Annotated in this window: 104 protein-coding genes, 2 tRNA genes and 1 pseudogene (1 of these 107 cut by a window edge); 59 read left to right on the plus strand and 48 right to left on the minus strand. The window is 62.0% G+C overall.

The window, feature by feature from the left end; translation table 11 throughout:
- The 3 genes from ACFQ95_RS00005 to ACFQ95_RS00015 form a co-directional block, all read left to right on the plus strand.
- The coding region (locus tag ACFQ95_RS00005) for a branched-chain amino acid ABC transporter permease (RefSeq protein WP_422828734.1) at positions 1-762 on the plus strand (762 nt) is incomplete at its 5' end.
- 10 nt (positions 763-772) lie between these two features.
- Positions 773-1,558, plus strand: coding sequence for an ABC transporter ATP-binding protein (locus tag ACFQ95_RS00010; RefSeq protein ID WP_422828735.1), 786 nt, complete (start codon positions 773-775; stop codon positions 1,556-1,558).
- Positions 1,559-1,560: 2 nt separating this feature from the next.
- Complete coding sequence (locus tag ACFQ95_RS00015) at positions 1,561-2,304, plus strand: ABC transporter ATP-binding protein (RefSeq protein ID WP_422828736.1); 744 nt, start codon at positions 1,561-1,563, stop codon at positions 2,302-2,304.
- Between the two features lie 117 nt (positions 2,305-2,421).
- On the opposite strand, the gene ACFQ95_RS00020 is transcribed toward ACFQ95_RS00015, so the two are convergent.
- Both ACFQ95_RS00020 and ACFQ95_RS00025 read right to left on the minus strand, forming a co-directional pair.
- A complete protein-coding gene (locus ACFQ95_RS00020; protein WP_422828737.1) occupies positions 2,422-2,733 on the minus strand; it encodes a DUF4148 domain-containing protein in 312 nt (103 codons plus the stop codon).
- A 258-nt stretch (positions 2,734-2,991) separates the two neighbouring features.
- Positions 2,992-3,882 (minus strand): AraC family transcriptional regulator, encoded by an 891-nt coding sequence (locus ACFQ95_RS00025; RefSeq protein ID WP_422828738.1) that lies wholly within the window; start codon positions 3,880-3,882, stop codon positions 2,992-2,994.
- A 46-nt stretch (positions 3,883-3,928) separates the two neighbouring features.
- Between ACFQ95_RS00025 and ACFQ95_RS00030 the strand changes: the two genes are divergently transcribed.
- The 4 genes from ACFQ95_RS00030 (at position 3,929) to ACFQ95_RS00045 (ending at position 9,123) form a co-directional block, all read left to right on the plus strand.
- Positions 3,929-5,230, plus strand: a complete 1,302-nt coding sequence (locus ACFQ95_RS00030) for an MFS transporter (protein WP_422828739.1) — start codon at positions 3,929-3,931, stop codon at positions 5,228-5,230.
- Between the two features lie 285 nt (positions 5,231-5,515).
- Positions 5,516-7,684, plus strand: coding sequence for a TonB C-terminal domain-containing protein (locus ACFQ95_RS00035; protein WP_422829213.1), 2,169 nt, complete (start codon positions 5,516-5,518; stop codon positions 7,682-7,684).
- A gap of 174 nt (positions 7,685-7,858) precedes the next feature.
- The gene (locus ACFQ95_RS00040) at positions 7,859-8,449 is read left to right on the plus strand and encodes a Csu type fimbrial protein (protein WP_422828740.1); all 591 of its coding nucleotides are present in this window, start codon (positions 7,859-7,861) and stop codon (positions 8,447-8,449) included.
- 65 nt (positions 8,450-8,514) lie between these two features.
- Complete coding sequence (locus tag ACFQ95_RS00045) at positions 8,515-9,123, plus strand: Csu type fimbrial protein (protein WP_422828741.1); 609 nt, start codon at positions 8,515-8,517, stop codon at positions 9,121-9,123.
- Positions 9,124-9,139: 16 nt separating this feature from the next.
- Here ACFQ95_RS00045 and ACFQ95_RS00050 read toward each other — a convergent pair whose 3' ends face one another.
- Positions 9,140-9,919, minus strand: a complete 780-nt coding sequence (locus ACFQ95_RS00050; protein ID WP_422828742.1) for an HPP family protein — start codon at positions 9,917-9,919, stop codon at positions 9,140-9,142.
- A 75-nt stretch (positions 9,920-9,994) separates the two neighbouring features.
- Complete coding sequence (locus tag ACFQ95_RS00055) at positions 9,995-10,837, minus strand: hypothetical protein (protein WP_422828743.1); 843 nt, start codon at positions 10,835-10,837, stop codon at positions 9,995-9,997.
- A 60-nt stretch (positions 10,838-10,897) separates the two neighbouring features.
- On the opposite strand from ACFQ95_RS00055, the gene ACFQ95_RS00060 reads away from it, so the two are divergent.
- Both ACFQ95_RS00060 and ACFQ95_RS00065 read left to right on the plus strand, forming a co-directional pair.
- Positions 10,898-13,423: a UvrD-helicase domain-containing protein gene (locus tag ACFQ95_RS00060; RefSeq protein WP_422828744.1), complete on the plus strand. Its 2,526-nt coding sequence runs from the start codon at positions 10,898-10,900 to the stop codon at positions 13,421-13,423.
- 219 nt (positions 13,424-13,642) lie between these two features.
- A complete protein-coding gene (locus tag ACFQ95_RS00065; protein ID WP_422828745.1) occupies positions 13,643-13,858 on the plus strand; it encodes a hypothetical protein in 216 nt (71 codons plus the stop codon).
- Here the strand turns inward: ACFQ95_RS00065 and ACFQ95_RS00070 are convergent, their stop codons facing one another.
- From ACFQ95_RS00070 to aspT (ACFQ95_RS00085), 4 genes are all read right to left on the minus strand, one after another.
- Positions 13,859-14,467: a histidine phosphatase family protein gene (locus tag ACFQ95_RS00070; RefSeq protein ID WP_422828746.1), complete on the minus strand. Its 609-nt coding sequence runs from the start codon at positions 14,465-14,467 to the stop codon at positions 13,859-13,861.
- Between the two features lie 78 nt (positions 14,468-14,545).
- On the minus strand, positions 14,546-16,312 hold the full coding sequence (locus tag ACFQ95_RS00075) for a bifunctional aspartate transaminase/aspartate 4-decarboxylase (RefSeq protein WP_422828747.1): 1,767 nt from the start codon (positions 16,310-16,312) through the stop codon (positions 14,546-14,548).
- Positions 16,313-16,361: 49 nt separating this feature from the next.
- Positions 16,362-18,047, minus strand: coding sequence for an aspartate-alanine antiporter (aspT, locus tag ACFQ95_RS00080; RefSeq protein ID WP_422828748.1), 1,686 nt, complete (start codon positions 18,045-18,047; stop codon positions 16,362-16,364).
- Positions 18,048-18,102: 55 nt separating this feature from the next.
- Positions 18,103-19,791 carry an aspartate-alanine antiporter gene (gene aspT, locus ACFQ95_RS00085; protein WP_422828749.1) on the minus strand — a complete coding sequence of 563 codons (1,689 nt, stop codon included), beginning with the start codon at positions 19,789-19,791 and terminating at the stop codon, positions 18,103-18,105.
- 418 nt (positions 19,792-20,209) lie between these two features.
- On the opposite strand from aspT (ACFQ95_RS00085), the gene ACFQ95_RS00090 reads away from it, so the two are divergent.
- Positions 20,210-22,474, plus strand: a complete 2,265-nt coding sequence (locus ACFQ95_RS00090; protein ID WP_422828750.1) for a PhoX family protein — start codon at positions 20,210-20,212, stop codon at positions 22,472-22,474.
- 89 nt (positions 22,475-22,563) lie between these two features.
- Here ACFQ95_RS00090 and ACFQ95_RS00095 read toward each other — a convergent pair whose 3' ends face one another.
- From ACFQ95_RS00095 to ACFQ95_RS00135, 9 genes are all read right to left on the minus strand, one after another.
- The gene (locus ACFQ95_RS00095; protein ID WP_422828751.1) at positions 22,564-23,262 is read right to left on the minus strand and encodes an SDR family oxidoreductase; all 699 of its coding nucleotides are present in this window, start codon (positions 23,260-23,262) and stop codon (positions 22,564-22,566) included.
- 122 nt (positions 23,263-23,384) lie between these two features.
- Positions 23,385-23,996: a TetR/AcrR family transcriptional regulator gene (locus tag ACFQ95_RS00100; RefSeq protein WP_422828752.1), complete on the minus strand. Its 612-nt coding sequence runs from the start codon at positions 23,994-23,996 to the stop codon at positions 23,385-23,387.
- Positions 23,997-24,057: 61 nt separating this feature from the next.
- Complete coding sequence (locus ACFQ95_RS00105) at positions 24,058-24,741, minus strand: DUF2325 domain-containing protein (protein WP_422828753.1); 684 nt, start codon at positions 24,739-24,741, stop codon at positions 24,058-24,060.
- A 185-nt stretch (positions 24,742-24,926) separates the two neighbouring features.
- Complete coding sequence (locus ACFQ95_RS00110) at positions 24,927-25,418, minus strand: dihydrofolate reductase (RefSeq protein WP_422828754.1); 492 nt, start codon at positions 25,416-25,418, stop codon at positions 24,927-24,929.
- Positions 25,419-25,596: 178 nt separating this feature from the next.
- Positions 25,597-27,075 carry a TolC family protein gene (locus tag ACFQ95_RS00115; protein WP_422828755.1) on the minus strand — a complete coding sequence of 493 codons (1,479 nt, stop codon included), beginning with the start codon at positions 27,073-27,075 and terminating at the stop codon, positions 25,597-25,599.
- A 6-nt stretch (positions 27,076-27,081) separates the two neighbouring features.
- Complete coding sequence (locus tag ACFQ95_RS00120; RefSeq protein ID WP_422828756.1) at positions 27,082-28,041, minus strand: efflux RND transporter periplasmic adaptor subunit; 960 nt, start codon at positions 28,039-28,041, stop codon at positions 27,082-27,084.
- Between the two features lie 7 nt (positions 28,042-28,048).
- Entirely contained in the window at positions 28,049-28,255 is a 207-nt protein-coding gene (locus tag ACFQ95_RS00125; protein ID WP_422828757.1) for a DUF1656 domain-containing protein, read from the minus strand.
- Positions 28,255-30,357: an FUSC family protein gene (locus ACFQ95_RS00130; RefSeq protein WP_422828758.1), complete on the minus strand. Its 2,103-nt coding sequence runs from the start codon at positions 30,355-30,357 to the stop codon at positions 28,255-28,257. Before ACFQ95_RS00130 ends, ACFQ95_RS00125 begins: the two co-directional genes overlap by 1 nt.
- Positions 30,354-30,878 (minus strand): MarR family winged helix-turn-helix transcriptional regulator, encoded by a 525-nt coding sequence (locus tag ACFQ95_RS00135; RefSeq protein ID WP_422828759.1) that lies wholly within the window; start codon positions 30,876-30,878, stop codon positions 30,354-30,356. Before ACFQ95_RS00135 ends, ACFQ95_RS00130 begins: the two co-directional genes overlap by 4 nt.
- A gap of 117 nt (positions 30,879-30,995) precedes the next feature.
- Between ACFQ95_RS00135 and ACFQ95_RS00140 the strand changes: the two genes are divergently transcribed.
- Positions 30,996-31,364: a VOC family protein gene (locus ACFQ95_RS00140; RefSeq protein ID WP_422828760.1), complete on the plus strand. Its 369-nt coding sequence runs from the start codon at positions 30,996-30,998 to the stop codon at positions 31,362-31,364.
- Positions 31,365-31,417: 53 nt separating this feature from the next.
- On the opposite strand, the gene ACFQ95_RS00145 is transcribed toward ACFQ95_RS00140, so the two are convergent.
- The 3 genes from ACFQ95_RS00145 to ACFQ95_RS00155 form a co-directional block, all read right to left on the minus strand.
- On the minus strand, positions 31,418-32,395 hold the full coding sequence (locus ACFQ95_RS00145) for a thymidylate synthase (RefSeq protein ID WP_422828761.1): 978 nt from the start codon (positions 32,393-32,395) through the stop codon (positions 31,418-31,420).
- Positions 32,396-32,446: 51 nt separating this feature from the next.
- Positions 32,447-32,899, minus strand: coding sequence for a GNAT family N-acetyltransferase (locus ACFQ95_RS00150; protein ID WP_422828762.1), 453 nt, complete (start codon positions 32,897-32,899; stop codon positions 32,447-32,449).
- Between the two features lie 181 nt (positions 32,900-33,080).
- Positions 33,081-33,842 (minus strand): DODA-type extradiol aromatic ring-opening family dioxygenase, encoded by a 762-nt coding sequence (locus ACFQ95_RS00155; protein WP_422829214.1) that lies wholly within the window; start codon positions 33,840-33,842, stop codon positions 33,081-33,083.
- A 444-nt stretch (positions 33,843-34,286) separates the two neighbouring features.
- Here ACFQ95_RS00155 and ACFQ95_RS00160 point away from each other — a divergent pair, with 444 nt between their 5' ends.
- Positions 34,287-35,807: a sigma-54 interaction domain-containing protein gene (locus tag ACFQ95_RS00160; protein ID WP_422828763.1), complete on the plus strand. Its 1,521-nt coding sequence runs from the start codon at positions 34,287-34,289 to the stop codon at positions 35,805-35,807.
- A 64-nt stretch (positions 35,808-35,871) separates the two neighbouring features.
- Here the strand turns inward: ACFQ95_RS00160 and ACFQ95_RS00165 are convergent, their stop codons facing one another.
- A complete protein-coding gene (locus ACFQ95_RS00165) occupies positions 35,872-36,459 on the minus strand; it encodes a BPSL1445 family SYLF domain-containing lipoprotein (protein ID WP_422828764.1) in 588 nt (195 codons plus the stop codon).
- A gap of 346 nt (positions 36,460-36,805) precedes the next feature.
- Here ACFQ95_RS00165 and ACFQ95_RS00170 point away from each other — a divergent pair, with 346 nt between their 5' ends.
- From ACFQ95_RS00170 to ACFQ95_RS00200, 7 genes are all read left to right on the plus strand, one after another.
- Positions 36,806-38,035, plus strand: coding sequence for a substrate-binding domain-containing protein (locus ACFQ95_RS00170; RefSeq protein ID WP_422828765.1), 1,230 nt, complete (start codon positions 36,806-36,808; stop codon positions 38,033-38,035).
- A 157-nt stretch (positions 38,036-38,192) separates the two neighbouring features.
- Positions 38,193-38,963, plus strand: a complete 771-nt coding sequence (locus ACFQ95_RS00175) for an ABC transporter ATP-binding protein (RefSeq protein WP_422828766.1) — start codon at positions 38,193-38,195, stop codon at positions 38,961-38,963.
- Positions 38,960-39,688, plus strand: coding sequence for an ABC transporter ATP-binding protein (locus tag ACFQ95_RS00180; protein ID WP_422828767.1), 729 nt, complete (start codon positions 38,960-38,962; stop codon positions 39,686-39,688). The genes ACFQ95_RS00175 and ACFQ95_RS00180 overlap by 4 nt, the downstream gene beginning before the upstream one ends.
- A complete protein-coding gene (locus ACFQ95_RS00185; protein WP_422828768.1) occupies positions 39,685-40,719 on the plus strand; it encodes a branched-chain amino acid ABC transporter permease in 1,035 nt (344 codons plus the stop codon). Before ACFQ95_RS00180 ends, ACFQ95_RS00185 begins: the two co-directional genes overlap by 4 nt.
- Positions 40,720-40,723: 4 nt before the next feature.
- Complete coding sequence (locus ACFQ95_RS00190) at positions 40,724-41,788, plus strand: branched-chain amino acid ABC transporter permease (protein WP_422828769.1); 1,065 nt, start codon at positions 40,724-40,726, stop codon at positions 41,786-41,788.
- A gap of 64 nt (positions 41,789-41,852) precedes the next feature.
- Positions 41,853-43,991, plus strand: coding sequence for a D-(-)-3-hydroxybutyrate oligomer hydrolase (locus tag ACFQ95_RS00195; protein WP_422828770.1), 2,139 nt, complete (start codon positions 41,853-41,855; stop codon positions 43,989-43,991).
- Between the two features lie 26 nt (positions 43,992-44,017).
- On the plus strand, positions 44,018-44,905 hold the full coding sequence (locus ACFQ95_RS00200) for an alpha/beta fold hydrolase (RefSeq protein WP_422828771.1): 888 nt from the start codon (positions 44,018-44,020) through the stop codon (positions 44,903-44,905).
- A gap of 562 nt (positions 44,906-45,467) precedes the next feature.
- Here ACFQ95_RS00200 and ACFQ95_RS00205 read toward each other — a convergent pair.
- Both ACFQ95_RS00205 and ACFQ95_RS00210 read right to left on the minus strand, forming a co-directional pair.
- On the minus strand, positions 45,468-46,892 hold the full coding sequence (locus tag ACFQ95_RS00205; protein WP_422828772.1) for an FAD-binding oxidoreductase: 1,425 nt from the start codon (positions 46,890-46,892) through the stop codon (positions 45,468-45,470).
- Positions 46,893-46,914: 22 nt separating this feature from the next.
- Positions 46,915-47,325: a DUF2069 domain-containing protein gene (locus tag ACFQ95_RS00210; protein WP_422828773.1), complete on the minus strand. Its 411-nt coding sequence runs from the start codon at positions 47,323-47,325 to the stop codon at positions 46,915-46,917.
- A gap of 21 nt (positions 47,326-47,346) precedes the next feature.
- Between ACFQ95_RS00210 and ACFQ95_RS00215 the strand changes: the two genes are divergently transcribed.
- Positions 47,347-48,603, plus strand: coding sequence for a YihY family inner membrane protein (locus ACFQ95_RS00215; RefSeq protein ID WP_422828774.1), 1,257 nt, complete (start codon positions 47,347-47,349; stop codon positions 48,601-48,603).
- Positions 48,604-48,614: 11 nt separating this feature from the next.
- On the opposite strand, the gene ACFQ95_RS00220 is transcribed toward ACFQ95_RS00215, so the two are convergent.
- Genes ACFQ95_RS00220 through ACFQ95_RS00230 form a run of 3 tightly spaced genes read right to left on the minus strand, consistent with a single transcriptional unit; the run spans position 48,615 to position 51,457 of the window.
- Positions 48,615-49,292, minus strand: a complete 678-nt coding sequence (locus ACFQ95_RS00220; protein WP_422828775.1) for a phosphatase PAP2 family protein — start codon at positions 49,290-49,292, stop codon at positions 48,615-48,617.
- A 33-nt stretch (positions 49,293-49,325) separates the two neighbouring features.
- Positions 49,326-50,153 (minus strand): alpha/beta fold hydrolase, encoded by an 828-nt coding sequence (locus tag ACFQ95_RS00225; RefSeq protein WP_422828776.1) that lies wholly within the window; start codon positions 50,151-50,153, stop codon positions 49,326-49,328.
- Positions 50,150-51,457 carry an O-acetylhomoserine aminocarboxypropyltransferase gene (locus ACFQ95_RS00230; protein WP_422828777.1) on the minus strand — a complete coding sequence of 436 codons (1,308 nt, stop codon included), beginning with the start codon at positions 51,455-51,457 and terminating at the stop codon, positions 50,150-50,152. The genes ACFQ95_RS00225 and ACFQ95_RS00230 overlap by 4 nt, the downstream gene beginning before the upstream one ends.
- Positions 51,458-51,652: 195 nt before the next feature.
- Here ACFQ95_RS00230 and ACFQ95_RS00235 point away from each other — a divergent pair, with 195 nt between their 5' ends.
- Entirely contained in the window at positions 51,653-52,108 is a 456-nt protein-coding gene (locus ACFQ95_RS00235; protein ID WP_422828778.1) for a CBS domain-containing protein, read from the plus strand.
- An 80-nt stretch (positions 52,109-52,188) separates the two neighbouring features.
- Here ACFQ95_RS00235 and ACFQ95_RS00240 read toward each other — a convergent pair whose 3' ends face one another.
- Together ACFQ95_RS00240 and ACFQ95_RS00245 are read right to left on the minus strand one after the other, a co-directional pair.
- On the minus strand, positions 52,189-53,169 hold the full coding sequence (locus ACFQ95_RS00240) for a Bug family tripartite tricarboxylate transporter substrate binding protein (protein ID WP_422828779.1): 981 nt from the start codon (positions 53,167-53,169) through the stop codon (positions 52,189-52,191).
- Between the two features lie 10 nt (positions 53,170-53,179).
- Positions 53,180-54,307 carry an adenosine deaminase family protein gene (locus ACFQ95_RS00245; protein WP_422829215.1) on the minus strand — a complete coding sequence of 376 codons (1,128 nt, stop codon included), beginning with the start codon at positions 54,305-54,307 and terminating at the stop codon, positions 53,180-53,182.
- 145 nt (positions 54,308-54,452) lie between these two features.
- Here ACFQ95_RS00245 and ACFQ95_RS00250 point away from each other — a divergent pair, with 145 nt between their 5' ends.
- Positions 54,453-55,424: a LysR family transcriptional regulator gene (locus tag ACFQ95_RS00250; RefSeq protein ID WP_422828780.1), complete on the plus strand. Its 972-nt coding sequence runs from the start codon at positions 54,453-54,455 to the stop codon at positions 55,422-55,424.
- On the opposite strand, the gene ACFQ95_RS00255 is transcribed toward ACFQ95_RS00250, so the two are convergent.
- Complete coding sequence (locus ACFQ95_RS00255) at positions 55,421-56,641, minus strand: polyhydroxyalkanoate depolymerase (protein WP_422829216.1); 1,221 nt, start codon at positions 56,639-56,641, stop codon at positions 55,421-55,423. The two genes, ACFQ95_RS00250 and ACFQ95_RS00255, sit on opposite strands and share 4 nt — an antisense overlap.
- 179 nt (positions 56,642-56,820) lie before the next feature.
- Between ACFQ95_RS00255 and ACFQ95_RS00260 the strand changes: the two genes are divergently transcribed.
- A complete protein-coding gene (locus tag ACFQ95_RS00260) occupies positions 56,821-57,477 on the plus strand; it encodes a glutathione S-transferase (RefSeq protein WP_422828781.1) in 657 nt (218 codons plus the stop codon).
- A gap of 143 nt (positions 57,478-57,620) precedes the next feature.
- Here the strand turns inward: ACFQ95_RS00260 and ACFQ95_RS00265 are convergent, their stop codons facing one another.
- Positions 57,621-58,043, minus strand: a complete 423-nt coding sequence (locus ACFQ95_RS00265; RefSeq protein ID WP_422828782.1) for a cupin domain-containing protein — start codon at positions 58,041-58,043, stop codon at positions 57,621-57,623.
- Between the two features lie 109 nt (positions 58,044-58,152).
- On the opposite strand from ACFQ95_RS00265, the gene aroC reads away from it, so the two are divergent.
- On the plus strand, positions 58,153-59,247 hold the full coding sequence (gene aroC / locus ACFQ95_RS00270) for a chorismate synthase (RefSeq protein WP_422828783.1): 1,095 nt from the start codon (positions 58,153-58,155) through the stop codon (positions 59,245-59,247).
- 161 nt (positions 59,248-59,408) lie between these two features.
- Here aroC and ACFQ95_RS00275 read toward each other — a convergent pair whose 3' ends face one another.
- Positions 59,409-59,768, minus strand: a complete 360-nt coding sequence (locus ACFQ95_RS00275; protein WP_422828784.1) for a hypothetical protein — start codon at positions 59,766-59,768, stop codon at positions 59,409-59,411.
- 137 nt (positions 59,769-59,905) lie between these two features.
- Entirely contained in the window at positions 59,906-60,241 is a 336-nt protein-coding gene (locus ACFQ95_RS00280; protein WP_422828785.1) for a hypothetical protein, read from the minus strand.
- A 105-nt stretch (positions 60,242-60,346) separates the two neighbouring features.
- Between ACFQ95_RS00280 and ACFQ95_RS00285 the strand changes: the two genes are divergently transcribed.
- Positions 60,347-60,652 carry a hypothetical protein gene (locus ACFQ95_RS00285; RefSeq protein ID WP_422828786.1) on the plus strand — a complete coding sequence of 102 codons (306 nt, stop codon included), beginning with the start codon at positions 60,347-60,349 and terminating at the stop codon, positions 60,650-60,652.
- Between the two features lie 49 nt (positions 60,653-60,701).
- Here ACFQ95_RS00285 and ACFQ95_RS00290 read toward each other — a convergent pair whose 3' ends face one another.
- Both ACFQ95_RS00290 and ACFQ95_RS00295 read right to left on the minus strand, forming a co-directional pair.
- On the minus strand, positions 60,702-61,892 hold the full coding sequence (locus ACFQ95_RS00290; RefSeq protein ID WP_422828787.1) for a GGDEF domain-containing protein: 1,191 nt from the start codon (positions 61,890-61,892) through the stop codon (positions 60,702-60,704).
- 218 nt (positions 61,893-62,110) lie between these two features.
- Positions 62,111-63,061, minus strand: a complete 951-nt coding sequence (locus tag ACFQ95_RS00295; RefSeq protein WP_422828788.1) for a LysR family transcriptional regulator — start codon at positions 63,059-63,061, stop codon at positions 62,111-62,113.
- A 92-nt stretch (positions 63,062-63,153) separates the two neighbouring features.
- Between ACFQ95_RS00295 and ACFQ95_RS00300 the strand changes: the two genes are divergently transcribed.
- From ACFQ95_RS00300 to ACFQ95_RS00325, 6 genes are all read left to right on the plus strand, one after another.
- Complete coding sequence (locus tag ACFQ95_RS00300) at positions 63,154-64,116, plus strand: hydroxymethylglutaryl-CoA lyase (RefSeq protein WP_422828789.1); 963 nt, start codon at positions 63,154-63,156, stop codon at positions 64,114-64,116.
- The gene (locus ACFQ95_RS00305) at positions 64,113-65,273 is read left to right on the plus strand and encodes a CaiB/BaiF CoA transferase family protein (protein WP_422828790.1); all 1,161 of its coding nucleotides are present in this window, start codon (positions 64,113-64,115) and stop codon (positions 65,271-65,273) included. Before ACFQ95_RS00300 ends, ACFQ95_RS00305 begins: the two co-directional genes overlap by 4 nt.
- Before the next feature lie 39 nt (positions 65,274-65,312).
- On the plus strand, positions 65,313-66,308 hold the full coding sequence (locus tag ACFQ95_RS00310; protein ID WP_422828791.1) for a tripartite tricarboxylate transporter substrate binding protein: 996 nt from the start codon (positions 65,313-65,315) through the stop codon (positions 66,306-66,308).
- Between the two features lie 198 nt (positions 66,309-66,506).
- Positions 66,507-66,857, plus strand: a complete 351-nt coding sequence (locus ACFQ95_RS00315) for a hypothetical protein (RefSeq protein WP_422828792.1) — start codon at positions 66,507-66,509, stop codon at positions 66,855-66,857.
- 59 nt (positions 66,858-66,916) lie between these two features.
- Positions 66,917-67,744 carry a TorF family putative porin gene (locus ACFQ95_RS00320; RefSeq protein WP_422828793.1) on the plus strand — a complete coding sequence of 276 codons (828 nt, stop codon included), beginning with the start codon at positions 66,917-66,919 and terminating at the stop codon, positions 67,742-67,744.
- A gap of 191 nt (positions 67,745-67,935) precedes the next feature.
- The gene (locus tag ACFQ95_RS00325; RefSeq protein ID WP_422828794.1) at positions 67,936-69,027 is read left to right on the plus strand and encodes an MBL fold metallo-hydrolase; all 1,092 of its coding nucleotides are present in this window, start codon (positions 67,936-67,938) and stop codon (positions 69,025-69,027) included.
- A 21-nt stretch (positions 69,028-69,048) separates the two neighbouring features.
- Here ACFQ95_RS00325 and ACFQ95_RS00330 read toward each other — a convergent pair whose 3' ends face one another.
- The 9 genes from ACFQ95_RS00330 to ACFQ95_RS00370 all read right to left on the minus strand — a co-directional run bounded on the left by ACFQ95_RS00330 (position 69,049) and on the right by ACFQ95_RS00370 (position 79,293).
- Positions 69,049-70,509 carry an efflux transporter outer membrane subunit gene (locus ACFQ95_RS00330; RefSeq protein WP_422828795.1) on the minus strand — a complete coding sequence of 487 codons (1,461 nt, stop codon included), beginning with the start codon at positions 70,507-70,509 and terminating at the stop codon, positions 69,049-69,051.
- Positions 70,506-71,726, minus strand: a complete 1,221-nt coding sequence (locus ACFQ95_RS00335) for an HlyD family secretion protein (RefSeq protein WP_422828796.1) — start codon at positions 71,724-71,726, stop codon at positions 70,506-70,508. Before ACFQ95_RS00335 ends, ACFQ95_RS00330 begins: the two co-directional genes overlap by 4 nt.
- Positions 71,726-72,313, minus strand: coding sequence for a DUF3302 domain-containing protein (locus tag ACFQ95_RS00340; protein WP_422828797.1), 588 nt, complete (start codon positions 72,311-72,313; stop codon positions 71,726-71,728). Before ACFQ95_RS00340 ends, ACFQ95_RS00335 begins: the two co-directional genes overlap by 1 nt.
- Before the next feature lie 304 nt (positions 72,314-72,617).
- Positions 72,618-74,273: an ABC transporter substrate-binding protein gene (locus tag ACFQ95_RS00345; protein ID WP_422828798.1), complete on the minus strand. Its 1,656-nt coding sequence runs from the start codon at positions 74,271-74,273 to the stop codon at positions 72,618-72,620.
- Positions 74,274-74,438: 165 nt separating this feature from the next.
- Complete coding sequence (locus ACFQ95_RS00350; RefSeq protein ID WP_422828799.1) at positions 74,439-75,491, minus strand: peptide ABC transporter ATP-binding protein; 1,053 nt, start codon at positions 75,489-75,491, stop codon at positions 74,439-74,441.
- A complete protein-coding gene (locus tag ACFQ95_RS00355; RefSeq protein WP_422828800.1) occupies positions 75,488-76,522 on the minus strand; it encodes an ABC transporter ATP-binding protein in 1,035 nt (344 codons plus the stop codon). Before ACFQ95_RS00355 ends, ACFQ95_RS00350 begins: the two co-directional genes overlap by 4 nt.
- 19 nt (positions 76,523-76,541) lie before the next feature.
- Positions 76,542-77,459, minus strand: coding sequence for an ABC transporter permease subunit (locus ACFQ95_RS00360; RefSeq protein WP_422828801.1), 918 nt, complete (start codon positions 77,457-77,459; stop codon positions 76,542-76,544).
- A gap of 8 nt (positions 77,460-77,467) precedes the next feature.
- On the minus strand, positions 77,468-78,478 hold the full coding sequence (locus ACFQ95_RS00365) for an ABC transporter permease subunit (protein WP_422828802.1): 1,011 nt from the start codon (positions 78,476-78,478) through the stop codon (positions 77,468-77,470).
- A gap of 359 nt (positions 78,479-78,837) precedes the next feature.
- Positions 78,838-79,293: an SWIB/MDM2 domain-containing protein gene (locus tag ACFQ95_RS00370; RefSeq protein ID WP_422829217.1), complete on the minus strand. Its 456-nt coding sequence runs from the start codon at positions 79,291-79,293 to the stop codon at positions 78,838-78,840.
- Between the two features lie 318 nt (positions 79,294-79,611).
- On the opposite strand from ACFQ95_RS00370, the pseudogene rraA reads away from it, so the two are divergent.
- Positions 79,612-80,108: pseudogene (gene rraA / locus ACFQ95_RS00375) on the plus strand (ribonuclease E activity regulator RraA).
- Between the two features lie 26 nt (positions 80,109-80,134).
- Here the strand turns inward: rraA and ACFQ95_RS00380 are convergent.
- Positions 80,135-81,094, minus strand: coding sequence for a DMT family transporter (locus ACFQ95_RS00380; RefSeq protein WP_422828803.1), 960 nt, complete (start codon positions 81,092-81,094; stop codon positions 80,135-80,137).
- A 44-nt stretch (positions 81,095-81,138) separates the two neighbouring features.
- Here ACFQ95_RS00380 and ACFQ95_RS00385 point away from each other — a divergent pair, with 44 nt between their 5' ends.
- The 6 genes from ACFQ95_RS00385 to aceA all read left to right on the plus strand — a co-directional run bounded on the left by ACFQ95_RS00385 (position 81,139) and on the right by aceA (position 87,502).
- Positions 81,139-81,543: a gamma-glutamylcyclotransferase family protein gene (locus tag ACFQ95_RS00385; protein WP_422828804.1), complete on the plus strand. Its 405-nt coding sequence runs from the start codon at positions 81,139-81,141 to the stop codon at positions 81,541-81,543.
- Positions 81,544-81,670: 127 nt separating this feature from the next.
- Entirely contained in the window at positions 81,671-82,828 is a 1,158-nt protein-coding gene (locus ACFQ95_RS00390; RefSeq protein WP_422828805.1) for an extracellular solute-binding protein, read from the plus strand.
- A 127-nt stretch (positions 82,829-82,955) separates the two neighbouring features.
- Complete coding sequence (locus ACFQ95_RS00395) at positions 82,956-84,062, plus strand: ABC transporter ATP-binding protein (protein ID WP_422829218.1); 1,107 nt, start codon at positions 82,956-82,958, stop codon at positions 84,060-84,062.
- Between the two features lie 7 nt (positions 84,063-84,069).
- Positions 84,070-85,002 (plus strand): ABC transporter permease, encoded by a 933-nt coding sequence (locus ACFQ95_RS00400; RefSeq protein ID WP_422828806.1) that lies wholly within the window; start codon positions 84,070-84,072, stop codon positions 85,000-85,002.
- Between the two features lies 1 nt (position 85,003).
- Positions 85,004-85,831: an ABC transporter permease subunit gene (locus tag ACFQ95_RS00405; protein WP_422828807.1), complete on the plus strand. Its 828-nt coding sequence runs from the start codon at positions 85,004-85,006 to the stop codon at positions 85,829-85,831.
- Positions 85,832-86,182: 351 nt separating this feature from the next.
- Complete coding sequence (aceA, locus tag ACFQ95_RS00410) at positions 86,183-87,502, plus strand: isocitrate lyase (RefSeq protein WP_422828808.1); 1,320 nt, start codon at positions 86,183-86,185, stop codon at positions 87,500-87,502.
- 78 nt (positions 87,503-87,580) lie between these two features.
- Here aceA and ACFQ95_RS00415 read toward each other — a convergent pair whose 3' ends face one another.
- Positions 87,581-88,105: a septal ring lytic transglycosylase RlpA family protein gene (locus ACFQ95_RS00415; RefSeq protein ID WP_422828809.1), complete on the minus strand. Its 525-nt coding sequence runs from the start codon at positions 88,103-88,105 to the stop codon at positions 87,581-87,583.
- A gap of 329 nt (positions 88,106-88,434) precedes the next feature.
- On the opposite strand from ACFQ95_RS00415, the gene thrS reads away from it, so the two are divergent.
- From thrS to ACFQ95_RS00500, 17 genes are all read left to right on the plus strand, one after another.
- Positions 88,435-90,342 carry a threonine--tRNA ligase gene (gene thrS / locus ACFQ95_RS00420; RefSeq protein ID WP_422828810.1) on the plus strand — a complete coding sequence of 636 codons (1,908 nt, stop codon included), beginning with the start codon at positions 88,435-88,437 and terminating at the stop codon, positions 90,340-90,342.
- Between the two features lie 82 nt (positions 90,343-90,424).
- The gene (gene infC, locus ACFQ95_RS00425) at positions 90,425-91,036 is read left to right on the plus strand and encodes a translation initiation factor IF-3 (protein ID WP_422829219.1); all 612 of its coding nucleotides are present in this window, start codon (positions 90,425-90,427) and stop codon (positions 91,034-91,036) included.
- A gap of 193 nt (positions 91,037-91,229) precedes the next feature.
- Entirely contained in the window at positions 91,230-91,433 is a 204-nt protein-coding gene (rpmI, locus tag ACFQ95_RS00430) for a 50S ribosomal protein L35 (RefSeq protein WP_422828811.1), read from the plus strand.
- A 25-nt stretch (positions 91,434-91,458) separates the two neighbouring features.
- On the plus strand, positions 91,459-91,818 hold the full coding sequence (gene rplT / locus ACFQ95_RS00435; RefSeq protein ID WP_422828812.1) for a 50S ribosomal protein L20: 360 nt from the start codon (positions 91,459-91,461) through the stop codon (positions 91,816-91,818).
- Between the two features lie 168 nt (positions 91,819-91,986).
- Entirely contained in the window at positions 91,987-93,039 is a 1,053-nt protein-coding gene (gene pheS, locus ACFQ95_RS00440) for a phenylalanine--tRNA ligase subunit alpha (protein WP_422828813.1), read from the plus strand.
- 107 nt (positions 93,040-93,146) lie between these two features.
- Positions 93,147-95,585, plus strand: a complete 2,439-nt coding sequence (pheT, locus tag ACFQ95_RS00445) for a phenylalanine--tRNA ligase subunit beta (protein WP_422828814.1) — start codon at positions 93,147-93,149, stop codon at positions 95,583-95,585.
- A 62-nt stretch (positions 95,586-95,647) separates the two neighbouring features.
- Positions 95,648-95,965, plus strand: a complete 318-nt coding sequence (locus ACFQ95_RS00450) for an integration host factor subunit alpha (protein ID WP_422828815.1) — start codon at positions 95,648-95,650, stop codon at positions 95,963-95,965.
- A 67-nt stretch (positions 95,966-96,032) separates the two neighbouring features.
- Positions 96,033-96,500, plus strand: a complete 468-nt coding sequence (locus tag ACFQ95_RS00455) for a MerR family transcriptional regulator (RefSeq protein WP_422828816.1) — start codon at positions 96,033-96,035, stop codon at positions 96,498-96,500.
- A 27-nt stretch (positions 96,501-96,527) separates the two neighbouring features.
- Positions 96,528-96,604: transfer RNA gene (locus ACFQ95_RS00460), tRNA-Pro, on the plus strand.
- Positions 96,605-96,872: 268 nt separating this feature from the next.
- Positions 96,873-97,883: an LLM class flavin-dependent oxidoreductase gene (locus ACFQ95_RS00465; RefSeq protein ID WP_422828817.1), complete on the plus strand. Its 1,011-nt coding sequence runs from the start codon at positions 96,873-96,875 to the stop codon at positions 97,881-97,883.
- A 52-nt stretch (positions 97,884-97,935) separates the two neighbouring features.
- Entirely contained in the window at positions 97,936-99,279 is a 1,344-nt protein-coding gene (locus ACFQ95_RS00470) for an LLM class flavin-dependent oxidoreductase (protein WP_422828818.1), read from the plus strand.
- The gene (locus ACFQ95_RS00475) at positions 99,279-100,490 is read left to right on the plus strand and encodes a M20 aminoacylase family protein (protein ID WP_422828819.1); all 1,212 of its coding nucleotides are present in this window, start codon (positions 99,279-99,281) and stop codon (positions 100,488-100,490) included. Before ACFQ95_RS00470 ends, ACFQ95_RS00475 begins: the two co-directional genes overlap by 1 nt.
- Before the next feature lie 14 nt (positions 100,491-100,504).
- Complete coding sequence (locus tag ACFQ95_RS00480; RefSeq protein ID WP_422828820.1) at positions 100,505-101,068, plus strand: GNAT family N-acetyltransferase; 564 nt, start codon at positions 100,505-100,507, stop codon at positions 101,066-101,068.
- A 10-nt stretch (positions 101,069-101,078) separates the two neighbouring features.
- Positions 101,079-102,920, plus strand: a complete 1,842-nt coding sequence (locus ACFQ95_RS00485; RefSeq protein ID WP_422828821.1) for an amino acid ABC transporter permease/ATP-binding protein — start codon at positions 101,079-101,081, stop codon at positions 102,918-102,920.
- Between the two features lie 123 nt (positions 102,921-103,043).
- The gene (locus tag ACFQ95_RS00490) at positions 103,044-103,979 is read left to right on the plus strand and encodes an ABC transporter substrate-binding protein (protein WP_422828822.1); all 936 of its coding nucleotides are present in this window, start codon (positions 103,044-103,046) and stop codon (positions 103,977-103,979) included.
- A gap of 17 nt (positions 103,980-103,996) precedes the next feature.
- On the plus strand, positions 103,997-104,941 hold the full coding sequence (locus ACFQ95_RS00495; RefSeq protein WP_422828823.1) for an ABC transporter substrate-binding protein: 945 nt from the start codon (positions 103,997-103,999) through the stop codon (positions 104,939-104,941).
- A 2-nt stretch (positions 104,942-104,943) separates the two neighbouring features.
- Positions 104,944-106,032: an LLM class flavin-dependent oxidoreductase gene (locus tag ACFQ95_RS00500; RefSeq protein WP_422828824.1), complete on the plus strand. Its 1,089-nt coding sequence runs from the start codon at positions 104,944-104,946 to the stop codon at positions 106,030-106,032.
- Positions 106,033-106,055: 23 nt separating this feature from the next.
- Here the strand turns inward: ACFQ95_RS00500 and fusA are convergent, their stop codons facing one another.
- Together fusA and ACFQ95_RS00510 are read right to left on the minus strand one after the other, a co-directional pair.
- On the minus strand, positions 106,056-108,167 hold the full coding sequence (gene fusA / locus ACFQ95_RS00505; protein ID WP_422828825.1) for an elongation factor G: 2,112 nt from the start codon (positions 108,165-108,167) through the stop codon (positions 106,056-106,058).
- A 154-nt stretch (positions 108,168-108,321) separates the two neighbouring features.
- Entirely contained in the window at positions 108,322-108,888 is a 567-nt protein-coding gene (locus ACFQ95_RS00510) for a C40 family peptidase (RefSeq protein ID WP_422828826.1), read from the minus strand.
- 224 nt (positions 108,889-109,112) lie between these two features.
- Between ACFQ95_RS00510 and ACFQ95_RS00515 the strand changes: the two genes are divergently transcribed.
- The 3 genes from ACFQ95_RS00515 to ACFQ95_RS00525 all read left to right on the plus strand — a co-directional run bounded on the left by ACFQ95_RS00515 (position 109,113) and on the right by ACFQ95_RS00525 (position 112,276).
- Complete coding sequence (locus tag ACFQ95_RS00515; RefSeq protein ID WP_422828827.1) at positions 109,113-110,267, plus strand: PQQ-dependent sugar dehydrogenase; 1,155 nt, start codon at positions 109,113-109,115, stop codon at positions 110,265-110,267.
- A 367-nt stretch (positions 110,268-110,634) separates the two neighbouring features.
- Positions 110,635-111,237, plus strand: a complete 603-nt coding sequence (locus ACFQ95_RS00520) for an isochorismatase family protein (protein WP_422828828.1) — start codon at positions 110,635-110,637, stop codon at positions 111,235-111,237.
- A 130-nt stretch (positions 111,238-111,367) separates the two neighbouring features.
- A complete protein-coding gene (locus tag ACFQ95_RS00525; protein WP_422828829.1) occupies positions 111,368-112,276 on the plus strand; it encodes an MBL fold metallo-hydrolase in 909 nt (302 codons plus the stop codon).
- A gap of 279 nt (positions 112,277-112,555) precedes the next feature.
- Here ACFQ95_RS00525 and ACFQ95_RS00530 read toward each other — a convergent pair.
- Positions 112,556-112,631 (minus strand) — tRNA-Lys (locus ACFQ95_RS00530).
- A gap of 226 nt (positions 112,632-112,857) precedes the next feature.
- Here ACFQ95_RS00530 and ACFQ95_RS00535 point away from each other — a divergent pair.
- Positions 112,858-113,785, plus strand: the 5' portion of a protein-coding gene (locus ACFQ95_RS00535; protein ID WP_422828830.1) for a PfkB family carbohydrate kinase. 65 nt of this gene lie beyond the right edge of the window; 928 of the gene's 993 nt are visible here — the first part of the coding sequence; its start codon is at positions 112,858-112,860; its stop codon lies beyond the right edge, outside the window.

The raw sequence follows: 113,785 nt of genomic DNA on the forward strand, positions 1-113,785 counted from the left end.
GGGGCCGGGCTGGCGGGTTTGTTTGGCATTCTGCTGGGCGCGCCCACACTCAAGCTGCGCGGCGACTACCTCGCCATCGTGACGCTGGGTTTTGGTGAAATCATCCGTGTGTTCCTGAACAACCTGGACCACCCGTTCAACATCACCAACGGCCCCAAGGGCATCAACCAGATCGACTCCATCAAGTTTTTTGGCATCGACCTGGGCAAGCCGCTGAGCCTGGGCAGCTTCGAGCTGCCTTCGGTGACGCTGTACTACTACCTGTTCCTGGTGTTGGTGGTGGTCAGCGTGGCGATCTGCCATCGCCTGGAGCTGTCGCGTATCGGTCGCGCCTGGATGGCCATCCGTGAAGACGAAATCGCCGCCAAGGCCATGGGCATCAACACCCGCAACATGAAGCTGCTGGCGTTCGGCATGGGTGCCACGTTTGGTGGTGTGGCCGGCACGATGTTTGCGGCCTTCCAGGGCTTTGTGTCGCCCGAATCCTTCAGCCTGATGGAGTCGGTGATGATTGTCGCCATGGTGGTGCTCGGCGGTATTGGCCACTTGCCTGGTGTGATTCTGGGCGCCGTGTTGTTGTCGGCCCTGCCCGAAGTGCTGCGCTACGTGGCAGGCCCGCTGCAGGCCATGACCGGCGGCCGTCTGGACGCCGCCATCCTGCGCCAGTTGCTGATTGCACTGGCCATGATCATTGTGATGCTGGTGCGTCCGCGCGGCCTGTGGCCAGCGCCGGAACACGGCAAATCGCTGTCGCGCAAGTAAGGAGCACAACATGAGCGAAAACAAGCAAAAAGATGTTGTTCTCAATGTGAGCGGCATTTCCAAGCGTTTTGGCGGCCTGCAGGCGCTGAGCGACGTGGGCCTGCGCATCGAACGCGGCCAGGTGTATGGTTTGATCGGCCCCAACGGCGCTGGCAAGACCACCTTCTTCAACGTGATCACCGGTCTGTACACGCCCGACAGCGGCAGCTTCGAGCTGGCTGGCAAGCCCTACAAACCCACGGCCGTGCACGAGGTGGCCAAGGCTGGCATTGCGCGCACCTTCCAGAACATTCGCCTGTTTGCCGACATGACGGCCCTGGAGAACGTGATGGTCGGCCGCCACATCCGCACACATTCGGGCCTGCTTGGCGCCATCTTCCGCAGCCCCGGCTTCAAGGCCGAGGAAGCGGCGATTGCCAAGCGCTCCCAAGAACTGCTGGACTACGTGGGCATTGGCAAATTTGCCGACTACAAAGCCCGCACGCTGAGCTACGGCGACCAACGCCGCCTGGAAATCGCGCGTGCGCTGGCCACCGACCCGCAACTGATCGCGCTGGACGAACCCGCCGCCGGCATGAACGCCACCGAGAAGGTGATGCTGCGCGAACTCATAGACCGCATCCGCAAGGACAACCGCACCATTCTGCTGATTGAGCATGATGTGAAGCTGGTGATGGGCTTGTGTGACCGCGTCACCGTGCTCGACTATGGCAAGCAGATCGCCGAAGGCAACCCGGCCGACGTGCAGAAAAATGAAAAGGTGATCGAGGCCTATCTCGGCACCGGAGGACACTAGAAATGACAGTGAACAACAGTAATAGCGGCTCCAGCCCCGTGCTGCTGCAGGTTAAAGGCCTGCAGGTGGCCTACGGTGGCATCCAGGCCGTGAAGGGTGTGGACTTTGAAGTGCGCGAAGGTGAACTGGTCTCGCTGATCGGCTCCAACGGCGCTGGCAAAACCACCACCATGAAGGCCATCACCGGCTCGCTGCCGTACGTTGGTGGCGACATCGAGTACCTGGGCAAGAGCATCCGTGGCCAGGGCGCTTGGGATTTGGTCAAGCAAGGCCTGGCCATGGTGCCGGAAGGCCGTGGCGTGTTTGCGCGCATGACCATCACTGAAAACCTGCAGATGGGCGCCTACGTGCGCAACGACAAGGCCGAGATCAACAAAGACATAGAGAAGATGTTCACCATCTTCCCGCGCCTGCGTGAACGCAAGGACCAGCTGGCCGGCACCATGTCCGGTGGTGAACAGCAGATGCTGGCCATGGGCCGTGCGCTGATGAGCCGCCCCAAGGTGCTGCTGCTCGACGAGCCGTCCATGGGCCTGTCGCCCATCATGGTCGACAAGATCTTCGAAGTGGTGAAAGACGTCTACGCCCAAGGCGTGACCGTGCTGCTGGTGGAACAAAACGCCAGCCGTGCACTGGGCATTGCCAACCGCGGCTACGTGATGGAGTCGGGCATCATCACCATGAGCGGCGACGCCAAGCAGATGCTGAACGATCCCAAGGTGCGCGCGGCTTACCTCGGCGAATAACGCCCCTTAAAGCGCAATGCAAAACCCCGTGGCCTCTATGCAGGCCACGGGGTTTTTTTGTGGGTGGTCGCTGTTTACCGCACTCGACAGCATCCACCGGTTTTCTGGCCGACAGGCTTATTCCTTGGGCGTCTTCAGGCTGCCGCCATTGGCGCTTCTGGCGGCGGCGGTTTCGTTCTTCACTTCGGGGCGGGTCTTCTTTTCGCCGGCATTGGCCATGGCGCCACTGGGGTTGGCATTGGCGTTCTGGCTCAGTTCGCCTTGTTTCTTGGCCTGGGCGGTATCGGCCTTCACATCGGCCCGCGCCTTGGGTGTGGTGACCTCAGGTGTGGCCTTGGGCAAAGCGGCGTCACGTTGTGCGAAAGCGCTGGTGGCACAGGTGGCCGCAATGGCCACGGCAGCGATTGAAAGTGATTTGGATAACTTCATGATGGTTCCTTTAGCAGTCGAAGAAGCGGCAACAGAAACATTGATGCCATCTTCCAGCGCCGCCGGGGCTGGAGAATGACGCTAAAACTCGGCGGATCTTGCGATCCGGCTGTTGAGATTTTTTAGCTCGACAGGTTCAGCACGTTTGGTGAAACGCACACTGCATTTTTGTTTTTGCGGGCGCTGATGCGCTGTAGGCGATGGCCGCCTCACGCCGTGGGTGGCAGATGCCGTGTGAGCGTCGTCGATCGGGGCGCGTTAGGCTTCAGGCCGTCCGGCGAACTGGCTTGGTGGCTGGCCCATGGCGGCTTTGAACATGGCTGAAAAAGCGCTGTCGCTGGCGTAACCACTGGCGGCCGCCACCTGGCTTACCGGCAGGCCGCGTGCCAACATGGGCAGGGCATGGGCCAGCACGGCTTGCTGGCGCCACTGCTGGTAGCTGGTGCCCAGTTCATCGCGGAACAGGCGCGCCATGGTGCGTTCGCTGGCGCCTACGTCGGCGGCCCAGTCGGCCAGGTTGGTGCGTGCGGCCGGGGCGCGCAACACCGCTTCACACAGGCCGCGCAGGCGTTTGTCGCCACCCATGACGGGCGGCAGGGGCACACCCAGGGACTGGATGTCCGCGTGGGCGATCTCGTCGCAGACCAGGGTGGTCAATGCAGCGTAGCGTGCATCGTGTGTGTGGTCTGCCGGCTTGGCGGGGGTGTCGAGTGAGTGGATCAACTCACGCAGCAGCGGCGACACCATGATCACGCGGCAACTGTGCCACTCGGCCGGGATCACGCTGGCGTCTATGTACAAGGTGCGCAACTCTGCGCGTTCCAGCATGTAGATGTTGTGCAGCGCGCCGGGCGCGATCCACACCGCACGCGAGGGCGGCACGATGTAGGTGACCTCGCCGGACGGCGGCTTGGCGGCGGATGCCGGGTTTTCTGCGTTGCCGCCGCACATCACCTGCAGCACGCCGGTGGCGCAGTAGGCTAGTTGCGCCCAGGCATGGCGGTGCGGCTCGAAATGTGTGTCCGCCGGCATGGTGCGTGCACGCACCCGCACCGGGCGCTCGGGCGTGGGCATGAAGGGGTCGGTGTCACCCACCGGTGTGAAGCTGTGGGCGCGCTGGTTTGAAAAGGCGGCGTGGCGGTTTTGCATGGCGATGGAGGTTTGTTTTGGCTGAAATTCGCTAAAACATGTCTTTTTGCCGTATTTCAGAAAATCGCAACAATACTACGATGCCGCCATGACCGCAAAGACCCTTTCCCCTCAGGCCACATTGGCCAACCCCGTGAGCTTGAAACAAGACGCCAGCGTGATCGGTTTGGTGGGCGCTGCCCACCTGGTCAGTCACTTCAGCCAATTGCTGCTGGCACCGCTTTTCCCTTGGCTCAAAGAAGCCTTCAACGCCAGCTATGCAGAACTTGGTTTTCTGATGTCGGTGTTTTTTGTGGTGTCTTGCGCGGTGCAGATGGCTTCGGGATTTGTCGTCGATCGCTTTGGCCCACGCCCGGTGTTACTGGGCGGGCTGGCGTTGTTGGGCCTGTCGGCGCTGGGTTTTGCGGCCAGCAGCAGTTATTGGATGCTGGTGGCGGTGTCCATCGTCGCCGGCATTGGCAATGGCGTGTTCCACCCTGTGGACTACACCTTGCTGAACCGCAAAGTCAGTGGCCCGCGCCTGGGCCATGCCTACAGCGTGCACGGCATCACCGGCAATCTGGGGTGGGCGCTGGCGCCGGCCATGCTGGTGCCGCTGGCCATGGCGTTTTCCTGGCGTGTGGCCCTGGTGGCGGCTGCAGGTGTGGCGTTTTCGGTGCTGGCGCTTTTATGGATCAAGCGCGACAAGCTGGCCCTGCCGCCCGCAGCCGCGCCACAAAAAGGCGGCCCGGCGGCCATGGAGGGCGGGAATTTTGGTTTTCTGCGCATTCCGGCGGTCTGGGTTTGTTTCGCCTTTTTCTTCTTCTACGCCATGGCCTTGAGTGTGGTGCAGGCCTTTGCACCAGAGGCCGCACGCCATTTGCACGATGTGCCAGTCTCCTTGGTGGCCGCGTGTTTGACCATCTACATGCTGGGCAGCGCCGGTGGCATGGTGCTGGGCGGCTTTTTGGCGGCCGACCCGCAGCGTTGTGAACGCATTGTGGGCACCGGCCAGGGTGTGGCGGCGGCCTTGGCCCTGGTGCTGGGATTTGCCACGCTGCCGGGTGTGGCGGTGCCGGTGTTGTTTGGCCTGATGGGTTTTGCCGCCGGTGTGGCCGGTCCTTCGCGCGACCTGATCGTCAAACGCTCCACGCCCGCCAACGCTTCGGGGCGGGTTTATGGCGTGGTGTATTCAGGGCTGGACATTGGGCAAGCCGTCTCGCCGCTGGTGTTTGGCAGCTTGATGGACCATGGCCAGTACCATGGTGTTTTCATCGGCCTGGCGCTGGTGCAGGCGGTGCTGATCGTGACCGCGTTCAACGTGCGTAAGGCACGCAAAACGGTGGAGCCTTCGGCTCTGGCAGCGTAGGCGCTGCGGTTCTTTCCGGCAATATGTGGACTGCGTGGCCGGCATGTGGCTGGTGGCGGTGGCAGGCCGACAAAGTCGCGTTGATTTGCGGCTGGTAAGCCCCAACAGCGGCTACATTCGTCGCTGCATCACATATTCCTGGCGCTTCTGACGGGCGGCCGGGCCAGCCTAGCCGTGTCCACAGAAGCCCTATCAGTTCCAACTAACAGTCAGTGGCCCGGTCCCCACACGCGTTATGGGCGTGAGAGGCTGCCGCTGGGCTTATGGATCTCTGTGTTGTTCCATGTGCTGCTGCTGAGCCTGATGTTTGGCGGGCAAGAGGGTGGCCTGCCGGGTTTCGGTTTTCCCTGGCAGGAGCGGCGCGGCGAGGTGCCCGCTGTACCCGGCTTGCGTGTGGTGCTGGACGCGGCCGCAAGCGCACCCACGGCCGGCGCTGAGTCGGCTGCAGATTCTGCCCCTGCGCGGGATACGGCCGCGGGCGCAGCCGTAACGCCGACCGCGCCATTGCAGGTGGCACGGGCCGTGCCGCCGCCGGCTGCAGCCGTTGCCGCAGCACAGCCGCCTGTTGCGAACACGCCGCTTGCCCAGGCCGAGCCAGAGGCTCTTGCCGCAAAACCCACAGATGACGGGGCTCTGACCGTGCCAGCCACATCGGCGGTATTGGCGGCAACACTCGAAGCCGAGCAGCGAGAAGCTGAGCGCCAGGAGGCCAAACGTCAGGAAGCGGCGCGCCTGGAGGCGGAGCGCCGTTTGGCTGCGGCGGAAGAGGCGGCACGGCAGCAGGCCATGGTTTTGGCCGACGCCGCAAAAACAGCTGAAGCCGCACGGGTTGCGGCAGCGCGGATCGAGGCTGAGCGTCAGGAAAACATGCGGCAAGCCGCGGCGCAACAACAGGCGGCAGAACTGCAGGCGGCGCAACTGCGGGCGGCGCAGCAAGAAGCCGCAGAACAAGAACTCGCACGACGAGTGGCGGAGAGACAAGAGCTGGCACGTCAAGAGGCCGTGCAGCAACAGACCGCACGCCAGGAGGCCGTGCAACAAGAGATCGCACGCCAGGAGGCTGTGCGTTTGGCTGCGGAAAAGGTCGAGTTGGCGCGTGTGGAAGTTGAACGTCAGGACGCGGCGCGTCAGGCCATGGCGCGGCAGCAAGCCGAGCAGGCCACACGTGCGGAAGCCGTGCGTTTGGAGGCTGTGCGGGTAGCGGCCGTACATGCAGAAGCTGCGCGTGCGGAAGCTGTGCGTGCCGAGGCTGCGCGTGTTGAAGCCGAACGTCAGGAAACGGCTCGCCAGGACGGCGTGCGCCAGCAAGCGGCCTTGGTCGAGGCCGCGCGGCGCGAGGCCGCGCGCGAAGAAGCAGCGCGGCTAGAAGCCGCACGTTTGGAAGCCGAACGCCAAGCCGCAGCAAGGCAGCTGGCCGCGCAGCAAGAGGCGGCGCAACAGGAAGCCGTACGCCAGGAAGCTGCAAAGGCTGAAGCCGTGCGGGCCGAAGCTGTAAGGGCCGAGGCGGCAAGGGCAGAAGCTGCACGGCTGGAGAGCCAGCGTCTGGATGCCGTCAAGGCCGAGGCTGTGCGGGCCGAAGCAAGCCGGGCCGAAGCTGCGCGACTGGAGGCCGAGCGCCAAGAAGCTGCACGGCAGGCCGCTGCGCGACAACAGGCCGCGCAGCAGGAAGCGGCGCGTCAGGAGCTTGCCAAGGCCGAGGCCGCACGGGCTGAAACCGCCCGGCTGGAGAGGGAGCGTCAAGAGGCTGCGCAGCAGGCCGCTGCCCGGCAACAGGCCGCGCAACAAGCAGCACAACAGGCAGCACAACAGGCAGCGCAGCAAGAAGCCGCTCGCCAGCAAGCCGCAGCAGCCGAAGCCGCCAGAGCGCAAGAAGCGGCACAGCAAGAAGCCGCGCGTCAGGAGGCTGCACGCCAAGAGGCGGCGCGTCAGGAGGCTGGACGTGCCGACGCCGCCAAGCAAGATGCGGCGAAATTGGCTGCCGAGCAAAGGGAAGAGCGGCGTCGTGCCATGGGGCGGCAACTCAACGAGGAAGCCGATCGACGTGCAGCGGCAGCGGCTGCGCGTCCATCACCGCCATCCACGCTGCCCTCGTCGTGGAGCAGCGCGCGGCGCGGCCGCATTTTTGGCCGCAGTGATGCCAACCAGGAACTGGTGTTGTACGCCGAGGCCTGGAGCCGCAAGATCGAACTCAACATGACCATAGAGTCGGTGCGCGACGCCGCCAAGTCGCCATACACCGATCCGGTGGTGATGGTGGCGGTGCGCAGCGACGGCTCGGTCGAGTCGATCAGTTTTGTGCGCTCCAGCGGTGTGCCAGCGCTGGACGAAGCGATCCGCGGCGTGGTGCAGAGCCAGGCCAACTATCCGGCGTTTTCGCCGGTGTTGGCGCGCGAGTTTGACGTCATCGAGATCCGCCGCACCTGGCATTTTGACGTCGCGATACGTCTTTATTGATAGCGCACTGCGCCCGCCGCGTATGCCGTGACGCGGCATGGGCTTGCGTTTTTGGCCTTGAGTCGACTCCGGCGGGCGGCCCACAGATGCCGTCAGAGTTCACGTTTGCGTCACGATGTTTTGGGTGCCCAAAACCACAATTCATTCCATCGCAACACACACCGAAAGATGGACATGAAGATCAGCACCAAGATTTCCGCCGCCGCCACCTCTGCAGCAATGGCGCTTGTTCTGGGCATGACCTCTTTCGGCGCCCAGGCCGCTGGCAACATGGCCGGCCAGCTGAACGCGCAAATGGTGCTGCAAGCCGGTTGCTACATCAGCGGTGCATCGAATGCCGGCAGCAGCGGTGTGAACCTGGGTACGCTGGACTTCGGCTCCCAGCCCAGCACCTTCACCGGTGTGTTGACGGCCAACGCCACCGGCGGTGTGGGCGGTGCCGGTGCCACACAAATCGTGTGTTCGCCGGATGTGACCGCGTTGACCGTATCGGTCAGCGGCGGCAACAACGCCGGCCAGGGCGGCAGCGTAGGCACGGGCTCACGCGCCATGAAGCTGGGCAGCAGCTACCTGCCGTACGAGGTGTACAGCGACGCCGCCTTGACCACCGCCTATCCCGCCAACGCCACGGCTTTGGGCGTGACGCTGCCCGGCACCGGTGCGGCCGTGACCCTGCCGGTTTATGGCCGCATCAACAAGACCAGCACCAACGGCATGACCTCCGGCACCTATGTGGACACCCTGCAGGTGACGCTGGCCTGGTAAGCCCTTCTCGCCCTATATTCTGAGTATTGAGCCGCAGCCAGCTAAACGATTGAAGGCGTGTGCAAATGAAGACCAGCTACAAATTTTCCATGACGGCCACGGCGACCGCCACGGTGACCAGTACCGCGATTGTTTTGGGCCTCAGCCTGGCCAGCTTGCGTGTGGATGCCGCCGGCAACATGGCGGGCCAACTGAACACACAAATGGTGCTGCAGCCAGGCTGCTACATCAGTGGTGCGGCGAATGCAGGTAACACCGGGGTGAATCTGGGCACACTCGACTTTGGCGCCCATCCCAGTACCTTTGCCGGGGTGTTGACCACGGGCGCCACGGGTGGTGTGGGCGCTGCGGGGGCAACGCAGTTGGTCTGTTCGCCAGACATCACATCGCTGACGGTGTCCGTCAGCGGCGGCAACAACGCGGGGCAAGGCAGCAGCGTGGGCACGGGTTCGCGGGCTATGAAACAAGGTAGCAGCTACTTGCCTTACGAGGTCTACAGCGATGCGGCATTGACCAACGCCTATCCGGCCAACGCCACGGGCCTGGGTGTGTCCCTACCCGGCACGGGCGCGCCCGTGACCTTGCCGGTGCATGGCCGCATCAACAAAACCAGCAGCAACGGCATGCCCTCTGGCACTTATGTGGATGTGTTGCAGGTGACGCTGAGCTGGTAAGCCGGTTGTTCTGGCTTCAACCCCACACATCCAGCGGCGGGTCGCCCGCCACGGCGCGCAGTATGTCGGAGCGCGAGACAAAACCAATCACATAACCCCGGTCGTCAACCACCGGCAAGCCAGGCAGTGCGGTGTCCAGCAACGCCCGGGCGACGCGGCGAATATCGGTGTCTCCCGAGACGCTGGGCACAGGCGTCCACATCAGGCTTGAGACCGGCTGGGCCATCAACACATCCCAATCGGCGGGTGTAGAAACCTCCGCGTCTTCTGCTGGCGCAGCGGGCGTAGGTGCTGCGGCGTCAGCATCGGTCTCGGCACTAGCAATCGCGGCCGACACCCGGTGCGGCCGGAACAAATCTGCGCGCAGCAGCAAACCACACAAATGCTCATCCTTGTCGACCACGGGCACTTGGCCGAGGTGTTTGCGCGCTAGCAGCTTGGACGCATCTTCCAGCGACATGTCCATCGACACGGTGACCGCTGGCTGGGTCATTAACTGGTCCACCCGGTCGAGCGGCTGGCGCGGCGTGTCGGGTTGGCTGGTTTTCATGTAGGCCGAGACGGCGTTGCGCGCGGTGTCCAGCATGGGTGGCGGCGCGGGAGGCTGGGCCAGCGCATCTTGTGCTGCCGGTGGTGTGCCTTGCGGTAGCAAAAAGCGGTCGGGGTCGCGCGGCAAGTCCTGGTCATTTGGCTCAATGCGCCGCAGGCGCGCCAGCGCGGTCACCTGTTCGATGTAGCGCAGTTGCTCTGCTGAACCGGTGTAAACCCGGCCGGTAACGCCATAGACCGAAAACATGTTCTTTCCTTCCTGGGCGGCTTACCGCACTGTCATTTCAAAGCAGCTACTTTTTAACGCCTTCTAGGGCCTGACTCATTTGCAGCGTGATGCCGCCGCCGCCAACACCCGGCCCTCGGCATCTTGCACCCAGCCGACCACGCCCAAGCGATCCGGGTTGGCGCCAGTGGGCACGTTCAGCGGGCGCGACTCGATCAAGCGCAGCACTGCTGATTTGGCTACCACGCCATTAGCGTCTTTGGCTTTTTCGGCGTTTTCGGGCGCCCAGTCCAGCACTAGCGCATTGCGTGCCAGGCGGCGCTCTATGGGCGAGCCCTCGGCGCCGGCGGGCACGCTTTCGGTCAGCACCAGCCAGGCGGTCCATGGAGCGGCGCGATGTTCTGCGGTGGTTTCTACAGGCTTTTTCGGCAGCGCAGGCAGGGGCTTGAGTTCAATACTCGCGCCGATGTAGCCGCCCAGGGCCAGGCCATGCGCCACGCGGAGCTTGGCGGGGGGTGTTTTTGCCGGGTTTGATGCGCCGGGGGCAGCCCAGCTTTTGGGTGTTTGCACCGGGCGCTGCAGTAGCAAGGCCTCATCGCTGGGTGGCCTGTTTTGCCCCAGGGTTTGCAAGCGGGTGTCGGCATCACGCAGCGCGGCAGCCGAAAGCGGTGCCTCATCACCCTGGGGGCTGGGGGTGATCCAGTCCAGCGCCAGTGCCCGTGCGGGCAGCTTTGCCGTGACGGCGGGTGAGGGCGCGCCCCAGCATTTCTCGCAATCGGCGCTGATGAAGCGCTCCACCAGCACGGCGGGTGTGGGCTGGCCGTCGCTGGCACACACGGGCGAACGTACGTCCTGGGCCTGGGCAAGACCAAACGACGCGCCGAGCAAAGCCAGGGCGAGGGACGGGATGGGAAACTGGTGGGGCTTGGACGTGCGCATAAGAAAGGATATCAACTGCGTGTGCGTCGGGCACTGCATGGGGGTTTCTACAATCGGTGCATGTTCTCAGCAAATCCCTCCCCACGCATCCCTGCTTCCCCCGAAAACTCTCCGCTGCTGAAGGGCTTGAACGAGGAGCAACTGGCCGCCGTCACCCTGCCGGCCGAGCACGCGCTGATTCTGGCCGGTGCCGGTTCGGGCAAAACCCGCGTGCTCACCACCCGTATCGCCTGGCTGCTGCAGACCGGCCAGGTGTCGCCCGGCGGTATTCTGGCCGTGACCTTCACCAACAAGGCGGCCAAGGAAATGATGACCCGGCTGGGCGCCATGCTGCCGGTGAACGTGCGTGGCATGTGGATTGGCACCTTCCACGGCCTGTGCAACCGCTTTCTGCGCGCGCATTACAAGCTGGCCAACCTGCCGCAGTCGTTTCAGATTCTGGACACGCAGGACCAGCTCAGCGCCATCAAGCGGCTGATGAAGCAGTTCAACATCGACGACGAGCGTTTTCCGGCGAAACAAACCCAGTGGTTCATCAGCGGCTGCAAGGAAGAGGGCCTGCGCCCGGCCATGGTCGAGGCGCGCGACGCCGAGGCGCGCAAAAAGGTCGAGATCTACCAGTTGTACGAAGAGCAATGCCAGCGTGAGGGCGTGGTCGACTTCGGTGAACTGATGCTGCGTTCCTACGAGCTGCTGCGCGACAACGACCCGGTGCGTGAACACTACCAGCGGCGCTTTCGCCACATCCTGATCGACGAGTTCCAGGACACCAACACGCTGCAATATGCGTGGATCAAGATGCTCGCCGGTTATGGCCCCGAGGACATGGCCTCGGGCGCGGCCGAGCGCCACCAGCCCGGCAGCGTGCTGGCCGTGGGTGACGACGACCAGAGCATCTACGCCTTCCGTGGTGCACGCGTGGGCAACATGACCGACTTTGTGCGCGAGTTCAAGGTCACGCGGCAAATCAAGCTGGAGCAAAATTACCGCAGCGGCAGCAACATCCTGGATTCGGCCAATGCACTCATCAGCCGCAACAGCGCGCGCCTGGGCAAAAACCTGCGCACCGACCAAGGCCCGGGTGAGCCGGTGCGTGTGGTGGAGAGCAGCCGCGATTTTGACGAAGCCCAATGGCTGGTCGACGAGGTCAAGCAACTGGTGCGCGACGACCACCCGCGCAAGGAAATTGCGGTGCTGTACCGCAGCAACGCGCAAAGCCGGGTGATTGAAACCGCGCTGTTCAACGCTGCCGTGCCCTACCGCGTGTACGGTGGCCTGCGCTTTTTTGAACGCGCCGAAATCAAACACGCACTGGCCTATCTGCGCCTGTTGGAGAACCCGCGCGACGACACCAGTTTTTTGCGCGTGATCAACTTCCCGCCACGCGGCATTGGTGCGCGCAGCCTGGAGCAATTACAGGACGCCGCACGTGAAGCCGGTTGTGCGCTGCACGACGCGGTGAGCACCCTGAGTGGCAAGGCCGGCGCCAACATGAGCGCCTTTGTGGCCAAGCTCGACGTGCTGCGCGAGCAGACCGATGGCGCCACGCTGCGCGAAATCATTGAGCTGGTGCTGGAGCACAGCGGCCTGGTGGAGCACTACAAGGCCGACCGCGAAGGCGCCGACCGGCTGGAGAACTTGGCCGAACTGGTGAACGCCGCCGAGAGTTTTGTGTCGCTGGAAGGTTTTGGCCGCGACGCCGTGGCCCTGCCGGTGGACGAACACGGTGGCGCGGCCGCCGCCATGCTGAGCCAATCGCCCGCCAGCCAGGGCCTGGACCCGAACCTGGCGCCGGCCGATCTGGCCCCCGGCTACATCGACCAGGACAGCGGCGAAACCCTGTCGCCGCTGGCGGCATTCCTGACGCACGCCGCCTTGGAGTCCGGCGACAACCAGGCGCAAGCTGGGCAGGATGCGGTGCAGCTGATGACCGTGCACGCGGCCAAGGGCCTGGAGTTCGACTGTGTGTTCATCACCGGCATGGAAGAGGGCTTGTTCCCGCACGAAAACTCGCTGTCCGACCGCACCAGCTTGGAAGAAGAACGCCGCCTGATGTATGTGGCCATCACGCGTGCGCGTAAACGCCTGTACCTGAGCTTTTCACAAAGCCGCATGCTGCACGGCCAAACGCGCTACCACGTGCGCAGCCGTTTCTTTGACGAGCTGCCCGAGGGCGCGTTGAAGTGGATCTTGCCCAAGCAGGCCGGCTTTGGCTCGGGTATGGGTTCGGGCATGGGCGGTGGCAAGAGTGGCGGCTATGCTGGCAGTTCCGGCTCGGCTTGGGGCGGCGGCTACAACTCAAATTCAGGAGCATCTTCCGCAGGCTACAAGAGCGGTGGAGGCGGTTTTCCTGCTAGACCTCTCAAAGATGCCCCCGACTTCGGCGGTGGCCCCGTGCCGCCACAAAAAGCCGCACCCGCGCACGGCTTGCGTGTGGGCATGAAGGTGTTCCACAACAAGTTTGGTGAAGGCAAGGTCACCACACTGGAAGGTGCTGGCGACGACGCACGTGCACAGATCAACTTCCCACGGCATGGGGTGAAATGGCTGGCGCTGAGCGTGGCTAAGCTGACGCCGGTCGATTAAGCCTGTCTCCGTCTATTGGCGCCCACTGAGCCGGCACTTTGTGTGGGCCTCAGTTGGCAGCCATAAAAGTTGTGCTCCTTGTACTGACCATGCTGCTGACCGGGCTTCGCGGAACTACTTAGGTACAAGCGCTAGCACGCGAGCCACTCGGAAAGTCCACAGTTCGCACACAATTTGGTACAAAAAAACGACCCTCCGAGTAGCGAGCGAGACGGTTTTATGCAAAGTAATAAATTTGTAAAGTGGCGTTTGGCAGTCATCGCTATCGCCTGTGTGGTTGCTTATTACCTGCCCAGGGGCGACGAGGACGGTGATCTCGCCAAAGACAACAGCAGCATTTCTGTGAAGTGCGCTGCCGACGGCCAAGCCAAGAATACGAAGAATGTCTCTCGCGCTTCCGCGCCGAACCGAGAGGATGATTGTTCGCAAGTCTGATCAAGCTGACGCCGCTGGATGGAGCACGTCGATCGGTGCCCACCAAGCCGACACTTGCGGCGGCGCCAGTTGGAATCGATAGAAGTTGCCACCGCCATTCGGCGGCTGGTCCCAGCGCCGGCTGATCACTTCGCCCGCCAGCTGGCAGTACAGCAGCGTGCCCACGGCGCCATGCGACACGATGGCAATGGTGCCGCTTGTGTCATCTGCCAGGCTTATCGATTCAACCGCACGGCAGATGCGCGCCTGGGCTGCGGCGGCGGTTTCCCAGCCGCGTACCGAGGTATCGGGCTGGGCGAAAAACTGATCGGCGACTTTTTCGAATTCATCGGGCGGCAGAAAGCCCGTGGCGGAGCGGTCGTTCTCGCCCAGCGCGTGCAGCGTGGTGTAGCCGAGTCTGAGATGCTTGGCCAGAATCTCGGCGCCGTCCATGGCCTTTTGTTCGGTGCTGCAGTACACGGCTGAAATCTCCGGCACCCAGGGCTGGGCCAGAGAGGCGTGCATACGTGCCCGGCCAAGTTCGGACAGCGGCCATTGCGGCACGGGCACGCTGGGGCTGAGCACCACGTTGGGGTGGCTGATGAAGATGAGTTGGCGCACGTGTGTCATCGTCTTCTGCACCCGGGCCCTGCTGCTGGTGAGGCAACCGGGCCCGGGTCATATAGCAAGGCTTACTTCAGGCAAGGCTTACTTCACGGCTTTCTTCGCCGCCTTTTTGCTGGCGCTTGGGGGCGCGGTTTTGACGGCTTTCTTCGCGGGCTTGGCTTGTGCCACCGGATTGCCCTCGGCCGCGCGCGCATCTTTCCAGGCATTCACGTAACGCGGCGCCAGTTCGGCCAGGTGGGCGCCGATCTGGCGGTAGGCGGCGTCCGGCAGATTCGCCAGCGAGACACGCACCGACCAGCGTGGGCCGCCGAAGCCGCCGCCGTCCATCAGCACGACGGAGAAACGTTCGGCCAGGCGGAACAACAGGTCCACAGACTCAAAGTTTTCCTTCAGGTAGGCCGCGAAATCCGGGCCGTAGTGGGCTTCGGCCCAGACCATCAGGTCCAGCTCTACGTAGTAGCCGGCCTGGTGCGGAATCACCGGCTGCGGGACGCCCAGGCCTTTCCACAAGTCTTTCAGGCGGCGCTGCACTATGGTCTGGGTGAGCTTCTTGTAGCGGTTCTTTTTGTCGGCGAGTGCAAACAACGAAAACAGCGCCATCTGGCACTGCTGCGGCAGCGACAAGCCAGCCGTGTGGTTCAGCGCCACAGAGCGGCTGTCGGCCACCATGCGGTCGATGAACTTGATCTTCTCGGGTGTGAGCGAGATGCTGCTGTAGCGGCGATTCAAGGCTTTTTGCTTGGGCAGTGGCAGCTCGGTGAGCATGCGGTCGAAGATGTTTTTCTCATGTACCGCAATCACGCCCAGACGCCAGCCGGTGCAACCGAAATACTTGGAGTAGGAATACACACCTATGGTGTTTTGCGGCACCTCGGCCATCAGCGAGCGGAAGTTGTCGACAAAGGTGCCGTACACGTCGTCGGTGATGACGATCAGGTTGGGGTTGTCGTTCTTCACAATGCTGGCGATGCGCTTGAGGGAACGTGGCGACATGGTGACCGATGGCGGGTTGCTCGGATTCACCAGGAAGAAGGCCTTGATGCTTGGGTCGCGCAGTTTGTCGATCTCGGCATCGGGGTACTGCCACACGTGGCCGATATTGCCTTCCTGCAGGCTGTTCGAGGCATCGATGCGCACCACCTTGAAGGCATAACGATCGAGTTCCGGGATCTCGATATAGGGCGTGAAGGTCGGCACGGCGAGTGCGATGGTGTCACCCTTCTTGAGCAGGCCGTTGGTCTCCAGCGAATCGAAGATGTAGCACATGGCGGCGGTGCCGCCTTCGACCGCAAAAATGTCGAACTTGCCGCGTGGCGGCTTGTTGTCGCACATCTCCTGGTCGAGGTAGGCCTGCACCACCTTTTCGGTGTGCACCAGCATGCGGTCGGGTACGGGATAGTTGTCGCCTATGACGGCATCGACCAACTCATGCACAAAGGCATCGGCTTCGAACTTCAGTTCGCGTATGCCATAGTTCACCATCTGTCCCAATGCGGCGGCGCCGGGCGCCTTGGCGTGGGCTTTCAGGTAGGCCGTGAGGCGTTTGGCTATGCCTGCTTTGCCGGGCATGCCGCCCAGGTCGGGGGCGGTCCAGATGCGTTCCGATTCGGTGATGGCGAACTGGCCCAGCAGGAAAAACGCGTTGCGCGGCGTGGTGGCAATCCAGTTGGGGTTGCCACGCCCGGCGTTGAGCAGCGCGTAATTGCCCTGGCGGGCGTTTTCATTGGACAGCGTGATCAGCGAGTCTTTCAACTCAAACGGGCTCAGCGACAGCAACTCGCGTTGTGTGGCGCGGCTGGATTTGAGTGGACGCAGGCGCTGCGCGCTGGCGGCTTTGGAAATTGCCATGGTTTCTCCTCGAATGGTTCTAGGGATGAAAGTGATTGAAAGGGGCGAATCAGGAAAGGCCGATGATCAGCGGGCCCAGCAGCGTCAACAGCACATTGGCCATGGCGTAGGTCACCGCAAACGGCACCGTAGGTACCGAGCTGCCGGACTTGCCGAGAATCTCGCCAAACGCCGGGTTGGCGCTGCGCGAGCCGGAGAGTGCACCAGCGAGCACCGCGGCGTTGTCGTAACGCAGCACAAAGCGGCCAAACAACATGGTCAACAGCAGTGGCACGACGGTGACGATGACACCCGCCACAAAAATCATGACGCCGCTGGTCTTGATGGTCTCCACCGCCTGCAGTCCGGTGTTCAAGCCCACGATGGCGACGAACGAGGCCAGGCCAAAGTCGCGCAGCAGGGCGCTGGCTTCGCTGGGCATGGCGCCAACCATTTGGTGTTTGGAGCGCGCCCAGCCGAACAGCAGACCCGAGAGCAGCGCGCCGCCACCCGAACCCAGGGTGAGTGGAATGCCGCCCACGTGGGCCACCAGCATGCCGACCAGCAAGCCGACCAACACGCCCAGGCCCATGTAGACGAAGTCGGTCTTGCCATCGTCGGCCAAGGGGTAGCCTGCGGCCTTGACGGCGCGCAGTGTGTCGCGGTCCGAGCCGTAGAAGGTAATCACGTCGCCGTGTTCGATCACGGTGCTGGGCAGCACCGGCAGCGGTTGGTCGGCGCGGGTGATGCGCTGGATGTAGAGGCCGTGTCTGAGATCGCGGTCCACGGCCTCGCGCACCTCGGCAATGGTCTTGTGGTTCATGCCTTTGCGCGTGAACACGGCTTTGCGCGAATGCATCACAAAGCTCAGGCTGCCGGACTCGGGCAGCTCGGTGCCTATGCGGCTGGCCAGGTCGACCACGCTGTCGCGGCGGCCCACGACCAGGATTTCGTCGCCGTTTTGCAGCACGTAGTCCGGTGTGGGGTCGACCACCTCGGTGCCGCGGCGCAGGCGCTCAATGGTGAAGTTGTCGGCGCCCGTGCCTTCCACCTGGCGCACGGTCTGGCCGCCCAGGTGTTCCATGCGGAAGATGCGTCCTACCAGCGGCGGCAAGGCAGCGCTCTGACCGGGGCCCAGCTTGGGTGCGCCGCCAGACAGTTTGGCTTCGACTTCAAGCGAGGCTGTGCGCAGGTCCTTGCCCATGAACTTTTCCAGAATGTTCACACATACCACGATGGCGCCGAAGGAGCCAAAGATGTAGGTCACGGCGTAGCCCACGGCGACGTTGCCCTGCAAGCGTTTGGTTTCTTCGGGCGACAGGCCAAGCTGCGCGATGGCGTCGCCCGCCGTGCCTATGATGGCCGACTGCGTCATGCCACCGGCGGCCAGGCCCGCGGCCAGACCTTTGTCCAGGCCGAACAGCCGCGCCACGATCAGCACGGTGACCAAGCCGGCTAGCGCCATGAACACCGCCATGGCGATTTCGCGCAGGGCTGTGCGGTTCAGCGAGTTGAAGAATTGCGGGCCGCTTTCATAACCCACGGCATAGATGAACAGCGCAAACATGATGGACTTCACGCCGTTGTCGATCTGCACGCCGACCTGGCTGATGATCACTGCGGCGATCAGCGATCCGGCCACGCCGCCGAACTGAAACTTGCCGAACTTGATCTTGCCGAAGGCATAACCTACGGCCAGCGACAAGAACAGCGCTGCCTCCGGGGATTTTTGAAAAATATGGTGCAACCACTCCATGAAGACTCCTTAAAAATATGGATTGCGGCCACGTGCCAACACCTGGCCGCCAGTTTCAGCCAGCGGTCGTAGACGCCAGCGCGACGAAAATCGGCCCCGCCAGTGGCAGCAGGACGTTGGAGATGGCGTAGGTGACGGTGTAGCCAATCATCGGTGTGCTGTTGCCCGCATCGTTCACCAGCGCACTGATGGCCGGTGTGCTGACGTGCTGGCCGGCAATCGCGCCCAGCAGAATCGGCGTCTCGATCTTCAGAAAATGCCCGATCAGCAGCGACACACACGCTGGAATCAATGACACAGCAATGCCCATCAAGGGTAGCTTCCAGCCGTATTGGGCGATGAGCTTGAAGGCATCCGGCCCGGCGGCCAGACCCACAGACACAATGAAGGTCGCCAAGCCAAAGTCCTTGATGATCTCGGCCGCCGACGATGGCAACGCGCCCAGCACCGGCCATTGCGCGCGGCCCCAGCCGAACAACAGGCCCGCGACCAGACAGCCGCCGCCCGTGCCCAAGGTGAGGTTGGCGCCGCCCACATTCAGGCTTAACGCGCCTATCGCCATGCCGGCCAGAATGCCCACGCTCAGCATCACAAAGTCGGTTTTGTGCTCGGGCGCCGTGCGCAAGCCAATCACGTCGGCGGCGCGCTGCACGGCGCGCTCGGCGCCGTAAAGCGTGAGCACGTCGCCGCGCTGCAGTGTGGTGCTGGGCAGGGCCGGCAGCTCTTTGCCAGCACGTGTGATGCGCGTGACCCAGACGCTGCGGCGCAGCTGCGGATCGGCGCGTTCGCCCAATTGGCGCAAGCTCAGGCCGTGTATGCGTTTCAGTGTCAGTATGACTTGCTGCTCGACCATGGGCACGCCCAGCGGATCGCTGGCGATTTCCTCGCCCACGTCGGCAACCGCGTGGATCACCGCCGCGCGCGGGCCGACCAGCAGCAACTCGTCGCCGGCTTGCACACGGGTGTTGGCGTCGGGTGTCAACAAGGCACCGGCGCGGCGTATGCGCTCTATGCTGACCGCATGTGCGTGTTTGCTTTCAAAGCTGCCGACCGTGGCGCCGGCAAGTGCTCCGGGGCGCGACAAGCGGCCCACCACCAGCGGCGCGGCACGGCTGGTGCCGGGTTCATGTTGGGCCTCGCCACTCATGTTTTCCCACAACTTGTCGGCTTCTTCGCGCAAGTTGATCTTCAGCAGCCAGGGCACGACCTGCGTGGTGAAGAGCACGATGGACACCAGCCCGAAGAGATAGGTCACGCTGTAGGTGGTGGCCACGTTGGACTGCAGGCGTTCGATGTCGGCGGGTGAAAGTGCGAGCTTGGAGATGGCCTCGCCAGCCGTGCCCACGACGGCCGATTCGGTGGCCGCACCGGCCATCAAACCAGCGGCTGTGCCGGTGTCCAGCCCAAACCACCACACACCAAAGAGTGCCAGCAGCGTCACCACGATGGCTTCCACGAACGACAGCAGTCCCACCCGCCAGCCGCGTGCGATGTTGGCGAAAAACTGTGGGCCGCCGGTGAAACCGAGCGCAAAGATGAACAGGCCGAAGGCGATGTTTTTCAGATCGTTGGGCAGACGCACGCCCGATTGGCCGAGCAGCAAGGCGATCAGCAACGAGCCGCAGATGCCGCCGAGTTTGAATTGCCCGAAACGAATGGCGCCCACCGCAAAGCCTGCGGACAGGCAAATGAACAGCGCGATCTCGGGGTGGGCACGCAGTAACGCGGCAAAACTATCGAGCATTGGCCGTTCCAGCTGCGCCCACCCGGCCGCACGGCAAACGCTGCGCGAGATGCGTCCAAAAAGTGGAACGTATAGCTTTCATTCACCATCCCTCCATGAGAACTTTGGAGAAGAACCGATGGCTGTGCTGGCACAACAGCAGCCTCTTGAATGCTGGCTTTACGCGCTGGGCAAAAAGGATCCCGTGGCGTTGGCTAGCCGGAACACGGTGGTTCCATTGAATACATTTCTTTGTGCATGATTGACGATCTAACGCAGGGGGTCAAGCGAAGCGGTGTGCACACGACGCAACAAGTAGGCTTGCACGCTTGGCAAACTGTCAGAAGTGATAGGTGCTGGATTTCTTGGAACTGTCACAGAGCTTTCATTTGGCTTTCGTACGCTCACGGCTTTTGCAACAACGCCTGAAAGCGACACGATGAATAAGCGAGTGGACATTCCCAGCAACGGTTTTGCGCACGACGAAATCGACCAGAACAATTCCGGCAATGAGACGTTTCAACACGTCTTGCAAGCGCGGCTGAGCCGCCGTGGCCTGTTGCGCGGCGGTGTGGGCACGGCCGCCACGGCCGTGATGGGCAGCTTGGGTTTGAGCGCTTGCGGCGGCGGCAATAACGACAACGACGCGGCGTTCGTCGAAAAGCCCAGCTACTTCAGCAAGCTGGGTTTTGCGGCCGTGCCCAAGAGTCTGGCCGACCTGGTGGCCGTGCCAGCGGGTTACACCGCCAGCGTGATCTACGCCTTGGGCGATCCGTTGAATGCCAGCACCCCGGCCTACAAGAACGATGGCAGCGAAGCTGATTTTGACAACCGCGCGGGTGACCACCACGACGGCATGGAGTACTTTGGCCTGAACGTCTCGGGTACCGAGCGCCAAGACAATAGCTCCAACCGTGGCCTGCTGGTGATGAACCACGAAGCCATCACCGACCAGTTCCTGCATGTGGCCGGCACCACTTCGGGCACACGTCCCGCGTCCGAGTCGTACAAGGAAATCACCGCGCACGGCATCTCCATTGTCGAAGTGGCCAGGAGCAACGCCGGCGTATTCACCACCAACAACAGCTCGGCTTTCAACCGCCGCATCACCCCCTTGACGCCGGTGACGTTGTCGGGTCCGGTCAAAGGCAATGCCCTGGTCAAGACGCTGTACTCCAAAGACGGCACGGCAGCACGCGGCACCATCAACAACTGCGGCACCGGTGTCACGCCCTGGGGCACCTACCTTAGCGGTGAAGAAAATTGGGCCGGCTACTTCGGTCGTGTCATTAGCGACAACACCGCGCGTGGTGGCGCTACCGCACGCAGCGTGGTGTCACTCAACCGTTATGGCCGCGCTGTCAGCGCCACCGCAGGCGCTGCCAGCCGCCACGGCTGGGAAACCTCGGGCACGGACGACATCTACAAGCGCTGGAACATCAGCCAGACCGGCTCCTCGACGGACGGCACGGATGACTATCGCAATGAGCTGAACACCTTCGGCTACATCGTGGAAGTCGACCCTTACGACAAGACTGCTGCCGTGCGCAAGCGCACTGCCTTGGGCCGCTTTGCCCACGAAAGCGCTTCGTTCGCCACACCCGTCGAAGGCAAGCCCTTGGTGGTCTACATGGGTGACGATTCGCAAGGCGAATACATGTACAAGTTCGTCTCGGCCACCAACTGGAGCGCTGCCGACGCGGCCGCCAGCAACCGTATTGCCGTGGGCGACAAGTATCTCGACAGCGGCAAGCTGTATGTGGCCAAGTTCGCGGCCGATGGCAGCGGTAGCTGGATTGAACTGAACATCAGCAACAGCGCCATTGCCGCGTATGCCAGCTACAAGTTTGCCGACCAGGCCGACGTGTTGGTCAACGCCCGCCTGGCGGCCGACGCCGTGGGCGCGACCAAGATGGACCGCCCCGAGTGGTGTGCCGTGCACCCGCAGACCGGCGAGGTGTACTACACGCTGACCAACAACAGCAACCGCAAGATCGATGCGACCTCTGCCCAGTTTGTGGTCGACGCGCCCAATCCACGCGCCTACCAGGACGCAAAGATCGGTGGCAGCCTGGGCTCTGCGGGCAACATCAACGGCCACATCATCCGCACCAAGGACACCGGTGCGAATCCGGCCGCGACGAGCTTCAACTGGGACGTTTATCTGTTCGGTGCCGAAGCCGGTGCGGATGCCAGCAAGATCAACCTGTCGGCCTTGACCAACGACCAGGACTTCTCCAGCCCTGACGGCATCTGGTTCAGCAAAAAGACCGGCCTGTGTTTCATCCAGACCGATGACGGCGCCTACACCGACGTCACCAACTGCATGATGCTGATAGGCGTGGCCGGCAAGGTGGGCGACGGTGCCAAAGCCACCTTGTCCTACACCAAGGCCGACGGTTCGGCTTTGTCCGTGGACACCTATGTGGGCGCCAAGCCTGCGGCCGACCAACTGCGCCGCTTCCTGGTGGGCCCCAAGGACTGCGAAATCACCGGCTGCACCGAAACGCCTGATGGCCGCGCGCTGTTTGTGAACATCCAGCACCCCGGTGAAACCATTACCAAGGCCAACATCGGCGACAGCAGCAAGTTCCTGAGCCACTGGCCCGGCAGCATTGGTTTCGGTGCCGGCGGCGCTTTGGCCCGCCCACGTTCGGCCACGGTGGTGATCACCAAGAACGACGGTGGCCTGATCGGTAGCTAAGCCTAGCGGCTGGTTTGATAAAAAGGGGCGGCACCGTGTGGTGCCGCCCCTTTTTTTGCCCTTGTTCGGCAATGCCGCTTTATGCCGCCTTAGACCGCCAGGTAGGCGGGTGTGGCACTCGACAGGCTGGCCTTGACGCCGCGTGTCAGCTCGTCGCCCAGCACTTCTTCGGCACCGGCTTCGAGTGCATCAAAGGCCTGGATCACCACTTCTTCGGGTGTCAGTTTGGGCGCGTCTACACCCGTGGTCAGGTCGGTATCAACAAAGCCCATGTGCAGGCCCGTGACCAGCGTCTTTTGTTCGCGCAGTTCGTGGCGCAGGCCGTTGGTCACGGCCCAGGCGGCCGACTTGCTGGCGCCATAGACGCCGAGCAGCGGGCGGTTGATCCAGCTGGCGATGGAGAGCACGTTCAACATCGCGCCACCGCCGTTCCTGGCCAACACGGGCGCAAAGGCCTGGGCCACCTGAATGGGGCCTATCACATTGGTTTCCATGTGGCGGCGCACTGAGGCTGCGCTGCCTTCGGGCAGAAAGCCGCCAAAGTCGGCGATGCCGGCGTTGTTGATGACGATGGTGACATCGCTGGCCACCTCAGCCGCTGCGGCCAGTTGCTCGGGTGAGGTCACGTCGAGTTGGAGGGCTTGCACACCGGCGAGGCTGACGCTGGCCGGCTTGCGCGCACCAGCATAGACCTTGCGCGCGCCGCGCTTGAGCGCTTCTTGCGCAAACGCCAGGCCCAGGCCGCGGTTCGCGCCAGTGATCAGGATGACGGCATTTTCGATTTTCATGATGGCTCTTTCGTTGAGGTGAGGCAGGTTAAGCGGAATGTTTGCTGATTTCAATATATATGATGATCATCATATTTAAAGGGAAAAATAAGCGCTGCCCATGTCTGCGGCAGCGCCGGTTTTCAGTCGCTGGCCGTGGCTTGTGGCCGGCCAAAGGTGTTTAGCAGCATATTGCGGCTGGCTTCCAGCACGGCACGGCCCTGGGCGTTGGCACCCAGCGCACGGGCCAACTGCACGGCCCCCACCAGGGTGCTGGCCACGGCCGGTGCACTGTCTGGCGCGGCACCCGCGGGCAAGACTTGCTGCACCAGTTCCACCAGGCTTTGCACACGTTGGGTCGACGCGGTGCGCACGTTTTCTGCCTGGCGCGGAATTTCCGATGCGAGCGCGGCAATCGGGCAGCCACACTCGGTTGCGTTCAGATGTTGTTCGGAAAGATAGGACTCGACCAGCGCCCGGAACGGGTCCACCCCTTTGGCGCGGCGCAGCGCCGTGCCCTGGGCGATGTTGGTGGCACTGGCACGGCCGGCGTATTCCACGGCTTCGGCCAGCAAGGCATCACGTGAGGGGAAGTGTGCGTAGAAGCCGCCGTGTGTCAGGCCAGCTTGCTTCATGATGTCCGCCACACCCACACCGTGGTAACCCGAGCGGCGAATGGCACGCGCGGCCACTTCAAGAATGCGCTCGTGGGTTTGTTCCTTGCGGCTCATGGGGATGTCGGCGGAGGTGTTCATCAGCGTCTCACTTTCATCTTTTTTATGATGGTCGTAATATTAATCCGCTGTATGTGTTTTGTCAAACATCGGCCAGAAGCGTCGCCTCGTGGCCGCGCACCACGTGTACGACTTGTGGCTGGTCGACCATCACGCAGGTTTTGCCGGTGCGTTTGCAGTGGTCTTGCACGCGCCAGTAGGCACCATGGCTCAGGCAGCCGGTTTGGCAGATCACCAGATCGGCGGCTATCAGGCTGGCTTCGAGCACGGCTAGGTTTTCGGTGTCGGCCGTGGCGTAAGAGAGCACCTGGCCGCCCGCCGATTCGACCACTTGGCGTGCCGCCACAGCGTGTTGTGTGTCGCCCAGGCAGAGCACCGACTTGTTTTGCAGCTCGCGCGGTGTCAGCGCCTGCGCTGCCTGGGGGGTTGTCGTTCTGGCGCCATGCCACTGCCAGTGCAGGCGTTCGCGCATCAGGCTTTGCACACGTTGCTTCAGCAGCTCCACGCGCTGGGCCAATACCACGCGTTTAGGCAGGCCGGGCAGCTTGGCGTGTAACGCGGCCTGGTCTTCACGCGCCAGGGCGAGTGCCGTGTCGCGCTGGATCACGGCGGCGCGCAGCCGCATTTGCTCGGCTTGCAGTTTGGCCACATCGGCGCGCAAGGCTGCCACGGTCTGGCTGCAGCGCTCTTGCACCCGCGCGTACTGGCGGCTCAGGGCGATGTACTCGCCGAGCAGCTCATCAAAGTTTTCCGGAGAGGCCGTCATGCTTGCGTCCATCAGAGTGGAGATGGACGCATCTTAGATGAGAATGGTTCTTATTTTGTTGAATTGCCGCAAGCTGACCTGTGACCGTGCCGGCAGCAAAACAAAAAATTGAAAGAAACTGGCCTGTGACGCTGACTGGTTCAGCGCAAGACGCTCTCAAAAGGAGAGTAAAAGCGGCCGCCGATTTACGTTTGTTTGCGTTTGTAGGTGACGAATTTAAAAGCCAAACCCGTGCTCGAGACGTGGGCTTCGCTTGCCACGGCCTGCCAGGCCTCGCCCAGCGTGGGCGCAAAGGCGTCACCCTCGAATTCGGCCTCGATCTCGGTCACCACCACCGACTGTGCCAGCGGCAGCGCCTGGGCGTAGATCTCGGCGCCGCCAATCACCCAGGCATCTGCGTCGGCCGGGCACAGGGCACAAGCCGCTGCAATGGACGAGGCCGCCTGGGCCCCGGGTGACACCCAATCGGCCTGGCGCGTGACCACGATGTTGGCGCGGCCCGGCAGTGGGCGGAACCTGGGCGGCAGCGAATCCCAGGTTTTGCGCCCCATGATCACCGGGCAACCCAGCGTGGTGCGTTTGAAGTGCGCCAGGTCTTCGGGCAAGTGCCAGGGCAGCTGGTTTTGCCGGCCAATGACGCCATTGGCAGCGCGGGCGTAGATCAGGTGGAGTTGCATGCGGGGGATTTTATGGGGTGCTTTGCATCACTCAACGCGGGGCAGGCCGCGCGGATCGGGATGAGATGCAAGGCGCGGCTTGCAGCCAATAGCCTTTGCTATTGGCAAAAAGCGCAACGCCGCAGATCGCCCGATTCCGTGCGGCAGGCACCGCGAAGAGTTGTGCAGAGCGCCCCAGTTAGGTCGGTTCCCAGCCACCGCCGAGGGCCAGGAACAGTTGCACCTGGTCGTCGGCAAGCTGCGCTTCGCTGGTCGCCAAGGCGGCTTCGCTGCTGGCCAGGGAGCGCTCGGCATCCAATGATTCCAGGTAACCCACCTTGCCGCCAGCGTACAGGCGGCGCGCTTGTTCGGCGACGATCCTGGCTTCGTCACGCGAGGCTTGCAGCGCGGCTTTGCGGTCGAGTTCGTGGGCGTAGCTGGAGAGTGCGGTTTCTGTTTCGCGCAGCGCGGCCAGCACCGTGCCGTCGAACTTGGCGAGGGCCATGCGTGTGCTGGCCTCGTTTTGCGCAATGCGTGCATCGACCACACCGGTGTTGGGAATGGTCCAGGAGATCAACGGGCCCAGGCTCCAGGCCAGGGTGTCGCGCTGGGCAAAACCGCTGGCCAGCCCGGCCGACGAGGCCGACAGGCCCAGCGTGACCTTGGGGTAACGGTCGGCCATGGCCACACCTATGCGCGCGGTGGCGGCCGCGGCTTCACGTTCGGCCTGGCGAAGGTCCGGGCGGCGGCGCAGCAGCGCGGCGCCATCACCTACCGGAATGGCGCCGGCCACCTGCGGCGGTGTGGTGCAGTTGACGGCTTCGCTGCTGAAGGCCTGTGGTGGACTGCCGGTCAACGTGGCCAGGCGAATCAAGGCGCTTTGGCGCTGCGCCTGCAGCGGCGGCACGGCGGCCTGCAACTGCTGCAACTGGCTGCGTGCACGTGGCAGGTCCAGGGTGCCGGTGCGCCCAGCCTGTTGCAGGCGCTCGGTGACTTCCACCGCACGTTGCTGCAATTGCACCGACTGGTGCGCACTTTGCAGCCTGTGGCCGGCCGAGCAGATTTCGGCGTAGGCACGGGCCGTGCTGGCGGCCACGCTGACACGCGCCAAATCCAGCGCCGCGGCGCTGGCGAGTGTGCTGTTGTGTGCGGCTTCACTGGCGCGTTGCAACTGGCCGAACAGGTCGATCTGGTAGGACACCGAACCCGCCACGCTGTAGTGGAAAGCATCTGGCGGCTCGTAGCCGGGTTTCAGCACGGACAAGCCCGAGGCATGGCCAAACGACGGACCACCGTTGACGTTGATGGCCGGCTTTTGCGCACCGGCGACTTCGCTTTCCATGGCCTGCACACGCTCCAGGTTGGCGGCCGCTTGGCGCAGGTCGGTGTTGTGGGCCAGGGCCTGGCTCACCAGGCTGTCGAGTGTGGCGTCGTTGTACAGGCGCCACCAGTGGGTCGGCAGCGGTGCCGGGGTGTAGGGACGGGCGGCGGCGGCATCGGCCGAGGAGGGGGCGCTGGCGGCGCCGGCGAACGGCAGGCTGGCGGCGGGTTGGGCGGCCACGGCGTCAGCAGGCATTTGGTAGCTCGGGCCTATGGGGCTGCCGGCGCACGCGGCCAGCAAGGCAGCCAGGGCGACGGCCGACAGTGGCCGTGCCATATTGGATATCAGGGCTTGCATGATGGCTTAAACCTTCTGGCCTCGGTTGGCTTCCATCGCCAGTGGCGCCTGCACCGGCACGGTGTTGGCCGCACGGTCGTGCTCCAGCACTTGGACGGTGACCGTTTGGCCGGCCACCAGACGTGTGCCTTCGGGCAGCGGGTCGAGCTTCACGCGGATTGGCACACGCTGCGCCAGGCGCACCCAGTTGAACGTGGGGTTGACGTTGGGCAGCAGGTTGGCGCTGGTGGAGCGGTCGCGGTCGGCAATGCCGGCGGCAAAGCTTTCCACGGTGCCTTGCAGAACGACGTTGTTGCCCATGGTGCTCACGCGCACGCGGTCGCCGAGGTGGATGCGTGCGAGCTTGGTTTCTTCAAAGTAGCCTTCCACGTAGAGCGAGTTCTCGTCGACCAGTGCCAGGGCCGCGTGGCCCGCGCTGGCGTAGCTGCCTTCGCGCAATTCGAGGTTGGTGATCTGCCCGGCGGTGGGCGCGCGCACCTGGGCACGCGCCAGGTTGAGTTGCGCACTGTCCAGTGCCACGCTGGCCTGGGCCACGGCGGCGCGGGCCTGCTCTACCCGTGACTGGGTTTGCTCACGCGCTTCCTGCGATATCAGCGAGCCCAGGTCCGTGTTGCGGCTGGCTTCACGCTGCGCCTGCGCCAGCACCGTGCGTTGTGCGGCCAGGCCGGCCTGGGCTTGGCGCACGGCCAGGCTGTAGCGTGCGCGGTCCACCTCGAACAACAGGGTACCGGCGGCCACTTGCTGGTTGTCGTGCACCGGTACGGCGGTCACCAGGCCGGTGACGTCGGGGGCGATCTGCACGATGTTGGCGCGCACGCGGCCGTCACGTGTCCAGGGGGCCAACTCGTAGTGGTCCCACAGGCGCAGGCCGGCCCACACGGCGGCCACGGCGACGCCGGAGGTGATGAGCACGGGCACCACTTTTTGCAGGCGTTGCTTCAAAACGGTAGAGGTAGCGGATTTCATTTCAAACTCACTTCAAAAAAACGGTGGCTTGCGACAGGCCATACAGCACCAGCAGGTACAGCGCCATGTCGAACAAAGACGGGTGCCAGACCCAGCGGTAAAAGCCGGTGGCGGCCAACAGGCGGCGCAGCAGCCACATGGCGGGTAACGCACCGGCGGCGAGCAGCATGATCCAGGGCAGGTACATGCCAAAAAAATTCGTTTCACCAATCATCAGTTGGCTCCTTGGATGGTCGCCGTGGCCTTGCCTTGCAGCGCGGCGGCTTCGGGAAAAAGATTGCGGCGCATGCCCACCAGCGCACTGATGGCGGCGCGTTGCGCGGTTGAAATATTGGCCGGTGCCGCGAGCGCGCGGGTCAGCGAGGCGTCGATGCGCGCCAGCAAGGCGGGCGGGTTGTCCACGGTTTGGCTGGCGCTGCGGCGGCGGAAAAGTTGCGCCAGCTCTTGCATCAACGCGTGGCCGGCATCCGGGCCGAAGAAGCTGCGTGTGTGCTGCAGTGCCACGATGTCGGCGCCCACGCGCAGGTCTTGCAGCGCATCGGCCGAAACACCGCTGACCACACCACCGGCGGCGGCAATACGCGGGGCCAGCAGGGCGGTGCGGTCCAGCATGCGCGCGGCATAGGTTTCGGCCTGTGGTGGCAGGCCCGGTGCGGCGGCCATTTCGGCCAGCTCGCGCCAGGTGGCGCGCTGGATGCGGCGTGCGCTCCAGTCCACACCCACAGAGCGCATCAGACTGGTGATGCGTGAGGCCACCACAATGCCCAGTACCTGGCCTATCATCGAATTGGTGAAAGTCACCAGGTCGGCGGTGGCGGTGTCGTGCATGGCCAGCGCGGTGGCCACGCCAAACAGGATGGGCATGGCTTTGCCGGCGGTGCTGGGGCGCGCCACGTAACAACCGAGCAGCAGAAAGGTCGGGGCGCAGACCGCCACCAGCATGCCGAAGTCGTGTACCAGCGGCAGCAGCACCAGCACGTAGACGGCACTCAGCGGAATCGACCACAGCGTGTATTTCAAGAAGCCGTGGATGGCGGGCACGGGGTCGTCCATCGACGCAAAAAAGCTGCAGAACACCGCTGCCATCATCACGGCGGCAGAGCCCATGGGCCAGCCGGTCAAGATCCAGAAAGCGCTGCACACACACACCGACAACACGGCCGCCAGGGCCGACAGCACGGCCATGCCGCGGTCGCGGTGCATGGCTTCTTTGCCCAGTGTTTCCATGCGGCTGGACGGTTGCAGCCGGCCGCTCAGGCCGGCGTCGACCTCGCTGCGCAGGGCCAGGCTGCTTTGCCAGCCGGAGACCAACTCTTCCAGCCGTTCGGCCAAGGCCAGGCGCAGTGCACGCGACCAGGGGGACAAGGCCAGACCTTGGGCAGCACCGGCGCGTCGAATCGCCTCGCGCAGGGCGGCCACGTCTTGAGCGGCCTGCGGGCCGGTGGCGTCAAGCGTCTGCAGCCACTGGGCGACCTGGCCAAGCACGGCCGCCACATCGGGTGCCAATGCGCCTTCGGCCTGTTGCAAGGCGGCCAAGCGGTCTTCCACCGCCGAGAGTGCGGGGGTGAGCGCGGCAATGCGGTCCTGCACGCCACGCACCGCGCCTACGGTCCAGCGGAAGTGGGTGGTGTCGAACGGAATGTGCGTGGACAGCAGGCGCAGCTGTGTGATGTCGGCGGCGACGCGGCGCCGGTCGGCGCTGAGGGTGCCGGCGTTGGCGCTGGCCGTGGTGGGTTGCACCAGATCGAGCAGCCATTTGCGTGCGTCGCCCAGGCTGCGGTCAAGCAGGCCGAGCACCGATGGGCCCACACTGACGGGCAGCACCAGGCTGTGCACGACGGTCGCCGCCAGAATGCCCAGGCCTATCTCTTCCACGCGCGCAATGCCGGTGTCGAACATTTGCAGCGGGTTGTCCACCGCCGGAAAGCCCACGAGTGCGGCGGTGTAGCCCGCCAGCATGAACACATAGGAACGTGGCGTGCGGTCCTGCAGCGAGAAGTAGAGACACACGCCCAGCCACAGCGCGAGGGCCAGCGTGAGCAGTTCGGGCGCATTCGACATGGCTGGCACCAGCATCACGGCGGCGACACAGCCGAGCAGGGTGCCCATGAAACGAAACAGGGCTTTGGAGCGCACCGCTCCGGCCAGGGGGCTGGCCACCACATAGGTGGTCATCAGCGCCCAGAACGGCCGCGGCTGGCCCATGCGGCTGGCCGCATACATGGCCAGCATCGCAGCGGCAAAGGCCTTGATGGAGAAGATGGCTTCGGCGCGGCTGAAGCGCGGCAGCGCGAAGTGCATGGCCGCCAGCTTCATGCTGCGCCATCCTTGCGGCTGCCCACGGCATCCATGGGCGCCAAGCTGCTGGGCGCACAACCCAGGCGCTCACGCAGTTGCGTGAACACACGCAAACAGGTCTCCAGATCTTCGTCGGCAATGCCCTGGTAGAGCAGCGTGCGCATGTCGGTCAGGGCCGATTCAATCTGCGCGGCAGCCTGGGCGCCAGAAGCGGTGAGGTGCAGGGTTTTGGCGCGTCGGTCGGCCGGGTCTTCGCGGCGGTCTATGAAGCCCATTTGCTGCAGTTGGTCAACCGAGCGCGCCAACGACGGCCCCTCTATGTTCAGCAGGTCGGCCAGCACACCCTGGCGCAGACCGTCGCCCTGGCGGCCAATCATCACCAGCGGCCAAGCCAGTGCTTGCGACAGCCCCATATGCGCCACCGCCTGGTTGGCAATGGCGCGGTAGCTGCGCTCCAGCACGGGCAGGGACACACCCAGTGTCATCATCACCGACTCCCGGCGTGTACGTTGTGCGCCCGTTTGGCGTTTAGTGACCATTTCATGCCTTTGATATTAGATAGCAAGCTTGCTAATATTGTAGATGAGCTTTGAAATTTTTGCTGGTGGCGCTTGCTTCAGGGGTAAAAGGGCGCTGTTGCTTGAGAGGAGATGCCTATGCACAGGAGCAAATTGGCCGGTTTCATCATCGACTGCGAAACCGGCGATGTGGCTGGCGCTGCGGCGTTTTGGAGTGCCGCCTTGGGGATGCGGGCCAACCCGCCCGAGGGCGCTTACGCCGCGCTGAACGACGGCCAGCACGGTTTGAACATCGAGGTGCAAGCTGTGGACCACCCGAGCCGCGTGCACCTGGACATTGAAACCGACGATGTGGCGGCGGAAGTGTTGCGGCTGGAGGCGCTGGGCGCGACGCGCGTGAAGCCCGTCAAAACCTGGTGGGTGATGCAGGCCCCCACGGGCCACCGGTTTTGTGTGGTGCGGGTGCAGAGCGCCAACTTTGCGGCCTTGGCCACCGCGTGGCCTTGAGGCGCGTGAAGTGTGTGAAGCGCGTGGAGCGTTCTAAATAGGTCGCCCGGCGCTCAAACCGCCATCGGCGCCGTCAGCGGTGCATGGTGTTGGTAGCCTTCCAGCGCGAAGTCACTGGGCTCCACTTTCTCCAGCCATTCTGGGGCGTAGACACCGGTTTCGGCGTAGCTTGGAATACGCGAGTTCAGCACCAGTTGTGGCGCGGCAAAGGGCTCGCGCTTCAACTGCTCCTGCAACATGTCGACGTGGTTTTCGTAAATGTGGGCGTCACCAATGAAGTAGGTGAACCAGCGCGGCTTGTAGCCCGTGAGGCGCGCCACCAGGTGTAACAGCGCGCCACCTTCGGTCAGGTTGAAGGGTGTGCCCAGGCCCACGTCGTTGCTGCGGATATACAGGCACAAGGAGATTTCGCCCTTGGCCTTGTTGACCAGGAACTGGTACAGCAAATGGCATGGCGGCAAGGCCATTTCTTCCAGTTGCGCCCAGTTCCAGCCGTGGAAGATGATGCGTCGGCTGCCAGGGTCCTGGATGATGGTGTCCAGACATTGGCGCAATTGGTCTATGGCCTTGTACAGCAGCACTTGGGCGCCAGCACCGTTCGGGTCTTCAAAGGATGAGATCAACTGGTAGCCGCGTGCCAGAGCGTCCTGGATCTGCGCCGTGGCATCCGCCTGCAGCACTTTGTAGGCCGGCCAGTCGCGCCACTGCACGCCGTAGACCGGGCCCAGATCGTCGGCGCCCAGGCGGTAGGGGTTGGCCAGCCATTGCTGGTTCTCGTTGGCGTTCTGGTCCCATACCTTGCAGCCCAGCGCACGGAACTCGGCAGCATTACGTGAGGCCCGCAGAAAGCCCACCATTTCACCCACGGCCGACTTGAAGGCCAGTTTTTTGGTGGTGACGGCGGGGAAACCTTGTTGCAGATCAAAACGCATCATCGCGCCGGGCAAGCTGAGTGTGCGCACGCCGGTGCGGTTTTCTTGCCAACTGCCGTTGTCGAAGATGTTCTGGACGAGGTCGAGGTACTGTTTCATGAGGGCGCTTTCTGCTGGAGCGGTATCGTAAGGCAGGCGGGATAACTTGGCTCAGGCTATGTTTTTGGCCATGAAGACACTCAGCGGATCATCCGGGTAGTCGCCGAACGGGCCGCGCCGTACAAAACCCGAGCGTTCATACAAACCTATGGCTTCGGGTTGGCGTATGCCGGTTTCCAGCATCACCTGGCTGCAGCCTCTGGCCAGGGCCTGGGCTTGCAGAAATTCCAGAATGCCTTGTGCCAGGCCCTGGCCGCGGTGTGCAGGCTGGACAAACATGCGTTTGAGTTCACCAAAGTCTTCACCCAGGACGATGGCGCCACAGGCCACAGCCTGACCGGCATCGTCGCGCGCCACGGCAAACAGCACGTTGGGCTGCACCAGCGCTGCGATCGGAATGCCGTAGTGGCACTCTGGCGGGTAGAGTGGTTTTTGGTGTGCATCAAGGGCTTCGACGAGGCGCACCACGTCGGCTTGGTCGGCGGGTTCAAGTTGGATGGGCATTGCACGGAAGAAACTGGCCACCTGCGCCAAGCACCGGTCCCAAGAATATTTTGAAAACCATAGCTGCTCGCGCAAGCGGGATGAGCGGAAACGTCGGATTTTTGCCGGGACCAGATGAGGCCCTGCGCATTGATTTTCGCAGCTTGGCGCAAAGCCCTGTCAGCCGGGCCGGTCGGCCGATTCAGTCGTGGGCGGCAGCACCGAAGCGGTAACTCGATACCACCAGGCCGCCCATGAATGCCTGCTCGTGGTAGACGCGTGTACCCGCTTCGGTCTCCGCGGCACCCACGGCAACCATCAGCGGGATCAAATGCTCCTCGCGTGGATGTGCCACACGTGCGGCCGGCGCAGCGGCCCAGTCGCAGAGTTTGCGCGCGCGCTCTGCTGCCGTGCCGCTCACCACCGTGTCGTCCAGCCAGTCGTCAAACATTTTCGACACACCATGCGCCTGCGGGCCGAAGTTGCGCAGGTTGTGGTAGCTCAGGCCGCTGCCAATGATGAGCACATCTTCGTCGCGTAGTGGTGCCAGCGCACGGCCCAGCGCGATGTGCTCGGCGGGATCCAGGCCGCGGCGCAGTGAAAGCTGAACCATGGGCACGTCTGCATGGGGGTAGATGGCCGCCATCGGTGAGAAGGCGCCGTGGTCGAAGCCGCGCTCGGCATCGGCGGCCGCAGGCAGGCCGGCGGCTTCTATCAGCTGCTGGACCCGCAGCGCCACTTGCGGTGCTCCCGGGGCGCTGTAGTGCACCTGGTAGGTGTGCGGCGGAAAGCCGCCATAGTCATAAAGCATGGGCGGCTGGGGATGGGTCTGCACCGTGAAGGCCGGGGCTTCCCAATGGGCCGACACCATCAGAATGGCGCGGGGCTTGCGGCCGATTTGACGCGGCATGTCCGCCAGCGCGGCCTCCAGCTGGTCATAGCGGTTTCCCATTTCTTCTTTCATCCAGGGCCAGGGGCCGCCGCCATGCGAGATGAAGTAGGTCGGAAGCCGTGCGTTAGAAGAGGGGCTCAAGGTGGCTTCTCCGGTATAGCGAATATGAGGGGCGGTGTTTTTGGAGGATGCCCTGCGGCAGCAGACGGCAGGGGCAACACGCATAGTCTACGAGTGCGCGGCACAAAACGGGTGTCGGCCCAACGATGTAGCCGGCGGGGTGTGCCTGACGATTACCCAGGGAAAACACCAAGTCCCGCAGTCTGTTCGCCAAGTATCAGGATCATGTGCAAAAATGATAGCTTATTACGTATGCTGAATATGCGCTGGAATCATTTTTTTCATGTGTTTCCAAAGCCCCAGCCAAGGGATTGTGGTGTGTAGGCAAAAACCGCTTGTAGCGTCTCCAGCCTCTAAACTCAGCTGCGTTGATTCCTGTTCCAACAAAAGGTTTTGATGCCCCTGACCCCATCTGCCTCCGTTTTGCCGCTAGACCCCGAAGGCATACTGGCCTATGCCGCGCGGTCGATGTTCCATCTGTTTTCCAGCATCAGCCAAGGCATGTTCCTGGTGGACCGCAGTGGGCGCATCGTGTGGGTGAACGAGGGCTACAAACGCTTTCTGCCCGCCTTGGGTGTGGCGTCGGCCGACGAGTTTGTCGGCCGCATGGTCGAGGATGTGATTCCGAACACACAAATGCGCGAGGTGCTGGAAACCGGCCAGCCCATCCTGGTCGACCTTTTGACCAACCGTGCTGGCACCTTTGTGGTCAGCCGTATTCCGCTGCATGCCGAACAGGCGGCCACGGCCAATGGGGGATTGGGCGAGGTGATTGGTGCGATTGGCATCGTTTTGTTCGACCACCCGGAAACCACACTCAAGCCACTGATCAGCAAGTTCGCCATGTTGCAGCGCGATCTGGATGACGCGCGTCGCGAACTTGCCGCGCAGCGTGCCCATGCGCTGCTGCAAACCTCGCCGGACGGCCAGCGCCGCGCGAAGTACAGCTTTGCCAGCTTTATCGGCAGCAGCCCGGCCGCGGTCGACGTGAAGCGGCATGCGCGGCGCGCCGCACGTTTGTCCAGCCCGGTGTTGCTGCTGGGCGAGACCGGCACCGGCAAGGAGTTGCTGGCGCACGCCATCCATGCGGCCTCGGCGCGCGCGGCTGGGCCTTTTGTGAGCATCAACATCGCTGCCGTTCCCGACACTTTGCTGGAGGCCGAGTTCTTTGGCGTGGCGCCAGGCGCCTACACCGGCGCCGACCGGCGTGGGCGCGACGGCAAGTTCAAGCTGGCCGACGGCGGCACTTTGTTTCTCGATGAAATCGGCGATATGCCGCTGAGCCTGCAGGCCAAATTGCTGCGCGCACTGCAAGAAGGCGAGATCGAGCCGCTGGGTTCCAACAAACTGGTGGGCTTTGATGCGCGTGTGATAGCGGCCACTTCGCGCGACCTGTCTGCGCTGGTACGCGAAGGGCGCTTTCGCGAAGACCTTTATTACCGCCTGAACGTGTTGCCGCTGCGTGTGCCGCCGCTGCGCGAGCGCCGCAGCGACATTGCCGCGCTGGTCGAAGCGCTGGGTGAAGACGTGGCGCAACGCAGCGGCGAAACCCCGCCCGAGTTGATGCCCGATGCGCTGGCCCTGCTCGGAGCGCAGCACTGGCGTGGCAACATCCGCGAGCTGCGCAACGTGCTGGAGCAGTTGTCCATGCGCAGCGATTCCGCGCGTATCGACGCCAACGAGGTCAAGCGGGTGCTGGGGGAAACCGGCCTGGAGAAAATCGACGCCCTCAAGAGCGCCGAACCGGCTGCCGCAGATGGCGAGACCGTCAAATTGCTCCGACCGCTATCGCAGCAGATCGCCGAATTGGAGCAGCGGGCGATTGCGGCGGCCATGGCCTCGACCAGCGGCAACAAGCTGGCGGCCGCGCGCCTGCTCGGCATTTCACGTGCAACGCTCTACGACCGCATGGGCTGAGGCGCAAACAAAAAAAAGGCTACGGATGCCCGTAGCCCCTTGGCGAATACTGACTGGTACGTGTTCAGTTGATCTCGAGTTTGGTGATCTTCGAGCCGGACACTGACACACCCGCTTCAAGGCCGCCGTTGGTCATCACAAAGCTCACCACGGGTTGGCGCATGGATTGTGTGTCCACCGAACCATTGGCGCCCACGGTGGCGACCGCTACCGTGGCATCAACGCCTGCGGTCCAGCCCTTGCTGTTGCGGAAGCTGGCCAGGGCTTCCTGGGTGTTGAACAGATAGATCACGGCCTTGGATTGTGCGCCGGCCTGGAAGCCGATGGAGCCGCTAGACGTGCTGTAGTAGCTGTCGGTCTTGCCGTCTATGAGCATGGAGCCCTTGCCGTAGTCAGCACCGACCACAAAGCTGGCGCCCACCACCGAAGGGAAGACCAGCACACCAGCGGCCTTGCTGGCCATTTCGCGCGAGCCGGTCACCGAGGCGTAGAACTTGGAAAGTGTGGCTTGGACGTTGGCATCAATCGCCGAGCGCGACGACATGCTATTGGCCTTGTCGGTGCTGCCGGTGGTTGTGCAGCCGGTGAATGCGATGCTCAGAACGGCCACCGCGGCTATGGAGGTCAAAGTGCGGAACTTGGATGTTTGCATACGGATTTTCCTTGAGTGTTTGAATCACCAGGGGACACGCTGGGCCGGATGCCGCTTCTCGCAATCACGATGTTGGCTCAGGCTACGTATGAATTTGTAGGTAAGACGTATCGTTATGCAGCAGTTGCAAGCAAACGCTAGCCCATTCTGTGACAGGGCTGATGCAGCTGACCTAGTTGTAAACCCTGTTTGCACAACAGACTTGTGTATGAAATTTAGTCAAATAATTTGTCTTAAATTTAGACAAATTATGGGCGTACTGTGCGTTTGTGTTAGAAAACCGTGCCAGTTCACCTGGCATGGACTGTGCATAAATCAACCATCACTATAAGTAAGGAGACAAAACATGCAACGTCGTTGCTTCGCCCTGCGCTTGCCGGCGCACGCCGCCATCGCCGCTACCGCTGCCTTGCTGACCACGGCGGGCCTCTTGATACCCGCCGGTTCCGCCCTGGCGCAATCTGGCGAAATCAAGATTGCCCACGTCTACAGCAAGACCGGCCCACTCGAAGCCTATGGCAAGCAGACCCAGGTGGGCTTGATCATGGGCCTGCAATACGCCACCGGCGGCAGCATGACGGTCAACGGCAAGAAGCTGGTGGTGATAGAGAAGGACGACCAAGGCAAGCCCGATCTCGGCAAGAGCCTGCTGGCCGCAGCTTACTCGGACGACAAGGCCGATATCGCGGTCGGACCGTCGTCGTCGGGCGTGGCCCTGGCCATGTTGCCGGTGGCCGAAGAATACAAAAAGATCCTGCTGGTGGAGCCCGCCGTGGCCGACGCCATCACCGGCGACAAGTGGAACAAATACATCTTCCGCACTGGCCGCAACAGCAGCCAGGACGCCATCAGCAATGCCGTGGCGCTGGACAAACCCGGCGTCACCATTGCCACGCTGGCGCAAGACTACGCCTTTGGCCGCGATGGCGTGAAGGCGTTCAAAGACGCGGTCAAGCAAGCCAAGATCGTGCACGAGGAATACCTGCCCGCCAACACCACAGACTTCACCGCTGGTGGCCAGCGGCTGATTGAAAAGCTCAAGGACGTGCCGGGCAAAAAGGTGATCTTCATCATCTGGGCCGGCGCCGGCAACCCATTCAAAATTGCCGACCAGGACCTGAAGCGCTACGGCATAGAGATCGCCACCGGCGGCAACATCCTGCCGGCCATGGCCAGCTACAAAAACTTCCCCGGCATGGAAGGCGCCACGTATTACTACTTCGGTATTCCCAAGAACCCGGTGAACGAAGCCATGGTGGCGGCGCACTACAAAGAGTTCAAAACGCCGCCGGACTTCTTCACCGCCGGTGGTTTCTCTGCCGCCATGGCCTTGGTGACCGCGCTGAAAAAGACCAACGGCGAGACCGGCACCAACAAACTCATCAGCGCCATGGAGGGCATGAGCTTCGACACACCCAAGGGCAAGATGACCTTCCGCAAGGAAGACCACCAGGCCATGCAGAGCATGTACCACTTCAAGATCAAGGTGGACCCGGCGTTTGCCTGGGGCGTGCCAGAGCTGGTGCGCGAGATCAAGCCTGAAGAGATGACCGTTCCGATTCGGAATACGCGCTAAAGCGCTCCCCCGTTTCGCGCTCACTGCGTGTGCGCGCATACCCCCCAAAGGGGGCGCACCCAGCGGCCCGGCAAAGCCGGTTCCGCGGGCGCCCCAAATTGGCTCGTTTGCCGATGGGGCCATGTACGGCCCCTCGCTTTTCTTTATTCGAGGCCCGATGCTAGAAACCCAAGAACTCACGATCCGATTTGGTGGCCACGTGGCCGTCAACGCGGTGTCGTGCCGCTTTGAGCCCGGCACCCTCACGGCCATCGTGGGGCCCAATGGTGCGGGCAAAACCACTTACTTCAACCTGATTTCGGGGCAGTTACGCGCCAGTGCTGGCCGTGTGACGCTGGGCGGCAAAGACTTGACGAACCTGCCCGTATCGGCGCGTACCCACGCCGGCCTGGGTCGTGCGTTTCAGCTCACCAATTTGTTCCCTAACCTCAGTGTGTTGGAGAACGTGCGCCTGGCCGTGCAGGCCACGCAAGAGGGCAAGCACCGCCGGGGCCTGAACCTGTGGAGCATCTGGAGCGACCACCGCGCGTTGACCGAACGTGCCCAGGCTTTGCTGCAAACCGTGGCCATGGTGGACCGGCAACACATGCCCGTGGCCAGCCTGCCGCATGGCGATCAGCGCAAGCTCGAAGTGGCCTTGCTGATGGCACTGGAGCCGCAGGTCTACATGTTTGACGAGCCCACGGCCGGCATGAGCCATGACGAGGCGCCGGTGATCCTGAACCTGATCCGCGAGTTGAAAAAAGACAAAAGCAAGATCATCCTGTTGGTGGAGCACAAGATGGACGTGGTGCGTGAACTGGCCGACCGCATCATCGTGCTGACCAACGGCACGCTGGTGGCCGATGGCGCACCCGCCGAGGTGATCGCCTCGCCCGTGGTGCAAGAGGCCTATCTTGGTGTGGCCAAGGACAAGGAACCCGCATGAGCACGCCAAACTTGCTTGAACTCAAAGGCGTGCACACCCACATCGGCGCCTACCACATCCTGCACGGCGTGGACCTCGCCGTGCCCAAGGGCCAGCTCACCATGCTGCTTGGGCGCAACGGCGCGGGCAAGACCACCACGCTGCGCACGGTGATGGGCCTGTGGCATGCCTCGCAGGGCAGCATCCAGTTTGCGGGCCGAGACATCACCAAGCTGAATACACCCGATATCGCGAGTTTGAATATCGCCTACGTGCCCGAGAACATGGGCATTTTTTCTGACCTCACGGTCAAAGAAAACCTGCTGCTCGCCGCGCGTGGCGCACGCAACGCGGCGCAGATGGATGCGACGCGGCTGGAGTGGATCTTCAAGCTGTTCCCGGCGGTGGAGAAATTCTGGAACAACCCCGCCGGCAAACTTTCGGGCGGGCAGAAACAAATGGTGGCGGTGGCGCGTGCGATTGTGGAACCACGCGAATTGCTCATCGTCGACGAGCCGAGCAAGGGCCTGGCCCCGGCCATCATCGACAACATGATCGATGCGTTTCGCCAGCTCATGGCGGGCGGCACGACGATCCTGCTGGTCGAGCAAAACATCAACTTCGCCAAACGCCTGGGCGACCATGTGGCGGTGATGGACAACGGCCGCGTGGTGCATGCCGGACGCATGGCCGCACTGGCCGAAGACGAAGCGCTGCAACGTTCCTTGCTGGGATTGGCCTTATGAGTGAGAGCAAAGTTTTGACCCCGATAGCCACAGCTTCCCGAAAAAGCCGCATCGCCCCCGACTTCGACTGGAAGCCGCTGGCCCTGGTGCCCGCACTCGCGCTGCTGGTGTTGCCCTTCATAGGCTCGGGCGCCACCTGGCTCACGCTCACCATGGCGGGCCTGGCCATGGGCATGATCATCTTCATCATTGCCTCGGGCCTGACGCTGGTGTTCGGCCTGATGGACGTGCTGAATTTCGGCCATGGTGTGTTCATCGCCCTGGGCGCGTTTGTGGCCACCAGCGTGCTCGGCACCATGGGTGACTGGACCGGCTCCGACAACCTTTGGAAGAACCTGCTCGCGGTATTGCCCGCCATGCTGGTGGCCATGGCCGTCGCGGGTGCGCTGGGGCTGGCGTTTGAGCGCTTCATCGTGCGGCCGGTATATGGCCAGCACCTGAAGCAGATTCTCATCACCATGGGCGGCATGATCATTGGTGAAGAGTTGATCAAGGTGATCTGGGGGCCGCAGCAAATCCCGCTGCCATTGCCGCAAGGCCTGCGTGGTGCATTGTTGATGGGGGACGCCGCCATCGAGAAATACCGCCTAGTGGCGGTGGTCGTGGGCCTGCTGGTGTTCGCCGTGCTGGCCTGGACACTCACACGCACCAAGCTGGGTTTGTTGATACGCGCCGGTGTGCAAGACCGTGAAATGGTCGAGTCGCTGGGCTACCGCATCTCGCGCCTGTTTGTCGGCGTGTTTGTGGCGGGCAGTGCCCTCGCCGGTTTGGGCGGTGTGATGTGGGGCCTGTACCAACAAAACGTGGTGCCGCAGATGGGGGCGCAGGTCAACGTGTTGATCTTCATCGTCATCATCATTGGCGGGCTGGGCTCCACGGGTGGGGCACTGATAGGGGCGCTGCTGGTGGGCCTGATGGCCAACTACACCGGCTTCCTGGTTCCGAAGCTGGCGCTTTTCTCCAATATCGCACTGATGGTGGCCGTGCTGCTGTGGCGGCCACAAGGTGTGTATCCCGTGACCAACCGTTGACGCCATGCTGAACCGAATCCTTTCAAACGATATGCCGCGCAGCAAGCTGCTGGCCGTGCTGTTGGTCGCCGTATTCCTGGGCTTGGCGCTGGCGCCGTTTCTGTTTCCTGGCGTGAAAGCGCTGTCCGTTGCCGCCAAGGTGCTGGTGTTTGTGGTGCTGGTCGCGAGCTTTGATTTGCTGCTGGGCTACACCGGCATTGTGAGTTTTGCGCACACCATGTTTTTTGGCATTGGCGCCTACGGTATCGCCATCGCCACCACACGCATGGGCCCCACCTGGAGCGCGCTGCTGGCAGGGCTGCTGGGGGCCCTGGCGGTGTCGCTGCTGTTGTCGCTGGTGATTGGCCTGTTCTCGTTGCGCGTGCGTGCCATCTTCTTCGCCATGATCACCTTGGCGGTGGCGGCAGCCTTCCAGACACTGGCCTCGCAGCTGTCCGAGCTCACCGGGGGTGAGGACGGTTTGAGCTTCAAGGTTCCGCAATGGTTGTCGCCTAGCTTTGAATTTGCCGACGAGCCGTTTCTGGGCGTGTCGCTTGATGGACGCCTGCTTTGTTACTACCTGCTGTTCGTCGTGGCCGTGGTGTTGCTGCTGGCGCTGCTGCGCATTGTCAACTCGCCGTTTGGCCGTGTGCTGCAAGCCATACGCGAAAACGAGTTCAGGGCCGAGGCCATTGGTTACCGCGTGGTGGTGTACCGCACCACGTCGAGTGTGTTGTCGGCCATGTTCGCCTGCTGCGCTGGTGCGATGCTGGCGCTTTGGCTGCGCTACAACGGGCCCGACACCTCGCTGTCGTTTGAAATCATGATGGACGTATTGCTCATCGTGGTGATAGGCGGCATGGGCACGGTTTATGGCGCGGCCATTGGCGCGGTGCTGTTTCTGGTCGCGCAAAGCTATCTTCAAGACCTGTTGCGCCTGGCCCAGGAGGCCACCAGCGCCATACCTCTGCTCAGCGCGCTGCTGTCGCCCGACCGTTGGCTGTTGTGGCTGGGCGTGTTGTTCGTGTTGTCCGTTTATTACTTCCCCACCGGTGTGGTGGGGCGGTTACGTGCGAGTGCCGCACGATAGGTTTTTTGCTTGATCTGTGTTGTTCCCGTGTTGAGTAGATAACGATGACCTAGGAGACAAGACCATGACGAAACCTGTGAATCTGTGGCCTGCGGTGTTGGCGGGCGCGGTGCTGACCGCCTGTGGTGGCGGCGGCGGCAGTGGCTTGAATGCCAGCCGCATCAACGCCAAACCGACGTATCTGGGGGCAGTGTCGGCCAAGAGTTATGACGGCGCCAGCGACGACCTGTTGACCGCAGGCTTGGGCAAGACCGGCTTGGGCTCGGCCGTGGCGCCGACCTATGCCAATGCGTTGGCGCCCACCGCTGCAGAGTTGCGCCGCGCCGCCATCTACAACAACTACCGCGCCTTGCTCGACATGACGGCTGCCGGTGGCTACGGCACGCTGTACGGGCCGAACGTGGATGTGGCGGGCAAGGTGACGGAAGGAGAGGGCCGCATCGCTGGCACCGAATACCTGGCCTTTGCCGACGACGGCACAGGGCGCCAGAACGTCACGCTGATGGTGCAGGTGCCGGCCAGTTTCGACAAGGGCAAGGCCTGCATCATCACCGCCACGGCCTCGGGTTCGCGCGGCGTCTACGGCGGCATTTCTACTGGCGAATGGGGCTTGAAACGCGGCTGTGCCGTGGCCTACACCGACAAGGGCACGGGTGCCGCGCCGCACGACCTGCAGAACGACAGCGTGCCCTTGATCGACGGCACACGCACCAGTGCTGCAGCGGCTGGCAAGAGTGCCGCGTTCAACGCCAACCTCACGGCCAGCGAGCTCAGCGCCTTCAATGCCGCCACGCCGAATCGCTTTGCCTTCAAACACGCACACTCCGGGCAGAACCCCGAAAAGGACTGGGGCAACAGCACACTCAAAGCCGTGGAATTTGCCTACTACGTGCTGAACGAACAGTTTGGCCAGGTGGATGACAAGACCGGGCAAAAGCTCAAGACGCTGGACTCCGACAACACCATCGTCATCGCCTCCAGCATCTCCAACGGTGGTGGTGCCGCGATTGCCGCCGCCGAGCAGGACAGCAAAGGTTTGATCCGCGCCGTGGTGGTATCCGAGCCCGCAGTCGAGCTGCCGGCCAACCCCGGCGTGACCGTGACACGCGGCAGCAGCCTGCTGCCGGTGGTGGGCAAAACGCTGATGGACTACACCAGCTTTGCCAACGTCTACCAGCCGTGCGCGGCGTTGGCGGCTTCGTTGACCGGTGCGCCGTATGCGGCCAGTTATGCCGCCGGTTTTGCGGCGCTGGCTTTTCCGGTGGCGCCCAATCGTTGTGCCGCCTTGCGCACCGCTGGGCTGCTCAGCAGTACCGGCACTGCAGCCCAGGCCGAAGAGGCTTTGCAGAAGCTGCGTGACTACGGCTGGGAGCCCGAGTCGAGTGTGCTGCATCCGTCGCTGATTGCGTTTGAAGTGGCACCTGCGGTGACCGTGACCTTTGCGAATGCGCTGGCGCGCAGCAGTGTCAAAGACAACCTCTGCGGCTACAGCTTTGCCGCCGCCACCGGCACTGGCGCGGTGACCACCTTGGCGCCGGCTGCGTTGGCCAGCATGTTCGCCACGGGCAACGGTGTGCCACCGGCCGTGGGCGTGCAACTCATCAACAACAACGCGCTGGGCGCTGCGACGCGCGACTTCCTGTCGCTCAACCCATCGGGTGTGCCGGATTGGAACACCGCTGGCGCCTTGTGTTTGCGTGGCTTGGTCGGTGGCAGCGACGCGGTGGCACTGAAACTGCAGGCCGGTGTGAACGAGACGCGGCGCAGTGGCAACCTGCAGGGCAAACCCGCCATCATTGTGCATGGCCGGTCGGATGCCTTGCTGCCGGTCAACCACACCTCGCGCCCCTACACCGCACTCAACCGCCTGGTCGAGGGCAGCAGCAGCCGCCTGAGTTATCTGGAGGTCACCAACGCGCAGCACTTTGACAGCTTTATCGGTCTGCCCAGTGTGTTGCCGGGTTATGACAGCCGCTATGTGCCGCTGCACGTGTACCTGAACCGCGCGCTGGACGCGATGTACGCACACCTGACCCAGGGCGCGGCCTTGCCCGCCAGCCAGGTGGTGCGCACCGTGCCACGTGGCGGCACTCCCGGCAGTGCACCAGCCATCAGCGCGACCAACGTCCCCGCTTGGTTGACCACGCCCGTGGCCGCCGACCGCATCACGCTCAGCGCAGGCGCCATCACGGTGCCGGACTGATTTCAACTTTCAACCAGGTTTTTGTCATGTTGCCCACCTCTCTCTACATCCCATGCGCGGGTTATGAAATCCACGTGACCGAATGGGGCGCGGCCGACGCCCCGGTGGTGGTGGCATGGCACGGCCTGGCGCGCACCGGGCGCGACATGGATGCTCTGGCCGAACATCTGGCGTCACGCTACCGCGTCATCTGCCCGGACACCTTGGGCCGTGGCTTGAGCCAATGGAGCAGGGCACCAGCCGTGGAATACACACTGGCGTTTTATGCCAAGTTGGCGGCCGATCTGTTTGAGCAACTGCAGATCGACAGTGCACATTGGATAGGTACCTCGATGGGCGGCGCCATTGGCACGGTGTGTGCGGCGGGCTTGCTGCAGCCGCAGCTTAAAACACGCATCCGCAGCCTGCTGCTGAACGACAACGCGCCCGAGCTGGCCGAAGCCGCACTGGCGCGCATTCGTGGTTATGCGGGTGCGCCGCCGGCGTTCGACACGGTGCAGGAACTGGAAGCGTTTTTCCGCGTGGTCTACAAGCCTTATGGCTGGCTCAGCGACACCCAGTGGCGCCTGCTCACCGAGTCGTCCACGCGGCGTTTGCCCGATGGCCGCGTGACGCCGCACTACGACCCGGCGATGGTGCAGCAGTTCACCCACCACAGCAATGATTACCTGATCTGGGACCACTACGATGCCTTGGCGCTGCCGCTGCTGTGTTTGCGCGGGGCCGAGTCGGACTTGGTGTTGCCCGAGGTGACGGCCAGGATGCTTACGCGTGGGCCCGGGGCCAAGGGCCTGGCGCAGGTGGTCGAGGTGGCAGGCTGTGGGCATGCGCCAGCACTCAACGTGCCGGAGCAGTTTGCGCTGGTGACGGACTTTCTGATGCAGGTGGAGTCTGCTGAAGCTGGGGCTGCTTAGTGCCTTGGGATTATTGATTTACGCCGCTGGCCGGGGGGCGCCCCTGTTTCGCCTGATGGGCGAGTAACTTTTCTTGTGCGTACAAGAAAAGTCACCAAAAGAAAACGCCCCTACTGCCGGCGTCCCTTCGCTGCGCGAAGGGCAACCTGCGGTGCGCGGGTTCAACGGGGTCTGGCGCAACTCGCTGCGCTCAGACATGCCCCAGCCCTGATCCGTTGAACCCTGTGCTCCTCGGCACCGGCAGAAGGGGGATTGGTCCGGCTCGCTGCGCATCGCCAGAAAAAAGGGCCGAGCGCAGCGATGGCTCGTGTTGGTTTTCATTTCCCCTTCTAGCTGCGCCTGCGATGGGTGATGTGGGCGGGATCAGGGCTGGGGCATGTCTGAGCGCAGCGAGTTGTGCCAGACCCCCGGCCACTTCGCCCAGCGCAGGTTGCCCGTAGCGCAGCGGAGGGTCGCAGATAGTGGGGTCGCCTTTTCTTGCTGACTTCTTTTGGCGAAGCAAAAGAAGTCAGTCGCCCGCCGGGGCGAGACCCGGCCGACAGCGCCAATGACCGTCCCAGGCTTAAACCTCCAGCACCCGCCCCGGATTCAAGATGTTCTGCGGATCGAGCGCGCCCTTGATCGCGCGCATCATCCCAAGTGCTACCGGCGACTTGTGCTTCAACAGCTTGTGCCGCTTGAGTTCGCCCACGCCATGCTCTGCAGAAATGGAACCGTCAAACGCCTGTACGGCGTCGTAGACGATGGTGTTCACGTTCTCTTCCTGCTCGCGCAAAAACACCTTGGCATCGCCCTCGGCGGGCGCTTGGATGTTGTAGTGCAGGTTGCCATCGCCCAAATGGCCGAAGTTGACAAAGCGCACCCCGGGAATGGCCGCCGACAAAGCCGCATCGGTGTGCCGCACAAACTCGGGAATGCGCGACACCGGAATGGAGATGTCGTGTTTGATGTTCAAGCCTTCTTCGGCCTGCGCGAGGGTGATGCTCTCGCGGATGTGCCACAGGTTGTGCGCCTGGGTCAGGTTCTCGGCCACCACGGCGTCAGTGACCACGCCTTGCTCCAGCGCGGATTCGAGCAACTGTTCGAAGCGGCTGCGCGCGTGGTCTTCCGATTCGCTGTCGGAGTTTTCCAGCAGCACACACCAGGGTGTGTCCTTCCACAGTGGCGTGCGTAACTGTGGATAGTGCTTGTCGACCAGGCTCAGCGCAAACTGCGCCATCACTTCAAAACCGGTGAGGCCTGCGCCCAGTTGCTGGTGCGCCAGGCCCAGCAGCGTGACCGCATCTTCCAATGACGGCACGGCGGCCCAAGCCGTGAGCTGCGCGGCGGGCTTGGGGTACAGCTTCATGGTGGCGGCGGTGATGATGCCCAGCGTACCCTCGCTGCCGACAAACAGATCGCGCAGGTCGTAGCCGGTGTTGTCCTTGCGCAGGCCGGACAGGCCTTCCCAGATCTCGCCCTGCGCAGTGACCACTTCCAGGCCCAGGCAGAGTTCACGTGCATTGCCATAACGCACCACCTGTGTGCCGCCGGCGTTGGTCGCCAGGTTGCCGCCTATGGTGCAACTGCCCTCGGCGCCCAGGCTCAGCGGAAACAGAAAACCGGCGTTGTCGGCGGCGGTCTGCAGGTTTTGCAGCACACAACCGGCCTCCACGGTAATGGTCAGGTTGCCCGGGTCTACCTTGCGCACGGCGCTCATGCGCTGCAGGCTCAGCACCACCTGGCTGCCAGTGTTGTCGGGAATCGAGCCAACCACCAGGCCGGTGTTGCCGCCCTGCGGCACGAGTGTGACCTTGGCGGCCGCGCAGGCCTTGACCACGGCTGCCACCTGCTCGGTGCTGCCGGGGCGTACCACGGCCAGGGCCTTGCCGCGTGTGCGTTTGCGCCAGTCTTGTTCCCAGGCGCCCAGGTCGGCCTGCGGGTCGTCGTGCGTCAGCACATTGGCGGCGCCAACGATTTGGCGCAGGGTGTCTAAAAGAGCTGTCATGGTGAGAGGTCTGTAGAGAGGATTAAGGGGTGACCGTGGCGCTGGCTGCGGCGGCAGAGACTTTGGCGTTGTGTAGACGCAGGCGCACGTGCAGCGCGCAGGCGACAAACAAGGCCAGGCAGAGCAGCACTTCGAGCAAGGCCAGTCCGGCGCTCAGGCCCTGGTCGCTCCAGGCGCGCACCACACCTTCGGTGAAGTACAGCCAGATCAGCAGGCTGAGCCAGCGGTAGGTGTACATGCGGCTCTTCAGCAGGCCGGCCAAGGGTATGCACAGTGGTAGCACTTTCAGCGCCAACCACGAGCCACCGGGGCGTATGGGCGCGAGCCACAGCTCCCAGGCCAGGCCCAGCACGATCAGGCCCAGCAAGCTGGCCACGGCGACGTGGCGGGTCCAGGACACGGTGGTGTTCGCGGTGTTGTCGAGAGTGTTCATTGCGGTGGCATCATAGCGGCCATGTTTCAACCCCTGCGTCAAGGTTTGGCAAACCTGTCTTCCCGTGTCGAGCAAGTCTTCAAGGATCTGGCCGAGTTCCCGTGGCGCACCACGGCCCACACACTGCGTGAACGCTTTCGCGAAGACCAACTGGGCCTGACCGCCAGCAGCCTGACCTTCACCACTTCGCTGGCGCTGGTGCCGTTTTTCACGGTGGCACTGGCGGTGTTCACGGCCTTCCCCATGTTCAGCCAGGTGCAGCAGGTGTTGCAGCGCTGGCTGGTGCAAAGCCTGATACCGGACAGCATTGCGCGCCAGGTGTTGGGCTATTTGACGCAGTTCTCCTCCAAGGCCAGCAAGCTCGGCAGCGTCGGCCTGGCGGTGGTGCTGGTCACGGCTTTGGCGCTGATCTTGACGATTGACCGTACGCTCAACCGCATCTGGCGCGTGCGCCGGCCGCGCCCCCTGGGCCAGCGGGTGCTGATCTACTGGGCCGCCATCACCTTGGGGCCGCTGCTGCTCGGGGCCAGTCTGCTGTTGACCTCGTATGCGGTATCGGCATCGGGCAGCGTGGTCGGTAGCCTGGAAGACGGCGTCAAGCTGCTGCTGGGCGCCTTGCAGTTTGTCATTCTGTGCGCCAGCATGGCGGCGCTGTTCCACTACGTGCCGAATACCCGCGTGCGCTGGCGGCATGCGCTCACCGGTGGCGTGTTTGTCGCCATCGGCATAGACCTGGCCAAACGTGCACTGACCCTTTATGTGGCCTCCGTGCCCACCTACTCGGCGGTGTATGGGGCGTTCGCCACACTGCCCATCTTGCTGATCTGGATCTACACCGCCTGGGTGATTGTGCTGCTGGGGGCGGTGGTGGCGGCCTATCTGCCGAGCCTGACTTCGGGTGTGGGGCGGCGACCGAGTGCTTACGGTTGGCATTTCCAGTTGGCGCTGGAGACGCTGCAGCAGCTCCATGCTGCACGCCAGGCCGGAGAACATGGCCGCACCGGCACCCAGGTGGCGCAGGCCTTGGGGGTGGATCTGCTGCAATTGGAGACGGTGTTCCAGACCCTGGCCGTGCTCGACTGGGTGGGCAAGCTAGATGAGCTGGAAGATGGCACTGGCCCGAGCCAACATGAGCCACGCTACGTGTTGCTAGCCGATCTGGATACAACGCTGCTGGCTCCCCTGGCGGAACGCTTGTTGCTGGCCGACAGTCTGCGGCTCGAGAACTTATGGGAAAACAGCCGTTTGCGCACCATGTACCTGCGTGAGGTGCTCTGAATTTGCTAGCTTCAGTTGGCTTGGCTAGCGGAATTGGCCGGCGCCTTATGTAAGTCATGGCGCGAAAAAGGCGCGGTGCGCCCGGCCAATCCTACGGCCAATTCCGTCACCATGGTGTGGGTACGTGTGGGCGCCGCAAACCCCGGCATCAGCACCAGCCAGCCCGCGACGCCGAGCATCGCCCAGCGCCATTTGGCCGGGCGTTGTGGCAAGTGGCCCACGAGCCACAGCGTGCAACCGCTGGCCGCAGCCCCCAGCACAAAGCCGGCAATCACTTCAGACCACGAATGGGCATGCACCGCCACGCGGCTGCAGGCGATCAAGGCGGCCAGCAGGTAGCCCGCCAGCACCGGGAGCACCGGCAGCGCCAGCGGGCGCTGTGGGGGCTGGCGCCCGCTGGCGAGGGAGAACGCCAGTACCGGGTAGATGGCCGCCGAAAACATCGCATGGCCGGAGAAACCCGTGAAGTCCAGCGAGGCCAGGCCCAGGCCCCAGCCAATAAACATCAGCTTGGACATCGACGTGATGAGCGCCGCAATGCCCAGTGGCAGCAGCCATGCCAGGGCCAGGCGCCACGAACGGCCCACGGCCAGCATCCACAGCGCCAGGGCCGTGGCCACGGGCCACAGGATGCCGATTTCACCCAGGCGGGTGAACCACAAGATGCATTGGTACCAGGTCAGATCCATCGATGGATTTTACGAAGTGCCGGAAAACCCCCGCTATTTGCCGGCGCTGAGCAGAAAGGCTTTTAACGCCGCCAGGGTTTCATCGGGCGCTTCCGACATCTGGTGATGGCCTACCGGCAAGTGCTCGACCCGCACCGTTTTGCCGTTGGCGCGGGCGGTATCGACCAGGGCTTGTGCTGCCTTGGGCGGCGTCATCTGGTCCAGGGTGCCGAGCAGGAACAACACCGGGCACCTGATGGCGGAGACGGCTGCCTCGGCGCCTGCATAGTCGTTACACGCCTTAAAGCCGCGATGGAATACGTTCACCTTGCTGTTGCTCGCTATCACGCGCTTGCCCAGGGCCATGCTGGCGCCGTAAACCCAGGTGCCGGGGCCCAGCGCCGAAGGCGGGGCGGCCAGGGTGCTGCGTGAGAACACATTGATCATGGTGAGCGCCTTCAGGGGTTCGCTCAACGAAGACTCGAGCAACGCGGGTGAAACCTTCATGGGAGCGGCGGTGCCGATCAGCACCAGGTGGCTCACGCGGTCTTTTAAGCGTGCGGCGGCTTCCAGTGCAATGAGTGAGCCCCAGCTGTGGCCTACCAAAGCGGCGCGCTCTGCGCCCGCGGCGTCGAGCAGGGCCGAGATGAAATCGGCTGCAGCTTCGACGCTGGCCGGCGCGTCACCCGCGCTGCGGCAGTGGCCGGGCAGGTCGACCGCCAGCACGTTCCAACCGTGGTTGGCGAGGTAGCGGCTTTGCAGTATCCAAACGCTGTGGTCGTTGACCACGCCGTGTATGAACACCACCGTGGGCTTGGCGGCATCAAAGGTTTTGCCGGCGCTGTAGCAGAAGGTCTCGAACCCGTTGACGATGAGTTTCATGCGGCTTTCTCCGCGGCTTTGAGGGCGCGCTGCAGGTCGTCGATCAGGTCGTCGGCGTCTTCCAGGCCTATGCTCAGGCGAATCGTGCCCTGGGTGATGCCGGCGCCCGCCAAGGCCTCGTCAGTCATGCGGAAATGTGTGGTGCTGGCCGGGTGGATGACCAGGCTGCGGCAGTCGCCCACATTCGCCAGGTGGCTGAAGACCTTCAGCGTCTCTATGAACTTCTTGCCTTGTGCGCGGTTGCCTTGGAGGTCGAAGCTGAACACCGAGCCGGCGCCGCGCGGCAGCAGCTTTTGCGCGAGTTTGTGGCTGGTGTGGCTTTCCAGCAGCGGGTGGCCGACGCGGCTGACAAACGGCTGTTTGGCGAGGAACTCGACCACGCGCTGGGTGTTGCGCATGTGGCGCTCCATGCGCAGCGGCAGGGTCTCCACACCTTGCAGTATCAGCCAGGCCGTGTGCGGGCTCATGCAGGCGCCAAAGTCGCGCAGGCCTTCACGCCGGGCGCGCAGCAAAAAGGCGCCCACGGTGCTTTCTTCGCTGAACACCATATTGTGGAAACCGTCGTAGGCCTGGGTCAGTTCGCTGAAGCGGCCCTTGGTGCGCGGGCCTTCCCAGTCGAAACTGCCGCCGTCCACCACAATGCCGCCAATCACCGTGCCATGGCCCGAGAGGAACTTGGTGGCCGAGTGGTAGACCAGGTCCGCACCCAGGCTCAGCGGCTGCATCAGCCACGGCGAGGTGAGGGTGGAGTCGACCAGCAGCGGCACACCGGCTTCATGCGCGATCGCCGCAACGGTGGGAATGTCCAGCACGTCCAGCCCGGGGTTGCCCACGGTTTCGCCGAACAGCAGCTTGGTGTTGGGGCGTATGGCGGCACGCCAGCCGTCGATGTCGCCGGGTTTGACGAAGCTGGTTTCGATGCCAAAGCGCCGCATGGTGTAGTGCAGCAGGTTCTGCGAGCCGCCATACAGCGCGGTGCTGGCCACGATGTGTGATCCGGCGCCCATGAGTGTGGCCACGGTTAAATGTAATGCCGCCTGGCCGCTGGCCGTGGTGATGGCGCCAATGCCGCCTTCAAGCGCGGCGACGCGCTGCTCCAGCACGGCGTTGGTGGGGTTGCTGATGCGTGAATAGACGTGGCCCGCACGTTCCAGGTTGAACAGCGCGGCGGCGTGGTCACTGGACTCGAAAACAAACGAGGTGCTGAGATGGATGGGGACGGCACGGGCGCCCGTGGCCGGGTCGGGGGCGGCACCTGCGTGTAAGGCCAGGGTGTCGAATCCTGGGTCTGCATAACCGGGCATGGGTTTGTCTCCTCAGTTGTTGTCATCACGCTGTCACAGCGGGCCGCGATGGTGTTCAAATTGCGCCGAGTGTCACTCCCTGTTGCGCAATCTGCTTGAATCCGGCGGCTTCAGGGCGAAAACTGTTTATGGTCCGCTTATTGTGGGCTATATTGACTGGACCCCTTAGATTCGATAGCCCAGAGGAGACCCACCATGAAAGTCAGCGACATCCTGCGTGTGAAAGGCAACACGCTCTATACCGCCAGCCCGGATGAGCCTTTGGCCAATGCTGTGAACGTGATGGCCGAGAAAGACATTGGTTCGTTGGTGGTCATGGGCCACGGCGATCTGGTCGGCATGTTGACGTTCCGCGAAGTGATTCTGGCCATCGTGAAAAACGGTGGCGCCATTGGCAGCACCCTGGTGCGCACCGCCATGGATGACCATCCCCTGACCTGCAGCGCCGAGACCGACCTGGACGAAGTGCGCCGCATGATGCTGGACCGCCATGCGCGTTACATGCCGGTGATGAACCAGAAGATGCTGATGGGGGTGATCAGTCTGTACGACGTGGCCAAGGCCGTGGTGGACAGCCAGAACTTCGAGAACAAGATGCTCAAGGCCTACATCCGCGACTGGCCTTCTTCGGAAGACGAGCCCGCCAACTGATAACGTCTGCAAGAAAAAGCCCGCTCGAGCCTATGGCTCCAGCGGGCTTTTTTTGTGCCGGCGTGGCGCCGCCGGTGGTTTTATTCCTTGATGTTGGCGGTTTCCACAATCTTCTTGTTGCGGGCGTATTCAGCCTTCACAAACGCAGCAAACTGCTCTGGTGTGCCATTGCCGGCAATCGCGCCTTGCTCGGCCAGCTTGGTTTTGACCTCGTCGGTCTTCAAGATCTCGTTGATTTCGTGGTTCAAGCGCGTGACCACGGCCGCCGGGGTCCCGGCAGGCGCAAAGATGCCCATCCAGCTATTCATCACATAAGCCTTGGAGCCCGGCATCTCGGCAAACGTCGGCACCTCAGACAGTATCGGCAGGCGCTTGTTGTCGGTGATGCCCAGGGCTTTCACGCGGTGCGCCTTGATGTGCGGGATGGCGCTGGTGCCCGAGAGCATGGCCAGGTCGACCTGATTGCCTATCACGTCGGTGGCGATTTGCGCGCCGCCACGGTAGGGAATGTGCGTGACGTGGATGCCGTTCTGCTCTTTCAGCAGCTCCATGGCGAGTTGCAGTATGGTGCCTATGCCGCTGGTGGCGTAGTTGTACTTGCCTGGTGAAGCCTTGGCCAGCTTCACAAAGTCGGCAAAGTTCTGCACCGGCAGGCCGGGGCGGGCGACCAGCACCATGGGCGCTGTGTTCAGCAGGGCGACCGGGGCCAGGTCGCTCAGCGGGTCGTACTTGAAGGCCACGGGGTTGACCAGTTTGCCGATGACGATGGGGCTGTCCGGCCCCAGCACCAGGGTGTAGCCGTCCGGCGCGGATTTGACGACCTTGCCTACGCCAATGGCGCCACCAGCGCCTACCGTGTTGTCGACCACCACGGTTTGTTTTATGCGGTCTTCGAGCTTGTTGGCGATCAGGCGGGCGGTGTAGTCCACGCTACCACCAGCGGAGAACGGCACCACCAGGGTGATGGGTTTGGCGCTGGGCCAGGCCGTGTCGGCATGGGCGGCAGGCAGGGCGGCTGCCAGCAGGGCGGTGATCAACAGGGGGAAGTTGCGGCGGCGCATGGTGTGTCTTTCAGAGCGAACGGGCGGGGGAGGGGGGTGAAATGGCGTACGGGGTATGGGCCAGCGTGGTGGTCAGCAGATCGAATTCAGCCGACCAGGCGCTGGCCCAGGCTTGGCGGGTGGCGTCGTCTATCCAGGCTGCGGCCAGGCCGTTCAGCATCAACTGGCGCAATGCCGGCACATCGAAGCCGAAGTTGACCACCATCATCAGCCAGGCCTGGGTGGGGTTCACCAGGTGCAGCGTAGGGTCGTCGGTGTTGGGGTGCAGCGCCAGGCCCAGCGCGGCCATCTGGCGAATCGGATGGACCTGCGCCCAGCGCTCCGGCGCCAGCGTGCGCAGGTAGTAGGAGTTGGTCGGCACTACCGTAAAGACCGTGCCGCGCTCGGCATGGGTGCGGGCGAGGCTGGGGTTGTCGACGATGGTGTAGCCGTGGTCGACGCGGTCGACCAGGAGCTCGTCCAGCGCCGTGCGCACGTTGTGCCAGGGCATGCCGAACTCGCCGGCATGGGCGGTGGTTTTCAGGCCCATTTCCCTGGCCAGTGCGTAGGCCTGGGCAAAAAGCTCTGGTGGACGGTCGTTCTCGCGGTAATCGATGCCTATGCCTATGGCTTCGGGCACGGGGTGGGCCTGCATCCACTGCACCATCTCCAGCGCGGCCTCGGGGCTGGCCTCGCGGTCTATGCTGGGGATGATGCGGCCGATGATGCCGAACTGGGCTTTGGCGTCGCGTACGGCTTGGGCGATGGCGTCCACCGCGGGCGCGTAGGCGATGCCCGACACCTGTGCGGTGCCGGTGGGGTTCCAGAAGAACTCGGCATAACGCACGTTGTGGCGTGACGCGTCTTCCAGGTATTCGATGGTCAGCCGGTACAGGTCGGCCGGTGATTGGATGAGCAGCGCGTCTAGCGCACGCAACACACGCAGCACACCCACCGGCTTTTCGCCGCGCACGTAGAAACTCTCCACTTCTTCCAGCGACAGCGGAAAGTTCTCGCGCCGCACCAAGTCTTCGAGTGTGCGGCGGCGCACGGTGCCGAACAAATGGCAGTGCAACTCGGCCTTGGGCATGGCCTGGATGAAGTCGGTCAGCGCCGCGAGGTGCGGGACTTGGGCCGCTGCGCTGGCGCCGTCGAGCATGTTGAAGGGCTGGGCGCACAGCGGCGGACGCAGAGCGAAAACCTGGGGTGAAGACAGTGCCATAGGCACAGTCTAGGAAGGCCGGGCTGATAAAGATAGTTTCAAATTTCTATAATTCCATTCATCCAATTGATAAAGGCCAAGCGTGAGCATCAACCCCTTGCGTGCGTTGACGATGCGCCACCTGCAGTGCTTCACGCTGCTGGTGGAAGAGCGCCACTTTGGCCGCGCCGCTGAGCGCCTGGGCATCACCCAGCCCGCGCTGAGCAATGCCATCAAGCAGTTGGAGCGCATCGTGGGGGCCCAACTGCTGCGGCGCTCCACGCACCAACTGGACGTGACCGAGGCCGGTCTGCAACTGCTGGAGCGTGCGCAGTACCTGGTCCACACCTTTGATACCACCCTGGCCGACATGGACAGTGTGCTGCGTTCGGGGCGCGCACGTATCCGTGTGGGCACCATGCCGTCGGCCAGCACCTTGATGGCCAGTTGTATGCAGGGCTTTCAACGCGAGGTGTCGGGCACGGTTGAGTTTTCACTGGAAGATGGCTTGTCCGACGAACTCGTGGCCCGCACGCGTACTGGTCAACTGGATGTGACGCTGACCGCCGTGCTGGAGCCGCCGACCGGCCTGGTCAATGTGCCGTTGCTGGAAGACCCGGTGGTGCTGGTGACTCGCCGCGATCACGTTTTGGCAGCGCATGCCGAGGTCAACTGGCGGCAGGTCAGCGGCCAGCGGCTGGTGGTTTTTGCCGCAGGCAGCATGCCGGCGTTGGGTGACGTGGTGCTGGCCCAGTTTGGCCACGCCGGGCCGAATGAAAAAGCCGGTGCACCGGCAGAAGAGCCATTTCGCGTGCACCACCTTGAGACGCTCTACAGCATGGTACGCAGTGGCCTGGGAGTGGGCTTGCTGCCGCAGCTCTACACCACCACCCTGCGCGATCCGGCCCTGGCCGTGATCCAGTTGCGCCGGCCGCGCCTGCACCGCACGGTGTCGCTGCTGTACCGCAGCGGGGTGATGCGGAATGCGCAGGTGGGTCAGTTCATAGCCTACCTGGAGGCCCAGTTACCACATCTGCCGCATCTGCCGCAACTGCAGCACATGCCCGGAAATTAAGCTTGTGAAGCGTGGATCATGTCGCGCACACGCGGATAGATCTGCTGGTTCCACTTGCGCCCGCTGAACACACCGTAGTGCCCCACGCCGGTTTGCACGTGGTGGGTTTTGCGGTAGGCACGCACGCTGGAGCACAGGTCGTGTGCGGCGACGGTCTGGCCTATGGAGCAGATGTCGTCGCGCTCGCCTTCCACCGTCATCAGCGCGGTGCGGCGTATGGCGGCGGGGTTGACGGTGCGGCCCTTGTAGGTCAGCACACCGCGTGGCAGGTCATAGGTCTGGAAGACTTTCTCCACCGTCTCCAGATAGAACTCTGCGGGCAGATCGTTCACCGCCAGGTATTCGTCGTAGAACACCCGGATGGTGGTGGCCTTGTCCAGCTCGCCTTTCACCAGGTGTTTGTACATGTCCTTGAACTGCTGCTTGTGGCGCTCCAGGTTCATCGACAGGAATGCGGTCAACTGCACAAAGCCGGGGTAGACACGGCGCATATGGCCGGCGTGTGGCCATGGCACGTGGCTGATGAGGTTCTTCTCAAACCATTCAATCGGCTTGCTATTGGCAAGTTCGTTGACACCCGTGGGGTTGACGCGGCAGTCCACCGGGCCGGCCATCAGCGTCAGGCTGGCGGGTTGGGCCGGGTTGTCGTCTTCGGCCATGATGGCCGTGGCCACCAGGGCGGCGACACAAGGCTGGCATACCGCCACCACATGGCTGCCGGGGCCGATTTTCTCTATGAACGAGATCATGTATTCGGCGTAATCGTCGAGGCTGAAGCCGCCGTGTTGCAGCGACACGTCGCGGGCGTTATGCCAATCGGTGACGTAGACGTCGTGGTCGCGCAGCAAGGTGCGTGCGGTGTCGCGCAGCAGGGTGGCGAAGTGGCCGGAGAGTGGCGCCACCAGCAGCACCTTGGGTTGCTCGGTGTCCGATGCGGGCAGATCACGCCTGAAATGCAGCAAGCTGCCGAAAGGACGGCTCATCACCACTTCTTCGGTCACGGCGACTTCTTCCTCGCCCACCATCACGCTGGAAATGCCGTAGCCGGGGCGGCTGTGTGTCAAGCGCATGCGTGAATAGACGTCGCAGGCGGCGGCAATCTGCCGCACGGCAGAGTTCTCGGTGCCGGGGAACCAAAAGCTGGCGCTGAGGCTTTGGGCCATCAGGCGCAGCGGCGACGTAAGGTCGGACTGGAGTTGATAGGCCTGATAGAGCAGCATCTAAGCGTTCCTGTTTTTTCTTTTAGCCCAAAGGAACGAGCAAGTTGCGGGCCAGAACCTGTTGGCTTTGCCAGTGGCTATCCCTTTGGTGACTTTCGGCTGGCCATGCCGGCCACGCCGTTGGCACAGCCCTTGCTCAACGGCAAGTGCATACAACGATTAAAGAGGAGCATCACATGGCCAAGGCTGAACTCACGATAAGCAGCAAAAACTATGGCGCTTGGGCTTTGCGGGGTTGGTTGATGGCCAAGCTTGCGGGTCTGGAGTTTGTCGAGCGCGTGGTGCCGCCAGACGATCCGGCGATGAAGGCCGAGATGTTGCTGTTGTCGTCGTCCATCCTGGTGCCTTCGTTGCTGCACAACAAGGTGAAGGTGTGGGACACGCTGGCGATTGGCGAATACTTGAACGAGATCAAACCCAAAGCCGGCTTGTTGCCGGCCGATGTGGCCGCAAGAGCGCATTGCCGTGCGGTCTGCGGCGAGATGCATTCGGGCTTTTCATCGCTGCGCGCGGCGCTGCCTATGAACCTCAAAGGGCATTTCCCCAATTACAAAATCTGGTCGCGGGCGCAGGCCGACATCGACCGCATCGTCGACATCTGGAAAGAATGTCTGAGTGTTTACGGTGGCCCCTTCCTGTTCGGCGCACACCCCACCATGGCCGATGCCATGTATGCCCCGGTGGTGACGCGTTTCTTGACTTACGACGTGAAGCTGGAGCCGGTGTGTGCGGCCTACTGCAAGCGCATCATGGCGCTGCCCGCAATGCAGGAGTGGGTCGCGGATGCGCAGCAGGAGCCTGAGGAAATCGACGAACTGGACGCGGAATTCTGAAACACCCCCAGGCTTGCCCACTGCGTGTGGCCGCCAACCCCCTTGCAGGGGGCGGCATCTGCGGCCTGGCAAAGTCAGTTCCGCGATACCCTCGCGTGGATACCGGGATAGCCGTTTAGGGGGCTTTTTTGCCGCCTTCGGGATTATTTCCAGGGGGTAGATGGGGGAATTTCGCAAGCCGGTTCGCAATCGATGGATTTGAAATCGGCGGGAGAGACGATCTCCAGATATTCCATGTCGGGCGAGTAGTCGAACAGGTAGTGGCGGATGCCGGGGCGTTGGTGCACACAGTCGCCGGCTTGCACCAGGGTCTCCTTGTCTTCGTACATGAAGCGCGCCCAGCCCTTGATCATGATGACAATCTGGAAATCTGCCTCGTGGCGATGCCAGCCTGTGCCCTTTTCTGGTGCCATATTGGCTTTAACCAGGTGCGCGATGACTTTACCGTGCGTGGCCTCGGCAATGCCCAGGTCGCGGTAGAGGAAGAAGTCGCGCAAGCCGCCGGAGACGTAGTCCGTGTCTCCTGGCTTGATATGCGAGAACTGGGTGGCGGTGCGGTCCAGCATGGCTATCTCCTTGGTCAAAAGGGTGCATCTCACGAGGGGTGTTCAGCGCCAAGCATGAAACGTTCCCGAGCCAGCAAAGGGTGGTCGGCGCTGGGCGATAATCCGGCGCATGAGCGGCAATACCTTCGGAAATCTCTTCGCTGTCACCAACTTCGGTGAATCCCATGGTCCAGCCATTGGCTGCGTGATCGACGGCTGCCCCCCGGGCATGGCCTTGGCCGAGGCCGACATCCAGCTTGAACTGGACCGTCGCCGCCCAGGCACCAGCCGCCACGTCACCCAGCGCAACGAGCCCGATGCGGTGGAGATTCTGAGCGGCGTGTATGAAGGTAAGACCACCGGCACACCCATAGCGCTGTTGATCCGCAATGCCGACCAGCGCAGCAAGGACTACAGCGCCATCGCCCAGTCCTTCCGCCCCGGCCATGCCGACTACACCTACTGGCACAAGTTCGGCATCCGCGACCCACGGGGTGGTGGGCGATCCTCGGCGCGCCTGACGGCACCCACCGTGGCCGCTGGCGCCGTGGCCAAGAAGTGGCTGTTTGAAAAGTACGGCACCGTGTTTCGCGGCTGCATGACCCAGGTGGGCGACTTGGAGATCCCGTTCGAGAGCTGGGAGCACGTGCCGAACAATCCGTTCTTTGCCCCCGTGGCCGAGGTTTCGGCGCTGGAGGATTACATGGACGCGCTGCGCAAGGCCGGTGATTCCTGTGGTGCGCGTATCCGCGTCACCGCCAGTGGTGTGCCCGTGGGCCTGGGCGAGCCGCTGTACGACAAGCTGGATGCCGACATTGCCTTCGCCATGATGGGCCTGAACGCGGTTAAGGGCGTGGAGATCGGCGCCGGTTTTGCCAGCGTGGCGCACCGTGGCAGCATGCATGGCGACTCCATGACGCCGCAAGGCTTCAGGACCAACCATGCGGGTGGGGTTCTGGGTGGCATCAGCACCGGCCAGGACCTGGAAGTGTCGATCGCCATCAAACCTACAAGCTCCATCATCACGCCGCGAGAATCCATCGATGTGCTGGGCCAACCTACGGAAGTGGTGACCAAGGGCCGGCATGATCCGTGTGTCGGCATCCGCGCCACGCCCATCGTCGAGTCCTTGCTGGCGCTGGTGGTGATGGAGCATGCGTTGCGCCAACGCGCGCAGAACGCCGACGTGCACCAGCCCGTCGGGCCCATTCCAGCTTCCATGTAAGCGGCTATGTAAGCGTTTTGGGGGTGGGGATGGCCGGTGGATCCTTGGGCGCTTTGTTGTCCGGGCAAGCCGCCAACAGTGCCAAGGCGCAGACCATGCAGCCCAGTCTGGCGAAGATTTTCATGCTGTGTCTCCTGCAGCGGCCGCTGGTCGCGGCCGGTTCACTTTATCGGTTGAACGGCAGTGGGCGGGCGCTTCACCACCGGCTTGCCGCCTTCCGGGTTGTCTTCTGCCTTGCATTCAAATGTCAGCTGATAAGGCCCTGTGAGCGGCGCCTTGCCGGTTTCGGTCACCTGCATGGCGCGGCCTTTGTCGGCGCAGAAGGCATCGGCCTCGGACATCGCTAGTGTGCGACTTTCTGCAGGAACACCCAAGCTGCCGCGTGCAGTGATCTGGTAACTGTTTTGGCCCAAATCGACAATGCCGCTGCTTTTAGGTGTTATGCCGCAAGCACTCAGTAGCATGAAAGCGGGCACACAGACGGATAAACAAAAACACCGCGAAAAGCGCGGGGTGCGCAAGAGTTGTGTCGCTTTGTATGGCTTCAATGGACGAGGCGAGAGTGGCTATGAAGCCCAGTATGTGAGCCGCAGCACAAGCTGTCACGCAAACGCCGGTCATTTGCGTTGCTGTCCTACGCTCAGAGCAAATCGGGCATTCAGCGCGGTGCAACTGTAGGCGCGTTGCGGCGGCTACACGCAGCAGCCTCGCGCTGTTGCTGTTCGCGGTAGGCCGCGTCGGTGAGCCACACCATATTGGACCAGCGGTCTTGCCCGCCCGCGCACAAGCCTATCTTGTAGCCTATGCGGTAACCGGGACAGTGGCCCTCGCGTTTGCCGGTGGACGGGCAACTGCTGTAATTCTGGAATTGGGCCTTGGCACTGGGTTCTGGCGCAGTCCGTCCGGAGGCCAGGGCTGCTGCGGACGTGGCCAGGGCCAGGAATGCACAAACCAGGGCTGTGCTGCGTTGGGATGTGTGCAAAGCGAGAGTCATCAAATTTCCTGAGCTGCCAAGTGTAGAAGCTGCAGATGCCGCCCATGTTTCCAGCTTTTTTGATGCTAATATTACTGTGTATATAAACAGTATATGGAGGTCATCATGGAAGTCGTCGACAGCATTTATTCCGTCGCCCTGTGCGACTACCCCGGGCTGCCCGAGCGTGAGCGCATGATCGCAGAGATGCGTTACGCCAAGGTGCTGGAGCGCCAGTGCGGCGGCCCCGATGGTGTGGTGGCGACGCTGCGCACCATCCAGCATCTTGAAGATGCGCCACCAGACGAACTCTCGCCCGAGGAGCTGGCCTGTGTCCGGCTATGGGGCAAGGCTGCGGTGGCTGCGCGTCTGGCGGCCTACCAAGGCTTGGGCGAGTCTGAAACCGCTTACTTCGATGTGCGCATAGACTGAATCTGCGCGATGGACCTGTATCGGTTTTTGTTCAGGCGCTCAGGCCGTTTTAGCCTGCGCTGAAGCTGCGAACGGTGTCACGCCCGGCCTGCTTGGCGCGGTAAAGTGCCTGGTCCGCCTGTTCATTGCCTTTTTGCCATGCTCGCAGGCTGCTGCAGCCAGGCGAGAGGCCTATGCTGACCGTACATGCCACGGGCGCAGTGCCATCGGCGGTTCGCAAGGGCAACTCGCGCACGCTTTGGTTTAAACGCCTGGCCAGCATCAGGGCCATGTCCTGCGGCTGGTGGGTTTCTTCCACGCAGCCGATCAAGAATTCTTCACCGCCAATGCGCGCCACAAAATCGCCGGCCCGCAGTTGTGCGTTCAGCGTCCTGGCCACGGCCTGCAGGACCTTGTCGCCCGTGGCGTGGCCGTAGGAATCGTTGATCTTCTTGAAGTGGTCGATGTCGACCAGCAGCGCGGTCAACGGCGGTGCATCGCGCCGCGCAAAATGCCGCGCCACAACTTCGTCCAGGCCGTGGCGGTTCAAGACACCCGTGAGCGCATCGCGTGTGGCCAGATCGGCCAGTTGCCCGTTCAACCTGAGAAACAACATCCAGATCAAGGTCAAGCCCACCACTACAGCGGTGAGCGAGGCATAGATATAAAAAACCTGGGCCAGCAGGCCATCAAACGCAACGTCTATGCCGTCCAGGCCTATGTCCCAGGCGCGCAACAGGGTCAGCAGCGCCAGTCCGCCCAGCAGTGTGGTCAATAGGCGCAGCGGCGCGCGCAGAGGCTGTGCTTGGCTGGCGCCGCCGTGGCGCAGCAGAATCCAGGTCATCAAGAGATACATGCTGCCAATCGCACTGTTCAGCACCACGTGGCGGGCCGACGGGCTGATGCACAGCGCCGCAGCGATTTCCGCGCCAAACATGGCCGCCCACAGGGCCAGCACAAGTGGCCAGCGCAACACCGGGCGACCGACGAAATCGCGCACACCGTCCTTGAACAGCAAGACCGCGAACAGCATCAAGCCGTCGCCCGCCAGAGCACGCAGATCGAGCACTTCCAGTCCACCAAACAAGCGGCCCAGATAGGCCATGCCGAACAGCGAGCTGGCGATCCACCAACGCCCCAGTCCGGGGGCATTGGGCATCAGCCGCCAAATCAGAAACATCAAACCGCCACTGCCCACCAAATGGATCGCCAGCATGACGATGACAGTGAACGGATCCATGGCGGGAGAGGGGCTTTGCATGGCTGCATTGTCTGCGCTGACGGCGGCGTATTGCGGAACATGGCGGGATATGGCGGACCGCAAGCCCTGGATGCAGTCGGTAAGCGTAGCCCGATAAGCTTGTAAACAGCTGCGCGCCCCATCGGGGGTAGGCGCTGCATACATTGCATCAAGCCACGGGGCTGGTCTGTTGAGCGCTGTACGGTGAAATCATGAGCAGTATCAGAAATGAGAGCACCTCATGCTCGCGACTTGTGCGTAGAGGGTGTTTTTTTCTTCAGGTTTTTTTGCTGCGCTGCACGGCCTTCCAGATGCGCCAGCAAGAGCCTAGCCGCGGGCGATAGGGCTGCGGCATCGCGAAAACAAATTGCAAACTGGCGTAACGCCCAGGCATCGGTCAGGGGTACGACACGCAGCCCCGCGCCGCTGCTTGCGGGGTCTACCGTTTCGCGCGGCACCACGGCAATGCCCAGGCCAGCGCGCACGCAGCGTAGCGAGGCATCGAAGCTGGACACCACGGCGCGGTAGTTCAGCGGCTGGCCGATGATGGCGGCAGCCCGGATCAACATGCTTTGTACCGCCGTGGTGGCGGGCAGGCCTACGTGTTCATAGGCCAATGTCTGCGCAAAGCTGCACGAGGGCAGGGCGGCAATCGGGTGCGAGGCGTGGGCCACCACCGCCAGGTGGTCGCGGCGGTAGGGCCGGGTTTGCAGGCCCGCCAGATCGGCGGCGTCCCAGCAGACACCTAGTGCCGCCGTGCCCTCGCGTAGCGCACGCACCAGGTCGCGGCTCAGGCTTTCTTCCATGTCGACGCGAATTTCCGCGTGTGCCCGGTCTTGCAGAAAGCTGGCAATGTCGTCCGGTAAAAACTCGGCGATGGACGATACCGAGGCGAGCATGCGCACCTGGCCTTTCACGCCGCGCCCGTAGGAGGCCATGTCGCGCGCCAGGCGATCGGCCCCGGCCAGCATGCCGCGTGCGTGCTGCAGCAGCATGTCGCCCGCATCCGTGGGCACAACGCCCCGGCGCTGGCGTTGCAGCAGCGGCACGCCTACGCTGTCGGCCAGTTGCGCCAGGCGCTTGCTGATCGCCGAGGGCACCATGTGCTGCAACTCGGCCGCGCGCGCGATGCTGCGCGCCTCGCACACCGCCACAAAAAGCCGCAGGCTGGTGATGTCCAGGTCGCGCATGAAGTTCCAAATGGGAATGTTGGGCGTTCCATATTAACGCTTTCAATCCGTTATGGAATCTCTAAAGTGAGGTCACTGAGGAGATGCCACGAATGAACGCGATTGCGTCAACTGAAAAACCAGCCTTGCCGCGCCAGGCCGTGATACGCGAGGTGGGCCTGCGCGACGGCCTGCAAAGCCTTGCCACCATCCTGCCCACGCCGCATAAGTGCGAGTGGATACAGGCCGCTTACGCCGCCGGCCAACGTGAGATTGAGGTTGGCTCGTTTGTGCCGGCCCGCCTGTTGCCGCAACTGGCCGACACGGCCGAGCTCGTGGCCTTTGCCAAAACGCTGCCCGGCCTGTTCACCTCGGTGCTGGTGCCCAACCTGCGTGGCGCTGAAGCGGCCATCACCGCGCAGGCCGATCTGCTGTTGGTGCCGCTGTCGGCCAGCCACGCACACAGCCTGGCCAATCTGCGCAAAACGCCAGACGAGGTAGTGGCCGAGCTTGCCAAGATCCGCGCCACACGTGATGCGGCGGGCAGCAAAACCTTGATTGAAGGTGGTGTAGGCACAGCCTTCGGCTGCACCCTGCAAGGCCGCGTGGAACCCGCTGAAGTGCTGCGGCTGCTGCAGGCGCTGCTGGACGCGGGCGCCGACCGCGTGAGCCTGGCCGACACCGTGGGTTATGCCGACCCGGCCCAGGTGCGCAGCTTGTTTGCCCAGGCGCGCCAACTGGCGGGCGAGCGTTTCTGGTGCGGCCATTTCCACGACACGCGTGGCCTGGGCCTGGCGAATGTGCTGGCGGCGCTCGACGTGGGCGTCACGCGTTTTGACGCCTGCCTGGCCGGCATTGGCGGCTGCCCGCATGCACCCGGTGCCAGCGGCAACGTCAGCACCGAAGACCTGGCCTACATGCTGGCCAGCATGGGTATTCACACCGGTTTGGCCATCGACCAACTGTTGGCGCTGCGTGCGCGTGTGGCCGGCTGGCTGGCCGGTGAAACCTTGCACGGCAGCTTGTGGCGTGCCGGTCTGCCACGCACTTTTTCCGAAGAGAACACAAACCTATGAACCCACGCTCTGTTGACACCCCACGCGCCTTGCCCTTGGAAGGTGTGCGTGTGCTCGAATTCACCCATATGGTGATGGGCCCCACCTGCGGCATGATCCTCGCCGACCTGGGGGCCGAGGTCATCAAGATCGAGCCGCCCGGTGGCGACAAAACGCGCAAGCTGCCGGGCCTGGGCATAGGCTTTTTTCGCAGCTTCAACCGCAACAAGAAAAGTGTGGTGCTGGACATCACCACCGAAGAAGGCCGCGCCACAGCGACCGAACTGGCAGGCGCTTGCGACGTGGTGCTGGAGAACTTTCGCCCGGGGCTGATGGCCTCTTTCGGGCTGGACTACGCCAGCTTGTCGGCACGCTTTCCAAAGCTGATCTACGTATCGCACAAAGGCTTCTTGCCCGGCCCTTACGAGAACCGGCTGGCATTGGACGAAGTGGTGCAGATGATGGGCGGCCTGTCTTACATGACCGGACCCAAGGGCCGCCCGCTGCGCGCAGGCACCTCGGTCAACGACATCATGGGCGGCATGTTTGGCGCTATTGGCGTGCTGGCCGCGCTGCGCGAGCGCGAGCGTACCGGCCGTGGGCAGGAGGTGCAAAGCGCCTTGTTCGAGAACTGCGTCTTCCTCTCGGCGCAGCACATGCAGCAATATTCGATGACCGGTGAGCCGCCACCGCCCATGCCGTCGCGCGTCTCGGCCTGGAGCGTGTACGACGTGTTCACGCTGGCCGGCGGCGAGCAACTGTTCATAGGTGCCGTGAGCGACAAACAGTTTTTGACCCTGTGCCGCGTGCTGGAAAGGCCAGACTTGGCAGAAGACCCGACTCTCGCCAACAATGCTTTACGCGTGGCCGTGCGGCCCGCCTTGCTGCAGCGGCTGGGCGACATCTTGCAGCAGCACCGTGTGAATGAGCTCGCGCCCAAGCTCGAAGCCGCAGGTATTCCGTACGCGCCCATCATGCGGCCCGAGCAGTTGCTGGACGACCCGCACCTGCGCGCCAGCGGCGGTCTGGTGCCCATGACCACCGACGATGGTGGCACCACCGACGTGGTGCTGCTGCCGTTGACCATGGGTGGCCAACGGCCCGGCGTGCGCAGCCCCTTGCCTGCGGTGGGCGAGCACACCGAAGCGGTGCTTTCAGAATGGTTGGGCCGGCCTTAATACCGAGCCTCAAGTAATCAAAAAGAAGGAGACAAAACCATGAAGACAACCACGCAGACCAGAAAATTTCAATCCTCCACGCGTTGGCTTTCAGCCGCGTTGCTGGCCGCAGTGGCCAGCACCACGGTCATGGCCCAAGCGGTAGACCGCCCCGTGCGGGTGATCCTGCCCATCAGTGCGGGCTCGGGTGTGGACGGTATCGCCCGTGCGGCCGCGCCTGCGTTAGGCAAAGCCTTGGGGCAGCCTGTGGTCATCGACAACCTGCCCGGCGCGGGCGGCCTTACCGGTGCCTCGGCCTTGGCCAAGGCCGCGCCCGATGGCATGACCCTAGGCATACTGTCGAACAACCACGTCATCAACCCCAGCGTGTTCAAGAAGATGCCGTACGACACGCTGACCGACTTCACCTACATCAGCGTGGTGGGTTCCACACCCTTGGTGATTGTGGTCAACCCGGCCAAGGTGCCCGCGCGCACGGCGCAGGAGTTGATTGCGTTGCTCAAGGCCAAACCCGATGCCTACAACTATGGTTCATCGGGCAATGGCACCATTTTGCAGTTGGGCATTGCGTCGTTCCTGGACATGGCGGGTGTGCAAGCGCGGCACATTCCGTACAAAGGCACAGGCCCCATGGTCACCGACCTGATTGGTGGCCAGGTCGACTTTGGCATGGTGGCCTTGCCCGCGATTGCCGGGCACCTGAAGAGCGGCGCGCTGGTGGCCATAGGCGTGGGCAGCAAGACCCGCGCAAGTGCCGCGCCCGACATCCCCACCATCGCTGAGCAAGGTCTGCCGGGCTACGAGGCCGAAGGCTGGTTCACCGTGGCCGCGCCACCCAAGCTGCCCGCCGCGCAGGTCAAACGCATCCACGACGCCGTGGTCGCCGCCTTTGCTGCGCCCGATGTGAAAGAGGCCATGGCCAAACAAAGCAACACCATCAACCCGAGCACACCCGAGGCGGCGACTGCGCAAATCAAGGTGGAGGTGGTGAAGTACGCTGATCTGGTGAAGAAGTCGGGCCTGACGGCGGAGTGAGGCTTTAGTGAGGCTTTAGTGAGTATGGGGGCTGTTGCTCGCGACCAAACGGTCTTGCCCGTGGTTTCGCGGTCTAGCACCGACAGGGTGTCTTGATATTTTTTTTGCGGCCGCAGGCTTTGTTTAAAGCCCGTTTTTACAGCGTCATTTTTAAGCTTCTCTCCTCGTGATTTCATTCGAAAGCACGTTGGAGAAAAGATGAGTTGGATGTTGTTTCAGCAGGTGCTCCAGGGCACCGAATCTGCACACCGCGCGCACGCCCAACGCCGCGCGGCCCCACGTTTCCAATGGATGACGGTCACCGTCGATGCCTGCCACGCCCACCTCGTGCGGCGTGCTGTGGCGGCATGCGCGCAAGCGGTAATTGAGCGCTGCGCACCACAGAAAGACCACCGCGTTCGGCTGCTGATCCGCTTCGATGCGGGGCATGCGGCTGACGTCATGCACGAGGTGCTGCGCAGCGTGCCCAGCGGCGAGGTGGGGTGTGTTGTCAGCGGTATGCCGCAAAGCACGGCCTCCTTTTTCTCGTCCTCTCTCGTCCCTCATTGAGCCCTTGCTCGTTCCTGTTTGTTCTTGCTTGATCCCTTGATTTTTCTATGACTCCTTTTGTGAAAACCTCTTCAGCGCTCGCTTTGTGGTCCGCCGTTTTTTGTGTTGCCTGCGCCCATGCGCAAACCGCGACGACCGACGCCGCGGCCTCTGAGCACAGTCTGACCGGCAACCTGGCGCTCGTGAGCGACTACCGCTTTCGTGGCATCTCCCAAAGCTGGGGGCGCCCTGCGGTGCAAGGCGGCTTTGACTACAGCCATGCCAGCGGCTGGTATCTTGGCAACTGGAACTCCAGCGTGTCCGCCAACAGCTACAACAACGGCGCGAGCCTGGAGGCAGACCTGTACGGTGGTTATCGCTTTGAGCCTGCGTCTGGCGTGCTTGTTGACCTGGGCGCGCTGCGTTACATCTACCCCAGCGCACGCATGAACAGCGCGCCGGCCACGCCATCAGGCCAGAAGTACGACACCACCGAGCTGTATGCGGGCGCCACCGTGGGCGGTTTCAATGCCAAGCTCTGGTATGCGGTGACAGACTACTTCGGCCTCAACGGCAGCAGTGCGGCTTATGCCTTCTACAGTGCCTTGCCCGACAACGGCAGCTCACGCGGCACGAGCTACCTTGAACTCAACTACAACCTGGAGTTGGGCGACGGCTATGCCCTGGCCTTGCATGCAGGGCACACAGCGGTGCATGGCTACAGCGCGCTGTCGTATAGCGACTACCGCGTGGCCTTGTCCAAGACCTGGGCGGGCCTGAACTTCAGCGCCGCCGTGGTGGGCACGGATGCCGAGAGCCGTTATTACCAAGTGGCCAACTCAGCGGGCCAGGATGCGCGCCGTGTGGGAAAGACGACGGCCTTGCTGTCGGTGGGCAAGACATTTTGATGTTGGGTTCCTGATGTTGTGCATCACGCGCCCGGACACGGTGCGTGATGCAAAGTATTGTGAAGCTCTGTTGGAAAACCAGCGTGAATGCCTCAGGTGTCGAAGACGAGTCATCGTCATGTGGCGCTGAGGTCGCGTGGAAAGTAGGCAGCGTTTTGAAATCGTTAGGCAAAAAGTCAGCAGGTTTGCGCTTGGAGCGCATTCAAGCATCACCGCGTTGGGATGGCCAGGGCTTTCGCAACCTGCATCCGATTGAGCGTGGCTTGCGCGTGAAGGGGCAGATGCCCGGTATGCGTGAACTGATCTTTGGTGACGAAAACACCGCGCCGAACGGGCCTTTGCCATCGGTGGATCCGCTGCAGTCATGGACGCGCCCGCCGTCCAGCGGCCTGCGTGCCACCTGGTTAGGCCATTCCACGGTGTTGATCGAGATCGACGGACTGCGTTTGTTGACCGACCCGGTGTGGGGCGCTCGCGCATCACCCTTCAGCCTGGTCGGGCCCAAACGTTTTCAAGAGGTGCCGGTGTCTTTGCAGGCGCTGCCGCCCATTGACCTGGTGCTGGTGTCGCACGACCACTACGATCATCTGGACTACCCGACGGTACGCGAACTCGCCAGGCGCGATGTGCCGTTTGTGACCTCGCTGGGCGTGGGTGCGCATCTGGAAGCCTGGGGCGTGCGGCCCGAGCGCATCGTCGAGCTGGACTGGTGGGAGTCGCACCAGTTGCCGGGTAGCGAGGTGACGGTGACGGCTGCACCCTCGCAGCATTTTTCCGGGCGCTCGCTCCATGACCGCAATGCCACCCTGTGGTCGTCGTTTGCGATTCGTTCTGCGCGCCATTCGGTGTTCTTCAGCGGCGATACCGGCTTGACGGACGAGTACCGTGTGATCCGCGAACGCCTGGGCGCTTTCGATCTGGTGATGCTTGAGGTGGGGGCCTACCACCCAGCCTGGGGTGATATGCATCTGGGACCGGATAACGCACTCAAGGCACATGCCTTGTTGGGCGGCGGTACGTTTCTGCCGGTGCACTGGGGAACGTTCAAACTCGCCACCCACGCCTGGGACCAACCGGCCGAAGCGCTGCTGCAGCAGGCCGAGCGCAGTGGCACACCCTTGGCCATGCCGCGCCTGGGCCAAGCCATAGAGCCGCAGCATGTGGAGCGTGTCGACCCCTGGTGGCGCAAGATGAAAGTGCCGGCCAAGCCGACCAAACCGGTCGATGCACAAGCGACGCAGACAGCTTCGCTGACTAAGAACCTGTCCTGGCCGCAGGATTGACGATACGCTTCGACCGGCCGGTTACTGTGCCGCAGGCGTTGTGCCCTTGTTCTGGCTCAGTGTCTGGCTGTCTATGGGTTCGGCAAAGCTGCCCCCCAGCGCCAGGTGCAGGTTGACCCGCTGCACACGCTGTTCGCCGCGCACACGCAGCAGGGCGACCTGCGCCGCGTAGAGCGACAGCCTTTGCTGCAGCAGCGGGCGCATGTCGATGGAGCCGACGCGGAAACGGGTTTCGGCCAGTTCCACGGCGGCTTGGTTGTCGTTGACCGCTTGCGCGAGCACCGTTTCACGGCCTATCAGGGTGGTCGAGGCGGAGAGGGCGTTCTCCACTTCGCCAAAAGCCTTGGAGCCGATACGGCCGTAGTCGGCCAGGGCCTGTTTCTGCTCGGCCGTACGCAGATCCACCTGGCCCTGCAACTGCCCGCCGAGGAAGATAGGCGCCATGATGTTGGCGCCCACGCTCCAGACCGGGTTTTCGCGGTCCTGCAGCACAAACAGGCTGCTGGAAACGCTGGTCACCCCTCCGGTGAGTGACAGGCGCGGCAGCCGCGCCGCCTTGGCTTGCTCGGTGTTGTAGAACGCGGCGGCGAGTCGTCGCTCGGCCGCCACCACGTCGGGGCGGCGTTCGAGCAGCGCAGAGGGCACGCCGGCTTGTGGCACGGCGGTGCCCAGCTCGGGCAGGGTGGCGCTGACCTGCAGGCTGGCGCTGGGATAGCGGCCGGCCAGGATTTCCAGTGAACGCAGGGCTTGCAGATACGACTGCTCCAGGTTCTGCACGGTGTCGCGCAGGCTGTTGAGGTTGGCCTGTGTCAGGCGCACATCGTATTCGTCGCCAATGCCCACACGCAGCCGGTCTTTCGCCAGTTGCTCCAGCCTGGTCGAGGCCTGCAGGGTCTCTTGCGCCAGCGCCAGCTGCAGCCGTGCCTCGGTCGCCAGGAACCAGCCCTTGGCCACCTGGGCGGCAAGCGACTGGCGCGCGTAGGTGGCATCGAGCTGGCTGGCCACGTACTGCGACTGCGCCGCAGAGGCGCCGGCACGCACACGCCCCCAAAGATCGATTTCCCAGTTGGCAAAAAAGCCCAGGCCTTCGAGGCCGCTGCTGTCGCCGCTGAGCTTGCCGCCGCCGCGTGCCAATAGATTGACCTGTGGGTAGAGCAGGCCCGAGGCCACGCGCACATAGGCCGCCGCCTGTTCTACGCGGGCCGCCACGGACTGCAGGTCCGGGCTGTAGGTCAAGGCCTCTTGCACCAAGGCGTTGAGTTGCGCGTCGTTGAAGCCTTGCAGCCATTGGTCTGCCACGGCGCCAGCCGGGGTGGCCGCGGCACGCCACTCGGCGGGCAGCTTGCGGTTGGGCGCGGAGGCTGTTGCCAGCTCTTCATGCGAACCGGGAGACGGCAGCGCACAGGCGCCCAGCATCATGGCCGCACAGGCGCAGGCCAGGCTCAGGGCCGAACGCTGAAACAACACCGGTGTGGCACTCACAGTTTCAGCACCAGGTAGAACAGGTAGGACTGCAGGCGAATGAACACCTTGCGCAGGATCTGGATCTCGTGCAGGTGGTCGGTGTAGATGGCCGCATGGCCGGCGGCGCCGCCAGCGATGAACAACTCTTTGTCGCGATCGCTGATGTGGAACTTCACCGCATAACGCCCAGGCACCTGCGGCAGTGCGCCGGTGTTGGGGATGCTGCCGTTGGCTTGCAACTGGCCTTGGCCCTGGGTCCAGATGATGGAGTCGACTTTACCCTTGATGACCTTGCCGGGAATGGTTTCCAGCGCCAGTTCGATTTCGTTGCCGCTGGCCACCTTGTGTAATTCGTTTTGGTCGAACAGGGCGACCATCTGGCCGGAGTCTTCCACCAGCGTCACCACAGGGTTGATAGGGAATCCGGCAACGAATCCGCCCGCGCGCAGTTGCAGGTTGACCACGGTGCAGTCGCAGGGCGAACGCGTGACGGTCTGTTCCAGCAGCCACTTGGCGTTTTCCAGCTGGGCACGGATCTGGGCCACTTGGGCGTATTCGCCGTCGACCTTGGCGCCAAGTTTTTGCTGAACCTGTTGCACCGAGGCGACCGCTTGCACTTCAGAGGCGCTGGCCTGGCTTTGCTGGGCTTTGGCTTCGTCGTACTTGGCTTCTTGCGAGCGCAGGTCGGTCTCTGCTTTTTCCAGGTCGAACTTGCTGCCGGCACCGGTCTGCACCAGCTCACGGTATTGCGCCACACGCTTGCGGGCCAGCTCCAGCGAGGCGCTGACATCGCGCAGCCGGCCCGAGGCTTGTGCGCCCAAGGCCTGGGTTTCGGACACCTTGCCGCGCGCGGCTTTGAGCGATTCTTCGGTTTCGCGCTGGCCGGCCTGGGCGTTGGCGAGTTGCGCGGTGAGTGTGTTCACCTCCAACTGGTAGGGCTTGGGGTCGACGCGGAACAACACGTCGCCTTTTTTCACCGGGCGGTTGCCTTCCTCAATCGGCACTTCTATCACGCGGCCACGCACCTGCGACACGATGGGAATGGTGTATTTGATGACCCGGACATCGGCCGAGGCGGGCGCGATGACGTTGAGCGTGAGGATCAGTACCGTCAGCGCCACCACCGGGATGATGACCGCAATCACCTGGGTCACGATGTTCCACGGTATCCACTTGAGCTTGACGCACAGCAGCCAGACGAAGAAGGCATAAATGCCCAGCAGCAGGAGTTCCATCAGACGGCCCCTTTCTCGGATGCCGCAACCGGTGCCGCCGTGGCGGTTTGCGCCGTACGTGCCTCATCCTGCTGGCGCTTGACCAGCTCTGCCCTGAGCTGCTTGAGGTGTGGGGGCAGGGGGCCTTTGGCTTGGATGCTGTCCAGGTCTTCAATCAAATGAGTGGTTTGCTCCGGCGTCAGTTTGCCGCCACGGTGCTGTTCGGCCATGTCGGCGTAGTAGTTTTCGTGTTTGTCCGTGCCGTAAGCGGCGCGGTAACCAACCGGTTTGGTGAACGCCCAGAGCCAAGCCAATGGCCACAGCAAGCCGCCGAACACCAAAGACAGCAAACATAGCGTTGTGATGGCTTCGGTTTGCGGGTGGTGGCGATGGTGGGCGATTTTTTCCGGTAACACGTGCACCATCAAAAACAGTCCTATGCCGACGATGGGCACGAAGATCAGCACCACCACAGCGATGACGTCGGCAATTTTGTCGACGGTACTTTCACCGCCCTCGGCCAGTGCGGGGACGCTGGCGCAAAGCAGCAGCATGGGCAAAACCACGCTGGCCAGGCGGCGTGGGGTCGGAGACGAACGCAAATTCAAGGTGGTCCCTTCTGGTTTCGATGCACGGCCAAAGTGGCGGGAGCTACTCAACAGACAGAGGTACTACAGGAGGCCGGGTCGTTCACTACATTCTGAACCTCTTTAGAACGTGTTCGGGAACGAATTTACGGCCGCATTTGAGCGAAACCTGGGGTGATTCTATGAACGCTAAGGCAAGCGATCTATATGGTCGACGGCAACTTTGCAGGGTTGTGGTTTTTTTGAGATGAAAAAAGGGCCGGTGGATACCGGCCCTGCAAACTTCACCAGGTCATGCCGGCCTACCGGGCCGGCTGCGGGGAAATCACTCCTTGATGTCCACGCCGTAGAACACGTGGCGGCCAAACGGGCTGAGCTTGAAGTCAATGACTTCCTTGCGCACGGGCTTGAGCTGCACGGCGTGGGCGATGGTGAACCAAGGCGCTTGTTCCTTGAAGATCACTTGCGCCTTTTCGTACAGGGCAGCACGTTCCTTCTGGCTGCTGACGGTCTTGGCCTTGAGCACCAAGTCTTCAAACGGCTTGTAGCAGAACTTGGCAATGTTAGAGCCGCTGGCGCTTTGCGCCGAGGCGCAACCCAGCAGGGTGTACATGAAGTTGTCTGGGTCACCGTTGTCACCGGTCCAACCCAGCATGCCCATCTGGTGCTCACCAGCCTGCATGCGCTTGCGGTACTCGCCCCATTCGAAGCTCTTGATCTCGGCCTTGACGCCGATGGCGGCCAGGTCGGCTTGCATCAATTCAGCAATACGCTTGGCGTTCGGGTTGTAGGGGCGTTGCACCGGCATGGCCCACAGGTCGGTGGTGAAACCGTTGGGGTGGCCGGCTTCGGCCAACAGCTTCTTGGCCGCAGCTGGATCGTAGGCGTCGTCCTTCACCGCATTGTTGTAGGACCACATCGTCGGCGGAATGGGGTTCTTGGCGGCCACGCCGGTCGACAGGTAAACGCCGTCGATGATGGCCTTCTTGTTGATGGCCATGTTGATGGCCTTGCGCACACGCACGTCGTCAAACGGCTTCTTTTGCGTGTTGTAGGCCAGGTAGCCGACGTTCAGGCCAGGCTGTTCCAGCACGGTGACGTTCGGGTCCTTGCGGATGGTGTCCAGATCGGCTGGGTTGGGGTAGGGCATGACATGGCACTCACCCTTTTGCACCTTGGCCCAACGCACGGAGGCGTCTGGCGTGATGGCGAACACCAGGTCATCGATCTTCGCCTTGCCAGCCCAGTAGGGGGCGAAGGCCTTGTAGCGCACGATGGCGTCCTTCTGGTACTGCACCAGGTAGAACGGGCCGGTGCCGATAGGCTCCTGGTCGATCTTTTCAGGTGCGCCGGCCTTCAGCATGGTGATGGCGTATTCCTTGGACTGGATGGCCGCGTAGGGCATGGCCAGGTTGGCGAGGAACGGTGCTTCAGGCGCGTTGAGTGTGATCTTGATGGTGTAGTCGTCCACCTTGTCGACCGACTTCAGCAGCTTGGGCATGCCCATGTCGTTGAAGTACGAGTGGTTGGGGCTGGTGACCTTGAAGTATGGGTCGTCGTCTTTCCACTGGCGCGTGAAGGCGAACAACACGTCATCGGCGTTGAAGTCGCGGCTGGGCTTGAAGTTCTTGTTGCTGTGCCATTTCACGCCCTTGCGCAGGTGGAACACGTATTCCTTGCCGTCGGCAGAGATGTCCCACTTTTCAGCCAATGCCGGTACCACCTTCGTGCCGCCGCGCTCAAAGCCGACCAGGCGGTCGTAAATGGGTTCGTTGGCGTCGAACGAGGTACCCGTGGTGTTGACACCGGGGTAGAAGTTTTCAGGGCTGCCTTCGGCGCAGTAGACCAGGGTCTTGGCCGAAGAGGCAACAGGGGTCAAGGCCAGCAAGGCGGGCACAGCCAAGGCGGCACCCAACAGGGCGCGTTGCAGCGGCCGCAGGTGTTGGCGGCCAACAGCCGCGCGGGGTAGGGACTGGTTCATCTTGACGACTTCCTTCGATTGAATGGCTGCAACGCAGCAGACTGAATAGCGCGTGGGCGGATTACGCCCTTGCGCCGGGACAACGTGCGGGCCTGGGGTTGCAGACCTGCACAGAATGATAGGAAACGAATCGACTGTGCGCAATGCAAAGTAGACAACTCGTTTTTAGGCGGTGACTGCGGCGGCTGCAGTGGCGGGCAGCGCCACGCCATCGGCCACACGTTCGGCCTCGTGGCAGGCCACCAGGCGGCCGTCCAGCGGGCGCAGCACCGGGCGCTCCACGCGGCAGCGCTCGGTGACATACGGGCAGCGCGTCGAGAACACGCAGCCCTTGGGCGGGTTCAACGGCGAGGGCAGTTCGCCCTTGAGCACGATGCGCTGGCGTGCCACACCCTGGCCGGCGATACCCGGTGTAGACGCCAGCAGCGCCTGCGTATACGGGTGCAAAGGCTTGGCAAACACACTCTTCTTGTCGCCTTGCTCCACGGCATGGCCCAGGTACATCACCAACACATCGTGGGCGATGTGGCGCACCACACCCAGGTCGTGCGAGATGAACAGGTAGGCCAGGCCGAATTCGTGCTGCAGGTCGGCCAGCAGGTTCAGCACCTGGGCCTGGATCGACACGTCGAGCGCGGAGACCGGCTCATCGGCCACCACCACCGAGGGGTTGAGCATCAGCGCACGCGCAATCGCGATACGCTGGCGCTGGCCGCCGGAGAACATGTGCGGGTAGCGGCTGTAATGTTCCGGGCGCAGGCCCACACGGGCCAGCATGTCGCGGGCGCGGCTGGCGCGTTCGGCGGCGTCAAAAGGCGTGTTGATGGTCAGCGGGGTTTCCAGCACCTGGCCTATCTTCTGGCGCGGATTGAGCGAGCCATAGGGGTTTTGAAACACCATCTGCACCGTGCGGCGCAGCGCGCGCATCTGCTCGCCAGAGGCCTGAACGGCGTCAACGCCGCCCAGCATCAAGCTGCCTTCGGTGGGTTTTTCGATCAGCGACACCATGCGTGCCAGCGTGGATTTGCCACAACCGGACTCACCCACCACGGCCAGCGTCTGGCCGCGTTGCACCTGGAACGACACGCCACCCACGGCCTGCAATTGGGCGGCGGGGCGGAACATGCCACGGCTGATGTGGTAGACCTGCTTGAGGTCTTTGGCGATCAGAACCGGTGTGTTGGCATCGGTCTTTGGGATGGTTGCTAGCGTGCTCATGCTTGCACCTCCGCAACGCTGGCCGCGATGCCCACGGGTTTGTCTTGAGCCCGCTGCGCGTCGCGCGACGGGTCTCCCAGCGGGTAGTGGCAGCGCACCTTGCCGTCGGCCCAGGCGCGCAGCAGCGGGCGCTCGGCGCGCGAGTGTTCCGTGGCGTAGCCGCAGCGTGGCGCGAACAGGCAACCCTTGGGGCGGTCGTATAGGCCGGGCACCATGCCGGGAATGGTGGCCAGGCGGCCGCTGCCGTCGCTGCGGTCAGGCATGGCGGCGAGCAGCGCTTCGGTGTAGGGGTGTTGCGGCGAGTTGAACAGGTCTGCCGCCTTGCGCTCTTCCATCACCTGGCCGGCATACATCACGGCCACACGTTGCGCCATTTCAGACACCACGCCCATGTTGTGTGTGATCAGCACCAGCGCCATGCCACGCTCTTTTTGCAGGCTGCGCAGCAGGTCCAGGATTTGCGCCTGTATGGTCACGTCGAGCGCGGTGGTGGGTTCGTCGGCAATCAGCAGGCGCGGGTTGCAGGCGATGGCCATGGCGATCATCACACGCTGGTTCATGCCGCCCGACATCTGGTGCGGGTAGACCGAGAGACGGCTTTCGGCCGAGGGAATGCCCACCTGTTCCAGCAGTTCAATGGCGCGGCGGTGCGCGGCCTTTTTGTCCAGGCCGAGGTGCAGGCGCAGGGTTTCCTTGAGCTGGAAGCCCACGGTAAAACACGGGTTCAGGCTGGTGGTCGGGTCTTGGAAGATCATCGCCACGTCTTTGCCGGTGAGCTTGCTGCGCTCGCGCGGGCTCAAGGTCAGCAGATCCTGTCCGGCGAAGCGCATCTTGTCGGCGCGCACACGCCCGGGGTAGGACACCAGGCCCATCAAGGCCATCATGGTCACGCTTTTGCCGGAGCCGGATTCACCCACGATGCCCAGGACTTCGCCTTCGTCAACCGTTAGGCTGACGCCGTCCACGGCGTGCATCACGCTGTTCTGCGAGGGGAACTCGACAGACAAGTTTTCAATTTCTAAAAGTGCCATATCAATTACTCCTGGACTCTTATCGTTTCAGCTTCGGGTCCAGAGCGTCACGCAGGCCATCGCCCAGCAGGTTGAACGCCAACACCGTGATCAAAATAGCCAGGCCGGGGAAGGTGACGACCCACCAGGCGCGCAGCACGAACTCGCGTGCGTCGGCCAGCATGGTGCCCCACTCGGGCAGTGGCGGCTGGGCGCCCAGGCCCAGGAAACCCAGGGCGGCGGCGTCCAGAATGGCGGTCGATACGCCCAGCGAGGCCTGCACGATCAGCGGGGCCGTGCAGTTGGGCAGAATTTCGCTGAACATCAGGCGGATGCGGCTGGCGCCGTTCATGCGCGAGGCGGTCACGTAGTCGCGCGAGGCTTCAGAGATGACTGCCGCACGCGTGATGCGCACGTAATGCGGCAACACCACCACGGCCACGGCCAGCATGGCGTTCATCAGCCCAGGGCCGAGGATGGCCACGATGACGATGGCCAGCAGCAGGCTAGGCAGCGTGAGGATGATGTCCATCAGGCGCATCACGGCGATCTCGAATACTCCGCGGAAGTAGCCGGTGAGCAAACCCAGGATGGTGCCGACGATGACCGAGATGGCCACCACGGCAATGCCTATGACCAACGACAGGCGCGCGCCGTGCATCAGCCGTGAGAGGATGTCGCGGCCAATGGCGTCGGTGCCCAGCAGGTGGGCGGTGGAGCCGCCTTCTTGCCAGAACGGGGGCTTGAGGAAGACCGAATTGTCGACCTGTATGGGCGAGTAGGGTGCGATCCACGGGGCAAGCAAGGCGATCAGCAGCACGCCGACCACGACGATGAGACCGGCCACGGCGCCTTTGTTGGCGCTGAAGTAGGTCCAGAACTCGCGCAGCGGATGCGGCGGCGCGGGGGCCACGGCGGGCGTTGCCGGCGCAGCGTTTTGAGCGGAAATCGTATTCATGGGGAAACTCAGTGCTGGTGCCGGATGCGCGGGTTGATGATGCCGTAGGTGATGTCCACCAACAGATTGATCGCCATCACCATGGTGCCCAGCAGCAAGATGCCGCCTTGGAGCACCGGGTAGTCGCGCCGCGAGATGGCTTCAATCAGCCACTTGCCCACGCCGGGCCAGGAAAAAATGGTCTCTGTGAGGATGGCGCCGGTGAACAACACGCCCACTTGCAGGCCGATCACCGTGACCACGGGAATCAGCGCATTGCGCAGCGCGTGTACGGCGACCACTCGAATCTGTGGCAAACCCTTGGCGCGTGCAGTGCGCACATAGTCTTCGCCCAGCACTTCGAGCATGGCCGAACGCGTCATGCGCGCAATCACCGCCAGCGGGTTGGTGCCGAGCACGATCATCGGCAAGATCAGGTGCGAGGCGGCCGACCAGAAGGCGCCTTTTTCCTCGGACAGCAGCGAGTCGACCAGCAAGAAGCCGGTGGTTGGCTCGATGAAGTACTTCACGTCGATGCGGCCAGACACCGGTGTCCAGCCCAACTGCACAGAGAACAGCAGAATCAGCAGCAGCCCCCACCAGAAGATTGGCATGGAATAGCCGGTGAGCGAGATGCCCATCACCCCGTGGTCGAAGATGGAGTTGCGTTTGACGGCCGCCAGAATGCCCGCCGGAATGCCAATCAGCAGTGCGAACAACATGGCGCAAATGGCCAGCTCCACGGTGGCCGGGAACAACGCCGCAAACTCGCGCAGCACCGGCTCCTGGGTGATCATGGATTTGCCGAGATCGCCGTGCAAAACGCGTTCGATGTAGATGCCGTATTGGGTGAGCATGGGCTGGTCCAGTCCGTACTCTTTGATCAGGGCGGCGTGGCGTGCGGGGTCTATACCGCGTTCGCCGGCCATGGTTTCGATAGGGTCGCCCGGCACCAGCCGGATGAGGAAGAAGGCCAGAAGCGTCATCCCAATGAAGGTAGGGATGACCAGGCTCAGGCGCGTGAGCAGGAAGCGGAACATGTCAACGTGGGAATTAGTTTTTTGAGGGGGCAGTCAGTTGCACAACCACTGCCTAGTGGGCATGGCCGCAGTCTGACGCCAAAGCAGGGTTGGAAACAACCCCGGAAACCCCGAACTGGTTTAGAACTAAATGAAAGGAAAAATGCATGGCGGCGGACTATGCATGAACTGTGCCTGTATGTACAAGTTCTAAGGGTATGTAGCTGTCGCGCGGGCGTCACAAATCCGTTGCACCGGTGGACAGGGCTTGCGGTGTGAGCCGATTTGGATTATTTGCAGTCTGCATGCACCGGCTTTGAAACGAAAAAAAGCCGCAACAAGTGCGGCTTTTTGGGGCGCCTAAGGCGCGTGGTGGCAGCTTACTTCAGGTGCTTGCCAACCAGGCCGGTCATTTCAAACATGGTGACCTGGGCCTTGCCGAAGACTTCCTTCAGCTTGGCGTCGGCGTTGATCAGGCGCTTGTTGACTTCATCTTGCAGCTTGTGCTTCTTGATGTAAACCCACATCTTGCTGACCACTTCGGTGCGTGGCAGAGGCGTGGCGCCGACGATGGCGGCCAATGCTGCGCTGGGGGTCAGTGGCTTCATGAAAGCGGCGTTGACGGCGCGCTTGGCAGGAGCCTTCTTGGCTGCGGGGGCCTTCTTGGCTGGAGCAGCTTTCTTTGCAGGAGCGGCAGCCTTCTTCGCAGGAGCAGCGGCCTTCTTGGCCGGAGCAGCGGCTTTAGCGGCTACCTTGGTTGCCGGAGCTGCTTTTTTTGCTGGTGCAGCTTTCTTGGCGGGAGCAGCTTTCGCTGCGGCTTTTTTTGCAGTTGCCATGATTGAAGATGTCCTTCTTGGTTTGGATTTATCACCAGCGAAAAGAGGCTTCTCTACCGGTGCGCAAATGCTACTGGAGATGAACCACGTTTCCAAGGGGAAAAGCGCATTTTTCTCTCTGTCAACACACGGTTTTACGTCAGAAAGCAACGCTTGGTGCCCTCTGAGAGGCTAAAGGGCCTGCAGAACACGCGTGCTCGCGTGTCGTGCGTGCCCTCAAGTTGTGTGTCTTGTGTGTGCGTTGCGATGGTTTGGAGTGCATGGCATGCTTTGCGCGCGCCCCTTTTTGCTAAGCATTTCTGATGAGGATAGAACGACATGACCACTACCTTCGCCACTTGTGATCTCTGTGATGCCCACAAGCTCGACAGCTCGGGCAGCTTTCGTGTGCTGCCACCAGTGTTCCGCGACTTCGGCGCTGTGCGCCAGTTTCATGGTGTGGTTGAAACCGTGAAGTGCTTTGAAGACAACAGCCTGGTGAAAGCGGCGGTGGACAGTCCCGGCCTGGGCCGAGTGCTGGTGGTTGATGGCGGTGGTTCGCTGCGCCGGGCGCTACTCGGCGGCAACCTGGGCGCGGCGGCGGCGCGTAATGGCTGGGCCGGTGTGGTGTCGACGGCTGCGTGCGTGATGTGGCTGAGCTGGCCTCGCACCAGGTGGGCATTCGTGCGTTGGCCAGCATGCCGCTGCCCACCGAGAAGCGCGACCAAGGGGAGCGCAGCGTGGCGGTGCAGGTGCAGGGCGTGTGGGTGCGGCCAGGCGACTGGCTCTACGCCGATGCCGATGGCATGGTGCTCAGCACCAAGGCGCTGGTTTGACGCCGGTGCGCCGGGGCAGGGCGGCTTCAGAGCGCGCGGTCCTGCAGCTCCAGTGAACGTGATGGCAAGGTGGCCAACACCACGCCCGCCAGCGCAATCGCAAACGCCAGCAGTTGCATGGCGGTGACCGACTCACCCAGGAACACAATGCCCACCAGTGCCGCCGAGATCGGCAGCAACACCGAGAACACCCCGGCTTGCGCTGCCGGCACCGAGCGCAGGCCGGTCATCCACAGCCACACCGTCCACACACTCGCGGCCAAGGCGTAGAACACTAGCAGCAACCAAACCCCTGCGGGTGGAGCCGAAAAATCAAACGACAAGGCTAAATAGAAGCCCATGGGCGTCATCAAGACCAGGCCCCACAGGTTGATCAGCGCGCTGATGCGTTTCGGCCCCAGAGCCCCGGTAAGCTTCTTGCCGACCACGGCGTAGATCGCCTCGCACAACACCGAGGCCATCACCAGCAGATTGCCCAACATCGGGCTGCCATAAGAGAAAAGGCCTTGTGGCGCGCTTTCCGCATGTGCAGGGGGCCCGTGTTTTGATAGCGACAACAGCCCTATGCCGATGGCCCCACAGGCCACGGCTGCCCAGGTGCGCAGCGTGATGCGCTCACCCAGCATGGCCCAACTGAGCAGGGCCACGGCGGCCGGAATGCTGGCCATGATGACCCCGGCCGACACCGCATTGGTCATGCTGACGCCGTAGACCATGCAGATGGTGAACAGAAAATTGCCGAAGAACGATTCGATGAACAGCCAGCCCCGCAGCCGCGGGCTCAGTGGCGCCTCGGACGCTGGCTTCTTCAACCACGGCAGCATGGCGATCGCGCCAATGCCAAAGCGCAGCCAGGCCAGCAGAAAGACGGGCAGGGCGGCGGCCAGTGGCTTTGACAGGGCCACATAGCTGCCCACCAGGCACATGCTCAACCCCAAACAAAGATAGGCGACACCGGGGCGGGGCTGCGAATTTATTAGACTCATGCGCTGATTGAAATGATCTTGTTCTATTTGAATTGGCCCGCATCATGCCCGAAACCTCCAGTCCATCTTCTCGCTATGTCTTCGTCTACGGCACCCTGCGCAAGGGCGACGACAACGACATCACCCGCCTCGCCCCTGCGCCGCAGTTTGTCGGCCATGCGTCTATCGAGGGCGTGATGCACCATTTGGGCGCCTATCCCGGCGTGCGCTTGGCGCCAGGGCGTGTGGTGGTGGGCGAGGTCTATGCCATAGAGCCCGCGCTGGAGTTGAAGCTCGACGAGATCGAGATGCTCTATCCCGAACAGAAGGACGAATACTTCAAGCGAGAGATTGCGGTGCAGGTCGATGGGCGCACGCTGAGCTGTGTGCTGTACGAGATCAACCCCAGCTACATCGTCGGTCGGCCGGTGATCGAAAGTGGCGACTGGGTGCGGGGGCGGCACCTTTAGACCGTTGCCTGTAAAAGGTAAATCCGCCGCGAAGGGCGCGAGTTTTCTTACAATCCCCGCCGGGCACGTGTCTTGCGGCGTGTTTTCTTTCTTTTTCAACGGTAAATCATCAGGAGTAGTCGGCTTTATGAACAAGCGTCTTTGGGTTTTCGCACTGTCCGCTTTGGCTTTGGCTGCTTGCGGAAAAAAGGAGGAGGCGGCTGCACCCGCAGCGGCCCCGGCCCCGGTAGCGAGTGCTCCCGCAGCCGAGCCTGCGGAAGAAAAGGTGCTCAATGTCTACAACTGGCCCGACTACATTGCCAAGGACCTGATCGCCAACTTTGAAAAAGAAAGCGGCATCAAGGTCAATTACCAAACCTTTGAGAACAACGAAGCCCTGCAAGCCAAGCTGGTGGCAGGCAACAGCGGCTACGACCTGGTGGTGCCGGGCGCGGTGTTCGTCAAGGCGCAGATCGATGGTGGCCTGCTGGCCAAGCTCGACAAAAGCAAGATTCCCAACTACGGCAACCTCGACCCAGAGTTGATGGCCAAACTGGCCGGTGTTGATGCCGGCAACGAATACGTGGTGCCCTGGGCCTGGAGCTACACCACGGTGGGCATCAATAAAAGCAAGGTCACCAAGGCCCTGGGCGGCACGCCGCTGCCCGAAAACGCCTGGGACCTGGTGTTCAACCCCACATACACATCCAAGCTCAAGTCGTGTGGCATTGCCTACCTGGATTCGCCGACCGAGGTGATTCCTCCGGCCATGCATTACCTGGGCAAAAATCCCTATTCGAACGAGGCAGCCGATCACCAAGCCGCCGGCGCGATGCTGGCCAAGGTACGCGGTGACATCCGTCTGTTCTCCAGCGCCATGATCGACGACCTGGCTGGCGGCAAGGCCTGTGTGGCACTGGGCTGGGCCGGCGACATGAACATCGCCAAGGCGCGCGCCATCGAGAACAAGAACGGCAACGACATCGAAGTGTTGTTGCCCAGCACCGGCGGCCTGATCTTCATGGACAACCTGGCCGTGCCCAAGGACGCCAAACATCCGAACAATGCCATGGCGTTTATCAACTACTTCCTGAAGCCTGAAGTCACCGCCACGTTGACCAACGAACTCAGCTACGCCAATGCCAACAAGGCCAGCTTGCCGTTCGTAACGCCTGAAATTGCCTCCGACAAAACCGTGTTCGTGGACGCAGACAATCTGAAGAAGATGGTGTCGCCAGCCAGCTTCAGCAACGCAGCACGTGAATCCATGAGCAACGTGTTCACCCAGTTCAAAAAGGGCAAGTAAGCCTTATTCGTTGGCAGACCTGGCCAGCCTTTTTTGAGTCCAAGGCGCATCGACCACCGGTTGGCGCGCCTTTTCTCTTTTTCTTCCCACTGCTTTGCCCCTCAGGGCCCAAATGCCGATATCGCCGATGAATGCGCCTGATCCTTCCCTAGATGGTTTTCTCCGAACGGAACACGTGGTCAAACGTTTTGATGACGTGGTGGCGGTGTCCGACGTTTCCATTTCGGTGCGGCGCGGTGAGATTTTTGCGCTGCTCGGCAGCTCAGGCTGCGGCAAGTCGACTTTGCTGCGCATGTTGGCGGGCTTTGAGCAGCCGACCTCGGGCGCGGTGCTGCTCAACGGTGAAGACATCTCGAAGTTGCCCCCGTATGAGCGGCCTATCAACATGATGTTCCAGTCGTACGCGCTGTTTCCGCATCTGAGTGTGTGGGACAACATTGCCTTCGGCCTGAAGCGCGAAGCTATGCCGCGCGCGCAGATCGAACAGCGCGTCGAAGAGATGTTGGCGTTGGTGCAACTCCAGTCCTACGCCAAACGCAAGCCGCATCAGTTGTCCGGCGGGCAGCAGCAGCGCGTGGCCTTGGCGCGCAGCCTGGCCAAGAAGCCGCAGTTGCTCTTGCTGGACGAGCCGCTGGGGGCGCTCGACAAGAAGCTGCGCGAGCGCACGCAGTTTGAGCTGGTCAACATCATTGAATCAGTAGGCGTGACCTGCGTGATGGTGACGCACGACCAGGAAGAGGCCATGACCATGGCCAGCCGGATTGCCGTGATGAGTGCCGGCCAGGTGCTGCAAGTGGGCACACCCAAAGAGATCTACGAATATCCCAACTGCCGCTTTGTGGCCGACTTTATTGGCAATATCAACCTGTTCGACGGCAAGCTGACGCTGGACGAAACCAACCGTTGTGAAGTCACGACCGACGAAGGTGTGCTGCATGTGGGCCACGGTGTCACCGGATCGCCGGGCATGCCACTGACGGTGGCTGTGCGCCCCGAGAAGATCCACATCGCCAAAGACAGGCCCGATGGTGTGGTGCAAAACCTGTTCACCGGCAAGGTGCGCGAGATTGCCTACCTGGGCAGCTACAGCACCTATGTGGTGGCCATGGCCAGCGGAAAGCTCATCAAGGTCACCGGCACCAATACCAGCCGAACCGAGGCCGGTGATATCACCTGGGACGATGCGGTGTTCTTCTGGTGGGATGGCGCCGCGCCTGTGGTGTTGACGCATTGAGGTCGTGATGAAGAAGTTGGGATTTTTCAACGGACGGCGCTGGGTGATCGGTGTGCCGTGGCTCTGGCTGGCGGTGTTCTTCCTGCTGCCATTCCTGATCTTGGTGCGCATCAGCGTGACCGATATGGGTGATGGTGTCGACCCCTTTGCACCGCTGCTGCAATGGGTCAATGGCACCTGGCATCTGGTTTTGAAGGCGGAGAACTTCAGCTCGATTTTTATCGAACCGACCGCACAGGGCTGGCGCGGTTTTGGCGACACCATTTATATGGATGCGCTGGTCACCTCGCTGCGTTATGCGGCGCTGACCACGGTGCTGTGTTTGCTGATCGGCTATCCGTTTGCCTACTTCATTGCGCGTGCGCGCCCGAGTCTGCGACCCGCGCTGTTGATGATGGTAATGTTGCCGTTCTGGACCTCGCTGCTGCTGCGCGTCTATGCCTGGAAGGGCATACTGGCCGACCAGGGGGTTGTCAATCTTTTGCTGCAGTCGCTGGGGCTCACCACCGAGCCTATCCAACTGCTCTACAACGACTTCTCGATGCTGGTGGGCATGACCTATGTGTATTGCCCATTCATGATCCTGCCGCTCTACGCCACGCTGGTGAAGCTGGACGTGCGCTTGCTGGAGGCCGCGCGCGACCTGGGCGCGAGTCCCTGGCGCGCATTCTGGCTGGTGACGGTGCCGCTGAGCAAGGCCGGCATCATCTCGGGCTCCATGCTGGTGTTCATTCCCGCGCTGGGTGAGTTTGTGATCCCATCGCTATTGGGTGGAGCGGAGAACATCGTCATCGGCCGCGTGGTGTGGGACGAAATGTTCAGCAGCAATAACTGGCCGCGCGCCTCGGCGTTGGCGATTGTGTTGATCATGCTGATCCTGGTGCCGCTGATGCTGCACCACCATTACAGTGCAGCGCGCGACACGGCGGGGAGGGACTGATATGCAGGGCTTTACCCGCTGGATGGAGCAACGCATTGGCCGGATGTGGTTGCTGCTGGTGTTCTTGTTCTTGTACGCACCACTGGCGTTCCTGATCGTGTTTTCCTTTAACAGCACGCGTCAAGACGGCATCTTTACCGGATTCTCAATGCGCTGGTACACGGCGTTGCTGGAAGACTCGCGCCTGGTGCAGGGCTTCTTCCTGTCGCTGCGTGTGGCGTTGATCAGCGCCACGTTGTCGACGATCTTGGGCACCTTTGCCGCGTTTGTGCTGGTGCGTTACAAGCGCTTTCGCGGGCGTGCCATGTTTTCCGGCATGGTGGGCGCGCCGCTGGTGATGCCCGAGGTGATCATCGGCTTGTCGCTGCTGTTGCTGATGGTGTCGGTGCAGCGCATGCTGGGCTGGCCAGATCGCGGCATGCTGACGATTGTGTTGGGACACACCTTGCTGGGCATGGCCTACGCCACGGTGGTCATCCAGTCGCGGCTGCGCGAGATGGACCGCTCCATCGAAGAGGCGGCGATGGACCTGGGTTGCCGACCACTGCAAGTGTTCTTTTTGGTGACTCTGCCCAACATTGCTGCTGCGTTGATGGCGGCATGGTTGCTGGCGTTCACCTTGTCGTTTGACGACGTGGTGATCTCTGAGTTCTTGTCTGGCCCCGGTGTGACCACGTTGCCGCAGGTGATCTTCAGCTACGCGCGGCGTGGGGTGAATCCGTCGATCTATGCCGCTGCGACGATTTTGATCTGCAGCATCACGCTGGGCGTATTGGCCTACGGCCTGTATGTGTGGCGTAAGCAGCAAAGGCAAGAGCAGCGCAAGTAGCAATCTCGGCTTCTCAGGCAGATGGATAAACGTCTGCGGGGGGGGGGCACTATTTTTCACGGACCGGCCGCTTCCCAGCGCCCGGTCCGTGTTTCATTTCAGGCTGAGTGATGTCTTTTCATAATATGGATTGTGAAAATGCTGCGCCGCAATAATTTTTCTCAAGATAAGAGTTGCCGTTTTGTATTGGGAAATATAGGTTTTAAGTTATTGAATTTAAACGAATAAATAAATGTCTTATATAAGACATAAGATACAACACTGGTCTTATGCAAGACATAGAATTTGTTCACCGGGATGAATGTCAGTTCAGACCGTCACCGGATTTCAACAACTTTCAGGAGTGAAACCATGCCCCAATCGATCACCGAACAACTCAGCCGCGAACAGCAAATTGCCGCCTTGGAAAAGGACTGGGCCAACAATCCTCGCTGGAAAGGCATCAAGCGCGGCTACTCTGCCGCCGACGTGGTGCGTCTGCGTGGCTCGTTCCAGGTTGAACACACCTTGGCGCGCCGTGGTGCAGAGAAGCTCTGGGAATTGGTGAACAACGAGCCTTACGTCAACTGCCTTGGCGCGCTCACCGGCGGTCAAGCCATGCAGCAAGTGAAGGCTGGTATCAAGGCCATCTATTTGTCGGGCTGGCAAGTGGCTGCGGACAACAACGAATACGCAGCGATGTATCCCGATCAATCGTTGTACCCCGTGGACTCGGTGCCAAAAGTGGTGGAGCGCATCAACAACGCTTTTACCCGCGCCGATGAAATCCAATGGTCCAAGGGCGTGAATCCTGGCGATGCCGGTTTTATCGACTACCACGCACCTATCGTGGCCGACGCCGAAGCCGGTTTCGGCGGCGTGCTGAACGCATACGAATTGATGAAGGCCATGATCCGCGCGGGCGCTGGTGGTGTGCATTTCGAAGACCAACTGGCTTCGGTGAAGAAATGCGGCCACATGGGAGGCAAAGTGCTGGTTCCTACCCAAGAAGCCGTGCAGAAACTGATCGCCGCCCGTATGGCTGCTGACGTGTATGGCGTGCCCAGCTTGGTGATCGCCCGTACCGACGCCGAAGCGGCTGATCTGCTGACCAGCGACTACGACGAAAACGACAAGCCTTTCATCACCGGCGAGCGCACGGCAGAAGGCTTCTACAAGACCAAGAAGGGCATAGACCAAGCCATTTCACGCGCCATTGCCTACGCCCACTACGCCGATTTGGTGTGGTGCGAAACCGGTACGCCTGACCTGGCTTTTGCCAAGAAGTTTGCCGATGCCGTGCACAAGGTGCACCCGGGCAAGATGCTGGCTTACAACTGCTCGCCATCGTTCAATTGGAAGAAGAACCTGGACGATGCCACCATCGCCAAGTTCCAACGCGAGCTTGGCGCCATGGGCTACAAGTACCAGTTCATCACCTTGGCTGGCATCCATAGCATGTGGTACAACATGTTCGACTTGGCACAAGACTATGTGGCGCGCGGCATGTCGGCCTATGTCGAAAAGGTGCAAGAGCCAGAATTCGCAGCACGCGACCGCGGCTACACCTTTGTTTCGCACCAGCAGGAAGTGGGCACTGGTTACTTTGATGAAGTCACCACGGTGATACAGGGCGGCAAGTCGAGCGTGACGGCGCTCACGGGCTCGACCGAAGAAGAGCAGTTCCACTGAAGCGTTGCGGATAGCACATATGGCCTAAAGGCCAGTTCTCCAGATTAAAAGCACCTGCGGTCATCCGCAGGTGCTTTTTTATGGCTCGGCGACGGAGTTGGCGGTGGCCTGCTGGTGGTCGGCTTGCGCGATTTTGTTGTCGTCGGCGCTCTCAGGTTCAAAACACGACTTGATGCTTTCGCAGGGCTCCACCGAGACCTTTGCCACGCCACGCGCCAGGATGCCAAGCTCTTCGGCTGCCGCGTGGCTGACGTCGATCAGCCGGTTGCGGGTGTGAGGGCCTCGGTCGTTGATTTGCACCACGACACTTTTGCCAGAGCCAAGCGCTGTCACCCTGGCCCAACTGTGCAGCGGCAGGCTGCGGTGGGCGGCGGTGAGTGCTTCCACGTCGAACAGCGCACCCGATGCGGTGCGTTTGCGGTGAAACTTATGACCATACCAACTCGCATTTCCGACCTGTGTTTTGGGCGTAGTTGTCGGGCGTGCGGCTGTGGCGGCGGAGAGAGTGGGGCCGTCATCAGCGTGCGCGATGGCGGCGGTGCAAAGGCACAACGCAGCCCAAAAGCCAACTGAAAAATGACGGCGAAGGGAGACCTTTCGCATGGGCATATGCTACCCGGTCCATGAAAAGCGCCGGAATTCCGCTCATGGAGGGGTTTTGAGTGCCGGAAATGCAGCATGCTTGTCAGGCATGTTGGCCCCTTCTGAAGGGGCATCAGGGCGCGGTTAAAATGTCAGCCAGTCCCAACCATCTGATAAGAGCGAGAAAGGCACGTCAGGTTATGACACCGCGAACTACACCGGCAGATTTTGTAAAACGTTCCAGGCCGTAGTCCGCGCGCCTTGGGCGTGTTTAGTTATCAAAATAAGAGCAAGCGCGGTCTACCCACCGCGCTTTTTGTTTTTGCGCTCCCCACTTTTCCTATTCGATCATGATTCAAATTACGCTTCCTGACGGTTCCAAACGTGACTATCCAGGGCCTGTGACGGTGGCCGAGGTCGCCGCATCCATTGGCGCCGGCTTGGCTAAGGCCGCCTTGGCAGGAAAGGTTGATGGCAGGGTGGTGGACACCAGCTTTCAAATCCAAAAAGACAGCCAGTTGTCTATCGTCACGGCGAAAGATGCCGATGGCTTGGAAGTAATCCGTCACTCCACGGCCCACCTATTGGCCTACGCGGTGAAGGAGTTGTTTCCAGATGCACAGGTCACCATAGGCCCGGTCATCGAAAACGGCTTCTTCTACGACTTTGCTTACAAGCGCCCATTCACGCCGGAAGACCTGGTCGCGATTGAGAAGCGTATGAGCGAGCTGGCCGCGAAAGACGAGCCCGTGGTGCGCCGTGTGTTGCCGCGTGACGAGGCGGTGGCTTATTTCAAGGGCCTGGGAGAGCACTACAAGGCGGAGATCATCGCCAGTATTCCGAGCAACGAAGATGTTTCCTTGTACCGCGAAGGTGCGTTCGAAGATTTGTGCCGTGGCCCGCACGTGCCCAGCACGGGCAAGCTGAAATTCTTCAAGCTAATGAAGCTGGCCGGTGCTTACTGGCGCGGTGACCACAACAACGAGATGCTGCAGCGTGTCTATGGCACGGCCTGGGCGACCAAGGACGAGCTGCAAAACTACCTGACGCAACTGGAAGAGGCCGAAAAACGCGACCACCGCAAGCTGGGTCGCGAACTCGATCTGTTTCACATTGACGACCATGCGCCCGGCCTGGTGTTTTGGCACCCCAAGGGCTGGACGGTGTGGCAAGGTGTTGAGCAATACATGCGCCAGGTATACCGCGACAACGGCTACCAGGAGGTCAAAGGTCCGCAGGTGATCGACAAAACGCTGTGGGAAAAGACGGGGCACTGGGATAAGTACCGCGAGAACATGTTCACGACGGAGTCGGAGAAGCGCGAGTACGCCCTGAAGCCGATGAACTGCCCTGGCCACATCCTGATCTTCAAGCAAGGCATCAAGAGCTACCGTGATCTGCCGCTGCGCTACGGTGAGTTTGGTCAATGTCACCGCAATGAGCCTTCGGGCGGCTTGCACGGCATCATGCGTGTGCGCGGTTTTACCCAGGATGACGGCCACATCTTTTGCACCGAAGACCAGATCCTGCAAGAGTGCGTGGATTACACGGCCCTCCTGCAGAAGGTCTACACCGACTTCGGTTTCCAGAACATCATCTACAAGGTGGCCACGCGCCCCGAGAAGCGTATCGGTTCCGACGAGGTGTGGGACAAGGCTGAGCACGCCTTGATGGAAAGCCTGCGGGCTTCCGGCTGTGAGTTCGAGATCGCTCCGGGCGACGGTGCCTTCTATGGCCCGAAGATCGAATACACGCTGAAGGATGCCATTGGCCGTCAATGGCAGTGCGGCACGATGCAGGTTGATTTCTCGATGCCAGAACGGCTTGATGCGGAGTATGTCGGTGAAGATGGCGCTCGCCATCGCCCGGTGATGCTGCACCGTGCGATTGTCGGCAGCCTGGAGCGCTTCATCGGGATCTTGATCGAAGAGCACGCTGGCGCACTGCCAACGTGGCTTGCACCAACGCAGGTGGCCATACTCAACATCACCGATTCCCAGAGCGAATACTGTCGCGAAATCGCCAAAATGCTGACGAATCAAGGGGTTAGAGTCCAGCTCGATCTGCGCAATGAAAAAATAACGCGTAAAATACGCGAGCACTCGATGCAGAAGCTGCCTTTTATCCTTGTGATTGGTGATAAGGAGAAGGAAGCAGGCGCCGTTGCTGTGCGTGCCCGAGGCAATCTTGATCTCGGTGTGATGTCGCTCCAGGAATTCCAAGCCCGAATTGCCAGCGATATCACTTCCAAAGTGTAGTTCCCTGATCTGCCTTGGCCGCGCACGTCATCGGCGACGTTTGCCGCATTCGTTGCGGCCATTTATCAAAAGGACCCTAGCCATCGCTACTGAATTTCGTGACCGTCGTCACCGTGAAGAACGTAAACACCGCCTGAACCGTGAAATCATGGCGCCGGAAGTTCGACTTTCTGGCCCTGACAATGAGCCCTTGGGCATAGTGAGCCTGATGGAGGCACTACGCCTGGCCGGTGAATACGACGTTGACCTGGTGGAAATCGTTGCAACCGCCAACCCTCCTGTTTGCCGCCTCATGGATTACGGCAAATTCAAGTATCAGGAGCAAAAGCGCGCTGCCGACGCCAAGGCCAAGCAGACGGTCATCGAAATCAAGGAAGTGAAATTCCGGCCTGGTACCGATGACGGCGATTACAATATCAAGATGCGCAATATCCGGCGCTTCTTGGCAGAAGGCGACAAATGCAAGATCACCTTGCGTTTTCGCGGTCGAGAGATCACCCACCAGGAAATTGGCATGGCGCTGTTGCAGCGTATTCGCAATGACCTGCAGGATTTGATCGTGGTTGAGCAGTTTCCTAAGCTTGAAGGGCGCCAGATGATCATGATGATCGCCCCCGGCAAGAAGAAACCCGGCAAACCGGCAGCCCCTGAGGCCTCTGCCGCGGCACCGGCGGCCCAACCTTCTGCTTCCTGAAAATTTGAATTCGGCTAAACCTGTGCCTTGTGCATGGGCAAGCTGATGATGGCTGGCTTTTGCCAGCCGTCTTGATGGCGGGAAACTGCCTTCAAAAATGGCGCAGTGAAATGCGCCATAAGAAGTGGCTCGGGGCCAACAAGTCTGGGATCGGTTCTCAGCGCCTCACGAGCACAACAAAAGGAGCATGAACATGCCCAAAATGAAGACCAAGAGCAGCGCGAAAAAGCGTTTCCGCGTCCGTCCAGGTGGCACCGTCAAGCGCGGTCAAGCCTTCAAGCGTCACATTTTGACGAAGAAGACCACCAAAAATAAACGCCAGTTGCGTGGTGCTGTCACTGTGCATGAGACCAATATGGGTCACATGGCGCAGATGTTGCCCGGCCGTGGCATTTAATTAACGACGAACAAGGAGTACACACATGCCTCGCGTCAAACGTGGTGTAACGGCTCGCGCCCGACACAAAAAAGTTCTCGCCCTCGCTAAGGGTTTCCGCGGTCGCCGTGGTAATGTTTTCCGTATCGCCAAACAGGCGGTAATGAAGGCTGGGCAATATGCCTACCGCGATCGTCGCAACAAGAAGCGCGTTTTCCGTCAACTGTGGATCGCCCGTATCAACGCCGCTGCGCGTGAATGCGGCCTGACCTACAGCCAATTTGCCAACGGCCTGAAAAAGGCTGCGATCGAGATCGACCGTAAGGTTCTGTCCGACATCGCTGTGCATGACAAGGCTGCTTTTGCCAGCATCGTGGAACAAGTTAAGGCCAAGCTGGCTGCTTGAACTTCACGACGGATGCCATCGTCTTGATGGCGTCTTGTGAAAATATGACAAGGGCTAGGGCTTCATAGGCGCTAGCCCTTTGTCATTCCATTTACAGATCAATCGTGGCTGCCAAAGCGGCCATCCACACGGTTGATCTGTAAGTGGAATCATTCCTTAGAGGGTTTTATGAACGAGTTGGATGCAATCGTTGCCGCAGCAGTGACAGGTTTCTCTGAGGCCGCTACGCCTGCCGACCTGGAGAACACCAAGGCCCAGTTTCTGGGCAAGTCAGGCCGCATCACGGAGTTGATGAAGGGCATGGCGGCACTCAGCGTGGAAGAAAAAAAATCTCGCGGTGCTGCCATCAACCTGGCGAAACAAGCAATTGAGGCGGCGCTCAACGCGCGTCGCCAAGCGCTGGCCGATGCCGAACTGGACGCGCAACTCAAAGCCGAAGCATTGGATGTGACTTTGCCCGGCCGTCAGCGTGCTCAAGGTGGCCTGCACCCGGTGTCTCTCACGCTGGAGCGGATCGAGGCGATCTTCGGCTCCATGGGGTTCGAAGTGGCGCAAGGCCCTGAGATTGAAACCGACTGGTTCAACTTCACCGCGCTCAACACGCCCGAAGACCATCCAGCCCGTTCCATGCACGACACGTTCTACGTCGAAGGTGGCACCAGTGCAGCGCCCAATCTGCTGCGCACCCACACCAGCCCGATGCAGATTCGTCACGCCGTGCAACATGTGAAGCGTCATCGCGCGCGCTTGGATGCGGGCCAGGACATGCCGGAGATTCGCGTGATCGCACCAGGTCGCACCTACCGTGTCGACAGCGATGCCACCCATTCCCCCATGTTCCACCAGTGTGAAGGCTTGTGGATTGGTGAGAACGTTTCGTTCAAGGATTTGAAGGTGGTGTTCACCGACTTCTGTCGTACCTTCTTCGAGTCAGACGACTTGGTGCTGCGCTTCCGGCCGAGTTTCTTTCCGTTTACCGAACCCAGCGCCGAAATCGACATTCAATTCCAAAGTGGCCCTCTGGCAGGCCGTTGGCTTGAAGTGGCAGGTTCCGGCCAGGTGCATCCGAACGTGGTGCGCAACATGGGGCTGGATCCGGAGAAGTACGTTGGTTTCGCCTTTGGCATGGGGCCAGACCGGCTCACGATGCTGCGATATGGCGTCAACGACCTGCGGCTGTTCTTCGACGGCGACCTGCGTTTCCTGTCGCAGTTTCAGTGACCGTCGCGGCCAATTAATATTTCACGCAGCAGGCGGTTCGTCAGGATTACCACTCACGATCACCGTCTGCTCCTCTCCCGTATTTCGCGCAAGCAAAGAAGCACCACATGCAATTCCCCGAATCTTGGCTCAGAGAATTCTGCAACCCTCCGTTGAGCACCCAGCAACTCGCCGACGTGTTGACCATGGCTGGCCTGGAAGTGGAAGAACTTCAGCCTGTGGCGCCGCCCTTTACCAAGATTGTGGTGGGCGAGATCAAAGAAGCGGTACAGCACCCCAACGCCGACCGCTTGCGTGTGTGTCAAGTGGACGCAGGGCAAGGCGAGCTGCTCAACATCGTCTGCGGTGCGCCAAATGCGCGTGTCGGCATTCGTGTGCCGGTGGCTTTGGTTGGTGCTGAGTTGCCGCCCGGTGAAGACGGCAAGCCGTTCCTCATCAAGGTCGGCAAGCTGCGCGGTGTGGAAAGCCAAGGGATGTTGTGTTCGGCCCGCGAACTCAAGTTGTCTGAGGACCATGGCGGTTTGTTGGAGCTGGCCGCGGATGCACCGATTGGCCAGGACATCCGTACGCATTTGCTGCTGGACGACACGTTATTCACTCTCAAGCTCACGCCCAACCTGGCGCACTGTCTTAGTGTCTACGGCGTGGCGCGTGAAGTCGCTGCACTCACTGGCGCAGCGTTGCTGCAGCCCGAGTTTCCTGCCGTTGCCGTGCAACATCAGGACAAACTCGCTGTGAAAATCAGCGCGCCCGACCTGTGCGGCCGCTTTTCCGGTCGCGTGGTGCGCAATGTCAACACCAAAGCCGCCATACCGCAGTGGATGGTCGATCGTTTGGCCCGTTGTGGTCAGCGCAGCGTGAGCCCCTTGGTCGATATTTCGAACTATGTGATGTTCGAGTTGGGTCGTCCTTCGCACATCTTCGACCTCGAGAAAATCCACGGTGGTTTGGATGTGCGCTGGGGCCGCGCGGGCGAACAGCTCAAGCTGCTGAACGGCAATACCATCACGGTGGATGAGCAGGTCGGTGTGATTGCCGACGAGCAGCAGGTTGAGTCACTGGCCGGCATCATGGGCGGCGACTCCACAGCCGTGTCCGACGATACCCGTCACGTTTACGTTGAAGCCGCTTTCTGGTGGCCGCGTGCGGTGGCTGGCCGCTCGCGCCGCTTCAATTTTTCGACCGATGCGGGTCACCGCTTTGAGCGTGGCGTGGATCCGGCGCAAACCGTCGAACACATCGAGCGCATCACGCAACTGATCCAGCAGATCTGTGGCGGCGAAGCCGGCCCGATTGACGATGTGCAGACCGCCATGCCTGCCGCCAAGCAGGTCACCCTGCGTGTGGCGCGTGCCGCCAAGGTCATTGGCATGCCTTTGACACAAGCCCAGTGTGCCGACGCTCTCAAGCGCCTGGGCCTGCCCGTGGCCGAGAGTGAAGGGCTGATCACGGTCACGCCGCCGAGCTACCGTTTTGACCTCAACATCGAAGAAGACCTGATCGAAGAGGTGGTGCGGGTATTGGGCTACAACCAATTGCCCACCACGCCACCACTGGCGCCCATCACCCCGAAGTTGCGCGCGGAAGCCGAACGCAACCCGTTCGCCGTGCGTCGCAGCTTGGCGGGCATGGGTTACCAGGAAACCATCAACTTCAGCTTTGTGGACGAGCGCTGGGAGCATGAGTTGGCGGGCAACGCTAACCCCATCAAGCTGCTGAACCCTATCGCCAGCCAAATGAGTGTGATGCGCTCGTCGTTGCTCGGTTCGTTGCTGCAGGTGCTGAAGTTCAACCTCGACCGCAAGGCCGACCGCGTGCGTGTGTTTGAACTAGGTCGCGTGTTCCTGCGCGACGGCAGCGTTGAAAACACCGACACCACGGTGGCCGGTTTTGATCAGCCTATGCGCCTGGCCGGTGTGAGCTACGGACCAGTCGATGGGCTGCAGTGGGGCCGCAAAGAGCAAGCTGGCGATTTCTATGACGTGAAGGGTGACATCGAAGCCTTGCTGCTGCCTTTGAAAGCGAGGTTCGAGGCCGCAGAACACCCCGCGATGCACCCAGGCCGTTGCGCACGTGTATTGCTCGGTGACCGCGCCATTGGTTTTGTGGGTGAACTACATCCCAAGTGGCGCCAAAGCCAAGGCCTGACCCAGGCGCCTATCTTGTTTGAGCTGGAGTTGGACGCTGTGTTGCAACGCCCCGTGCCCGAGTTCAAGCCGGTGTTGAAGCACCAGGCGGTGGAGCGTGATATTGCGGTGGTGGTGGCTGATAACGTCACCCACGCTGCGCTGATGGCGGCTGTACATGCAGCTCCCACGGCCGGCTTGTTGCGCCATGCGGTGCTGTTCGACGTCTACCGCGCCAAGCTGGTCAAGGGCGCAACCCAGCCGGTCTCGGGTGGCTTGAATGAGGGCGAGAAGAGTTTGGCGGTACGTTTGACGCTGAACAGCGACGAAGGTAGCTTGACCGATGCGCAGATTGACGCTGCGGTACAAGCCGTGTTTGATCAGTTGACCAGCAGCCTGGCCGCCCGCGTTCGCGCCTAAGCCCTGCGCATCAAGCTCAAAGGGTCTAGTACAGTCACCCCACTTCAGTAGCAGGAAACATTGTGGAAATTACGGTAGAAAGCCTGGAGACGCCCGCGCTCACCAAAGCGCAGTTGGCAGATTTGCTGTTCGAACAGATTGGCCTCAACAAGCGTGAGTCCAAAGACATGGTCGACGCATTTTTTGACCTCATCACGGCCAGTCTGGTCGAGGGAACGGACGTCAAGATCTCCGGCTTCGGTAACTTCCAGATTCGCGTGAAAGCGCCGCGCCCAGGGCGCAACCCGCGCACGGGAGAGTCCATTCCTATCGAAGCGCGTCGCGTGGTGACGTTCCACGCCAGCCACAAGCTGAAGGAACAAATTCAAGGCGGTGCTTGAGTTCGCTTTGCGCCTTTGGCTCACTTGGAGTAACCTCGTAGGTTCCGCCAAGAAAACATTGATTTGAATGGGAAATTTTCTCCCGCCTATCCCGGCCAAACGCTACTTCACCATTGGGGAAGTGGGTGACCTTTGTGGTGTGAAGCCGCATGTGCTTAGGTACTGGGAGCAGGAATTCGCCCAGTTGCGCCCGATGAAACGACGCGGCAATCGGCGCTACTACCAGCACCACGAAGTGCTGATGATTCGCCGCATACGCGACCTGCTTTACGACCAAGGTTTCACCATCAGCGGCGCGCGCAACAAACTGCAGGAGTTTGTGCAAGACGAGCGCGAACGTCGCCGTGTCGAAGACGAAGTCGAGCTGGTGGAAGACACCGAGTTTCTGGAAGAGGATGAGGTATCCATGGGTGACATGGCCGCCAGCGAATCCATGCTTGCCATGCAAAAGGCGATTGAAGCGGGTGACGATCCCATGCCTTGGATTCGACGCGAGTTGGCAGAAATTCGTGCCCTTCTCGCCGAAGACTACTAAGTATCAGGTTATACTTGAGGGCTAGATCGGTGTGTGGCGCAGCCTGGTAGCGCACTTGCATGGGGTGCAAGGGGTCGAAGGTTCGAATCCTTTCACACCGACCAAATTTATAAAAGGGTTAGCTCTGAAAAGGGCTAGCCCTTTTTTCATTTCCGCCACGTGAACTTGGTTGTGGCAGGCAGCCATGCGTCATGCGCGATCCGGCTCTCGGGCCTGTGCCGCAATGAAGCTCGGCGCGTTCTGCTGCACCTTCTCCCTATCTCTGCGGTCGTGCACGGAGCAACTATCGATATGAAAACATAGCGCTACGCGTTCGCCCGGCAGGTTTCAGAATTCGCTGCAAGACCTTTTCAGCGACATTCGCCAACCGCCGTGCACCCTACACCGTACGTTCTTTCACTGCTCGACAAGAGCCCCATTCCTGCGGGCGCAAGCGCTGCGCAGGCCCTGCAACGCACGGTGGCGCTGGCGCAAAAAGCCGAGCAGTTGGGCTACCAGCGCTTCTGGGTGGCCGAGCACCATGGCAACCCTGGTTTGGCCAGTTCCGCACCCGAAGTGGTGGTATCGCACATCCTGGCCAAAACCTCGCGCATTCGGGTGGGCTCGGGTGGTGTGATGCTGCAGCATTACAGCGCGTTCAAGGTGGCCGAGACCTTCAAGGTCTTGGCCGCGCTGGCCCCTGGCCGTGTGGACCTGGGCATAGGTAAAGCGCCGGGCGGTTTGCCGCTGAGCACACGGGCGCTGCAGTGGTTCCACGACCAGGCCTTGAAGCCCAGCTTTGCCGACCAACTGGCCGAGCTGGATGCATTCTTGAACGGCACGCTGCCGGCCAACCACCCCCTGGCGGGCGCGGTGGCCAACCCCACGCCGCCCACCTTGCCGCAGCGCATTTTGCTTGGCGGCAGCGCCGACAGCGCAGTGCTCGCAGCCCGGCTGGGCTGGGACTTTTGCTACGCCGGCCACTTCAATGCCGACCCGGTGAACATGGAGCGCTCGATCAACGCTTTTCGCAATGCCACGGGCCGCGTGCCGGCGCTGGCGCTGTACGCGTTTGCGGCCGATACCAAAGACGCGGCCGAGCAAGCGGTAGGCGCCTTGCGCATCTACAAGCTGCACCTCGCCACCGGCCAGAGTGTGAATCTGCCCAGCCTGGAGGCCGCGGCCGAGTTTGCCCGCCAAGCCGGTGTGACCGAGTACCGCACCGAAGAAACCCGCCCGCATGTGTTGACCGGCACAGCCGAAGACGTGCACGAGGCGCTGGAGGCGCTGAGCCATCGCTGGGGCATTCAAGAGTTTGTCATCGACACGCCGGTGACCGGTTTCGCCGAACGCCTGGCATCGGTAGAACTGCTTGCCGAAGCCCACCGAACCGTGGCCGCCTGACTTCATTTCGCACCCCCAATCGACAGCCCATCACCCCAACATCCACATCACCATGAGCACCCAACACATCAAATTCGGCATCATGTTGCACGGCGCAGGCGGTCACATGAATGCCTGGAAACATCCCGCAGGGCCGGCGGATGCCAGCGTCAATCTGGACTTCTATATCAAGACCGCGCAGAAGGCCGAGGCCAACGGCATCAGCTTCGCGTTTGTGGCCGATGGCTTGTTCATCAACGCCAAGTCGATCCCGCATTTCTTGAACCGCTTTGAGCCGCTGACCATCCTGTCGGCGCTGGCGGTGGCCACCTCCAAGATCGGCTTGGCCGGCACCATTTCCACGTCCTACAGCGACCCGTTCACCGTGGCCCGGCAACTGGCCTCGCTGGACTTGATCAGCGGCGGCCGTGCGGGCTGGAACGTGGTGACCACACCGCTGGAAGGCTCGGCCAGCAACTACAGCCGCCAGCACCCCGACCACGCGCTGCGTTACGAAATCGCCGATGAATACCTGGCCGTGACCCAGGGTTTGTGGGACAGCTGGGACGACGACGCCGTGGTGCGCAACCGCGAGACCGGACAGTTTTTTGTGCCCGAAAAGTTGCACACACTGGACCACAAAGGCCGCTTCTTCCAGGTGGCCGGGCCGCTCAACATCGGCCGCTCCAAGCAGGGCCAGCCGGTGATCTTTCAAGCTGGTTCGTCTGATGCCGGTGTGGGTTTGGCCGGCAAATATGCCGATGCGGTGTTCACCCATTCGCCCTCGCTGGAAGACACGCGTTCGTTCTTGCGCCAGGTCAAAAACAGCGCCGTGGCACAAGGTCGCCAAGCCGACGACGTGAAAATCTTCCCTGGCATTGGCCCGGTGGTCGGCGCTACGCAAGAAGAAGCCGAAGCCAAGTACGACGCCATCCGCAATCTGCTGAGCATCGAAGAAGCACTGGCCTACCTGGGGCGCTTTTTTGACCACCACGACTTCAGCCAATATACGCTGGATGCGCCGTTCCCTGAACTGGGCGAGTTGGGTCGCAACAGTTTCCGTTCCACCACCGATCGCATCAAGGCCAACGCCAAGGCCAACGGCAGCACGCTGCGCCAGGTGGCGCTGGAAGTGGCCACGCCGAAGACGCAGTTTGTTGGCACCGGTGAAAAGATCGCCGATGAAATCATCCGCTGGATTGACGAAGGTGCGGCCGACGGTTTCATCCTCGGCTTCCCCGTGGTGGCACAAGGACTGGACGACTTTGTGAGCTATGTGATCCCGGCGCTGGAAGCGCGCGGGCGCTACCAACGTGAGTTGCCCGGCACCACGCTGCGCGACCACCTGGGTTTGCAGCGCAAAGAAAGCCGCTACACGGCAGCGCGTGACACGGCATCCAGCCAAAAGGTGGCCTGATGACCGTGGCGACTTTTCCTGATGTGGATGCCGTAGGTGGGGTCACGCCGACCAAGCGTATAGAAGCCGGCGTTGCCGCCTTTGCCGACGAATTCATCGCGCTACGCCGCGACATCCACCAGCACCCCGAGCTGTCGTTCAAAGAGCACCGCACGGCCAACATCGTGGCCACGCGCTTGGCCTCGTGGGGCTACAGCGTCACCAGCGGCATTGCGGGCACCGGCGTGGTGGGCACGCTGCGCCGAGGCACCGGCAGCAAGAGCCTGGGCATTCGGGCCGACATGGATGCACTGCCCATTCAAGAGAGCACAGGCTTGGCCTACGCCAGCGTGAACGCCGGTGTGATGCACGCCTGTGGTCACGACGGCCACACCGCCATCTTGCTTGCCGCCGCGCGTTACCTCGCGGAGTCGGGGCAGTTTGACGGCACGCTGCACCTGATTTTTCAGCCCGCTGAAGAGACCGGCTCGGGCGCCAGGAAGATGATCGCCGAGGGCTTGTTTGAGCGCTTCCCGTGTGATGCCGTGTTTGGCCTGCACAACTGGCCTGGTGTATGTGCCGGCCATGTGGGTTGCGTGACCGGGCCAGCGATGGCGGCGGTGGACCAGGCACGCATTACCGTGCGCGGCAAGGGCGGCCATGGCGCCGAGCCGCACAAGGCGGTAGACCCCGTGGTCGCCACGGCCCACCTCATCACCGCGCTGCAAACCGTGGTGGCGCGTAATGTCGATCCGCTGGACATGGGTGTGGTCACCGTCGGTTCCATACACGGCGGCCAGGCGTCCAACGTGATTCCTGACAGCGTGGAGCTGAAGCTCACCATGCGCTCGTTTCGCCCGGAAATCCGCCAACTGCTGCAAGACCGCATTCCGGCCCTGGCGCGCGCGCAGGCCGAGAGTTTTGGTGCGGAAGCAGACGTCGACTACCAGCTCGGCTTTCCAGCCGTGTTGAACCATGCGGAAGAAACCGCCTTTGCGCGCCAGGTGGCCGTGGACAGCGTGGGGGCCGAGCGTGTGGAAGCCAACTTTCGCCCGCGCACGGCGAGTGAAGACTTCGCCTACATGCTGCAAGCGCGGCGTGGCAGCTACGTGTTTTGGGGCAACGGCAACAGCGCCTCATTGCACAACCCCAAGTACGACTTCAACGATTTCATTCTGGCGCCCGCCGCAGCCTACTGGGCGCAGCTGGCCGAACGCTTTCTCGCTGCATAAGCAAAGGTTTTGAAATGAGTGACCAGTTTGTCTACACCGACGTGCGCGACCCGCGCGCCAAACCCTTGATCGACGCGTTGACCGAGGAATACGACCGCCGCTACGGCGACTTCTACAACGTGGAAGGCACGGTGCGCGAGATGCAGAAATACCCGCCCGAAGTGTTTGCGCCACCACACGGCAACTTTGTGCTGCTGCTGCGCAACGGCCAGGCGATTGGTGGCGGGGCTTTTAAACGTTTTGACGAGCGCACAGCCGAGTTCAAACGTGTATGGACCGATGCCAGGCTGCGCCGCCAGGGCCTGGCGCGCAAGGTGTTACGCGAGCTCGAGGCACAAGCGCAGCGGCAAGGCTACACACGCATCTACCTCACCACCGGCTGCCGCCAGCCCGAGGCCGTGGGCCTGTATTTGAGTGAGGGTTATGACAACTTGTTTGATCCCGCCATAGACCCTGAAATTTTGCGCTCGCTGCCGTTCGAGAAAACGCTCAAGACACAGGCGCAGGCTGAACCCCGTCCAGGCTATACCGCGCGCAGCGGTTGGTACAACGCATCCGTGGCGCAGGCCGCAAGCTGAGATACAAGCGATGAACACCACCACACTTCCAGACTTTCGTTCGCTAGATGCGGCTGCGGCCGAACACACGGCCACGTCTGTGCAGACTTCACCGAGCGGCGGGCCTGCTGTGAAAGGCGACTATTCGCAGTACCGCGTGGTGCCCGCGCGCTACCCCGGCAGAACCATAGGCACGGTGTTTGCGGTGGCCGTCATTGCCGCAGTGCTGCAGTCGGTGTTCACCAACCCGCGTTGGGGTTGGGACATTTTTGTGCAGTGGTTCTTTGCCGAGCCGGTGCTGGTGGGCTTGGGGCGCACGCTGTTGCTCACCGCGCTCGGCGCGCTGTTTGGTTTTTTTCTTGGCACCTTGCTGGCGCTGGCGCGGGTGTCGCGTTCACCGCTGCTGTCCAGCCTGTCGTGGGTCTACATCTGGATCTTCCGCTCCATTCCCATCATCGTGCTGCTGCTCATCATCAACAACCTGGGCTACCTGTACGCCACGGTGTCACTGGGCGTGCCGTTCACCGAATACAGCTTCTTCTCGTACCCCACCACACAACTCATCAGCCCTTTTGTGGCGGCCCTGGTGGGCTTGACCTTGAACCAGGCGGCGTTTGCTTCCGAAATTGTGCGCGGTGGCATTTTGTCGGTAGACCAAGGGCAACTCGAAGCGGCAGCGGCGCTGGGTTTGCCACGTGGCCACCAAACGCGCCGCATCGTGTTGCCGCAGGCCATGCGCAGCATTTTGCCGGCCGGCTTCAACGACATCATTGGCCTGGCCAAGGGCACTTCCAACGTCTACATCCTGGCACTGCCCGAGCTGTTCTACACCGTGCAAATCATCTACCGCCGCAACCTGGAAGTGATTCCGCTGTTGATGGTGGCCACCGTCTGGTACTTGATCATCTTGACGGTGTTGTCGGTGGCGCAGTACTACATCGAGCGGCATTTTTCCAAGGGCGCCTTGCGTACCTTGCCACCCACTTGGTTCGAGGTGGCGGCGGCCAAGCTGGGCTTTCGCACGGCACCTGCGACACCTCGCACCGTGTCGGCACCACCGGCAGCGCCCGCTACCCCTGTCAGCGTGCCGCGTTGGACCGAGAGCCTGGGCCGTGGCGGCGAGGTCACGGTGCACAACGTCTCCAAAAGCTTTGGCGCCAACCAGGTGCTGGCGCGTGTGAACCTGGCCGTGCCCGCCGGCAGCGTGACGGTGATCCTGGGCCAGTCGGGTTCGGGCAAATCCACACTGCTGCGCGCCATCAACCACCTGGAGCCCGTGAGCGACGGCTTCATCACCATCGACGGCGAGCTCATCGGTTACCGCCAAGAAGAACAGACTCTGTACGAGCTGGGTGAGAAAGAAATTTTGAAGCGCCGCGTCGACGTGGGCATGGTGTTCCAAAGCTTCAATCTTTTTCCACACCTCACGGTGCTGGAGAACATCATCGAAGCGCCCATGGCCGTGCGTGGCCTGGTCCGGGCCGGTGCCGAGGCCCTGGCGCACGAGCTGCTGGCGCGTGTGGGCCTGAGCGACAAGGCCAATGCCTATCCGCGCCAACTGTCTGGTGGGCAGCAGCAGCGCGTGGCGATTGCACGTGCGCTGGCCTTGAAGCCCAAGGTCTTGTTGTTCGACGAGCCAACCTCCGCGCTAGATCCCGAACTGGTGGGCGAGGTGCTGGCGGTGATCAAGGAGCTGGCGCGCTCTGGTACCACGCTGATCATCGTCACCCACGAAATCGGCTTCGCCCGCGAAGTGGCCGACACCATCGTCTTCATGGAGCAGGGGCGCATTCTGGAAGTGGGCTCGCCCGAACAAGTCTTCAACACACCCGTGCATCCACGCACCGCCGCGTTCCTGGCCAAGGTGCTCTAACGATCGATAGCGATTCCTCTCAATAGGCGGCCTGTGGGCCGCCGGGGAGAGCGTTCGCCCAAATTTCTGCAAACCCTTTTTTCACACCGTTCTTCAACCCACTGCACTTCAATCGAGAAACCTATGGCTAATCTTAAAAACACCGTTGCTTCTCTGCTGGCCGTTACCGCGCTGGCCATCAACTTGTTGCCACTGTCAGCCACCGCGCAAACGGTGGACCTGAGTCCCGAGCAGCCCGGCCGGCCGCGTTCGCAGCCGGTGGCTGATGCGCTCAAGCTGGTGGCCAAGGACTTCAAGTTTGCCAAGGATGGTGTGTTGGTCGTCGGCACCACCACCGGCCGCCTGCCGTTTGGCGCCTACGCCACCGACACCAAAACCCCCGTGGGCAACGCGCCCGACGTGGCGCAACTGGTGGCCGATAGCCTGGGCCGCAAATTGGAGTTGGTGTCTGTGGCCTGGGCCGATTGGCCGCTGGGTTTGCAGTCGGGCAAGTTCGACGTGGTGATCTCCAACGTCACCGTGACCGAAGAACGCAAGGAGAAGTTTGACTTCTCCACCTACCGCAACGACCAACTGGGCATCTATGTCAAATCCGACAGCAAGATCACGGCCATCAAAGAGCCCAAGGACGTGGCCGGCCTGAAGATCATTGTCGGTGCCAGCACCAACCAGGAGCAGATTCTGCTGCGCTGGGACCAGCAAAACCGCGCCGCCGGTTTGAAGCCCGTGGAAGTGCAGTACTACGACGACGATGTGGTGCTGTACCTGGCCCTGGCTTCGGGCCGTGCCGATGCTTACCTGGCGCCGAATGGCATTGCGGCGCACAACGCACGTGATGGCAAGACCAAGTTGGTCGGCGCCTTCTCGGGCGGCTGGCCGCAGAACGCCGAGATCGCCGTGGCTTCGCGCAAGGGTTCTGGCATTGCAGACGCGATCACCGCCGCGCTGAACGAGCAGATCAAGAACGGCAACTACGCCAAGTCGTTGGAGCGCTGGAACCTGACGTCTGAGGCAATTCAGGTGTCGCGTACCAACCCACCAGGTTTACCAAAGAAATAAGGTTTCAAAGTTCCGCCATGTTCCATTCCAAGATTTTTCATCCTCATTTCTTCGCCCCTTGGGCCTTGGGTGCGCTGGCATTTTTCAGCGCCGCTGCCATGTCGGCCGAGAAGTTTGACTTCAGCCCCGAGCAGACCGGCCGCGTGCGCGCCGAAAAGGATCCAGCCGCCATCCAGGCCATAGCCAAGAACTTCAAGTTTGTGAAGGAGGGGGTGTTCACCGTGGCGATTGCGCCGTTTGCGCCGCCCATTGCGACTTACGCGACCGACGCCAAAACCGTGGTGGGTTTCGACCCCGACTACGCACAGTTGATCGCCGATGCGCTGGGCCTGAAGCTCGACCTGCAACCCATCGCCTGGGCCGACTGGCCGCTGGGCCTGAGTTCGGGCAAATACGACGCGGTGATTTCCAATGTGGGTGTGACCGAGCAGCGCAAGGAGAAATACGATTTCTCGACCTACCGCCTGGGCCTGCACGGCTTTTATGTGCGCGCCGACAGCCCCATCAAGGCCATCAAGGAGCCGAAGGACGTGGCCGGCCTGCGCGTCATCACCGGCTCGGGCACCAACCAGGAGCGTATTCTGCTGGCCTGGGACAAACAAAACGTCGCTGCGGGTTTGAAGCCGGTGGAGGTGCAGTACTTTGATGACGACGCAGCACGTGTGCTGGGGGTGATCTCCGGCCGGGCCGATGCCAACTTCAACCCTAACGCGCCCCAGGCCTACCACGCCGCCAAAGACGGCAAGATCAAGCTGGTGGGTACGGTCAATGCCGGCTGGCCCTTGAAGTCGGACGTGGCCATCACCACGCGCAAAGACAGCGGCTTGGCGGTAGCGCTGACGGCGGCCACCAACGGGCTCATCAAGAACGGCAAATACGGCCAGGCCCTGGCGCGCTGGAGTCTGGCCGAAGAGGCTTTGCCCAGGTCTGAGACCAATCCGCCCGGCCTGCCGAAATACTGACCATGGCAAACCTCAACATTTCGCGCATAGGTTTTCTCACGCCGGGCAACTACGTCGAGAGCGACCCCTACACCGGACTGGAAGAGACGCTGCAGTTGTTCAAGTTTGGCGAAGACCTGGGCTTCAACAACGCCTGGGTGCGCCAGCGGCACCTGGAGCGTGGGGTGTCCTCGGCCGCCACGTTTTTGGCTGCGGCCAGCCAGCGTACACAACACATAGGGCTGGGCACGGCGGTGATCCAGATGGGTTACGAAAACCCGTTCCGCCTGGCCGAAGACCTGGCCACGGTGGATGTGTTGTCGCGCGGCCGGCTGCATGTGGGCTTGAGCGCGGGCGCACCGCCGCACGGCGCCTTGCTGGGCGACCGCTTTTACGACGGCGACCCGCAAGGCATAGACTTCTCGCACACCCGCGTGTCGCGCCTGCGGGCCAACCTGCAGGGTGAACCGTTTGGTGACGACGATGACTTCATCGAGTCACCCGCCGGGCGGCAGCGCCCACGTTTGCAGCCGCAAGCGCCGGGTTTGGCCGAGCGGCTGTGGTACGGCGGCGGCTCGTTACGCTCGGCCGAATGGGCCGGGCGCAACCACTTCAACCTGCTGATAGGCAACTTGAACGTGGGTGAGAAGACCGACAACTTCTTTGAAGCGCAACGCCAGCAGCTCGACCTGTACCACGCACATTGGTCAACGCCGCGCAAGCCTCGCGTGGCGATGGGCCGAGTCATCGTGCCGACCGACAGCGCCGATGCGCAAAGCCGCCGACGCTACCGCGACTACGCGGCTAGCCGCCATGAGCGCACGCTGCAGCCACAGGGCCCGCGGCGCACCTTGTTCTCGCGTGACCTGGTGGGCTCTTCAGAAGAAATCCTGCAAAGCCTGCTGGCCGACCCGGTGTTGCCTTATGTGCAGGAGTTGCGGCTGGAGTTGCCCTACGATTTTGCGGCGCACGAGTACCAGCAAATCCTGTCGGACACGCTGCAATTTATTGCGCCGCATCTGGGCTGGAGGCGCGAACGGCACGAAACACCAGGCGAAAAAATAGCGGCGAAGGACACACATCCTTCGCCGCTACAGGCTATTGCCGCCTAACAGGGGGCAGCTTTGGCGACGTTTTAATCGCCGCGCGCCGAGCCCTTGGTCACCGCCGCCACCACCTCGGCCGGGGCCTGGGCGTAGTGCTTGAACTCCATGGTGTACGACGCGCGGCCCTGGCTCAGTGAGCGCAGCGTGGTCGAGTAGCCAAACATCTCCGACAGCGGCACCTCGGCATGCACCAGCTTGCCGGTGCCGCCGGGCATGTCGTCCATGCCTTGCACCATGCCGCGGCGGGTGGCCAAGTCACCCATCACATTGCCGGTGAAGTCTTCAGGCGTTTCCACCTCGACCGACATCATGGGCTCCATCAACACCGGTGTGGCGCGGCGCATGGCTTCTTTAAAAGCCATGGAGCCCGCCATGCGGAAGGCGTTTTCGTTCGAGTCCACGTCGTGTGACGAGCCGAACACCAGCGTGGCCTTCACGTCGACCACCGGGTAGCCCGCCAGCACACCGGCCTTCAAACTTTCTTGAATGCCTTTGTCCACGGCCGGAATGTATTCGCGCGGCACCACACCACCCTTGATGGCGTCGACAAACTCGTAGCCCTTGCCTTGCGGCTGCGGCTCCAAATTGATGACCGCGTGGCCGTATTGGCCGCGTCCCCCCGACTGCTTGACGAACTTGCCTTCGACATCGGTCACGGCCTTGCGTATGGTCTCGCGGTAGGCCACCTGGGGGCGGCCTACCGTGGCTTCGACGCCAAACTCGCGCTTCATGCGATCGACCAGAATTTCCAGGTGCAACTCGCCCATGCCGGCGATGATGGTTTGGCCGGATTCTTCGTCGGTGCGCACGCGGAACGACGGGTCTTCCTGCGCCAGGCGGTTCAGCGCAATACCCATTTTTTCCTGGTCGACCTTGGTCTTGGGCTCCACGGCCTGCGAAATCACCGGCTCGGGGAACACCATGCGCTCCAGGATGATGACGTCGTCCACGGCCGAAAGGGTGTCGCCCGTGGTCACGTCTTTCAGGCCCACGGCAGCAGCGATGTCGCCCGCACGCACTTCTTTCAACTCAGCGCGGGTGTTGGCGTGCATCTGCAAAATGCGGCCAAGTCGTTCCTTGCGGTCTTTGCTTGGAATGAACACCGTGTCGCCGGTTTTCACCACGCCCGAATACACGCGGAAGAAGGTCAACTGGCCGACAAACGGGTCGGTCATGATCTTGAACGCCAGGGCCGAAAACGGCTCGTCGTCACCGGGGTGGCGTTCGGTGGCGTTGTCGTCCACGTCGTGGCCCGGGATGGCGGGCACGTCCACCGGCGAGGGCAGGTAGTCGATCACACCGTCCAGCAGCGCTTGTACGCCACGGTTCTTGAAGGCGCTGCCGGCAAACATAGGCACGATCTCGCCCGCGATGGTGCGCTTGCGGATCGCCTGTTTGATCTCGGCCTCTGTCAATGCTTCGCCAGACAGGTATTTGTTCAGCAGCGTTTCATCGGCTTCGGCGGCGGCTTCGACCAGCTTCTCGCGCCAGGTGTTGGCCAAGGCCTGCAGCTCTGCCGGGATGTCGGCGTACTCGAACTTCACGCCTTGTGAGGCGTCGTCCCACACAATCGATTTCATGCGTACAAGGTCGACCACGCCGTGGAAACTGTCCTCGGCGCCCACAGGGATCTGCAGCAAGACGGCGTTGCCTTTCAGGCGCTCGGCAATCTGGCGTTGTACACGGAAGAAGTCCGCGCCCACGCGGTCCATCTTGTTGACGAAGGCCACACGCGGCACTTTGTATTTGTTGGCCTGGCGCCAAACGGTTTCCGACTGCGGCTGCACGCCGCCCACGGCGTCGTACACCATGACGGCGCCGTCGAGCACACGCATGGAGCGTTCCACCTCGATGGTGAAGTCCACGTGGCCGGGGGTGTCGATGATGTTGATGCGGTGCTCGGGGTAGTCGCCAGCCATGCCTTTCCAGAAAGCCGTGGTGGCGGCCGAGGTGATGGTGATGCCGCGCTCTTGCTCTTGCTCCATCCAGTCCATCGTGGCAGCGCCATCGTGCACTTCACCGATTTTGTGGTTCACACCGGTGTAAAAAAGAATGCGCTCGGTGGTCGTGGTTTTGCCAGCATCAATGTGCGCACTGATGCCGATGTTGCGGTAGCGTTCGATGGGTGTTTTGCGTGACATAAGAGCCTCCTTTAGGCACACGTCACTTTGAGGCAAGTGGGCGCAAAGTCAAGCGCGATCAAAACTATTGACCCGATAGAGGTAGTCTTTGATGCAACACATGGGCAAAAAAAAGCGGCCTGTGTGGCCGCTGTTCTTTTGTCCCTGGCATTGCTTACTGCTCAGGCGGGGTTGCCGCGCTTTCGACCGGGCGACGCGCGCCGTCAAAGCGGCGCTGCCAGTAGCTGGAGCGCATGTCTTCGACGCGCACATTCGCGCCGCTGCGCGGGGCATGGATGAACTTGCCGTCGCCCACGTAGATGCCTACGTGGCTGAAGGCGCGGCGCATGGTGTTGAAGAACACCAGGTCGCCGGGTTGCAAATCGTTTTTATCGATGCGGTCGGTGGCGGCTGCCTGCTCTTTGGCGCGGCGTGGCAGCACCAGGCCCACGGTTTGTTCATAGATGGCACGTACAAAACCGCTGCAATCAAAACCGGTTTCAGCAGAATCACCACCGCGTTTGTAGGGCACGCCCAGGAAACCCATGGCATTGCTCACCAATTCCGAGGCCTGTGTGCCCATGTTTTGGCGCACCGTGTCCAACTGCCCCATGGCTTTGTTCATGTGGGTGATGAGGCCTTTGTCTGCAAGCAACTTCTCAAGCTCTTCGTTGGTTGCCGGTGGTGGCGCGGCATGCGCTGTTGCGCACACAAAGAGAAGAGTTGCAAGCCATCTGGTCATCCATTCGAGGTTAATTTGAATTACATGAGAAGTCAAATGTCATGAAGAGGCTAAGTGATTGATTCATAAAGATGATTTTTAGAAATTTGTAAAAGTTTGACGAAGCAACACGTGAAAATGCCGCCGTGGCTGGCAACGACATTGACAGCCTTACGGGTTTTGGTGGGCGGGCTATGCTGGTTTGACGCGCATCTATGTTCGGCCCGAACCAGGAGTGAATTTCCATGAAAAATCGCCATCAATCGCATATATCAACTGCGGTGGCAGCTATTGTTTTTGCTTTTTCTGCCGCCGCCGCTGGCATTGCCCAGGCACAAAAGCTCAGCGTGCAGCAAGTGGCGACGGGGCTGGAAAATCCTTGGGCCCTGGCGTTTCTGCCGGATGGTCGTTATTTGCTGACTGAAAAGCCAGGGCGTATACGTGTTGTTGAGTCTGATGGCCGCCTCAACCCGCCGTTGAAGGGCTTGCCTGAAATCGCCGCCAGCGGGCAGGGCGGTTTGCTTGATGTGCTGCTGGACGCCGACTTTGTGCGCAACCGCACTTTGTATTTTTGTTTCTCCGAGCCCGCAGGTTCGGGCAACAGCACGGCATTGGCGCGCGCCCGGCTGGCGGCTGACGGGGCTGCGCTCGAGCAGGTCCAGGTGATCTTCAGCCAGCGCCCCAAGGTGTCGAGCTCTGCGCATTTTGGTTGCCGTATTGTCGAAGGACAAAATGCGGGCAAGCCCGACGGCACCTTGTTTCTCACACTGGGCGAGCGCTTTTCGCGCAAGGACGATGCGCAAAAGCTCGACAACCACCTGGGCAAAGTGGTGCGGGTGCGCAAGGAAGGCGGGGCGCCGGCCGACAACCCGTTTGTCAACCGTGCGGGCGCGTTGCCCGAGATCTGGAGCTACGGCCACCGCAATGCGCAAGGCGCCACCATGGCGCCTGATGGCACGTTGTGGATACACGAACACGGCCCGCAGGGCGGCGATGAAATCAACCTGCCACAGCCCGGGCGCAACTACGGCTGGCCGGTGATCACTTACGGTGAAAACTATGGCGGCGGCAAGATTGGCGACGGACTGACCAGCAAGTCCGGCATGGAGCAGCCGCTGCATTACTGGCTGCCCTCGATAGCGCCCTCGGGCATGGTGTTTTTGACCAGTGACAAATACGGTGCCGCCTGGCGCGGCAACCTGTTTGTCGGCTCACTGAAGTTTGGTTATCTGGACCGCATTGAACTGGAGCGTCCGTTTGCCGGCAAGGTGGTGCGCGAGCAGAAATTACTGGAGGATTTGGGGCAGCGTGTGCGTGATGTACGCCAGGGCCCGGATGGACTGCTTTACATCCTGACCGACAGTCCGCAGGGGCGCTTGTTGCGTCTGCTGCCGGGCTAGGCGCCGGGGCGCCCGTTGCGTGGTGTGGCGCCACGGAAAGCAAAACGCCAACCCGTTGGGGTTGGCGTTTTGGGGGATATGGCGTCGGTGGCGCCACGTTGTGCTGCACTGGCGCTTTGTTCGTTGGAGGTAGACCGCTCCAACACCGACATGGGGGTAACTTTAGCGCCGGTGTATGAAGACGGGATGACACGACCTGTCAACTTTTACCGCTTTTTCCGGGGCGAATGTGTGATGTGGGTCCGGCGCGTGAATTTGTACACGGTTTCGCCACCCGCTTTAGTCGCCGCCTGCATCTGCGGTTTAATCCTGGGGTCTGAAGTGTTGCCGGGATGGCGTCACTTCACCTCTCACAAAAGGAATTTCCATGTTGCTTGACGCCCTTGAATCTCAACTTGTGCTGGTGGATTACCAGGCCCGCCTCATGCCCGCTATTTTTGAAGCCCAGCCCGTGCTGGCAAATGCATTGCGTCTGGCGCAAGCGGCTAAATGGCTTGGCGTGCCGACCTGGGGTACCGAGCAAAATCCGTCCAAGCTTGGTGAAAATCCAGCCGATTTGCGCGCCCTGTGCCAGCGCACGCTGAGCAAAATGCATTTCAGCGGTGTGGAGGAGGGTTTGGGTGAATGGCTGCGCCCACCGGTCAAGCCGCCTGCAGGCAATGCGCGCAGCCTGCCCAAACACCTGCAAAAAGCCAGTGCCGAGAGTGAGGCACGCAACGCCATTGTGATTGCCGGCTGCGAGGCGCATGTGTGCCTGCTGCAAACGGCCCTGGATTTGCTTGAGGACGAGTTCGATGTGTGGGTTGTGACGGATGCCTGCAGCTCGCGCACCGAGCGCAACCGTGATGCCGCGTTTGACCGCTTGGCTGGTGCCGGGGCTGAGCTGGTGTCCACCGAAATGGTGCTGTTCGAATGGCTGCGTACGGCGGAGCACAGCGAGTTCAAGGCGGTGCATGGCTTGATCAAATAAGCCTGAAAAGGTAAACAGACGCGCTGGCGGCTGGTGTTCAGGCGCCTCTTGTGTTGCTGGGGTGCGGATTTCTGCTGCGCAACCATCCTGGCGGACTTCTCTGATTGTGAATCCATCAACCCAGCCTGACATGGCAGAGGAACTCATGACGAAGCACACGAGCACACAGGGCTTTTTCGACCCCATGACGGGGACGATTTCCTACGTTGTGTGGGACCACGCCAGCCTACGCGCCGCAGTCATAGACCCGGTACTGGACTACGACTTCAAGTCCGGGCGTACGAGCACGGTCTCGGCCGACCGGCTGTTGGCCTATGTCCGGGACAAGGGGCTGGCGGTCGACTGGATTCTGGAGACCCACGCCCATGCCGACCATCTGTCGGGCGCGCGCCATGTTCAGCACCAGGTCGGCGGCCGCATAGCCATTGGCGAAAACATTCGTGTTGTGCAGTCGACGTTCAAAAAGCTCTTCAACCTCGAGCGCAGCTTTTTGCCGGATGGGAGCCAGTTTGACCATTTGTTCAAGCACGAAGAGGTTTTCAAGATTGGCGAGACAGCCGTGACGGCACTGCTGGTGCCGGGGCATACGCCCGCAGACATGGCCTACCTGGTCGACGGCGCCGTCTTCGTCGGCGACACACTTTTCATGCCCGACGTGGGGAGTGCGCGAGCGGATTTTCCCGGTGGCGATGCGCGCCAACTCTATGCCTCAATGCGGCGTTTGTTGGCGCTGCCCGGCGACACAACAATGTACGTCTGCCATGACTATCCGCCGGCATCGCGTCAGCCCCAGTGGCAGACCAGCGTCGCCGAGCAGCGTGCGCAGAACATCCATGTGCGCGATGGCATAGGCGAGGACGAGTTCGTCGCGATGCGAACCACCCGTGACGCGACCCTGGGTGTCCCGACCCTCATACTTCCGTCGATTCAGGTGAACGTACGGGCTGGTAGGTTGCCGCAGCCCGAAGACAACGGCATTGCATATTTGCGGATTCCGTTGAACGCGTTTCCCGCTCACTCACATGTCGACGCTGCGTGAAACTGTGCATGCTGACCGCTGCACTGGACGAGGAACGCCTACCTGGCGTGGCTCGGGGCAAAAATAAATCAACGCTTGATTCATTTCGGTGAACTGGATGGCCAAAGCTGTGTGTTCAAGCGCGCAGGCACGTGCGAGGTGATGTTGTTTTCTGCGGCGGCGCTATTGGCGCTATTGGTTCACACCCGAAATTTTTCCTGGCCTGAAAAACAAAAAGGCCTCCGCGATGGAGGCCTTTGAAATCAAGCACTCAGAGTGCTCAACTGTTTCTTAATTTAGTGGTGGGTCCTGAGTGACTCGAACACTCGACCTACGGATTAAGAGTCCGCTGCTCTACCAACTGAGCTAAGAACCCACTAGACAGCAATACGATTGCTTGCTGCTAAGCCCGCTATTATGCCCCAAATTTTTGAGTTTTTCCATCATTGCAGATTTTGATGGGCAAAATGTTGCGTGTATGCCCTGGCAAGCCTGTGGCACGACGCTGACAGAGGCGCTGAATTGTGTCGGGCGGAGTGCTGGCACCATAACGTGCCGGGCCTTTAGGCAAGATTGCGCAAGATTTAAATCGTGAAATCACCATGAGCATGGAACAAGGACAAGCACCCGAGACAAGCCGTTCGCCTGCGGGCGGGCGGGCGCGGCCACGTATCTGCACGGTGGGGCACGCGGCGGTAGACCATTGTTTTGACATTGAAGCGTTTCCCAGCGCGCCGACCAAGACTCCTGCACAGCAGTACCGTGTGATCTCGGGCGGAATGGCATCGAATGCATCGATTGCGCTCGCGCGCCTGGGGGGCGATGTGCATTTGCACGGCGCCATCGGCGACGATGACGCAGGACGTTTTTTGATGCGCTGTCTCGTCAGCAGCGGGGTCGGGTGTGCGGGCCTGCAGCAGGTGCCGGGCGCTTCATCGTCGATTTCGGCGGTGATCATCGATGCCCAGGGAGAGCGGCAGATCTTCAATAGCCGCGGGGACGCGCTGGTGCGCGCGCAGGCCATGGACACCAGCACCTTGCAAGGTGCAGATATCGTGATGGTCGACCCGCGCTGGATGCCGGGCGCCGAGACCGCCCTGCGCTGGGCGCGCGAAAACGGCGTGCTGAGCATATTGGACGGCGACTTGTCGCCACAGGCTGATTTGCAGCGACTGAGCGCACTGGCCGATTGGTCGGTGTTTTCCGAATCCGGCCTGGCGGCCTTTGCGCCCGGCCTGTCCATGGCCGATGCCTTGCGCCAGGCGCTGCGCGACGGCACACAAATGGCTGTGGTGACCATGGGGCAGCGCGGCGTGGCCTGGCTGCGCAAGGGGCCGAATGGCGAGTTGGATGGTGCGGTGCAGACCATTGCCTCGTTCGAGATCAAGGCGGTCGACACCAATGGCGCGGGCGACGTGTTTCACGCAGCGCTGGCCCTGGCGCTGGGTGAAGGGCAAACGGATGTGCGTGCGGCCATCCAGTTCGCGTGTGCCGCCGCTGCCCTCAAATGCATGCGCAACGGCGGTGTGG

The sequence above is a fragment of the Variovorax sp. HJSM1_2 genome (genome assembly GCF_049316285.1).
In the GTDB taxonomy this organism is placed as follows: domain Bacteria; phylum Pseudomonadota; class Gammaproteobacteria; order Burkholderiales; family Burkholderiaceae_C; genus Rhodoferax_B.

Coding starts and splice junctions, on each gene's coding strand:
- ACFQ95_RS00010 (WP_422828735.1), top strand. CDS start 773: ATGAGCGAAAACAAGCAAAAAGATGTTGTTCTCAATGTGAGCGGCATT.
- ACFQ95_RS00015 (WP_422828736.1), top strand. CDS start 1,561: ATGACAGTGAACAACAGTAATAGCGGCTCCAGCCCCGTGCTGCTGCAG.
- ACFQ95_RS00020 (WP_422828737.1), bottom strand. CDS start 2,733: ATGAAGTTATCCAAATCACTTTCAATCGCTGCCGTGGCCATTGCGGCC.
- ACFQ95_RS00025 (WP_422828738.1), bottom strand. CDS start 3,882: ATGCAAAACCGCCACGCCGCCTTTTCAAACCAGCGCGCCCACAGCTTC.
- ACFQ95_RS00040 (WP_422828740.1), top strand. CDS start 7,859: ATGAAGATCAGCACCAAGATTTCCGCCGCCGCCACCTCTGCAGCAATG.
- ACFQ95_RS00045 (WP_422828741.1), top strand. CDS start 8,515: ATGAAGACCAGCTACAAATTTTCCATGACGGCCACGGCGACCGCCACG.
- ACFQ95_RS00050 (WP_422828742.1), bottom strand. CDS start 9,919: ATGTTTTCGGTCTATGGCGTTACCGGCCGGGTTTACACCGGTTCAGCA.
- ACFQ95_RS00055 (WP_422828743.1), bottom strand. CDS start 10,837: ATGCGCACGTCCAAGCCCCACCAGTTTCCCATCCCGTCCCTCGCCCTG.
- ACFQ95_RS00060 (WP_422828744.1), top strand. CDS start 10,898: ATGTTCTCAGCAAATCCCTCCCCACGCATCCCTGCTTCCCCCGAAAAC.
- ACFQ95_RS00065 (WP_422828745.1), top strand. CDS start 13,643: ATGCAAAGTAATAAATTTGTAAAGTGGCGTTTGGCAGTCATCGCTATC.
- ACFQ95_RS00070 (WP_422828746.1), bottom strand. CDS start 14,467: ATGACACACGTGCGCCAACTCATCTTCATCAGCCACCCCAACGTGGTG.
- ACFQ95_RS00075 (WP_422828747.1), bottom strand. CDS start 16,312: ATGGCAATTTCCAAAGCCGCCAGCGCGCAGCGCCTGCGTCCACTCAAA.
- aspT (WP_422828748.1), bottom strand. CDS start 18,047: ATGGAGTGGTTGCACCATATTTTTCAAAAATCCCCGGAGGCAGCGCTG.
- aspT (WP_422828749.1), bottom strand. CDS start 19,791: ATGCTCGATAGTTTTGCCGCGTTACTGCGTGCCCACCCCGAGATCGCG.
- ACFQ95_RS00090 (WP_422828750.1), top strand. CDS start 20,210: ATGAATAAGCGAGTGGACATTCCCAGCAACGGTTTTGCGCACGACGAA.
- ACFQ95_RS00095 (WP_422828751.1), bottom strand. CDS start 23,262: ATGAAAATCGAAAATGCCGTCATCCTGATCACTGGCGCGAACCGCGGC.
- ACFQ95_RS00100 (WP_422828752.1), bottom strand. CDS start 23,996: ATGAACACCTCCGCCGACATCCCCATGAGCCGCAAGGAACAAACCCAC.
- ACFQ95_RS00105 (WP_422828753.1), bottom strand. CDS start 24,741: ATGACGGCCTCTCCGGAAAACTTTGATGAGCTGCTCGGCGAGTACATC.
- ACFQ95_RS00110 (WP_422828754.1), bottom strand. CDS start 25,418: ATGCAACTCCACCTGATCTACGCCCGCGCTGCCAATGGCGTCATTGGC.
- ACFQ95_RS00115 (WP_422828755.1), bottom strand. CDS start 27,075: ATGCAAGCCCTGATATCCAATATGGCACGGCCACTGTCGGCCGTCGCC.
- ACFQ95_RS00120 (WP_422828756.1), bottom strand. CDS start 28,041: ATGAAATCCGCTACCTCTACCGTTTTGAAGCAACGCCTGCAAAAAGTG.
- ACFQ95_RS00125 (WP_422828757.1), bottom strand. CDS start 28,255: ATGATTGGTGAAACGAATTTTTTTGGCATGTACCTGCCCTGGATCATG.
- ACFQ95_RS00130 (WP_422828758.1), bottom strand. CDS start 30,357: ATGAAGCTGGCGGCCATGCACTTCGCGCTGCCGCGCTTCAGCCGCGCC.
- ACFQ95_RS00135 (WP_422828759.1), bottom strand. CDS start 30,878: ATGGTCACTAAACGCCAAACGGGCGCACAACGTACACGCCGGGAGTCG.
- ACFQ95_RS00140 (WP_422828760.1), top strand. CDS start 30,996: ATGCACAGGAGCAAATTGGCCGGTTTCATCATCGACTGCGAAACCGGC.
- ACFQ95_RS00145 (WP_422828761.1), bottom strand. CDS start 32,395: ATGAAACAGTACCTCGACCTCGTCCAGAACATCTTCGACAACGGCAGT.
- ACFQ95_RS00150 (WP_422828762.1), bottom strand. CDS start 32,899: ATGCCCATCCAACTTGAACCCGCCGACCAAGCCGACGTGGTGCGCCTC.
- ACFQ95_RS00155 (WP_422829214.1), bottom strand. CDS start 33,842: ATGAAAGAAGAAATGGGAAACCGCTATGACCAGCTGGAGGCCGCGCTG.
- ACFQ95_RS00160 (WP_422828763.1), top strand. CDS start 34,287: ATGCCCCTGACCCCATCTGCCTCCGTTTTGCCGCTAGACCCCGAAGGC.
- ACFQ95_RS00165 (WP_422828764.1), bottom strand. CDS start 36,459: ATGCAAACATCCAAGTTCCGCACTTTGACCTCCATAGCCGCGGTGGCC.
- ACFQ95_RS00170 (WP_422828765.1), top strand. CDS start 36,806: ATGCAACGTCGTTGCTTCGCCCTGCGCTTGCCGGCGCACGCCGCCATC.
- ACFQ95_RS00175 (WP_422828766.1), top strand. CDS start 38,193: ATGCTAGAAACCCAAGAACTCACGATCCGATTTGGTGGCCACGTGGCC.
- ACFQ95_RS00180 (WP_422828767.1), top strand. CDS start 38,960: ATGAGCACGCCAAACTTGCTTGAACTCAAAGGCGTGCACACCCACATC.
- ACFQ95_RS00185 (WP_422828768.1), top strand. CDS start 39,685: ATGAGTGAGAGCAAAGTTTTGACCCCGATAGCCACAGCTTCCCGAAAA.
- ACFQ95_RS00190 (WP_422828769.1), top strand. CDS start 40,724: ATGCTGAACCGAATCCTTTCAAACGATATGCCGCGCAGCAAGCTGCTG.
- ACFQ95_RS00195 (WP_422828770.1), top strand. CDS start 41,853: ATGACGAAACCTGTGAATCTGTGGCCTGCGGTGTTGGCGGGCGCGGTG.
- ACFQ95_RS00200 (WP_422828771.1), top strand. CDS start 44,018: ATGTTGCCCACCTCTCTCTACATCCCATGCGCGGGTTATGAAATCCAC.
- ACFQ95_RS00205 (WP_422828772.1), bottom strand. CDS start 46,892: ATGACAGCTCTTTTAGACACCCTGCGCCAAATCGTTGGCGCCGCCAAT.
- ACFQ95_RS00210 (WP_422828773.1), bottom strand. CDS start 47,325: ATGAACACTCTCGACAACACCGCGAACACCACCGTGTCCTGGACCCGC.
- ACFQ95_RS00215 (WP_422828774.1), top strand. CDS start 47,347: ATGTTTCAACCCCTGCGTCAAGGTTTGGCAAACCTGTCTTCCCGTGTC.
- ACFQ95_RS00220 (WP_422828775.1), bottom strand. CDS start 49,292: ATGGATCTGACCTGGTACCAATGCATCTTGTGGTTCACCCGCCTGGGT.
- ACFQ95_RS00225 (WP_422828776.1), bottom strand. CDS start 50,153: ATGAAACTCATCGTCAACGGGTTCGAGACCTTCTGCTACAGCGCCGGC.
- ACFQ95_RS00230 (WP_422828777.1), bottom strand. CDS start 51,457: ATGCCCGGTTATGCAGACCCAGGATTCGACACCCTGGCCTTACACGCA.
- ACFQ95_RS00235 (WP_422828778.1), top strand. CDS start 51,653: ATGAAAGTCAGCGACATCCTGCGTGTGAAAGGCAACACGCTCTATACC.
- ACFQ95_RS00240 (WP_422828779.1), bottom strand. CDS start 53,169: ATGCGCCGCCGCAACTTCCCCCTGTTGATCACCGCCCTGCTGGCAGCC.
- ACFQ95_RS00245 (WP_422829215.1), bottom strand. CDS start 54,307: ATGCTCGACGGCGCCAGCGCAGCGGCCCAAGTCCCGCACCTCGCGGCG.
- ACFQ95_RS00260 (WP_422828781.1), top strand. CDS start 56,821: ATGGCCAAGGCTGAACTCACGATAAGCAGCAAAAACTATGGCGCTTGG.
- ACFQ95_RS00265 (WP_422828782.1), bottom strand. CDS start 58,043: ATGCTGGACCGCACCGCCACCCAGTTCTCGCATATCAAGCCAGGAGAC.
- aroC (WP_422828783.1), top strand. CDS start 58,153: ATGAGCGGCAATACCTTCGGAAATCTCTTCGCTGTCACCAACTTCGGT.
- ACFQ95_RS00280 (WP_422828785.1), bottom strand. CDS start 60,241: ATGACTCTCGCTTTGCACACATCCCAACGCAGCACAGCCCTGGTTTGT.
- ACFQ95_RS00285 (WP_422828786.1), top strand. CDS start 60,347: ATGGAAGTCGTCGACAGCATTTATTCCGTCGCCCTGTGCGACTACCCC.
- ACFQ95_RS00290 (WP_422828787.1), bottom strand. CDS start 61,892: ATGCAAAGCCCCTCTCCCGCCATGGATCCGTTCACTGTCATCGTCATG.
- ACFQ95_RS00295 (WP_422828788.1), bottom strand. CDS start 63,061: ATGCGCGACCTGGACATCACCAGCCTGCGGCTTTTTGTGGCGGTGTGC.
- ACFQ95_RS00300 (WP_422828789.1), top strand. CDS start 63,154: ATGAACGCGATTGCGTCAACTGAAAAACCAGCCTTGCCGCGCCAGGCC.
- ACFQ95_RS00305 (WP_422828790.1), top strand. CDS start 64,113: ATGAACCCACGCTCTGTTGACACCCCACGCGCCTTGCCCTTGGAAGGT.
- ACFQ95_RS00310 (WP_422828791.1), top strand. CDS start 65,313: ATGAAGACAACCACGCAGACCAGAAAATTTCAATCCTCCACGCGTTGG.
- ACFQ95_RS00315 (WP_422828792.1), top strand. CDS start 66,507: ATGAGTTGGATGTTGTTTCAGCAGGTGCTCCAGGGCACCGAATCTGCA.
- ACFQ95_RS00335 (WP_422828796.1), bottom strand. CDS start 71,726: ATGGAACTCCTGCTGCTGGGCATTTATGCCTTCTTCGTCTGGCTGCTG.
- ACFQ95_RS00345 (WP_422828798.1), bottom strand. CDS start 74,273: ATGAACCAGTCCCTACCCCGCGCGGCTGTTGGCCGCCAACACCTGCGG.
- ACFQ95_RS00350 (WP_422828799.1), bottom strand. CDS start 75,491: ATGAGCACGCTAGCAACCATCCCAAAGACCGATGCCAACACACCGGTT.
- ACFQ95_RS00355 (WP_422828800.1), bottom strand. CDS start 76,522: ATGGCACTTTTAGAAATTGAAAACTTGTCTGTCGAGTTCCCCTCGCAG.
- ACFQ95_RS00360 (WP_422828801.1), bottom strand. CDS start 77,459: ATGAATACGATTTCCGCTCAAAACGCTGCGCCGGCAACGCCCGCCGTG.
- ACFQ95_RS00365 (WP_422828802.1), bottom strand. CDS start 78,478: ATGTTCCGCTTCCTGCTCACGCGCCTGAGCCTGGTCATCCCTACCTTC.
- ACFQ95_RS00370 (WP_422829217.1), bottom strand. CDS start 79,293: ATGGCAACTGCAAAAAAAGCCGCAGCGAAAGCTGCTCCCGCCAAGAAA.
- ACFQ95_RS00380 (WP_422828803.1), bottom strand. CDS start 81,094: ATGAGTCTAATAAATTCGCAGCCCCGCCCCGGTGTCGCCTATCTTTGT.
- ACFQ95_RS00385 (WP_422828804.1), top strand. CDS start 81,139: ATGCCCGAAACCTCCAGTCCATCTTCTCGCTATGTCTTCGTCTACGGC.
- ACFQ95_RS00390 (WP_422828805.1), top strand. CDS start 81,671: ATGAACAAGCGTCTTTGGGTTTTCGCACTGTCCGCTTTGGCTTTGGCT.
- ACFQ95_RS00395 (WP_422829218.1), top strand. CDS start 82,956: ATGAATGCGCCTGATCCTTCCCTAGATGGTTTTCTCCGAACGGAACAC.
- ACFQ95_RS00400 (WP_422828806.1), top strand. CDS start 84,070: ATGAAGAAGTTGGGATTTTTCAACGGACGGCGCTGGGTGATCGGTGTG.
- ACFQ95_RS00405 (WP_422828807.1), top strand. CDS start 85,004: ATGCAGGGCTTTACCCGCTGGATGGAGCAACGCATTGGCCGGATGTGG.
- aceA (WP_422828808.1), top strand. CDS start 86,183: ATGCCCCAATCGATCACCGAACAACTCAGCCGCGAACAGCAAATTGCC.
- ACFQ95_RS00415 (WP_422828809.1), bottom strand. CDS start 88,105: ATGCGAAAGGTCTCCCTTCGCCGTCATTTTTCAGTTGGCTTTTGGGCT.
- thrS (WP_422828810.1), top strand. CDS start 88,435: ATGATTCAAATTACGCTTCCTGACGGTTCCAAACGTGACTATCCAGGG.
- rpmI (WP_422828811.1), top strand. CDS start 91,230: ATGCCCAAAATGAAGACCAAGAGCAGCGCGAAAAAGCGTTTCCGCGTC.
- rplT (WP_422828812.1), top strand. CDS start 91,459: ATGCCTCGCGTCAAACGTGGTGTAACGGCTCGCGCCCGACACAAAAAA.
- pheS (WP_422828813.1), top strand. CDS start 91,987: ATGAACGAGTTGGATGCAATCGTTGCCGCAGCAGTGACAGGTTTCTCT.
- pheT (WP_422828814.1), top strand. CDS start 93,147: ATGCAATTCCCCGAATCTTGGCTCAGAGAATTCTGCAACCCTCCGTTG.
- ACFQ95_RS00455 (WP_422828816.1), top strand. CDS start 96,033: ATGGGAAATTTTCTCCCGCCTATCCCGGCCAAACGCTACTTCACCATT.
- ACFQ95_RS00470 (WP_422828818.1), top strand. CDS start 97,936: ATGAGCACCCAACACATCAAATTCGGCATCATGTTGCACGGCGCAGGC.
- ACFQ95_RS00475 (WP_422828819.1), top strand. CDS start 99,279: ATGACCGTGGCGACTTTTCCTGATGTGGATGCCGTAGGTGGGGTCACG.
- ACFQ95_RS00480 (WP_422828820.1), top strand. CDS start 100,505: ATGAGTGACCAGTTTGTCTACACCGACGTGCGCGACCCGCGCGCCAAA.
- ACFQ95_RS00485 (WP_422828821.1), top strand. CDS start 101,079: ATGAACACCACCACACTTCCAGACTTTCGTTCGCTAGATGCGGCTGCG.
- ACFQ95_RS00490 (WP_422828822.1), top strand. CDS start 103,044: ATGGCTAATCTTAAAAACACCGTTGCTTCTCTGCTGGCCGTTACCGCG.
- ACFQ95_RS00495 (WP_422828823.1), top strand. CDS start 103,997: ATGTTCCATTCCAAGATTTTTCATCCTCATTTCTTCGCCCCTTGGGCC.
- ACFQ95_RS00500 (WP_422828824.1), top strand. CDS start 104,944: ATGGCAAACCTCAACATTTCGCGCATAGGTTTTCTCACGCCGGGCAAC.
- fusA (WP_422828825.1), bottom strand. CDS start 108,167: ATGTCACGCAAAACACCCATCGAACGCTACCGCAACATCGGCATCAGT.
- ACFQ95_RS00510 (WP_422828826.1), bottom strand. CDS start 108,888: ATGACCAGATGGCTTGCAACTCTTCTCTTTGTGTGCGCAACAGCGCAT.
- ACFQ95_RS00515 (WP_422828827.1), top strand. CDS start 109,113: ATGAAAAATCGCCATCAATCGCATATATCAACTGCGGTGGCAGCTATT.
- ACFQ95_RS00520 (WP_422828828.1), top strand. CDS start 110,635: ATGTTGCTTGACGCCCTTGAATCTCAACTTGTGCTGGTGGATTACCAG.
- ACFQ95_RS00525 (WP_422828829.1), top strand. CDS start 111,368: ATGGCAGAGGAACTCATGACGAAGCACACGAGCACACAGGGCTTTTTC.